84 protein-coding genes, 1 other RNA gene, 6 pseudogenes and 1 riboswitch (1 of these 92 running past the window's edge) are annotated in these 96,349 nt (G+C 63.3%); of the genes and pseudogenes, 48 read left to right on the top strand and 43 right to left on the bottom strand.

The genetic code is table 11. The annotated features are described in order from the left end of the window. The coding region (locus tag IHV84_RS07105) for a peptidogalycan biosysnthesis protein (RefSeq protein WP_198846330.1) at nt 1-425 on the top strand (425 nt) is incomplete at its 5' end. Between the two features lie 104 nt (nt 426-529). Here IHV84_RS07105 and IHV84_RS20625 read toward each other — a convergent pair. The 3 genes from IHV84_RS20625 to ppa form a co-directional block, all read right to left on the bottom strand. After that, complete coding sequence (locus tag IHV84_RS20625) at nt 530-2,674, bottom strand: methyl-accepting chemotaxis protein (protein WP_198846329.1); 2,145 nt, start codon at nt 2,672-2,674, stop codon at nt 530-532. 513 nt (nt 2,675-3,187) lie between these two features. Then, complete coding sequence (locus IHV84_RS20665; RefSeq protein WP_198846328.1) at nt 3,188-4,819, bottom strand: methyl-accepting chemotaxis protein; 1,632 nt, start codon at nt 4,817-4,819, stop codon at nt 3,188-3,190. A 356-nt stretch (nt 4,820-5,175) separates the two neighbouring features. After that, nucleotides 5,176-5,712 carry an inorganic diphosphatase gene (gene ppa, locus IHV84_RS07090; RefSeq protein WP_198846327.1) on the bottom strand — a complete coding sequence of 179 codons (537 nt, stop codon included), beginning with the start codon at nt 5,710-5,712 and terminating at the stop codon, nt 5,176-5,178. 239 nt (nt 5,713-5,951) lie between these two features. On the opposite strand from ppa, the gene IHV84_RS07085 reads away from it, so the two are divergent. Both IHV84_RS07085 and IHV84_RS20620 read left to right on the top strand, forming a co-directional pair. After that, nucleotides 5,952-8,033, top strand: a complete 2,082-nt coding sequence (locus IHV84_RS07085; RefSeq protein ID WP_198846326.1) for a sodium-translocating pyrophosphatase — start codon at nt 5,952-5,954, stop codon at nt 8,031-8,033. Between the two features lie 189 nt (nt 8,034-8,222). Continuing rightward, nucleotides 8,223-8,357, top strand: a complete 135-nt coding sequence (locus IHV84_RS20620) for a hypothetical protein (RefSeq protein ID WP_255523535.1) — start codon at nt 8,223-8,225, stop codon at nt 8,355-8,357. A gap of 124 nt (nt 8,358-8,481) precedes the next feature. Here IHV84_RS20620 and IHV84_RS07080 read toward each other — a convergent pair whose 3' ends face one another. Then, nucleotides 8,482-9,006, bottom strand: a complete 525-nt coding sequence (locus IHV84_RS07080; RefSeq protein ID WP_142080876.1) for a DUF962 domain-containing protein — start codon at nt 9,004-9,006, stop codon at nt 8,482-8,484. 377 nt (nt 9,007-9,383) lie between these two features. On the opposite strand from IHV84_RS07080, the gene IHV84_RS07075 reads away from it, so the two are divergent. The 4 genes from IHV84_RS07075 (at nt 9,384) to IHV84_RS07060 (ending at nt 13,100) form a co-directional block, all read left to right on the top strand. Continuing rightward, nucleotides 9,384-10,091 (top strand): Crp/Fnr family transcriptional regulator, encoded by a 708-nt coding sequence (locus IHV84_RS07075; RefSeq protein ID WP_044396307.1) that lies wholly within the window; start codon nt 9,384-9,386, stop codon nt 10,089-10,091. Nucleotides 10,092-10,204: 113 nt separating this feature from the next. Then, on the top strand, nt 10,205-11,638 hold the full coding sequence (locus IHV84_RS07070) for an aldehyde dehydrogenase family protein (RefSeq protein WP_198846325.1): 1,434 nt from the start codon (nt 10,205-10,207) through the stop codon (nt 11,636-11,638). A 47-nt stretch (nt 11,639-11,685) separates the two neighbouring features. Then, the gene (locus IHV84_RS07065; protein ID WP_198846324.1) at nt 11,686-12,279 is read left to right on the top strand and encodes a DUF2889 domain-containing protein; all 594 of its coding nucleotides are present in this window, start codon (nt 11,686-11,688) and stop codon (nt 12,277-12,279) included. Nucleotides 12,280-12,338: 59 nt separating this feature from the next. After that, a complete protein-coding gene (locus tag IHV84_RS07060; protein ID WP_142080881.1) occupies nt 12,339-13,100 on the top strand; it encodes an SDR family oxidoreductase in 762 nt (253 codons plus the stop codon). Between the two features lie 34 nt (nt 13,101-13,134). On the opposite strand, the gene IHV84_RS07055 is transcribed toward IHV84_RS07060, so the two are convergent. Beyond that, entirely contained in the window at nt 13,135-13,974 is an 840-nt protein-coding gene (locus IHV84_RS07055) for a type IV pili methyl-accepting chemotaxis transducer N-terminal domain-containing protein (protein WP_198846323.1), read from the bottom strand. Between the two features lie 220 nt (nt 13,975-14,194). On the opposite strand from IHV84_RS07055, the gene moaA reads away from it, so the two are divergent. From moaA to IHV84_RS07035, 4 genes are all read left to right on the top strand, one after another. After that, on the top strand, nt 14,195-15,331 hold the full coding sequence (gene moaA / locus IHV84_RS07050) for a GTP 3',8-cyclase MoaA (RefSeq protein WP_198846322.1): 1,137 nt from the start codon (nt 14,195-14,197) through the stop codon (nt 15,329-15,331). 95 nt (nt 15,332-15,426) lie between these two features. After that, nucleotides 15,427-16,056: a molybdenum cofactor guanylyltransferase MobA gene (gene mobA / locus IHV84_RS07045; protein ID WP_198846321.1), complete on the top strand. Its 630-nt coding sequence runs from the start codon at nt 15,427-15,429 to the stop codon at nt 16,054-16,056. Nucleotides 16,057-16,116: 60 nt separating this feature from the next. After that, nucleotides 16,117-17,469 (top strand): gephyrin-like molybdotransferase Glp, encoded by a 1,353-nt coding sequence (gene glp / locus IHV84_RS07040; RefSeq protein ID WP_198846320.1) that lies wholly within the window; start codon nt 16,117-16,119, stop codon nt 17,467-17,469. 124 nt (nt 17,470-17,593) lie between these two features. Further along, entirely contained in the window at nt 17,594-17,917 is a 324-nt protein-coding gene (locus IHV84_RS07035) for a thioredoxin family protein (protein WP_198846319.1), read from the top strand. 28 nt (nt 17,918-17,945) lie between these two features. Here IHV84_RS07035 and IHV84_RS07030 read toward each other — a convergent pair whose 3' ends face one another. Continuing rightward, complete coding sequence (locus IHV84_RS07030) at nt 17,946-18,674, bottom strand: SIMPL domain-containing protein (protein WP_198846318.1); 729 nt, start codon at nt 18,672-18,674, stop codon at nt 17,946-17,948. A 230-nt stretch (nt 18,675-18,904) separates the two neighbouring features. Between IHV84_RS07030 and ompR the strand changes: the two genes are divergently transcribed. Together ompR and IHV84_RS07020 are read left to right on the top strand one after the other, a co-directional pair. Next, nucleotides 18,905-19,636, top strand: coding sequence for a two-component system response regulator OmpR (gene ompR / locus IHV84_RS07025; protein WP_198846317.1), 732 nt, complete (start codon nt 18,905-18,907; stop codon nt 19,634-19,636). A gap of 5 nt (nt 19,637-19,641) precedes the next feature. Then, nucleotides 19,642-21,171: a sensor histidine kinase gene (locus IHV84_RS07020; RefSeq protein WP_198846316.1), complete on the top strand. Its 1,530-nt coding sequence runs from the start codon at nt 19,642-19,644 to the stop codon at nt 21,169-21,171. A 213-nt stretch (nt 21,172-21,384) separates the two neighbouring features. Here IHV84_RS07020 and IHV84_RS07015 read toward each other — a convergent pair whose 3' ends face one another. Beyond that, the gene (locus IHV84_RS07015) at nt 21,385-22,299 is read right to left on the bottom strand and encodes a DHH family phosphoesterase (RefSeq protein ID WP_198846315.1); all 915 of its coding nucleotides are present in this window, start codon (nt 22,297-22,299) and stop codon (nt 21,385-21,387) included. 145 nt (nt 22,300-22,444) lie between these two features. On the opposite strand from IHV84_RS07015, the gene IHV84_RS07010 reads away from it, so the two are divergent. Next, the gene (locus IHV84_RS07010) at nt 22,445-23,257 is read left to right on the top strand and encodes a pseudouridine synthase (RefSeq protein ID WP_198846314.1); all 813 of its coding nucleotides are present in this window, start codon (nt 22,445-22,447) and stop codon (nt 23,255-23,257) included. 72 nt (nt 23,258-23,329) lie between these two features. Next, nucleotides 23,330-26,503 carry a WD40 repeat domain-containing protein gene (locus tag IHV84_RS07005; protein ID WP_198846313.1) on the top strand — a complete coding sequence of 1,058 codons (3,174 nt, stop codon included), beginning with the start codon at nt 23,330-23,332 and terminating at the stop codon, nt 26,501-26,503. Nucleotides 26,504-26,695: 192 nt separating this feature from the next. Here IHV84_RS07005 and IHV84_RS07000 read toward each other — a convergent pair whose 3' ends face one another. From IHV84_RS07000 to IHV84_RS06975, 6 genes and pseudogenes are all read right to left on the bottom strand, one after another. Then, nucleotides 26,696-28,891 (bottom strand): putative bifunctional diguanylate cyclase/phosphodiesterase, encoded by a 2,196-nt coding sequence (locus tag IHV84_RS07000; protein WP_370541215.1) that lies wholly within the window; start codon nt 28,889-28,891, stop codon nt 26,696-26,698. Between the two features lie 254 nt (nt 28,892-29,145). Beyond that, complete coding sequence (locus IHV84_RS06995) at nt 29,146-29,370, bottom strand: SlyX family protein (protein ID WP_066692138.1); 225 nt, start codon at nt 29,368-29,370, stop codon at nt 29,146-29,148. A gap of 24 nt (nt 29,371-29,394) precedes the next feature. Next, on the bottom strand, nt 29,395-30,159 hold the full coding sequence (locus tag IHV84_RS06990; RefSeq protein ID WP_198846311.1) for a lysozyme inhibitor LprI family protein: 765 nt from the start codon (nt 30,157-30,159) through the stop codon (nt 29,395-29,397). A 25-nt stretch (nt 30,160-30,184) separates the two neighbouring features. Continuing rightward, nucleotides 30,185-31,375: a PLP-dependent aminotransferase family protein gene (locus IHV84_RS06985; protein WP_198846310.1), complete on the bottom strand. Its 1,191-nt coding sequence runs from the start codon at nt 31,373-31,375 to the stop codon at nt 30,185-30,187. 218 nt (nt 31,376-31,593) lie between these two features. Beyond that, nucleotides 31,594-31,983: pseudogene (locus tag IHV84_RS06980) on the bottom strand (Bug family tripartite tricarboxylate transporter substrate binding protein); the annotation flags it as partial. Between the two features lie 106 nt (nt 31,984-32,089). Then, nucleotides 32,090-32,767 (bottom strand): annotated as a pseudogene (locus tag IHV84_RS06975) (amidase family protein); the annotation flags it as partial. Here IHV84_RS06975 and IHV84_RS06970 point away from each other — a divergent pair. Next, a pseudogene (locus IHV84_RS06970) lies at nt 32,756-33,067 on the top strand (LysR substrate-binding domain-containing protein); the annotation flags it as partial. The pseudogenes IHV84_RS06975 and IHV84_RS06970 overlap by 12 nt on opposite strands. A 148-nt stretch (nt 33,068-33,215) precedes the next feature. Beyond that, complete coding sequence (gene nth, locus IHV84_RS06965) at nt 33,216-33,854, top strand: endonuclease III (protein ID WP_044396274.1); 639 nt, start codon at nt 33,216-33,218, stop codon at nt 33,852-33,854. Nucleotides 33,855-33,872: 18 nt separating this feature from the next. On the opposite strand, the gene cynR is transcribed toward nth, so the two are convergent. Then, a complete protein-coding gene (cynR, locus tag IHV84_RS06960) occupies nt 33,873-34,739 on the bottom strand; it encodes a transcriptional regulator CynR (protein ID WP_198846309.1) in 867 nt (288 codons plus the stop codon). A gap of 301 nt (nt 34,740-35,040) precedes the next feature. On the opposite strand from cynR, the gene IHV84_RS06955 reads away from it, so the two are divergent. The 4 genes from IHV84_RS06955 (at nt 35,041) to IHV84_RS06940 (ending at nt 38,732) form a co-directional block, all read left to right on the top strand. Beyond that, nucleotides 35,041-36,264: a muconate cycloisomerase family protein gene (locus IHV84_RS06955; protein ID WP_198846341.1), complete on the top strand. Its 1,224-nt coding sequence runs from the start codon at nt 35,041-35,043 to the stop codon at nt 36,262-36,264. Between the two features lie 44 nt (nt 36,265-36,308). Beyond that, a complete protein-coding gene (gene catC / locus IHV84_RS06950; RefSeq protein ID WP_044396268.1) occupies nt 36,309-36,584 on the top strand; it encodes a muconolactone Delta-isomerase in 276 nt (91 codons plus the stop codon). A 41-nt stretch (nt 36,585-36,625) separates the two neighbouring features. Further along, a complete protein-coding gene (locus IHV84_RS06945; protein WP_370541213.1) occupies nt 36,626-37,615 on the top strand; it encodes a tripartite tricarboxylate transporter substrate binding protein in 990 nt (329 codons plus the stop codon). Between the two features lie 130 nt (nt 37,616-37,745). Beyond that, nucleotides 37,746-38,732: a tripartite tricarboxylate transporter substrate binding protein gene (locus IHV84_RS06940; protein ID WP_198846308.1), complete on the top strand. Its 987-nt coding sequence runs from the start codon at nt 37,746-37,748 to the stop codon at nt 38,730-38,732. A gap of 221 nt (nt 38,733-38,953) precedes the next feature. Here the strand turns inward: IHV84_RS06940 and IHV84_RS20345 are convergent. Further along, nucleotides 38,954-39,076 (bottom strand): annotated as a pseudogene (locus tag IHV84_RS20345) (IS1595 family transposase); the annotation flags it as partial. Between IHV84_RS20345 and IHV84_RS06930 the strand changes: the two are divergent. Next, the gene (locus IHV84_RS06930) at nt 39,065-39,571 is read left to right on the top strand and encodes a cupin domain-containing protein (RefSeq protein ID WP_198846307.1); all 507 of its coding nucleotides are present in this window, start codon (nt 39,065-39,067) and stop codon (nt 39,569-39,571) included. The pseudogene IHV84_RS20345 and the gene IHV84_RS06930 sit on opposite strands and share 12 nt — an antisense overlap. 455 nt (nt 39,572-40,026) lie before the next feature. Here IHV84_RS06930 and cobT read toward each other — a convergent pair whose 3' ends face one another. From cobT to IHV84_RS06870, 12 genes are all read right to left on the bottom strand, one after another. Next, on the bottom strand, nt 40,027-41,091 hold the full coding sequence (cobT, locus tag IHV84_RS06925; RefSeq protein WP_198846306.1) for a nicotinate-nucleotide--dimethylbenzimidazole phosphoribosyltransferase: 1,065 nt from the start codon (nt 41,089-41,091) through the stop codon (nt 40,027-40,029). 96 nt (nt 41,092-41,187) lie between these two features. Next, nucleotides 41,188-41,949, bottom strand: a complete 762-nt coding sequence (bluB, locus tag IHV84_RS06920; protein WP_067513079.1) for a 5,6-dimethylbenzimidazole synthase — start codon at nt 41,947-41,949, stop codon at nt 41,188-41,190. Between the two features lie 45 nt (nt 41,950-41,994). Next, nucleotides 41,995-42,348, bottom strand: a riboswitch (cobalamin riboswitch). Between the two features lie 22 nt (nt 42,349-42,370). Beyond that, nucleotides 42,371-43,990: a cobyric acid synthase gene (locus IHV84_RS06915; protein ID WP_198846339.1), complete on the bottom strand. Its 1,620-nt coding sequence runs from the start codon at nt 43,988-43,990 to the stop codon at nt 42,371-42,373. A gap of 83 nt (nt 43,991-44,073) precedes the next feature. Continuing rightward, entirely contained in the window at nt 44,074-45,147 is a 1,074-nt protein-coding gene (locus IHV84_RS06910; RefSeq protein WP_198846305.1) for an aminotransferase class I/II-fold pyridoxal phosphate-dependent enzyme, read from the bottom strand. A 3-nt stretch (nt 45,148-45,150) separates the two neighbouring features. Continuing rightward, on the bottom strand, nt 45,151-46,155 hold the full coding sequence (cbiB, locus tag IHV84_RS06905) for an adenosylcobinamide-phosphate synthase CbiB (RefSeq protein WP_198846304.1): 1,005 nt from the start codon (nt 46,153-46,155) through the stop codon (nt 45,151-45,153). Continuing rightward, nucleotides 46,145-47,329 carry an MFS transporter gene (locus IHV84_RS06900; RefSeq protein WP_067513071.1) on the bottom strand — a complete coding sequence of 395 codons (1,185 nt, stop codon included), beginning with the start codon at nt 47,327-47,329 and terminating at the stop codon, nt 46,145-46,147. Before IHV84_RS06900 ends, cbiB begins: the two co-directional genes overlap by 11 nt. After that, complete coding sequence (gene rmuC, locus IHV84_RS06895) at nt 47,326-49,176, bottom strand: DNA recombination protein RmuC (protein ID WP_198846303.1); 1,851 nt, start codon at nt 49,174-49,176, stop codon at nt 47,326-47,328. Before rmuC ends, IHV84_RS06900 begins: the two co-directional genes overlap by 4 nt. A gap of 76 nt (nt 49,177-49,252) precedes the next feature. Further along, the gene (locus IHV84_RS06890; protein ID WP_198846302.1) at nt 49,253-50,242 is read right to left on the bottom strand and encodes a D-glycerate dehydrogenase; all 990 of its coding nucleotides are present in this window, start codon (nt 50,240-50,242) and stop codon (nt 49,253-49,255) included. A gap of 175 nt (nt 50,243-50,417) precedes the next feature. Beyond that, the gene (locus IHV84_RS06885) at nt 50,418-51,836 is read right to left on the bottom strand and encodes a sodium:proton antiporter (RefSeq protein ID WP_198846301.1); all 1,419 of its coding nucleotides are present in this window, start codon (nt 51,834-51,836) and stop codon (nt 50,418-50,420) included. Between the two features lie 112 nt (nt 51,837-51,948). Then, nucleotides 51,949-53,169, bottom strand: a complete 1,221-nt coding sequence (pncB, locus tag IHV84_RS06880) for a nicotinate phosphoribosyltransferase (RefSeq protein ID WP_066695750.1) — start codon at nt 53,167-53,169, stop codon at nt 51,949-51,951. A 215-nt stretch (nt 53,170-53,384) separates the two neighbouring features. Continuing rightward, complete coding sequence (locus IHV84_RS06875; RefSeq protein ID WP_066695747.1) at nt 53,385-53,870, bottom strand: thioesterase family protein; 486 nt, start codon at nt 53,868-53,870, stop codon at nt 53,385-53,387. Then, a complete protein-coding gene (locus IHV84_RS06870; RefSeq protein WP_198846300.1) occupies nt 53,867-54,805 on the bottom strand; it encodes a histone deacetylase in 939 nt (312 codons plus the stop codon). Before IHV84_RS06870 ends, IHV84_RS06875 begins: the two co-directional genes overlap by 4 nt. Before the next feature lie 202 nt (nt 54,806-55,007). Here IHV84_RS06870 and IHV84_RS06865 point away from each other — a divergent pair, with 202 nt between their 5' ends. Continuing rightward, the gene (locus IHV84_RS06865; RefSeq protein ID WP_066695745.1) at nt 55,008-55,556 is read left to right on the top strand and encodes a phasin family protein; all 549 of its coding nucleotides are present in this window, start codon (nt 55,008-55,010) and stop codon (nt 55,554-55,556) included. 557 nt (nt 55,557-56,113) lie between these two features. Here IHV84_RS06865 and IHV84_RS06860 read toward each other — a convergent pair. The 8 genes from IHV84_RS06860 to IHV84_RS06825 all read right to left on the bottom strand — a co-directional run bounded on the left by IHV84_RS06860 (nt 56,114) and on the right by IHV84_RS06825 (nt 65,734). Beyond that, complete coding sequence (locus IHV84_RS06860; RefSeq protein WP_198846299.1) at nt 56,114-56,971, bottom strand: restriction endonuclease; 858 nt, start codon at nt 56,969-56,971, stop codon at nt 56,114-56,116. Between the two features lie 20 nt (nt 56,972-56,991). After that, nucleotides 56,992-57,312: a hypothetical protein gene (locus tag IHV84_RS06855; RefSeq protein ID WP_198846298.1), complete on the bottom strand. Its 321-nt coding sequence runs from the start codon at nt 57,310-57,312 to the stop codon at nt 56,992-56,994. 66 nt (nt 57,313-57,378) lie between these two features. Further along, on the bottom strand, nt 57,379-58,461 hold the full coding sequence (locus IHV84_RS06850) for a virulence RhuM family protein (protein ID WP_198846297.1): 1,083 nt from the start codon (nt 58,459-58,461) through the stop codon (nt 57,379-57,381). A gap of 29 nt (nt 58,462-58,490) precedes the next feature. After that, nucleotides 58,491-60,215 (bottom strand): DUF262 domain-containing protein, encoded by a 1,725-nt coding sequence (locus IHV84_RS06845; RefSeq protein ID WP_198846296.1) that lies wholly within the window; start codon nt 60,213-60,215, stop codon nt 58,491-58,493. 15 nt (nt 60,216-60,230) lie between these two features. Beyond that, nucleotides 60,231-62,753, bottom strand: coding sequence for a DEAD/DEAH box helicase (locus IHV84_RS06840; RefSeq protein WP_198846295.1), 2,523 nt, complete (start codon nt 62,751-62,753; stop codon nt 60,231-60,233). Continuing rightward, nucleotides 62,750-65,287, bottom strand: coding sequence for a site-specific DNA-methyltransferase (locus IHV84_RS06835; protein WP_198846294.1), 2,538 nt, complete (start codon nt 65,285-65,287; stop codon nt 62,750-62,752). Before IHV84_RS06835 ends, IHV84_RS06840 begins: the two co-directional genes overlap by 4 nt. Before the next feature lie 76 nt (nt 65,288-65,363). After that, entirely contained in the window at nt 65,364-65,570 is a 207-nt protein-coding gene (locus IHV84_RS06830; protein WP_066695739.1) for a helix-turn-helix domain-containing protein, read from the bottom strand. Next, entirely contained in the window at nt 65,567-65,734 is a 168-nt protein-coding gene (locus IHV84_RS06825) for a hypothetical protein (RefSeq protein WP_156445195.1), read from the bottom strand. Before IHV84_RS06825 ends, IHV84_RS06830 begins: the two co-directional genes overlap by 4 nt. 18 nt (nt 65,735-65,752) lie before the next feature. Here IHV84_RS06825 and IHV84_RS06820 point away from each other — a divergent pair, with 18 nt between their 5' ends. Together IHV84_RS06820 and IHV84_RS06815 are read left to right on the top strand one after the other, a co-directional pair. Beyond that, a complete protein-coding gene (locus tag IHV84_RS06820; protein WP_066695738.1) occupies nt 65,753-65,956 on the top strand; it encodes a hypothetical protein in 204 nt (67 codons plus the stop codon). Nucleotides 65,957-65,967: 11 nt separating this feature from the next. Next, a complete protein-coding gene (locus tag IHV84_RS06815) occupies nt 65,968-66,453 on the top strand; it encodes a DUF3489 domain-containing protein (RefSeq protein WP_198846293.1) in 486 nt (161 codons plus the stop codon). A 623-nt stretch (nt 66,454-67,076) separates the two neighbouring features. Here IHV84_RS06815 and IHV84_RS06810 read toward each other — a convergent pair. Next, nucleotides 67,077-67,406, bottom strand: a complete 330-nt coding sequence (locus IHV84_RS06810) for a type II toxin-antitoxin system RelE/ParE family toxin (RefSeq protein WP_066695733.1) — start codon at nt 67,404-67,406, stop codon at nt 67,077-67,079. Beyond that, nucleotides 67,403-67,654, bottom strand: coding sequence for a type II toxin-antitoxin system ParD family antitoxin (locus IHV84_RS06805; RefSeq protein WP_066695732.1), 252 nt, complete (start codon nt 67,652-67,654; stop codon nt 67,403-67,405). Before IHV84_RS06805 ends, IHV84_RS06810 begins: the two co-directional genes overlap by 4 nt. A gap of 69 nt (nt 67,655-67,723) precedes the next feature. Between IHV84_RS06805 and IHV84_RS06800 the strand changes: the two genes are divergently transcribed. From IHV84_RS06800 to IHV84_RS06755, 10 genes and pseudogenes are all read left to right on the top strand, one after another. After that, nucleotides 67,724-68,335, top strand: a complete 612-nt coding sequence (locus IHV84_RS06800) for a hypothetical protein (protein ID WP_066782981.1) — start codon at nt 67,724-67,726, stop codon at nt 68,333-68,335. 104 nt (nt 68,336-68,439) lie between these two features. Next, nucleotides 68,440-68,718 carry a hypothetical protein gene (locus IHV84_RS06795; RefSeq protein ID WP_198846292.1) on the top strand — a complete coding sequence of 93 codons (279 nt, stop codon included), beginning with the start codon at nt 68,440-68,442 and terminating at the stop codon, nt 68,716-68,718. 2 nt (nt 68,719-68,720) lie between these two features. Continuing rightward, nucleotides 68,721-70,544 (top strand): hypothetical protein, encoded by a 1,824-nt coding sequence (locus tag IHV84_RS06790; protein WP_370541212.1) that lies wholly within the window; start codon nt 68,721-68,723, stop codon nt 70,542-70,544. Beyond that, the gene (locus IHV84_RS06785) at nt 70,537-70,806 is read left to right on the top strand and encodes a hypothetical protein (protein ID WP_198846291.1); all 270 of its coding nucleotides are present in this window, start codon (nt 70,537-70,539) and stop codon (nt 70,804-70,806) included. Before IHV84_RS06790 ends, IHV84_RS06785 begins: the two co-directional genes overlap by 8 nt. Nucleotides 70,807-70,844: 38 nt before the next feature. Next, nucleotides 70,845-71,690 (top strand): hypothetical protein, encoded by an 846-nt coding sequence (locus tag IHV84_RS06780; RefSeq protein ID WP_066690604.1) that lies wholly within the window; start codon nt 70,845-70,847, stop codon nt 71,688-71,690. 169 nt (nt 71,691-71,859) lie between these two features. Next, the gene (locus IHV84_RS06775) at nt 71,860-72,288 is read left to right on the top strand and encodes a hypothetical protein (protein ID WP_066782978.1); all 429 of its coding nucleotides are present in this window, start codon (nt 71,860-71,862) and stop codon (nt 72,286-72,288) included. A gap of 61 nt (nt 72,289-72,349) precedes the next feature. Beyond that, a complete protein-coding gene (locus IHV84_RS06770) occupies nt 72,350-72,598 on the top strand; it encodes a hypothetical protein (RefSeq protein WP_142080957.1) in 249 nt (82 codons plus the stop codon). A 2-nt stretch (nt 72,599-72,600) separates the two neighbouring features. Further along, nucleotides 72,601-73,062: a DUF2924 domain-containing protein gene (locus IHV84_RS06765; protein ID WP_066690598.1), complete on the top strand. Its 462-nt coding sequence runs from the start codon at nt 72,601-72,603 to the stop codon at nt 73,060-73,062. Then, a pseudogene (locus tag IHV84_RS06760) lies at nt 73,059-74,407 on the top strand (recombinase family protein). The gene IHV84_RS06765 and the pseudogene IHV84_RS06760 overlap by 4 nt, the downstream one beginning before the upstream one ends. Beyond that, entirely contained in the window at nt 74,404-74,856 is a 453-nt protein-coding gene (locus IHV84_RS06755) for a hypothetical protein (RefSeq protein ID WP_066690592.1), read from the top strand. Before IHV84_RS06760 ends, IHV84_RS06755 begins: the two are co-directional and overlap by 4 nt. Before the next feature lie 26 nt (nt 74,857-74,882). Here the strand turns inward: IHV84_RS06755 and IHV84_RS06750 are convergent, their stop codons facing one another. The 5 genes from IHV84_RS06750 to ompA form a co-directional block, all read right to left on the bottom strand. Further along, on the bottom strand, nt 74,883-75,248 hold the full coding sequence (locus IHV84_RS06750) for a hypothetical protein (RefSeq protein ID WP_066690589.1): 366 nt from the start codon (nt 75,246-75,248) through the stop codon (nt 74,883-74,885). A gap of 324 nt (nt 75,249-75,572) precedes the next feature. After that, nucleotides 75,573-75,959, bottom strand: a transfer-messenger RNA (tmRNA) gene (ssrA, locus tag IHV84_RS06745). A 12-nt stretch (nt 75,960-75,971) separates the two neighbouring features. Then, nucleotides 75,972-76,637, bottom strand: a complete 666-nt coding sequence (gene gph / locus IHV84_RS06740) for a phosphoglycolate phosphatase (protein WP_198846290.1) — start codon at nt 76,635-76,637, stop codon at nt 75,972-75,974. Nucleotides 76,638-76,647: 10 nt separating this feature from the next. After that, complete coding sequence (gene ubiG / locus IHV84_RS06735; protein WP_198846289.1) at nt 76,648-77,358, bottom strand: bifunctional 2-polyprenyl-6-hydroxyphenol methylase/3-demethylubiquinol 3-O-methyltransferase UbiG; 711 nt, start codon at nt 77,356-77,358, stop codon at nt 76,648-76,650. Nucleotides 77,359-77,462: 104 nt separating this feature from the next. Continuing rightward, nucleotides 77,463-78,107, bottom strand: coding sequence for an outer membrane protein OmpA (gene ompA / locus IHV84_RS06730; RefSeq protein ID WP_198846288.1), 645 nt, complete (start codon nt 78,105-78,107; stop codon nt 77,463-77,465). Between the two features lie 223 nt (nt 78,108-78,330). Between ompA and gyrA the strand changes: the two genes are divergently transcribed. The 7 genes from gyrA to IHV84_RS06695 all read left to right on the top strand — a co-directional run bounded on the left by gyrA (nt 78,331) and on the right by IHV84_RS06695 (nt 88,570). Then, nucleotides 78,331-80,997: a DNA gyrase subunit A gene (gyrA, locus tag IHV84_RS06725; protein WP_198846287.1), complete on the top strand. Its 2,667-nt coding sequence runs from the start codon at nt 78,331-78,333 to the stop codon at nt 80,995-80,997. Between the two features lie 107 nt (nt 80,998-81,104). Then, complete coding sequence (gene serC / locus IHV84_RS06720; protein ID WP_198846286.1) at nt 81,105-82,214, top strand: 3-phosphoserine/phosphohydroxythreonine transaminase; 1,110 nt, start codon at nt 81,105-81,107, stop codon at nt 82,212-82,214. A gap of 25 nt (nt 82,215-82,239) precedes the next feature. Next, nucleotides 82,240-83,337, top strand: a complete 1,098-nt coding sequence (gene pheA, locus IHV84_RS06715) for a prephenate dehydratase (RefSeq protein ID WP_044398580.1) — start codon at nt 82,240-82,242, stop codon at nt 83,335-83,337. Nucleotides 83,338-83,350: 13 nt separating this feature from the next. Further along, on the top strand, nt 83,351-84,235 hold the full coding sequence (locus IHV84_RS06710; protein ID WP_066697951.1) for a prephenate dehydrogenase/arogenate dehydrogenase family protein: 885 nt from the start codon (nt 83,351-83,353) through the stop codon (nt 84,233-84,235). Further along, the gene (locus IHV84_RS06705; protein WP_198846285.1) at nt 84,236-86,266 is read left to right on the top strand and encodes a bifunctional 3-phosphoshikimate 1-carboxyvinyltransferase/cytidylate kinase; all 2,031 of its coding nucleotides are present in this window, start codon (nt 84,236-84,238) and stop codon (nt 86,264-86,266) included. A gap of 172 nt (nt 86,267-86,438) precedes the next feature. After that, complete coding sequence (gene rpsA, locus IHV84_RS06700) at nt 86,439-88,124, top strand: 30S ribosomal protein S1 (RefSeq protein ID WP_142080983.1); 1,686 nt, start codon at nt 86,439-86,441, stop codon at nt 88,122-88,124. Between the two features lie 125 nt (nt 88,125-88,249). Beyond that, nucleotides 88,250-88,570: an integration host factor subunit beta gene (locus tag IHV84_RS06695; RefSeq protein ID WP_066783860.1), complete on the top strand. Its 321-nt coding sequence runs from the start codon at nt 88,250-88,252 to the stop codon at nt 88,568-88,570. 90 nt (nt 88,571-88,660) lie between these two features. Here the strand turns inward: IHV84_RS06695 and IHV84_RS06690 are convergent, their stop codons facing one another. After that, nucleotides 88,661-89,746: an IS630 family transposase gene (locus IHV84_RS06690; protein WP_198846284.1), complete on the bottom strand. Its 1,086-nt coding sequence runs from the start codon at nt 89,744-89,746 to the stop codon at nt 88,661-88,663. Nucleotides 89,747-90,019: 273 nt separating this feature from the next. Here IHV84_RS06690 and IHV84_RS06685 point away from each other — a divergent pair, with 273 nt between their 5' ends. From IHV84_RS06685 to IHV84_RS06660, 6 genes and pseudogenes are all read left to right on the top strand, one after another. Then, the gene (locus IHV84_RS06685; RefSeq protein WP_198846283.1) at nt 90,020-90,340 is read left to right on the top strand and encodes a lipopolysaccharide assembly LapA domain-containing protein; all 321 of its coding nucleotides are present in this window, start codon (nt 90,020-90,022) and stop codon (nt 90,338-90,340) included. Further along, nucleotides 90,330-91,487, top strand: coding sequence for a lipopolysaccharide assembly protein LapB (gene lapB / locus IHV84_RS06680; RefSeq protein ID WP_198846282.1), 1,158 nt, complete (start codon nt 90,330-90,332; stop codon nt 91,485-91,487). Before IHV84_RS06685 ends, lapB begins: the two co-directional genes overlap by 11 nt. 52 nt (nt 91,488-91,539) lie before the next feature. Next, nucleotides 91,540-91,941 (top strand): helix-hairpin-helix domain-containing protein, encoded by a 402-nt coding sequence (locus IHV84_RS06675; RefSeq protein ID WP_198846281.1) that lies wholly within the window; start codon nt 91,540-91,542, stop codon nt 91,939-91,941. Between the two features lie 309 nt (nt 91,942-92,250). After that, nucleotides 92,251-95,271, top strand: a complete 3,021-nt coding sequence (locus IHV84_RS06670; protein WP_198846280.1) for a monovalent cation/H+ antiporter subunit A — start codon at nt 92,251-92,253, stop codon at nt 95,269-95,271. Continuing rightward, nucleotides 95,271-95,618, top strand: a pseudogene (locus tag IHV84_RS06665) (Na+/H+ antiporter subunit C); the annotation flags it as partial. The gene IHV84_RS06670 and the pseudogene IHV84_RS06665, both read left to right, overlap by 1 nt. A 131-nt stretch (nt 95,619-95,749) precedes the next feature. Beyond that, on the top strand, nt 95,750-96,349 hold the start of the coding sequence (locus tag IHV84_RS06660) for a monovalent cation/H+ antiporter subunit D (RefSeq protein WP_233099850.1). The gene runs 1,119 nt beyond the window's last position; 600 of the gene's 1,719 nt are visible here — the first part of the coding sequence; its start codon is at nt 95,750-95,752; its stop codon lies beyond the right edge, outside the window.

The following is a 96,349-nucleotide window of genomic DNA, read 5'->3' as shown; positions in this document are numbered from 1 at the left end:
GTCAAACTTCTACTGCCTCCCCGGCAGAGCCGGGGGGCCTCCTTTTGGTAGCTAGCAGTTTGATAGCTATCAGCGCTTGCCCCGCAAGCGCTACAGGCCAAAAAGACACTGAAATCATCGCCTATGGGCGCTATTGGGGGGCGCTGGAACGCGTGGACTGCCTGCACTTTGAGGCCTGCTACTACCAGCCTTTGCAATGGTGCATTGAGCATGGCGTGCACCGCTTTGAAGGCGGCGCCCAGGGCGAACACAAAATGGCGCGGGCTTTGCTGCCTGTGCAGACCAGCAGCGCCCATTGGCTGGCGCACCCCGCTTTTGCCGATGCGGTGGAACGCTTTTTGGAACGCGAGGGCGAAGGGGTGGACGCCTACCTGCAGTCGCTGCACGAACGCGCGCCTTTTCGCAAAACTCAAAACCCGCCCTGACCCCAAGAAAAAAGCCGGTGCAACGCACCGGCCTTTCAGGTCAATGGGCGGGCCGCTTCACTGCACCGCCCGTGTGCAGGCTGCAGCCAACGGTCTGTGCAGCTTTAAAACGACTCCCAGTCTCCATCATCGGATGCCGCAGGCGCTTTGGACTTGGCAGGGGCACTGTAGGCCACTTGCCGCGCAGGCGTAGCTGCTGCCTTCTTGGAATTGGCGGCACCTGCCATTTTTACCTTCAGTTCCTTGGCCAGCTGGATCACCGCAGCACCCACTTTTTGCGAGGCATTGGAGAAACCGGTGTTGCTCTCCAACTGCTTCTCGGCTTCCGAATAAGCGCCCTGGTTGATCAGGCGCGCCACCTTGCCAGCTTCTTGGTGGAACTGTCGGTGCGACTCCAGCAACTGCACAAACGACGGTTTGCCGCCGTACTGCGAGCTACCTGCGCCGTGCAGCCACTTGCCCAGCTCGCAGCAATCGTCACGCGAAACGGTATCGGCATCCAGAGTTTCTTTCTGAGCCACGGCCGTGCGCAACTTGGCCCGCCAATTGGCGTGCGCTTGAATGGCGTTGTCCAGATTAATGCCCAAAGCGGGGCCTTCCGATGCAGCGGAAGAACGGCCCAGCGCGGCAGCGGGCGCCGCAGCGAATCGGGCCGAAGCAGATGCGGGCGCAGAGCCCATGCGCGGAGCTTGCATGCGAGCCACACGCTCCTCGCCTGCGGCCAGCTTGAAGAACGCCACGGTGTCGACCAGGTCCTGGGCCTGATTGTTCAGGCTGCTGGCCGCTGCGGCCATTTCTTCCACCAGGGCCGCATTTTGTTGAGTAACCTGGTCCATTTGGGTCACCGCTTCACTCACCTGGCTGACGCCCTGGCTTTGTTCATTGCTGGCAGCGCTGATCTCACCCACGAGGTCCGTCACGCGCTTGATCGCACCCACCACTTCCGTCATGGTGGTGCCGGCTTGGTCTACCAGCGACGTACCGTGCTCTACGCGCTCCACGCTGTCGTTGATCAAGGTCTTGATCTGCTTGGCGGCCTCGGCCGAGCGACCAGCCAGGCTGCGCACCTCGCTGGCCACCACCGCAAAGCCACGGCCTTGCTCGCCTGCGCGGGCGGCTTCCACGGCAGCGTTCAGTGCCAGGATGTTGGTCTGAAAGGCAATACCGTCGATCACGCCAATGATGTCGGAGATCTTGCGCGAGCTGTCGTTGATGCCCTTCATGGTCTCCACCACTTGGCCCACGACTTCGCCACCTTGCACCGCCACAGTAGAGGCGCTCATCGCCAGCTGGTTGGCCTGGCGGGCGTTGTCCGCGTTCTGGCGCACGGTCGAGTTGAGCTGCTCCATGGACGCAGCCGTTTGCTGCAGGGCGCTGGCTTGTTGCTCCGTCCGGGCGCTCAGGTCGTTGTTGCCCGAAGCGATTTCAGACGAGGCCACCGCTACGCTTTGTGAGCCTTCACGCACATGGCCCACGATGCGCGAGAGACTTTCCTGCATTTCCGACAACGCACGCAGCAGGCGGGCCGCTTCATCCTTGCCCTGGGCCTCAATGCGAAGCGCCAGATTGCCCTTGCTAATTTCTTCAGCAGCCTCCACCGCACGCTGCACGGGGGTGGTGATGGAACGTGTGGCCCACACCGCAAACAGCAAACCCAATACCAACGAGGCACCAGCCCCGATCGCCAGCACCCACTGACTGGTCTCCGCAGAGCTCAATACCGACTTTTCAAATGCAACCGACTCCTCGTAGGTGTACTTGGTGACATTTTCAAGCGCCTGGATGTAGTTCTGGGCCATGGGGCGGAGATCGCTGTCTACCAGGGCGAACACATCTTCACCGGCCTTTTTGCGCTCGAGCAACTTGGCACGGGCATCCACATAGGTTTTGCGGGCGGTGGCTACTTTGGCCAGCAGTTCTTTACCCTTGTCGCTGTCAATCAAGGTTTCGAGTTTTTTCTGCTTCTCGCTCACCTCTTTGGTGGTGGCCGACATGTCGGCCCCCAGTGCGGCAATGTAGGTCTCATCGGTAGCCTTGAGCGCTGCGGAGGCGCGGGTCCAGTTCAAATCAATCCCGGCTTTCCACTCCATGGCCAGCTGGTTGCGCTCAATCTCCACAGTCGAGATGCGAGTGGTGGCTTCCTTGAGCATGGACAGACGCCAAAAGCCTACTGCGGCAATCACGGCGGTGATCAAAAGAACAAGCCCAAAAGCCAAGCCCAAACGGGTACCGATCTTGAATTGGTTCATCGTATTTCTCTTAAAAAGCGCCTGCGCACCAAAGTGGCACAAGCGTACTGCCAACCTCGTCGAACTCCCACTACAGCCCATCACCCACCTCAGGATTGCCAAGGCGATGGACGTGAGACCTGCGCCACAACACTGCCGGGCGGTCGGGCCTCACTTGCATTTGACGCAGCGCTTCGACACAAGTCAACACACATTATCCACCATATTTATATCATAACAATCATAAATATCAAATTAAAACTTGTTCACATTGAGTTCGTCCATCAAACAAGAGGATGTGGCGGGCAAGCAACGCATCAGTTCGGTAACAAATAGCGCTTCGCATTTCACTGTGTTGACAGGCGCGGCCATGCGCCTGTGTAAGCCTCGCAAACCACGGTTCACCAATGCGTGACATGGATGGATGCAAAGGCAGTCGCTGAGTGTTGAGGTGCGCTGATAAAAAAAGCACGCTGGGTTACAGCGTGCTTTGGCTTGGCAGCGGCCTTCGCTGGAAGGCCATCGAGAAGATGCTTAGAAGCTTTCCCAATCGTCGTCGTTGGCCTTGGGCGTAGCAGGCGCTGTGGGTGCTTTGGCTACAGGCAGTGCTCGGGGCGCCGCTGCCCGAGGCGCAGAAGCAGGCTTTGCAACTGCGCGCGCCCGGTTCAGTGCACCCTGGGGGGCGGCAGTGGCTACCTTCGCAGCGGGCACTGAAACCCGGGCAGCAAGGGCGTTTGCATCGAGCTGGAAAACCGCCACAGCGTGGACCAATTCCCCCGCCTGGGTGTTCAGGCTGGCCGCTGCCGCCGCCATCTCTTCGACCAAAGCCGCATTCTGCTGCGTGGCCTGGTCCATCTGCGTGACGGCCTCTCCCACCTGCCCTACGCCTGCGCTTTGCTCGCTGCTGGCCGCGCTGATCTCTCCCATGATGTCTGTCACGCGCCGAATGGCGGTGACGACTTCGGTCATGGTGGCCCCAGCTTTGTCTACCAGCGCGCTGCCTTGTTCCACCCGCTCTACGCTGGCGGTGATGAGGCTCTTGATTTCCTTGGCGGCTTCGGCGCTGCGCTGGGCCAGGCTGCGCACTTCACCGGCCACCACGGCAAAGCCTCGCCCTTGTTCGCCGGCTCTGGCGGCTTCCACGGCAGCGTTCAGCGCCAGGATGTTGGTCTGGAACGCAATGCCGTCGATCACGCTGATGATGTCGGCAATCTTGGCGCTGCTGGCGTTGATACCTTTCATGGTCTCCACCACTTCGGCCACAACTTCACCGCCCTGGGCGGCGACGGTAGATGCGTTCATGGCCAGCTGGTTGGCGGTGCGGGCGTTGTCTGCGTTTTGCCGCACGGTGGAGCCGAGTTCTTCCATCGACGCAGCGGTTTCTTCCAGGGCGCTGGCTTGTTGTTCTGTGCGTGCGCTCAGGTCGTTGTTGCCTGAGGCAATCTGGGCCGAGGCCGAGGCCACGCTTTCCGAGTTCTGGCGCACAGCCACCACAGCAGCTTCCATGCGCAGCAGGGTGCTTTGCAAGGCCTGGCTTGCCTGCGTGCTGACATGGACGGCTCGGGCTCCATGCAAGGTGATGCTGTCTCCGCTATCGACCGCGGCCACGAGATTCCGCAGCTCCTGCCCCGCGCGGGCGGTTCGCCCCAGGCTCACAGCCATCAACACCTCCAGCGAGGTCTGGATCACCACATACACCGCATGGCTGAGCGTGCGCACGAAGCTGGCCTCGGTCAGGCAGTACACGCCAAAACCTGCGGCCTGCAAACGGTCGAACAGCACATGGTGCACCGCGAAGACCAGGGCTGACAACACGATGGGACGCCAGTCCAGGTACACCAGCAGCAATGCCAGCGTCACAAAAACACCAAAGTGCAGCTCGGTCTGCCCCTGCGCGAGCTGAATGTGCAGCGCCACGAAGGCCGACTGCACAAAGGCCAACACCAGACGGGAAGCCAATGCGCCTGCAGCGCTGGCATACGCAATGACCGCCACCACCATCAAGACGGCCGACACGCCCCAGGCCAGGCCTGATTCCACGAAATTGAAGCCCAAGGCCACTGACGTGATCGCGCTGATCACGATGGCAGCCAACATCACGCGGTCTCCCATGATGTGCATGGAACCCTGGGCGTGCCGAGGCAGTTGCTGGGAAGAATCGCTCATTGATGACTCCGAAAGTTGACTCGCCACTCAAACACTCGCCATGGCAGGTGACCTGCTCTGTGATCACAACCGCTGCCAGCGTGCTGCCTGCTCAAACCGGCACTTGACTACCTAGCGACAGGACCTCCACCGCTAATGCTGCAGTGCACAACCTAATATGTCCGCTAAATTTGATAGATACAACCTAATTGATAAATTGGCTTATGTATTCCGTGCCACCAGTTCAGCCTACAGACCGCCAAAGCCCCTGGCGAATGGCCGCCCGACACAGCGCCGGGCAACAAAAAAGCACCTGGGCAAATACCCAGGTGCTTTTGCAGTGTGAGCGCAGCGGCGGTTGCCGCAGTTGACTCAAATCAGGCCTGGCTCTTTTGGTAGTTGGCCACGCCGTCCATCACTTCCTTCTTGGCGGAATCAATGCCTTCCCAGCCAATCACCTTGACCCACTTGCCCTTTTCCAGGTCCTTGTAGTGCTCGAAGAAGTGGGCGATGGCGTTGCGGCGCATGGCGTTCAAGTCATCGATGGTCTTCCAGTGGTCGTACATGGGCAGGATCTTGGAGGTGGGCACGGCAATGACCTTGCCGTCCACGCCAGCTTCATCTTCCATCATCAAAATACCCAGGGGGCGGCAGGTCACCACCACGCCGGGGTGCAGGGGGAAAGGCGTGATCACCAGCACATCCACCGGGTCGCCGTCGCCCGACAGGGTCTGGGGCACATAACCGTAGTTGGTGGGGTAGTGCATCGCGGTGGTCATGAAACGATCCACAAAAATCGCGCCCGACTCCTTGTCCACTTCGTACTTGATGGGGTCAGAGTTCATCGGGATTTCGATGACCACGTTGAATGTCTCGGGGATGTTCTTGCCAGGGGTGACGTTGTTGAGGGACATGTTTTTGAAAATAGTGGTTTGCAACAGTAACCCGCGAAGCATGGCGTTCCATTGAGCGTCGGGATTAACCCTGATTTTAGAGGCATGCCCCTTTCTGCCCGCTTGCAACAGGGGGTTTGGTTGTAAATTGAGACCGTTGGCCAATCGGCCCCGCCCTGGGGCCCGAGGAAGCAACGCAGCGGAAGCACCACCGATGCGTCGTGTTTCCAACCGTGCAACCGCATTTGAAGGAGCACTGAATGGCTGACAGCACAGCAATGACCCCTCCCCTTTTATTGGCCCTGGTCTGCGGACTGGTCGCCGTGGCCTACGGCATCTGGGCGCGGGGCTGGATCCTTGGCAAAGACCCCGGGAACGCGCGCATGCAAGAAATTGCGGCAGCCATCCAGGCGGGCGCGGCAGCCTACCTGGCGCGCCAGTACAAGACCATTGCCCTCGTGGGCGTGGTGCTGGCGGTGCTGATTGGCGTTTTCCTTGACGGGACGACGGCCGTCGGCTTTGTGGTGGGGGCCGTGCTCTCGGGTGCCTGCGGCTTCATCGGCATGAATGTCTCGGTGCGCGCCAACGTGCGTACAGCGCAGGCAGCTACGCAGGGCATTGGCCCGGCGCTGGATGTGGCGTTTCGCGGCGGCGCCATCACCGGCATGCTGGTGGTGGGGCTGGGGCTGCTCGGTGTCACGGCGTTTTACTGGTTTCTGGCCGGCAATGGCAACCTCACACCCACCGCCAAGCTGGCCACGCTGCTCAACCCGCTGATCGGCTTTGCGTTCGGCTCGTCGCTGATCTCCATCTTCGCGCGCCTGGGCGGCGGCATCTTCACCAAGGGTGCCGACGTGGGCGCCGACCTGGTGGGCAAGGTCGAGGCGGGCATTCCTGAAGACGACCCCCGCAACCCCGCGGTGATTGCCGACAACGTGGGCGACAACGTGGGCGACTGCGCCGGCATGGCGGCCGACCTGTTCGAGACCTATGCGGTGACGCTGATTGCCACCATGGTGCTGGGTGCACTGATGGTGGGCGCCGCCCCGGTCAACGCCGTGGTGTACCCCTTAGCCCTGGGGGCGGTGTCCATCATCGCGTCCATCATTGGCTGCTTCTTTGTGAAGGCATCCCCCGGTATGAAGAACGTGATGCCCGCGCTGTACAAGGGCCTGGCCATCGCCGGCGTGTTGTCGCTCATCGCGTTCTACTTCGTCACGCTGTGGATCATTCCGGACAACGCCATCACCGCCAGCGGCAGCCAGATGAAGCTGTTTGGCGCCTGCGCCACCGGGCTGGTGCTGACGGCCGCGCTGGTGTGGATCACCGAGTTCTATACCGGCACGCAATATTCCCCCGTGCGCCACATCGCACAGGCATCCACCACGGGCCATGGCACCAACATCATTGCGGGCCTGGGCGTTTCCATGCGCTCCACCGCCTGGCCAGTGATCTTTGTGTGCCTGGCCATCCTGTCGGCCTACCAGCTCGCGGGCCTGTACGGCATTGCGGTGGCCGCCATGTCCATGCTCAGCATGGCGGGCATTGTGGTGGCGCTAGATGCCTATGGCCCCATCACCGACAACGCCGGGGGCATTGCCGAGATGGCCGAGCTGCCCAGCAGCGTGCGCGACATCACCGACCCGCTGGACGCCGTGGGCAACACCACCAAGGCCGTGACCAAGGGCTACGCCATTGGCTCGGCAGGACTGGCTGCGCTGGTGCTGTTTGCGGACTACACCCACAAGCTCGAAAGCTACGGCCGGGCCATCACGTTCGACCTGTCTGACCCGCTGGTCATCATTGGCCTGTTCATCGGCGGGCTGATTCCTTACCTGTTTGGTGCCATGGCGATGGAGGCCGTGGGCCGCGCAGCGGGCGCCGTGGTGGTGGAGGTGCGCCGCCAGTTCAACACCATCCCCGGCATCATGGACGGCACCGGCAAGCCCGAGTACGGCAAGGCCGTAGACATGCTGACCACTGCCGCCATCAAAGAGATGGTGATCCCCAGCCTGCTGCCTGTGGTGGTGCCCATTGTGGTGGGCCTGCTGCTGGGCCCCAAGGCGCTGGGCGGTTTGCTGATGGGCACCATCGTCACCGGCTTGTTCGTGGCGATTTCGATGTGCACGGGTGGCGGCGCCTGGGACAACGCCAAGAAGTACATCGAAGACGGCAATCACGGCGGCAAGGGATCTGAAGCGCACAAAGCCGCCGTGACGGGCGACACCGTGGGTGACCCCTACAAAGACACCGCCGGCCCCGCCATCAACCCGCTGATCAAGATCATCAACATCGTGGCGCTGCTCATCGTGCCGCTGGTGGTCAAGTTCCACGCGGGGTAATCAGGCCCAGCCCCGCGCCATGACGCCAACCACGGCTGGGGCGGGGCCTTGCGCAATGATTGATTGACGCCCTTCTCACTCACCTTCACCATGCAAGGAAAGCGCACAAAAGAAGAAGGAGACACGCCATGACCGAGCTGGTCGTTCGCCGCCAGTGCCTGGCACACCCTGTTCGGCCCCACAGGGCTGGTGCGTCACATCTGGCGGCCATGGTGGGCCTACCGGCGGCGCGACTTTCACCCCAACCAACAGGCCAGCAACCTGTCGGCCCAGTGGCTGGAGCACAACCGCCACCGCTTCACACCAGTGGGTGAAACCGGCTGAACCAGGCGGTTCACGCCGCAGCGCAGCCCTCGCGCTTCAGGGCATTTTCGCTATTGATTTCATAGCTACCCGCGCTTGACAGGAAAGCGCTGGAGGCCATTTTTATCAACATCCCTCTTCACCCTCAGGCCGTCTGACGCAGGTCACGCCTGCGCACTGGGCCGCTGCGCTGTTCCACTGCGTGCTGCACTTCTGCGCGCAAACCCAGCGCAAAGCCCCATTCGGCCACCACAAAAAGGGGCCCAACCAGCAAACCCATCACATCGTCCACAAAGGCGGGCTTGCGGCCCTCGTAATAGTGGCCCACGAACTGAATCACCCAACCCACGGCAAACAGCCCCAGCCCCCAGGCCAGCCAGGCGGTGGTGCCCAGGGGCGCCATGGCAGCCGCCCCCGCCAGCATGGCGGCGAGCAGGGCCGACATCACCAGCCCCAGCCGCACATCCAGCCGCAGGTAGAAAATGCCAGCCGCCACGGCGCAGGCCAGCGCCGGGCTCACCGGCACCATGCCCAGCCACCACACCGGGCGTGAAAGCAGCACCACCACGGCAAACATGATCATGGGCACGCCAACAAAATGGGTGTGGATGTTGCGCGGATCGCGGTGGTAGGCGGCGTATTGCGCCAGGTGATCGATCAGGGTTTTCATGGGTGTCTCCAGTCGTTGTTTTGAGCAGGATTCAATGTCTCTCGCCAAAGGCGTTAACGTCTGTCGTGCAGCCGACAAAAACAGAGGCGGCAACAGCGCCCCTGTGACGGTGCGGGACTGGCGCTTTATCGCTGCCCGCAGCCCTTGTAGTCCCTGTTTCTGCCCCTTTTTTCGCGCCCAAGCCGCCCCTTTTTGTGATTGCCTACCCTGCCCGGTCCCTGCCTTTCTCCACGCGCCACCCAGCGCCCATGCCCACAGCAAAGCATCCCTTGCTGCTTCTTGGCCAACAGCACGTCTGCGCCGCCTGAGCATCCCCTCCCGGCGCAGACTCTTGCCGCGCTTGCCCTTTTGCCCTGCCGACCCTGATCTCTGACTGCATGACGACCGAAGTCTCCGCCCACCTCATCGCGCTCCAATCGGGGCGCTGGTTCGCCCAGTTGCCTCCTGAATTTGCGGCGGCGCTGCTGCGCATGGGCCGCATCCGGCAACTCACCGTGGGCCAGTCCCTGTTCTTGCGCGGCGACCCGCCCTGCGGGCTGTATGCCGTGCTGCGTGGCGCACTCACCGTGTCGGGCACGGGCGGGCGGTCTGACGACGCACGCTCTGCGCTGCTCACCCGCCTGGAGCCCCCGCAGTGGTTTGGCGAAATTTCGGTGTTTGATGGCAATGTGCGCAGCCACGACGCCGTGGCGGCCGAGCCCTGCACGCTGCTGCATGTACCCAACGAACCGCTGCAGGAATGGCTGCGCGGCCACCCCGAGCACTGGCACGCCCTGGCGCTGCTAGTGACCGACAAGCTGCGCACCGCCTTCATCGCCCTGGAAGACGCCGCCCTGCTGCCAGCCCCCCAGCGACTGGCCCGCCGGCTGGTGATGATGGCCGAGGGCTACGGCCAATGGAACGCCGATGGCCTCACCCGCCGGGTGATTGCACTGTCGCAAGAGCAGCTGTCGCAAATGCTGTCGATCTCGCGCCAGACCACCAACCAGATCCTCAAAGACCTGGAAGCCCGCCAGCTGGTGCGCGTGCAGCGCGGCGAGGTCGAAATCATGGACCTGGCCGGGCTGCGCCGCACCTACGCCTGAGGCGAGCCACCAGCGCTATCAAAAAGAGAGCTGCTGTCGCTTGCAGTACAGCCGCTACGGCCCATTTCGGTTAAATAGTAAGCACGCATTCGATTTCTATGCAGAATGTCACCATGCAACTGAACTACATCGCCAACGCCTCCGTCCCGTCTTCGTCTGGCCGCACGCTTGCGGTGATCGACCCTTCTGACGGCCAGCCTTTTGACGAAATCCAGCGCAGCAACGCGGACGACATCGACGCCGCCGTGCATGCGGCGCGCCAGTGCTACCAGGCGGTGTGGCAGCGCATGGCACCTGTAGACCGGGGCCGGCTGCTGCAAAAACTGTCGGCCAAGGTGCTGGAGCATGCCGACGAGCTGACAGCGCTGGAGCAGCGCGACTGCGGCAAACCCACCAAACAGGCCCGGGCCGATGCCGTGGCGCTGGCGCGCTACTTCGAGTTCTATGCCGGGGCCTGCGACAAACTGCACGGCGAAACCATTCCCTACATGGACGGCTACAGCGTGCTCACCTGGCGCGAGCCGCACGGCGTCACCGGCCACATCATCCCGTGGAACTACCCCATGCAGATCTTTGGCCGCAGCGTGGGCGGCGCGCTGGCGGCAGGCAATGTGTGCGTTGTGAAACCGGCCGAAGATGCCTGCCTGTCGCTGATCCGCGTGGCGCAACTGGCGGCCGAGGTGGGCTTTCCGCCCGGTGCCATCAACATCGTCACCGGCTACGGGCACGAGGTGGGCGATGCGCTGGCACGCCACCCTGGCATTGACCACATCAGCTTCACCGGCAGCCCCAAGGTGGGCACGATCATTCAGCAGGTGGCGGCAGAGCGCCACTGCCCCGTGACGCTGGAGCTGGGCGGCAAGAGCCCCCAGATCATCTTTGCCGATGCCGACCTGGACGCCGCCGTGCCCGTGGTGCTCAACGCCATCGTGCAAAACGCCGGGCAGACCTGTTCGGCAGGCTCGCGCGTGCTGATCGACTCGCTCATCTACGAGCCCGTGCTGGAGCGCCTGGGCAACGCCTTTGAAAAGCTGCGCGTAGGCCCTGCCGCCATGGACCTGGACGTGGGCCCCCTGATTCGCCAAAGCCAGCAGCAACGCGTTTGGGACTTTTTGTCAGACGCGCAAGTGGCGGGCATCCCCATGGTGGCGCAAGGCGTGGTGGTGGACGAGGCGCCCGAAGGCGGCTTCTACCAGGCCCCCACCCTGCTGCGCGATGTGCCTGTGGGCCACCGCCTGGCACAGGAAGAAGTGTTTGGCCCCGTGCTCTCGGCCATGGCCTTTCAGGACGAAGACCACGCGGTCGAGCTGGCCAACGCCACGCAGTTCGGCCTGGTGGCAGGCATCTGGACGCGCGACGGCGCGCGTCAGTTCCGCATGGCCAAGCGTGTGCACAGCGGCCAGGTGTTCATCAACAACTACGGCGCGGGCGGCGGTGTGGAGCTGCCGTTTGGCGGCGTCAAATCCAGCGGCTACGGGCGCGAGAAGGGGTTTGAGGCGCTGTATGGGTTCACCACCCTGAAAACCGTGGCCATCAAGCACGGCTAAAGCCGCCCGATTCCCCTGTCCTCCTGCTCTTCGCTCGCTTCTTTCCCATGCGCCTGTCAGCTCCCGTCCCTCGTAAAACCAGCCATATCCGCCGCGTCACCTACCAAGGCTACGAACGTGAAGACGGCCTGTGGGACATGGAAGCCGAATTGCACGACAGCAAGGCACACGACATGCCTTCGTTTCGCCACCAGGGCGTTCGGCTGGCGGGGGACCCCATCCACCACATGTGGCTGCGCGTGACGATTGACCGCAAGCTGGTGGTGCACGCCATTGAAGCCGCCATGGACGCCCACCCGCTGCAAGACTGCCCACAGGCGCGCCCCGCTCTGCAGGGCATGGTGGGCGCCTGCATGGCGCGCGGCTGGCGCCAGGCCATTGCGCAGCACATGGGCGGGGTGGCCAGTTGCACCCACCTGCGCGAGCTGCTGTTCAACATGGCCACCGCTGCCTTCCAGACCTTGCCCGCCGCCTTTGGTGGCGGCGACCCGGACACCCCGCCCCGCCACCTGGGTCAATGCACGGGCTGGGACTTTGAAGGCAACGGAGTGAAAGAGTACTTTCCGCAGTTCTACGGGCGTGGCGAGGCCAATACGCAGCCTTCCACCCCACACAACCCCACAGGCAAAAAGAGCTTCTAGCGCTTATCCATCAAGCGCAATCAGCTATCAAAAACAGAGCAAACACAAAGGAGACAGCCATGCGCGTACAAAACAAATCCATCATCGTCACCGGCGCCGGCAACGGCATTGGCGAAGGCATTGCCAAACGTCTGGCGCAAGAAGGTGCCCAGGTGCTGGTCAATGACATCAACACCACAGGCGGCCAGCGTGTGGTGGCAGAGATCACCGCCGCAGGCGGCACGGCAGCGTTCTTCCAGGCAGACGTGACGCAGTCTGCCCAGGTGCAAGCCATGGTGGCCGAGGCCGAGCGCCTGTTTGGCAAGCTCGATGTGGTGGTGAACAACGCAGGCTGGACGCACCGCAACCGCCCCATGCTGGAGGTGAGCGAAGACGAGTTCGACAAGGTGTACGCCATCAACGTCAAGAGCATCTACCTCAGCGCCATCCACGCCGTGCCTGCGCTGCGCCGTGCGGGTGGGGGCAGCATCATCAACATTGCCTCCACCGCCGGGCTGCGGCCCCGCCCCGGCCTCACCTGGTACAACGGCTCCAAGGGTGCGGTCATCACCACCAGTAAGTCGATGGCGGCGGAGCTGGGGCCTGACAACATCCGCGTGAACTGTCTGAACCCGGTGTTCAACCCCGACACCGGCCTGGCGGCCGAGTTTGCGGGTGGCCCGGTGGACGATGCCCGCCGCGCCAAGTTCCTGGCCACCATCCCGCTGGGACGCTTTTCCACCGCTCAGGATGTGGCCAACGCCGCGCTCTACCTCGCCAGCGACGAAGCCGCCTTCATCAGCGGCGTGTGCATTGAGGTGGACGGCGCCCGCTGCGTTTGATCTGCCCGGGGCAGAGCTGGCGCCTTGTGTGGCTTCAGCCCAGCACTTCGCGCAGGGCTGCGTCGTACAGGGAAGTGAGCCGGTCCATCACCTCCAGCAGCCGTTCGCTGGTGGTGGCCACGGCTTCCATGCCCTTGGTGTCGGGGTGGCGACGCATGGCGGCTTCAAAAAACAGCCACTGGGCCTGCCCCAGTTCCAGCTCGGTGCGAATGGCGGGGGTGGACACCGGCGCTGCCGCCAGCGCCTGCAGAGCCTGCTTGAACTCTGCAGCGTCGGCGTTCATCTGGGTCTGCGACGCCTTGGGGTCCACACCCGCTGCCAGCAAAAAGTACTGCTTGGCCATGCGCTGCGACAGCATGCGCTGGCGCCCGGCCATGCCCACCAGCTTGGCGCTGGGGGCGCGGGCCAGTTTCTCCAGCGATTCAGTTGCCGTCTGGGCAGCGGTCATCATGCGGTCGGCCTGCTCGGCCACGGCGGCGGCCGAGGCCTTGGAAGGCGCAGTCGCCGTCAGGGTGTTGAGCACGGTGTACTGCTTTTGCACCTCTTCAAGCTGGCGGCTCAAATCTGCGGGCCAGGCGCCCGCCGTGGAGCCCTTGGCCAAGTCGGCAGCGCCGGCCTGTGCCTGCTTGCGCACCTTGGCCAGCACATCCAGCGCCGCCAGGGGCATCACCTGCAGGTGCTGCTGGCAATAGGCCTTGGCCATGCGCTGCGACAGCGCGCGGAACGAGCCCGACACGTTGATGGCCGCAGAAAGCGCCATTTGCGCTTGCGCCGTGGCGGCCCAGGTGGGCAGAACCACCCCGGCAGCCACCCACTGCACCATGCGCCGACGTTGGTGGGAACAGGAAACGACGGGTTGATTACGACAGGTCATGGCAGTAGCGCTTTCTATGCAATCAGGGTGAAAGAATGTTTCCCGAAATGCAGAGAATTGTCATGACAATGTCAAACAAGCCCCTTGCGACAGATCAATGCAATGCCAGCGCGCAGCAGCGAAGATCCGCACGCCGCCAACCGCCAATCCATTGATGCGGATCAAGACAATCCAGTGCGGGTACCCCGTCCAGTGAAGGCCTTGGGGCACAATCCCGCCCATGGCTGAACGTGTCATTCCCCTGGTGGACCAGCGCCACGCCGACCTGGTGGCCCAGGTACCTCTGCACCCTTCTCCAGCAACTGGCTTGCTGGTGGACACCCGGGGGCGCCCCCTGCGTGATCTGCGCATCAGCGTGACCGACCGCTGCAACTTCCGCTGCAACTACTGCATGCCCAAGGAAGTGTTCGACAAGGACTACCCGTACCTGCCGCACAGCGCGCTGCTGAGCTTTGAAGAAATCACACGGCTGGCCTCGCTGTTCCTGGCGCACGGGGTGCGCAAGATTCGCCTCACAGGCGGCGAACCCCTGCTGCGCAAGAATATCGAAGAGCTGATTGCCCAACTGGCGCAGCTGCGCACGGTGGATGGCAAGGCGCCGGACCTGACCCTCACCACCAACGGCTCGCTGCTGGCGCGCAAGGCGCGCTCGCTCAAAGAAGCCGGGCTGAACCGCGTGACCGTGAGCCTGGACGGACTGGACGATGCGGTGTTTCGCCGCATGAACGATGTGGACTTTCCGGTGGCCGACGTGCTGGCGGGCATCGAGGCCGCGCACGCGGCTGGGCTGTCGCACATCAAGGTGAACATGGTGGTCAAGCGCGGCACCAACGACCACGAAATTCTGCCCATGGCGCGCCACTTTCGCGGCACGGGCACCACGCTGCGCTTCATTGAATACATGGACGTAGGCGCCACCAACGGCTGGCGCATGGACGAAGTGCTGCCCTCGGCCCAATTGATCGAGCGCCTGCGCGCTGAACTGCCCCTGGTGCCGCTGGAGCCCAGCAGCCCCGGCGAAACCGCCGAGCGCTGGGGCTATGCCGACGCCAGCGGCCAGCACGACCCAGCCCTGGGTGAAGTGGGCGTCATCAGCAGCGTGACGCAGGCTTTCTGCCACGACTGCAACCGTGCCCGCCTCTCCACCGAGGGCAAGCTGTACCTGTGCCTGTTCGCCTCGCAAGGCTACGACCTGCGCTCGCTGCTGCGCGGCGGTGCCAGTGACGCAGACATTGCCGCAGCCATCGCGCCCATCTGGCAGCAGCGCACTGACCGCTATTCCGAACTGCGCAGCACCTTGCCCGCAGACAACTCCCAGGGCGCGCGCCGCGTGGAGATGAGCTACATCGGCGGCTAGGCGGCTGCGCGGGCTGTAGACCCTCGGCGCCTTGGGTCTGCAAAGCAGCCTGCACAATCGAGGGCTCGCTTCTTTCTCTTTTCAAAGGCCTCTTGATGATTGACACGCTAGACATCACCGGACTCGTCCTGGCCGGCGGGCGCGGCACCCGCATGGGCGGGGTGGACAAGGGGCTGCAAACCTTTCGCGGCCTGCCGCTGGCGCTGCACACGCTGATGCGGCTGCAGATGCAGGTGGGGGTTTCGCTCATCAACGCCAACCGCAACCTGGCCGCCTACGAATCGTTTGGCGCACCGGTGTGGCCCGACGCGAACAACGACTACGCAGGCCCTCTGGCCGGCTTTCTGACCGGGCTGGAACACTGCGAAACGCCCTGGCTGCTCACCGTGCCGTGCGACACCCCGCTTTTTCCGCTGGACCTGGCCAGCCGCCTGGCCCAGGCGGCCGATGAACAACAGGCCGACATTGCCATGGCCGCCGCCCCCGAAGACGACGGCACGGGCCATATCAGCGTGCGACCCCAGCCGGTGTTTTGCCTGCTGCGCGTAGACCTGCTCGAAAGCCTGGTGCGCTTCACCCAGGCGGGCGGTCGCAAAATTGACGCCTGGACCGCCCAGCACCGCTGCGTGACCGTGCCGTTTGACACACCGGGCGATGACCCCAAAGCCTTTTTCAACGCCAACACGCTGGCCGAACTGCAGGCGCTGGAGCGCACCGCCCCCTGAGCCGCAGCGCCCCGGCGGCGCCATGCGTGCGCCTTGCCTTCCTGAATTGACCGAACCAACATGAAAACCATCGCCCAAATTGCTGCCGAACTGCAGGGCTACGATCCCCAAGCCTTGCACGCCGACCAGGTCAACGCGTTTTTGCACCAGCTGGTGCAGCCCGTGGCAGGCACGGAAGAAGTGGGCATTTTTGAAGCCCTGGGCCGTGTGCTGGCGCAGGATGTGATTTCCCCCATCAGCGTGCCGCCACACGACAACTCGGCCATGGACGGCTATGCCTTCGCCGGCAGCCAGCTGGCGCCCGGCCAGCCCCTCACCCTGCGCAGCGTGGGCACGGCCCTGGCGGGCAAGGCGTGGACGGGCACAGTGAACGCAGGTGAGTGCGTGAAGATCATGACCGGCGCCATCATGCCCGCCGGGCTGGACACCGTGGTGCCGCAAGAATTCACCACCGCGCAGGGCGACCAGATCACCATCGCCCCCGATGTGCTGCGCCTGGGCGACAACCGCCGCTTCAAGGGCGAAGACTTGATGGAAGGCGGCGTGGCGCTGGCCCGTGGCGAACTGCTTACCCCGGCGGCACTGGGTTTGGTGGCCAGCCTGGGGCTGAAAACCGTGACTGTGTCGCGGCGGCTGCGTGTGGCGTATTTTTCGACTGGCGACGAAATCCTGAGCCTGGGCGAGCCCCCGCGCGAAGGCGCCGTGTACGACAGCAACCGCTACACGGTGTTTGGCCTGCTCACCCGCCTGGGCGTGGAAGTGATCGACATGGGCGTGGTGCGCGATGACCCCGCCCTGCTGGAAGCCGCCTTCACCGAAGCCGCGCAGCGCGCAGACGCCATCATCACAAGCGGCGGCGTGAGCGTGGGCGAGGCCGACCACACCCGCGCCATGATGAAAAAGCTGGGCGACGTGGCCTTCTGGCGCATTGCCATGCGCCCCGGCCGCCCCATGGCCGTGGGGCGTATTGCCGCCACAGGCCTTCAAGCCAAAACAGCCCCCAGCGCACAACCAGCAAGCGCAGGCAGCTATCAAAATGATATCAACACCAGCACAGGCGGTGCGGTGCTGTTTGGCCTGCCGGGCAACCCGGTGGCGGTGATGGTGACCTTTTTGGCCTATGTGCGCCCCGCACTGCTGCGCATGATGGGCAGCACGCGCACAGCGCCGCCGCTGCTGCGCGCCACCAGCACCGAAGCCATCCGCAAAAAGCCGGGCCGCACCGAATACCAGCGCGGCACCGTCACCACCGGGCCGGACGGCAACCTGCAGGTGCGCACCACGGGCAACCAGGGCTCGGGCGTGCTCAGCTCCATGGTGCAGGCCAATGGGCTCATCGTGCTGCACCACCACCAGGGCAACGTGGCTGTGGGCGATCCGGTGGATGTGATGGTGTTTGAAGGGGTGATCTGAAGCCCGAAACCAGCACAGGCAACACGCTCACAAGCTACTGGCAGTTTGCGTCCCTGTCTGACGGGCCTGCGGCACCCAGCGGCGGTACAAAGCGCTTTTAGCCTTTGCCTTGAGAAAGACCCCCATGCCCTACGCCGCTACCCACCTGCCCCAGCCGCCCACACGCGACGCGGTGGACGCCCTGCCCGGCACCACGGTGCTGGAATTTGGCACGCCCTGGTGTCCCCATTGCCTGCGCGCCCAGCCGTTCATCGAACACGCATTGAAAAGCCAGGAAACCGCCCACATCAAGGTGGAAGACGGTCCCGGCCAGCGGCTGGGTCGCAGCTACAAGGTCAAGCTCTGGCCCACGCTGGTGGTTTTGAAAAACGGGCAGGAAGTGGCCCGTGTGGTGCGCCCCACCACCCAGGCCGAGGTGGACGAGGCACTGCGCGCAGCACAAGGCTGAGGCCCGGGGCCAGCCCACCCGCCAGCGCTCAGAGCATCTGCACCGTGCCAGAGACGCTGATGCTCACCTGCTCACGCCCCGGCTGCACGGGCACGGGTGCGTCGGATGCGAACGACGCCATCTTTTCGCGGGCCACCATGGCGCCCATCAGCGTCACCCCCTGGCCTTGACCCGACACGCTCACCTCGCGCAGGCCGTAGCTGGCAAAGCCAAACGCTTTCGACAGCTCTGCCGCACGGGTCTTGAACTGCTCAATCGCCTGCGACTGCGCCTCGCCCTCGGCCTTGGCCCGCGCCTCGCGCGACAGGCCAAACGACACATCGCTCACCGCCATCGACTGGATCTTGCCCGCCATGCCGGTAATGCGCCCAAAGTCGCGCCCTTCCAGCCGCAGCTCTGCCCGGCCTTGCCAGCCCAGCACCTTCTGGTCTTTACCGTAGCGGGGGTACAGGCTGAACGTGCCGGTGAACACATCCATCTGCCCCGGCTGCGCGCCGGCCTTGGCTTGCGCCAGGGCTTCATCCAGGGCCTGCTTGAGCTGGGTCTGGGCGGCAGCCAGCGTGGGGGCTTCTTTGTTCGCCATGAGGGTGATGGTCAGCATGTCCTGCTCGACCTGCACCATGCCAGCGGCCGACAGTTGCACCACATTGCGCGGCTCTGCGGCCACGGCAGCCACCGGTGCGGCTTGTTGAGAAAAAACGGCCCCAGCGCTCATCAGCAAAGCGCTGGCAGCTACCAAACGAATAGCATTCTTCATGAATTCACTTTCTCAAAAATCGGTCTGACGCCGCACGCTGAAGCCATTTCCAGCACGCTTGCCAGCCCCTGATCGGACAGTGTGTAGGCGCAAGTCGCCACGCGGTGTCAGACGGTGTTGACGATTGGGCAAAACTTGTAACAGTTGGTCAAACCCAAGGGAAAAACGCGAACTTCGGCGCTCAACGTGGTCAGAATCGGCTCTGTTACAAATTGGACCCGAGATCAAATATGCCCACTACACCCAACCGTACCGACAAAGTTTTGGTGGTAGATGACGATGCCCGCATCTGCGATCTGCTGCGCCGCTACCTGACCCAGGAAGGATTTGAAGTCATGGTCGCTGAAGACGGCAAGGCGCTCAATCGCCTGCTGCTGCGCGAAACCGTAGACATCATCGTGCTGGACCTGATGATGCCCGGCGAAGACGGCTTGTCGATCTGCCGCCGCCTGCGCGCCGCCAATGACCGCACCCCCATCATCATGCTCACCGCCAAGGGCGAGGACGTGGACCGCATCGTGGGCCTGGAAGTAGGCGCCGACGATTACCTGGGCAAGCCCTTCAACCCCCGCGAACTGCTGGCCCGCATCCACGCCGTGCTGCGCCGCCGCCCTGCACAGGAAGCTCCGGGCGCACCCTCGGGCGACAACGAAGTGGTCACCTTCGGCCCCTTCACGTTCGACCTGGGCACCCGCGCCCTGCAGCGCAACGGTGAAGAGCTGCCGTTGACCACGGGCGAATTCGCCATGCTCAAGGCCCTGGTGCGCCACCCACGCCAGCCGCTGTCGCGCGAAAAGCTGGCATTGCTGGCACGCGGCCGGGAGTTCGAGCCGTTTGACCGCAGCCTGGACGTGCAAGTCTCGCGCCTGCGCAAGCTGGTGGAAGTGGACGCTGCAGCGCCCCGCTACATCCAGACCGTGTGGGGCGTGGGCTACGTGTTTGTACCGGACGGAACGAGCTGATCCCCATGACCCAGCCTGAAGGCAAACCAAGGGCCCGCAGGCGCAAACCTGAAGGACCAGCAGCCGATGTGACCAGCCCAGCACCGCTGGAATCGTCGCTGCGCGCCACGCGCGAGCAACGTGCCCGCGTGGGGCTGAACCTTTTTTGGCGCACGTTCTTTTTGCTGGCGCTGCTGCTGGTAGGCAGCATTCTGGCCTGGCTGCAAACGCTGCGGGCGCTGGAGTTTGAGCCCCGCACGCTGCACACGGCGCAGCAGATTGCCTCGCTGGTCAACCTCAGCCGCGCAGCGCTGGTGCACTCCGACGCGATTGCGCGGGTTTCGCTCATCAAGACGATGGCCGACCAGGAAGGCGTGCGCATTCTCCCCCGCGAGCCCGGCGACAAGTTCACGCTGCTGGAAAGCGGCGCACTGGGAAACCGCCTGACCGAGGAGCTGACCCGGCGCCTGGGGCCCGACACCATCGTGGCGCAAAGCGTGAACGGAGAAAACGGCCTGTGGGTGGGCTTCAACATCAACGGCGACCCCAACTGGCTGCTGATGGACCGATCGCGCTTCAGCCCCGCCGGCGGGCGCACCTGGCTCATCTGGCTCATCACCGCCGGAGCGCTGTCGCTGGCCGGCGCTGCGGCGATTGCGCGGCTGATCAACCGCCCGCTCAAGCAGCTGTCGTACGCCGCCAACCGCGTCAAAGACGGAGACTTCGCCGCCAGCCACCTGGACGAAGAGGTGGTGACCAGCGAAATCCGCGAGGTGAACATCGGCTTCAACCGCATGGCCCAAAAGCTGGCCAAACTGGAACAAGACCGCGCGGTGATGCTGGCCGGCATTTCGCACGACCTGCGCACGCCCCTGGCGCGCCTGCGGCTCGAGACCGAAATGAGCGTGATGGACGATATCGCCCGCGAACACATGGTGGCCGACATCGTTCAGCTCGACGCCACCATCGACAAGTTCCTGGACTACGCCCGCCCAGACCATGTGACGCTCACACCGGTGAACCTGCACGCCGTGGTGTCGTCCTGCGTGTACGCCGTGCAAGACCACCGGGAGCTGCAAATCACCATGCACATCCCCGAGGACCTGAACGTGCTGGCCGATGAGGTGGAACTGGCCCGGGTGATTTCAAACCTGCTGGAAAACGCCCGCCGCTATGGCAAGACGGCCGACACGGGCGTGACCAGTGTGGAAATTGCTGCCAAGGGCCGCGAAAACTGGGTGCTGCTCGAGCTGCGTGACCACGGCGCCGGCGTGCCGCCCGAGCAGCTCTCCAACCTCACCAAGCCCTTCTTCCGGGGCGATTCCGCCCGCACGGCGGCAGCAGGTGCAGGGCTGGGCTTGTCGATTGTGGACAAGACGGTGCAGCGCATGGGCGGCATCTTTGCGCTGGCCAACTCCAATACAGGCGGTCTGGTAGCGCACATTCAGTTGCAGCGCGCCAGCGAATTGCCCGAGGGCGTGGATCCCAAGCAGCGCCTGCACCGCCCGGCCGTCAAACGCCACCTGCCCCGCCAGCGGGCGCAGGAGCAGGCCTGAAAGAGGCCTGAAAGAGGCCTGAAAGAGGCCTGAAAGAGGCCTGAAAGAGGCCTGAAAGAGGCCTGAAAGAGGCCTGAAAGAGGCCTGAAAGAGGCCTGAAAGAGGCCTGAAAGAGGCCTGAAACAGGTCTGAAACAGGTCTGAAACAGGTCTGAAACAGGTCTGAAACAGGTCTGACAAAGGCCCACGGTGTGAACCGTGGGCCTTTTCACTATCAGGCGTTGAACACGCCAGTCAGCAATTCGGGCAACCGGGCTACCGGCATGCGAAACCCGCAGGCCTGGGCATGGCCACCACCGCCCATGCTTTCAGCGAGGGCGATGCAATCAAAATTGCGCTGGGCCCGCAGCCCGGCCTTCACGCCCTTGTCGGTAGCGCTCCACATCAGGGCGAAGGTGCCCGTCTTGGCCGAAAGAATGTCGCCCACCAGGCTGTGGAACATGCCGGGGGCGTTCACCATCAGCCCGGCAACGCCGTTGAACACCAGCGGCTGCGCGCCCTCGGCAATGTCGTGCGCCATCTTGCGGAATTTCTCGTCCATGGCGGCGCCACGGGCCATGAAGGCGTCGAGCTGCTCGGGGGTGAAGCGGGTCATCTCCTTCCAGCGCTCGAAGGTTTTGGGCTCCATGTCCAGCGCCGACAGGAACGGAGCGCTCTGCGCAAATTCCCACTTCCAGATGTCACGGTCTTCCACGTACTGCAAGAGCGCGGGCACGGGCTCGTCGGGGTGGAAAAACTCCCACGCCAGCCGGGCGCCCGACTTGTTCATGTCGAAATGCACCACGCCGCAGCGGCATGCAAAGCCTGTGAGCTTTTCGGCAGCGCTCTTGTGGTGGTCCAGCATGACGAGCTTGGCCGCGCGCTCGTCGATGGCGGCCAGGATCTCGGCAGAGAAAGAGAAGTCGAGGATGTACACCGTGCGTCCTTGCAGCGGGGGCAAGTCGTCCACGGTTTGCACATCGCCATGGTCCAGGCCCACGTATTCGGCCTGATCACCGTAGTAAAGCCAGGCTGCCAAGGCCGCGCCAAAGCCGTCGGGGCAGCCACGGCCGTGGTACAGAACCAGCACAGAGGGATCGTCTTTGCTGGGCGCCACCAGCAGTTGCAGGGGAAGAATGGATTTGCTCATTGCCCCGATTGTCGCGCGTGCCAGCGCACAGCGCGTGCCCAATCCCCATCAACCCCTCCAGCCTGTTTTCAATTTTGATAGCAGCTTGCGCTTGATGGACGGGCGCGGGGCTATGATTTGGCTTGTCATCCCAACACCCTCCCCCATGGCCCAGCCCCTGCACATCCTCTGGCAAGACGACCATCTGGTGGCCGTGTACAAGCCTGCGGGCTGGCTGGTGCACCGCACGGGGCTGGACGCGGGCGAAACCCGCTTTGTGATGCAGACCCTGCGCGACCAGCTGGGCCGACACGTCTTCCCGGTGCACCGGCTGGACAAAGGCACCTGCGGCGTGCTGGTGATGGCGCTGCACAGCGACGCGGCCCGGGCGCTTTCCCAATCTTTTGAGAACCAGGCCACGCACAAGGTCTACATCGCCATGGTGCGCGGCTGGACGCCCCCGGCTGTGGAGGTAGACCACCCCCTGCGCCCCGACGATGCCCCACCCGATGCTCCCGTGCAAAGCGCCCATACCCGGTTTCGCACGCTGGCGCAGTTGACGCTGCCCGAAGCCAGCGACCCGCGCTTTGCCACCACCCGTGCGTCGCTGGTGGAGGCCGTGCCCACCACCGGGCGGCGCCACCAGATACGCCGCCACCTCAAGCACCTGGCGCACCCCATCATTGGCGATGCCACCCACGGCAAGGGCCCGCTGAACCGCTGGTGGGCCCAGCGCCTGGGCCAGCAGCGCCTGTGGCTGCATGCACTGCGCCTGAGCCTGCCGCACCCGTTGACCGGCGAGATGCTGCACCTGCACAGCGGTTTGCCACTGCAACCCGCGCCAGGCAGCGACGTGGCCGCCTGCCCCCATAACCCCGAAGTGCCAGAAGCGCCCAGCCTGGACTGGCAACGTCTGCAGGCCGACTGGCCCTGGCAATGGCTGAACAACTCCCCGGCCCCGACCCCAGTGCGCTCATGACGGCAACCCCGGAGGTTTGGCGACGTGGAAGGGCTACGATGCGCCTTCGCTTCTGAACACCGCTTTCGCTCCATGGCATTTCCCTCGGTCAAGCTCACCACCCTGGCATCGCTGGCCCACCGGCTGCCTGCCGCCTGCTGGCTGGCGCAGCGCCTGGAGCAAGCGCCCGAGCGCTGGGCCACGCTGCCGGTGTGGTGGGTAGAGGGCGACCTGGACATGGTGGCGCTTGATCTGGTCACCACCCTGTCGAGCGACGGGCAATGGCTGCCCCCCCTGCCCTCCACCGCGCTGGATGGCAGTGCGCCCCACCCCGGCGGTGCCCTGCTGTGGGTGGACGGCCATTTGCGCCTGCAAGGGGCACTGACGGGCGGCTGGCACACCCCTGCAAGCGCGGCCGAACCATCGAGCCCCGCCGTACATGCGCTGGTGATGGGCGATGCCCAGGTGCACTGCGCCCTGCTGCGCCAAGGCCAGCTGCATGTGCAAGGCAACCTGTCGGTACACACATTGCTGTGGGGCGATGGCGCGCCCGGTGGCCTTACGGTGCTGGGCCAATCCACTGCGCAGGTGGGACTGTTCACGCGCGGGTATGCACCGCAGTGGAACCAACCGCCCAGCTTTGACTTCACGCTGCAAGATGTCGACCCAGCGGGCGATTCGGCGCTTTGGCAGCCTGCGGACCATGAAACACTGGGCCTGGTACTCCAGCCCCAGTACCTGGATGCCGACAACGCCGGAACAGGTAGCCTGGCCGAGATGCTGAACGCCCCCGCGCTGGTGGAAGCCGCCAGGGCGCAGCAGCCTGTGACGCAGCCCACCGCCGCAGTGCATGCACTGCTGCCGCCTGTCCCCTCCTTTTTCCAGGACGAATCCATCAGCGTGGCCAATATCAGGGCCGCCGTGCAGTCACCCCTGATAGCGCCCAAGCAATTCACGGCCGAAGGCTGGTTTGGGCAGACCGACTTTTCGCTGTGCCGCAAACATGTAGACAGCGACGGCGATGCGCGGCAAGACAGCGTTTTCATCACCGTATGGAAACAATGGGACTTTTACCTGGGGGTGGACAGCCCCGAGCCCGCGCAAGGCTGGCTGGGCGGCGGGTGGAGTCGGCTCCAGCGCCTGTTCAAGCGCCACGGCGGGCAACACCCTGTGGTGCCCAGTGCCCGCAGCACGGGCAGCACGCCGGGGCTGGTGGTGCTCTACCGCCCCTATGAGCAAGGCGTTGCCGGTGCATGGGCCCCGCTGGCGTTGGGCGATGAAGATGGCGCAGACCCCGCCGCCCAGCGGGCCTGCCAGCAAGCGTGGCGCGGGGTGCTGGACTATGTGCGCAAAGGCACCGCCCAGGCACGCGCGCACCACGCGTTGTGGGCGGCCCTGCACGAAGAAATCACCCCCGCGCGCCTCACGGCCCTCACGTCCACGCCCCTGTTCACCGAGCGCTACAACGACTGGTGGGACAGCGAAAAAAACGGCCTGTGGGTAGGCCAGTTCTGGATGGGCGCACGCCAGCCCTGCCTGCACCAGGGCGAGCCCTGGGGCCGCGCTTTCAAGCTGAGCTGGAAAAACGGTGATGACGGCCCTGGCGATGCGCCTGACAACGCCCACAGCGCCTACCAGATCGACATTGAAGAAGCCCGCGAAGGCCCGCCGCTGCTGCGGGTAGCGTACAGCCAGCGGCAAAGCGAGCCGCGCACGCCCATTCCACCCGACGCGGCAGAGCACCTGGCGCGCCTGCTGCGCTTGTACCGACAGGCGCAAACGCACATCGAGCGCCTGACGGCAGCCATGGCCCACGAGGCCCAGCCACCACGCCCCCCCGCTGCGCCACTGCTCACCGTGCCGCCGTTGGCACCCAATATTCCCGATACCGCCGTTTTCGGCGCCGAGTGGATGCAGCGCTCGGGCCAGTGGCAAGCCACGGGCCAGGCCTACGCACAGCAAGCCCGCACCCAACTCGCCGTTGCCGACGCGCCACCTGCGCAGGCCATGGGGCAGGCAGCGGCGGATGCAGACCTTTCGCTGTTTGGCGCTGCAGCCGACGCCATGCCAGCGCTGGATGACCCCCGTACAGCGGACGCCGAAGCCGTCTTGCAACTGGCGCACGAAGTGCACCGCCATGCCGATGCGGGCCTGGCGGCACGCTTTCGGCAGCGCTTTGCCTTTGCCCCCGATGCGTTGGCGGCCCATGCCTACCGGGCGGGCCAGCCCGCAGGCCCCTTGCTGCTGCTGGACGATGACCGCGCCGTGGTGCGGGTGGCCCAAGGTGGCCCGCACGGCACGCACTGGTGGCTGTTGCAAGGCCTGCAGGCGACGGTGGTGGCAGGTTTGCACGGTGCGGGGCGTTCCCCCAACCGGCAATGTTTTGCCAAGTTTGACGGTCACCAAGTCACCACCCACGCGGGCTGGGATGGGCCGGTGATCACCCGCTTGCACCTGCCCCACCACGCCAAAGCCGCAAGGCCGGGGACTGCCGGGTGTGACGAGATCCTGCCCTTCAACGATGGTTTGCGCGTTCTGTGGCGTGACGCCACCGGTGTGTACCTGCTGACACCCTACGCAGCGCAACAGCTGTACCCCAGAGCGGAAAGCGACGAAGCAGCCGATGCCCCTGAGCACCCAGATGCGCAAGAGCCACAGGCACAGCCCCTGCTGCACATGGCGCTGTCACCCGACGAGCGCTTCATCGCCGTGGGCGACCAGGGCAGCCAGCACCTCTTGCTCAACCCGCGGGGCGAGGTGCTGGGCCGGTGGGCACCACTGTCGGCCTGCGCTCACCACGCCACCTTCACCCACGACAGCACACGGCTGCTGGCCCATTCCTGCCACCTTTACACAGGCCATACCGGGGTGTTGCATCTGCCGCCCGAAGGCACTGGGGGTGGCCTCCATGAGTACCCATCGTTCCCAGGCGCTGCCGCGCTGCAGCCGTTTCATCGCCAAAGCTGGCGGGTGGATGCCACGACCACGCTGCGGGGCACGGTGATGGAAGGCGATGCGGCAGGCTACCTGCATGCGCTCAGCGATGACGGACAGCTGCTGTGGCACCACCACATTGGCGGCGCTTTGAACGCGCTGGATACATCACCCGATGGTTCCACCATCGTCGCCGCCAGCCACAGCGGCTATGTGGTGTGGCTGCGGCAGCTGGGGGCAGGCATGGACCCCTGTTCGATCAGCACTTCGCCGTATGCCGAAACAGGGCGCTGGATTTTTTGGCTGGGTGAGGCGGAACCGTTGCACTGGTAACGGCGCTTCGCCTTGAAGTCAGCCTGCTGGTCACCGACACCCACGGTGCCAAGGCGGCCAACAAAGGATGTATTGCTACGTTTTTGATAGCTGCTTGCGCTTTTAAATAAAGGCTTAGGCACTGATTTGGCATCAAATCGGCTAACCCTACAGAGCAGCACCCAGCAGCACCCAGCGGCCCGTGTGCTCCGCTCAATGCGGCCCGGGGCCTTGGGGCATATCGGGAGTCTGTCGGGCCATCCATTGGTCCACAGGCTCGGGGTGCCCAAAAAGGTAGCCCTGGTAGACCATGGCGGGTGCGCGCTGGGCGAGAAAATCCACCTGCTCCTGCGTCTCCACCCCTTCGGCCACAACACGCAAGCCAAACTGGCTGGCAACGGTCAAGATGGCCTCTACCAGGGCGCCGTCGTCCTCGTTGCTCGGGGCCTCGTTCACAAACGAGCGGTCGATCTTCAGCTCCTGGATCGGCAGGCGTTTGAGGTAAGCCAGCGACGAGTAGCCCGTGCCGAAATCATCGAGCGCAAATTCCACACCCAGGGCGACGAGTTCGCGCATTTTCGACACCACATCGTCAAAGTCATCAATCACCAGACCTTCGGTGACTTCCAGCGTGAGCAGCGTGGGGTCTGCCCCCGTGGTGCGCAGCAAGGTCCGCAGGCTGGGCACAAAGCCATCCTCGCGAAACTGCCGGGCACTGAGGTTGACGGACATGCGCAGGCGACGCCGGCTGAAGTCGGGCTGCGCCACCACGGCACAGGCCTGCGCCAGTACCCATTCACCCAGGCTCACGATCAGGTCGGACTCCTCCGCCAGCGGAATGAACGCACCCGGCGTCAACAGGCCATCGCGCGGGTGCTGCCAGCGCACCAGGGCCTCCACGCCCGTCACCTGGCCACGCACATTCACCTGGGGCTGCACATAAAGCCGCAGCTCTTGCGCGCCGATGGCGTGGCGCAGGTCCCGCTCCACCTGAAAGCGCTGGGCCGCCGCCGCGCCCATGCCCTGCTCAAAAAAGGCCGACCGGGCGCCGCCCGCATGCTTGGCCCGGTGCAGCGCGGTGCCCGCGCGCCCCATGGCAGCCAGCGGCGTGTCATCCACCCCTTGCGGGTACAGCGTCAGGCCCATGCTCAAACCCAGCTGGGCCTCTTCGCCGGTGTCGCCCAAGGCCAGCGGGCGCACAAAGGCTTGCTGGATCTGGTCGGCGAACGCCAGGGCACGGCGGCCTGCCACCGTAGCGTCGATGCCCAGGTCGTGCAGCACAATGCCAAACTCGTCCCCCGCCACACGAACCAGCAAATCGTGCGGGCCCAGCAGCTCGGCCAGCCGCAAGGCCACGGCGCACAGCAGCCGGTCGCCCATCTCGCTGCCTCGGGCATCGTTGAAGTTGGTGAACCGGTCCAGATCCAGCAGCAGCAAGACGTGCACATCGTCGCCCGAGCGCTGGTGGCGGGCCTGCAGGCTGGCCAGTCGCTCAATGAGCATGAACCGGTTGGGCAGGCTGGTGAGCGAGTCGTAATGCGCCAGCCGGTGTATCTCTTGCGCGGCCCGCTTGCGGTCGCTCACGTCCTGCTTGAGCTCGACATAGTGGGTGATGCGCCCGTCTGGCTGGCGGATAGGGGCCACCACCACGGACTCGCTGATCACCGCCCCGTCTTTGCGCAAATTGCTTTGCTCGCCCGCCCAGGACTCGCCACGCTCCAGGGTCTCGCGCATGCCCTGCCATTGCGTGGGCCCCAGGCCGTTGGCGGACACCTCACTGCTCAGCCGGCCCAGCACTTCATCGCGGGCATAGCCGGTGCGCTCCAAAAAGGCATCGTTCACAAATTCGATGCGCCCGTCCAGATCGGTGATGACCGTGCTCTCAGGGCTTTGCTCCACCACGCGCAGCAGCTTGCGCAGTTCGGCGTCGCGGGCCTTCAGGTCTTGGGCCATGGTTTGGGCCTCATGCACCCGCCGGAGGTAGCTTTTGCGCGAGAGCAGCGTAGCTGCGGCCGTGAGCCCCACGATGCCTGCCAGGTACACCGCATACGCCCAGCGGTTGTGGGGGCGCATGGCGGGCAGAGCCCCATGCTGATCAGCCCACAGGAAAAACGCAAACAAACCGCCGGTGACCGCCAGCAAACCCACGGTGGAGCGGCCGCCCAGCAGCCAGGCACACAACACGATCAGAACGGGATAAATAAGCAGGTTGGGGCTGTTGATGCCGCCATTGCTGGCCGCCACCAGCGACACCACGACCCACACACCCCACACCAGCAACCCGGCTGCCAGCGCCTGTCGCCCCAGGTGCAGCGCCACCAAGGTGGTGGCCCCTACACCGGCCACGCACAGGTTCAGCGCCAGGCGGCTCCACTGGGGTTGCTCTTCGCGCAACAGGAGCAGGGCCACCAAAGCGCCCACCACCACGGCCACCCAGCCAGCCAGCCACCTGCACCATGCGGCGCATGCTGGGGTCGTTATGGTTGACGACAGGCGGCATAGAAAGGGGTGCCCTGGTGGAATGCAAAACAAGCGTTGCATCCTAACGCGGAGCGGCGATGAATTACAGAGCACACCCCAGAGTTGGCGCGGGTACGCAACGCGCGAGCGCGGCGGCCACTGGGAACCTGGTGAGCCGGCGGCCGGGCCACCCGCCCCGGCGCTCAATAGTGCGGGGGAAGCTCGTCTCGCAAATTGCGCGGGCCGTTGGAGCCAGCCTCGGGCGCCTGCTGGCGCAGCTGGATGACTTCGTGCGTGAGCCGGTCGATGAGTTGCTGCTGCTGGTAGATGGTCAGGTTCAGCTGGTCCAGCAGGTCTTCGGTGAAGCTGGCCTTGATTTCCAGTGCTTCAAGCCGTTGAAGGATTTCGTCGGTAAGGGGTGAGGTCATGGGAGCTATCGGGTGGGCACAGCGTCAGGGCTGGACTTCGGTGATGTAGAGCTGGCTGGGCCGCTCGAGCAGCCATTCGGTCAGCGCCAAGTGGCACAGGATGTCTTCGTTCAACGGCAGATCCTTGCCAAGCACAAAGCGCAGCAGGATGTAGCCGCGCTGGCCTGCGCGTTCTGCGGGGCGAAACGCGTCACCCCATGAGCGCGTGGTGTATTCAAACCGCGATGCGTAGCCTTCGCGACGGTCAGGCGGCCAGCACATCATGCGCACGCCCGGGCCTCCAAATGTCCAAGGGCGCGCGTCGGCGGGATCGACATACAGCTCGACCTGGAACGCCGCAGGCTGTGCACGCCGCAGCGCAATGTTCCACACCCCTACCGTGTCATTGATGTGCGGCAGCGTGCGTGTAAACACCGGGGCGATGCCCTTCGCATCCAGCACCAGCACACGCCGGTTGGAAGCCTGCAAATCTTCTGTGCGTTGCTGGTACGCAGCTGCCACACACGCCACGTCTTCACAGCGGTTGCGCTGGCGCAGCCACCGCAGTTGCGCCGCACGCAGGGCCGCGATTGCGGCATCGCCGTCGGGCTTGGCCTGCGCGGTGCGGTAGGCATGGGTCAGGCGCTCATCGGCCTGCATGAGTTCGGGGCTGGCGCAGATCCAGTGCTCTACCGTCTTCTCCGCCGCACCGCAGTCAAAGCCTGGGGTGGGCGCCGAGGGCTCCAGCCCCTGCGCACTGGCCCATGCACAAAAGCCCAGCAGAACGAGGCTGGACAGCCAGGCCTTCACAGCGCTTGCCCCTGAACGCGGCGAATCAGATCGCCTGGCCCAGGCGTGCCACGCCTTCGCGGATCTTGTCCACATCGGCCGTGGCAAACGACAGGCGGAAGGTGGCGTGGTCGGGGTTGGCGCAGAAGAACGGCGTACCGGGCACAAAGGCCACGCCCTTTTCAATCGCGCGCTTGGCCAGCACGTTGCCGTCGGCCACCTTGCCACCCGCGCCCGTGAGGCGCGCCCACACAAACAGCCCGCCCTGGGGCTGCACAAACTCGATGGCGTCGCCCAGTTCCTTGCGCAGCGCATCGCCCATGGCCTGGGCGCGCTCGGCATACACCTTGCGCACATGGGCCAGCGTGGCGGGCATGCGGCCGGCCTTGAGGTACTGCGCGGCCGTGGCCTGGGCAAAGGTGCTGGTGTGTGCATCGCTGAACTGCTTGCACATGGTGGCCTTGCCCAGCAGCTCGGCCGGGGCAATCATCCAGCCCACGCGCAGGCCGGGCGAGAGCACCTTGCTCAAGGACCCGCAGTGCACCAGCAGATCGCGGCTGCCGGGCACGGTGGCTGACAGGTTCAGCAGGCTGGGGGGAGGTGCATCGCCAAAGTACAGGTCGCCGTAGGGGTCGTCCTCCACGATCAGGGTGTTGTGCTTCACGGCCATCTCCAGCACGGCCTTGCGGCGCTCCAGGCTCAGCATGACGCCACTGGGGTTGCCGAAGGTGGGGATCAGGTAGACGAATTTGGGCTTGTGCTCGGCAATCAGCTTTTCCAGCTCGTCGGTTTTCACGCCATTGCCGTCAATGGGTGCGCTGATGAGTTCAGCGCCGTACAGGCGGAAGCACTGGATGGTGGCCAGGAAGGTCGGGCCTTCCACGATCACCTTGTCGCCGGGGCTGATGAGGGTCTTGCCCAGCAGGTCCAGCGCCTGCTGGCTGCCAGTGGTGACGATGAGGTTGTCGGCCGCCACATCCGTGGCGCCCTTGGCTGTCATGAAGGCGGCGAGTTGTTCGCGCAGCGGGTTGTAGCCTTCGGTGGCGCCGTATTGCAGCGCAGCGCCGGGTTCTTCCGCCAAGGCGGCGTTGCTGGCAGCGCGGATGCCTTCCACGTCAAACATCGCGCTGTCTGGGAAGCCGCCCGCAAAGCTGATGATGCCGGGCTTGCCCAGCAGCTTGAAGAGTTCGCGGATGGCAGAGGTTTCGACGTTGTTGAGGCGATCAGCAAATTGCATGGGACGGCATTCCTGTGGGCAATGAATCCGCCATTGTCGCCAATTGCGGCGCAGTTTTCTTGCAGGCGCGGGCTATTTACCGCCCCCGGAAACGCTCCCTTCGCGCCGCCCCCGCCTCAATCCACCCGGATGTCCGCACGCGCAGCCACGGCGCGCATCAGCGGCAGCTCGCGCTCTACCCGGCTGCGCAAGGCTTCGCCGTTGCCCCAGGCGGGCGTCAGGCCCATGTCTGCCACCAGGCCCAGCGGTGTGAAGCTGTTGACCGGGTCATAGGGCAGGTTGTTGCGAATGGCCGGGTTCAGCGTGAGCGTGGTGCTGGCCCCGGCCAGCAGTGTGTAGCCATCCGGCGCCGCCTTGGCCACCTGCCCAGCTGCCAGCACGGTGCCTGCGCCAGGCCGGTTTTCCACCACCACGGGCTGGCCCAGCTTTTCGCTCAATCCCGAGGCGAGCAAGCGGCCCAGGATGTCGGTGGCGCCGCCTGCGGCATAGGGAATGACGAACTTGATCGGGCGCCAAGGGTACCCCTGCGCCTGCGCCAGCCCGTGCAAGCCCAGCGCCAGGGCACCAGCGCCCAGGCAGGAAAGAAAGCGAAAACGTGTCATGGCCATGGCGCAAACTCCTCAAAGCAGGAAAAGAAACACGAAACAACAGCGGCTGTGCATCACTCAGTCACGCTCATCAACGGCGCTCTGCAGCCAACAGGGGGCTGCGCACCATGGCCGACAGGGCCAGGCCGCGCTCGATCTCCCACAGGGCTTCAGGCTTGAGCAAGGCGCGGCGGACGGTGTCGCGGTACAGCGCCGCGTTGGCGCCCGCCACCATGAAGCTGCGCAGGTCGATCCAGGCGCGCCACATCTGTTCAAAATCAAACGCGGGGGTCACCTCCTCCACCGCGCAGCCAATGGTTTTGAAATGGCCCAGCGCCGCGCGGCAGGTGTCCAGCAACCCTGGCTCCGTCGGCAGGTGACCGCCCAGGTCACCCAACCAGCCGATGCGTGTGCCGCGAAAGTCCCGCTCCAGCGCCCAGCTCCAGTCTTGGGAGCCCTCGCTGCTGCGGGTCAGCGGCAGGCGGGCATCAAACCCCGCCTGCACCGACAGCAGCATCGCCAGATCAGGAATGTTGCGCGCCATGGGGCCCGCCACGCTGAACTGCTGGAAGAACACCTCGTCGGTGGGCCCATGCGGCACGCAGCCCATGGAGGTGCGCAGGCCATACACGTTGTTGAACGCCGAGGGGGTGCGCAGCGACCCCATCATGTCCGAGCCATCGGCCACCGGCAGCATGCGCAAAGCCACGACCACCCCTGCGCCACCGCTGCTGCCGCCAGCCGAGCGCTGTGGGTCAAAGGCGTTGCGCGTGGTGCCGTACACGGGGTTGAAGGTGTGGCCGCCAGACCTGCCGGGGAGCTGCTGGCCACCCACGCGCTGCGCAATGCACTGGAGGCCGACCGTGTGGTGGCCGACATCGAAGCGCTACAGGGCCTGCGGCGCGGGTTGATCCGGGTGTGCTGCTCGGCAGGCTTTGCGATTGAGTTTCTGCCCAAGGCCATGGCCCAGTTCCGCGAGCAGCACCCCGGCATGCAGTTCCACCTGCGCGTGGCGGCCCCCGCCGCTGTGACGCAGGCGGTGCTCAACACCGAAGCCGACATTGGCCTCACCTACAGCCGCACGGCCGAACGTGACATTGAGCTGCAGACCCTGGCCGGTCGCACCCTGCCCGAAGGCGTGCGCGCCTTCATTGCCCACCTGCGCCAGCAACTGCCCCCCCACCTGACCGACAATGCGGCGCTATGGATCCACCGGCCTGCCGCCAGGCAGAGCCCCACACCGTGCTGACCCGATGAAAACCGCCCACATCGAACCCTTTTTTGCCACCCTGCGGGCCGCCAACCCCCTGCCCAACACCGAGCTGGAATACACCACCGTGTTCGAGTTGCTGGCCGCCGTGCTGCTGTCAGCCCAGGCCACCGACGTGGGGGTGAACAAGGCCACGCGCAAACTGTTCCCGGTGGCGGGCACGCCGCAGGCCATTCTGGATTTGGGGCTGGAAGGGCTGGAGGGCTACATCAAGACGATTGGCCTCTACAAAAGCAAGGCCCGGCACCTGATGGAGACTTGCCGCATTCTGGTGGAGCGGCACGGCGGCGTGGTGCCCCGCACGCGCGAAGAACTGGAACAACTGCCCGGCGTCGGCCGCAAAACCGCCAACGTGGTGCTGAACGTGGCCTTCGGCCAGCCCACCATGGCGGTGGACACGCACATCTTCCGCGTGAGCAACCGCACGGGCCTGGCGCCGGGCAAAAACCCGCTGGCTGTGGAACTGCAGCTGATGAAACGCGTGCCGAAGGAATACGCCGTGGATTCGCACCACTGGCTCATCCTGCACGGCCGCTATGTGTGCCAGGCACGCAAGCCTCGCTGCTGGGAATGCGCGGTGAGCAGCTATTGCGACTACCAGCCCAAGACCACAGCCGCCTGACCAGACATCACGCGCGCCTTACTGTTTGAGCAAGGCCGCAAACTCCAGCGCTGCGCGGCTGCGCGAAGCGCCCTTGCGCCACAGAATGCCCGCGTGCCGCACCATGGCGGGCGAGCGCAGTTCAATGGTGCGCAGATCACTCGCCTGCCGGGCCGCACGCTCGGGCGCAATGCAGGCCAGGTCACCCCAGCGGCACACATCCAGCAGCCCTTCTACCGATTCCATTTCCACCCGCACCTGGGGCACCACCCCGGCGGCGCGCAGGCTGTCATCCACCAGCCGCCGGGTAGCGAAGGCACGCGGCAACATGGCCAGCGGCACCTGGGCGAGGTCTTTCACCGCCAGGCTCTTGCGCCGCGCCAGGGGGTGGGCGGGGTTCACCACCAGCTGCATGCGCTCTTCAAACAAGGGCTCGGTGTCGATGTCCTCGCGTTCGGTGGGGTAGAAGGCAATGCCCACATCCAGCAAGCCCTCCACCAGTTGTTCTTCGATGGGCCCAGCGCGCAGGTCCCGCACCACCACGCTTACCCCCGGATAGGCCCGGCTGAAGGCCGCCACCGCCGCAGGCACCAGGGTGTGCAAAAAAGTGGGGATGACGCCCACCGTGAGCGAGCCCGACTGCAGCGCCCCCAGATCGGCCAGCGCCATACGGCCTGCCTCAATCTCATGCAACGCCCGCGCCGCATACACCCGAAACGCCAGCCCGGCCTGCGAAAGCCGCAGCCGCCGCCCCACACGGTCGAACAGGTCCACACCCAGCTCCTGCTCCAGTTGCCGCAGCCCGTGCGACAAGGTGGACTGCGTGACAAACAGGTTGTGGGCCGACTGGGTCAGGTGCTCGGTGCGCGCGATGTCGAGAAAGTAGCGAAGCTGGCGGATTTCCATGGTGGGTGGGCGTGAAGGGCAAGGAAGACCGGCAGAGCAAAGCTTCAAAGGCGGCTATGTGGCCTGCACACGGGTGTCTCGAATCATCGATGGTATCGAACGAATAGTTCCAAAGGAATCATTGGATTAGTTTCATTGCAAAAACTATCCTCGCGCGGAAAACCTGTCGAAGCACGTTGAAAAACGCAGCGCGACAGCCCCACCCATACCCCGCACTGGCCGCGAGCAACACTTCACCATGCAGAAGTCAGCCCAAGCCTTTGCCCCGCCCCTGGGCGGCCCGTTGAGAACCTATACACGCATGACTCTTTTGTCCTCCGCTACAGAAAACCCCGCGCACGATCTGGCGGGCTTTGCCATTGAACGCATTGAGGCGCGCATTCTGGACATTCCCACCATTCGCCCGCACAAGCTGTCGTTCGGCTCCATCAGCCGGCAAAGCCCCGTCATCGTTCAGCTCTGGCTGAAGAACGGTGCCTGCGGTTTTGGCGAGGCGGCCACGATCGGCGGCCCTTCGTGGAACGAAGAATCGCCTGAGAGCATCCTCCACGCCATTACGCAGTACCTGGCACCCGCACTGCTCGGCGAGTTTGGCGGCGGCTTTGAAAGTGCCCTGGCACGCATGGACCGTGCCTGCAAGGGCAACGCCTTCGCCAAAAGCGCGGTGGAAATGGCGCTGGTGGACGCCCTAGCCCGCACGCTGAACATGCCTGCCTGGCAACTGCTGGGCGGCAAGGTGCACCAAAGCCTGCCCCTGGCCTGGACGCTGGCCAGTGGCGACGTGGCGCGCGACCTGCAAGAGGCGCACCTGCGGCTGGAGCAAAAACGCCACCACATCTTCAAGATGAAAATTGGCGCCCGCGCACCCGAGGACGACGTGGCGCACGTAGCACAAATCGCCCGCGGCCTGCAAGGCAAGGCCACGCTCACGGTGGATGTGAACCAGGCGTGGGACGGCAACACCGCCCGCCGCTATCTGCCCCCACTGGTGGAAGCCGGCGTGACGCTGATCGAACAGCCCGTGGCGCGCTGGAACGTGGAGGCGCTGCGCAGCCTCACCGCCACGCTGGACGGCGCACTCATCATGGCCGACGAAACCGTGTGTACCCCGCAAGACGCGTTCATGCTGGCCAGCCTCAAGGCCAGCCATGTTTTCTCGCTCAAGGTGGCCAAGCATGGCGGCCTGGTGCGCACCCGAAAGATTGCGGCGGTGGCTGAAGCGGCCGACATCGGCTGGTATGGCGGCACCATGCTGGAGACATCGCTCGGCAGCGCCGCATCGGCCCATGTGTTCTCTACCCTGGGCGCACAACACCACGGCTGCGAGCTGTTTGGCCCGCAACTGCTGGTGGACGACATCGTGGAGCAGCAAATGCCGATCACCAACTTTGCACTGCAACTGCCCGACGGCCCCGGCTTTGGCGTCGAGGTGTCGCTTGCACAGCTCAACCGCTTTGACCGCGCACGCCAGGGCCAGGCGCCAGTGCATGTCGATATGGCACCCACCACCCCAACCGTTGCCTGATGGGCAACGCGCCCCATTTTTCTGACCCCTTCAAGGAGCAAACCATGCTGTTTCTGGTTCGTATGGATGTGAACATCCCCCGAGACCTTCCCGAAGCCCAGGCCAATGAAATCAAGGCCCGCGAAAAGGCCTACTCGCAAGACCTGCAGCGCGATGGCCGCTGGAAGAGCATCTGGCGCGTGGTGGGCGAATACGCCAACTACAGCATCTTCGACGTGTCATCCAACGACGAGCTGCACCAGCTGCTGCAGGGCCTGCCCCTGTTCCCGTTCATGAAGATCCACGTGACCCCTCTGGCCACGCACCCCTCGGCCATCTGATTCCTGCAGCACCTGCAACAACCCCATAACGAGACAAGACCATGATGACGAAACGGCAGACGCTGGCCTTGCTGGCCTGCGCCCTGGCCTCGGCCACCCTGCCTGCAGCCCGCGCCCAGGCACCTGCTGCCTCCTGGCCCAGCAAGCCCATCCGCTGGGTGGTGCCCTTCCCTCCGGGCGGCGCCATGAACGCCATTGCGCGCACGCTGGGCGAGAAGGCTGGCAAGACGCTGGGCCAGCCCTTCGTCATCGAGAACAAGCCCGGCGCGGGCGGCAACATTGGTGCCGACTTCGTGGCCAAGCAGCCGGGCGATGGCTACACGCTGATGATCACCTCCATCGGCATGGCCACCAACAAGCCGTTGTACGGCAAGCTGAGTTACGACCCCATCAAGGACTTTGCCCCGGTGAGCCTGCTGGCCGTGGTGCCCAACGTGCTGGTGACAAACGCGACCCAGCCCGACGTAAAGACCGCCAAGGACGTGATTGCCGCCGCGCGCAAGGCGCCCGGTAAGCTCACCTACGCCTCGGCTGGCAACGGCACCTCCATCCACCTGGCGGGTGAGGTATTCACCTCGCTGGCGCAGGTGGATATGCTGCATGTGCCCTACAAGGGAAGCGGCCCGGCCGTGTCCGACCTGCTGGGCGGCCAGGTCAACTATATGTTCGACAGCATCACCTCGGCGCGCCCGCACATTGAATCGGGCAAGCTGCGCGCACTGGGCCTGACGACTGCCAAGCGTTCCAAGTCGCTGCCCAACGTGCCCACGCTGGCCGAAGCCGGCCTGCCCGGCTACGAGGTCTCGCCCTGGTTCGCCGTATTCATGCCCGCCGCCACGCCCAAGGACATCGTGGCTAAGGTCAACGCCGCCTTGCTCGAAGCCATGAAAGACCCCGATGTGGTCAAGCGCTTTGAAACCATCGGCGCCGAACCCGTGGGCTCCACGCCCGAAGAAATGGCACAGCACCTGGCGCGCGAAAGCGAACGCTGGACCAAGCTGATCCAGGAACGCGGCATCAAGCTCGACTGATTCGCCTTACCCGCTGCTGGCAGGGCTGCCTGCACCACGCGCCCCTACAGCGGGGTGCTGGTGCGATGCGCCTGCGTGCCTGTGCACCAGCCGCAGCCTTCGATTTCCTTTTCTGTTCTCTCCCCCCATCATGAAAAAACGCACCCTTGCCCACCTGGCCCTGTCGCTGGCCGCCACCCTCGCGCTGCCCTGGGCCCACGCCCAAGCCCCTGCTTTCCCCTCCAAGCCCGTGAGCATCGTCGTGCCCTACGCACCTGGCGGCCCGGTGGACAACCTCTCGCGTGTGCTGGCCACCCGCCTGGGCAAGGAATGGGGCCAGTCCGTGCTGGTGGTCAACAAAACCGGCGCCAATGAAATCATCGGCGCGGAATTTGTGGCCAAGAGCCCCGCTGACGGCTACACACTGTTCGCCGCCACCGAGGCCGCGCTCACCATGAACCCGCACCTGTACAAGAAGCTGCCGTACAACCCCGAGAAGGACTTCACCCCCATCTCGCGCCTCATCAGCGTGCCCATGGTGTTCTTCGTGCCCAAGGCCTCCAAGGCCAACACCTTGAAGGAGTTCATCGAGCTGGCCAAAAACGCCAAGGGCACGCCACTGACTTATGGCTCCTCCGGCGCGGGCGGCATCGTCCACCTGCCCTTGGCGATGTTCGCCAAGCAAGAAGGCCTGGAAATGGTGCATGTGCCCTACAAGGGCGCCGCACCGCTGATTCCGGAAGTCATCTCCGGCCAGATCGACTCGGCCGTGCTGGGTGTGTCGGTGATCGAGCAGCACGTGAAGTCCGGCAAGCTCAAGGCCCTGGCCGTCTCGTCAGAGGCACGTAGCCTGGCCCTGCCTGACGTGCCTACGTTCAAGGAAGCTGGCGTGAAGGACATTGACGCCGTGTTCAACATCGGCCTCGTCGCCCCTGCTGGTACGCCCGCAGCCATCGTGGAAAAAATCGCCGCCGATGTGCGCCGCATCCTGATGGACCCCGAGTTCCGCAAGACCAACGTGGACGCCTACTCCTACGTGGCCGTGGCTTCCACCCCCGCCGAATACAAGGCCTTCCTGGCCCGCGACCTCAAGGTGCAGGGCGAACGCGTGAAGACCTCTGGCGCAACGCTGGACTGACCGATCGGCACCGCTGCCCCTGCGGCAGCAGCCCCGCAAGCCGCCTTCTCACGAAGGCGGCTTTTTTTGCACTCAGCACTCCTGATTTCATAGCATCTTGCGCTTTATTGACGGGCGCCAGAAGGCAAAAGAGGCTCTTCTGGCGAATGCTAGTGACACTTTGATTTCCCATGGCCGCCTCCAGCACCAGTGCGGGCTGCAGCCCCCCTGGGGTCTGATCGATCCAACAACCTGAACCACCCCAGAGACGAATCAAGGTATTTCGTCGCAACACCCTTGAATCGTTGCATCTACCCTCGCAGCCGGCTGACATAGGCATTAACCTTCTGCCCATGCACAGCACCACCGCTAAGACGCTCATCGAACAACTGGCACTGGCCCGCCATCCCGAAGGAGGCTGGTTCAAGGAAACCTACCGCGCCAGCGACAAGCTTGCCGCACAAGCCCTGCCCGCGCGGTTTGACGGAGACCGGTCTGCTTCCACCGCCATCTACTTTTTGCTGGAGGCAGGCGACATCTCGGCGCTGCACCGCATCCAGTCTGACGAGGTGTGGCACTTTTATGCTGGCTCCACACTGCGCGTGCACGGCATCTTTCCAGATGGCACGTACCAGGAGTGGAAACTCGGCGCCAACCTGGCTGCGGGCGAACACTTCCAGGCCGTGGTGCCTGCGGGCTGCTGGTTTGGCGCAGAGTTGGCAGAAGGCGACTTTGCCCTGGTGGGCTGCACGGTGGCACCCGGTTTTGACTTTGCTGACTTTGAATTGGCGCAAGCGAAACAGCTACTTGCCTGCTACCCGCAACACGCTGAACTGATCCATCGGCTGACCAGCGCGTGACAGCGCAGCTGGGTGCTGGTGCGGGTTAGCAGCGCCTGCCAGGGGAACCCGGTCACTGAAGCCCTCTGCACCTGAGCGACTGCAAAGCAGCAGACGCCACAGGGCCTCAAAACCGACTGGCCGCCGTCAGGATAGCCGTAGCAGCAGCCACCGCAATGGCCTGCAAGCCCACAACCCAGAACCAGATCGGCATGATGCTTCCTCCTGTTGAAAACCGTGAGGATAGGTATCAATCTTCAAGGCATCGGCGGGACGAGTTCCTACGCTGGTGTCAGTCCTGTCTGACAGCGGCGGGCTGCCCCATCACGCGATGGGAGTGGCCCCTGAGCGGGGCTGCTCAAAACTCAAACCAAATAGCTCTGCAGCGCTTATCTGATAAGCGCTAGCAGCTATCACTTTAATAGCATTCAGCACACTTTGCGGCTGCTCAGTAGTGGCAACGCAAAGGCAGATTCTTATGCTGCCGCAGTCTGCTCCGACACCCCTGCCGCTTCGAAGCTCGCCATCTCGCGCAGGATGGCGCAGGCCGAGGGCAGCAGGGGCCAGGCCAGCGCCGCGCCGGAGCCTTCGCCCAGGCGCAAGCCCAGGTCGAGCAACGGCTCGGCCTGCATCTGCGCCAGCATGAGTTGGTGGCCGCGTTCGCCCGAGCGGTGGGCAAACACACAGCGTTGCAGCACATGGGGCTGCAGGCGGCTGGCAACCAGCACGGCGGCGCTGGTGATGAAGCCGTCCACCAGAATCACGCGGCGCTCAGCCGCGGCCTGCAGCACGGCGCCCACCATGGTGGCGACTTCATAGCCGCCGAGCGCTGCGAGGGCATCGAGCGGTGCGGTGGCGGCGGCGTTCACATCCAGCGCCTGTTGCAGCACGGCGCGTTTGCGCTCGATACCGGCAGCGTCCAGCCCGGTGCCGGCACCCGTGCATTCAGCCAGCGAAATGCCACACAGGCGCGCCAGCAGAAGCGAGGCCACTGAGGTGTTGGCGATGCCCATTTCACCCAGCAGGAGCACATTGCCCGGCAGGTCGCGCACCAGTTCGATGCCGTTGTTCAGCGCCTTGGCGCATTGCGCGGCGCTCATGGCCGGGCCTTGGCTGGCGTCTTGCGTGCCGGGGGCCACCTTGCGCGGCAGCAGGCGCGGCTGGCCGGGGGCGGCTTCGCGCGGGGCGATGTCGCGGGCCACGCCGCAGTCCACCACCGTGAGCGCCAGGCCATGCTGGCGTGCCAGCACGCTGACGGCAGCGCCGCCGGCAAGGAAGTTCTCGACCATCTGCCAGGTCACGTCGCTCGGAAAGGCCGAGACGCCGCGCGCGGCCAGGCCGTGGTCGCCTGCGAAAACGACCATTTGCGGCTGCTCCAGCCGGGGGGATGCCGTGCCCTGGATCTGGCCCAGGCGCAGCGCAAGCTGCTCCAGGCGGCCCAGTGAGCCCAGGGGTTTGGTCTTGTGGTCCAGCTTGTGCTGCAGGGCCTGGGTGAGCTGCGGGTCGGCGATGTCGGCAATCAGGGGCAGGTGGGCATTCATGGCTTGTTCAACTTTCAATCAGGTGGAGCGCGGCCCGCAGATGCAGGCCTGCGCGATCAATGGCGGTGCGCGCCAGGTGGGCACGCCGTGGCAAGGTCAGGCGATGGCTTCGCGCCCACGCTGGGCGGCGGCCTGGTCGCGCCGCAGGTGGGCGATAAGGGGCTGCTGGTCATCGCGCTGGCCCCATTGGTCGAAGTACACCAGGTCTTCGATGGGCAGGCGCGGCAGCCAGCCGGCGGTTTCCAGCTCAGGCTTGGCGTGGAAGTGGCTCACGTAGCCCACGCACAGGTAGGCGATGGGGGTGATGCCCTTGGGGATGCCCAGCGCCTCTTGCAGGTCGGCCTGGTGGAAGATGCTGACCCAGCCCACGCCTAGCCCTTCGGCGCGCGCGGCCAGCCACAGGTTCTGCACGGCGCAGACACTGCTGTACAGGTCCATGGTCTTCATGTGGGTGCGGCCCACCACCACGGGGCCGGTGCGCTCACGGTCGCAGGTGATGCAGATGCCGACGGGCGACTCAACGATGCCTTCGAGCTTGAGCTTTTGGTACGTGGAACGTTTGTCGCCCTCGAACATGCCGGCGGCCTCGGCGTGGGCCTTGGCAAAGGCACCCTGCACGCGGCGCTTGGTGTCTGGCGAACGCACCACGAGAAAGTTCCAGGGCTGCATGAAGCCCACCGAGGGCGCGTGGTGCGCGGCGGTGAGGATGCGGCTGAGCACCTCGTCAGGCACCGGCGTGGGCAAAAACTGCCCGCGCACGTCGCGGCGTGAAAAGATGGCGTGGTAGATGGCGTCGCGCGCTTGTTGCGTGAAGGCGTGCGCGCTGGGCGTGGCTTGCGCCACTGCGCTGGTATTCATGGCAGTCCCCTGTGCGTGAATAGTGGCAGCGCTGCCCGGCCTTGCAGCGCCAAAAATGGCTCAGGCCGGTCTTCTGGCTTGGAGTCGTCTGCCTTCACACACCTTCCCGGCCAGTGCAGTGTTTTACGCTGGATGACACGAATAAAAAGGATGGATTTTTGGGCCTGGCAAGGCGCAAACCACAGCGATACCAGGCGGTATCGCGAGGATTTGCAACGCAGCCAGGGCCGAAAAGACGCCTTTTTATGTGTCAGTTAGCGTGAAACACTGCACCAGGGCAGCCAGTGGTATTTGTGCGCGGCATCGTCCTTACAGCGTTGGGCACGCGGCGGAGTTGCACCGCCTTCCCGATTCTCCCTTTGCGTCATCGCATTGGGCACCTGAGGGCGGGGATGATAGCAGCCGGTGAACCGCGTATTTCTTACGCGATCAGCGCGTCCAGCACGCCCGGGTCGAAGTGCCGGGCCACCCCATCGGCCAGGCCGTCGAACACGGTATCGAGCGTGGGGGCCTGGGCGCCAAACAGGGCGTGCAGGACGGCAGCGTCCTCGAACAAACCGTGCAGGTACACGCCCAGCACATTGCCCGCCGGGTTCTGCCAGGCAATACCGGGCATGACCTCGCGCGCCACATCACCCTTGGCGGCCATGGCGGGGTGCTGGGCGGTCTGGCCGTGGTGGATCTCGTAGCCGCAGGCAGCCACGCCCGAGAGCGCCGCCCAGGCGCCCACGAGCGGCCCGAAGGCCGCACTGGTGCGCCGCACGGTCTTGGCAGGCTCGAACACGGTGACCAGCGGCAGCAGGCCCAGGCCGGGAGCGTTGCCGTCGATGCCCTCGGAGTCGATCAGCGCCTCGCCCAGCATCTGCAGGCCGCCGCACACACCCAGCACGGTGCCGCCCTGCCCCGCGTGCGCAGCGATGGACTGGTCCAGCCCCTGCGCGCGCAGCCAGGCCAGGTCGGCGGCGGTGGCTTTGGAACCAGGCAGCACGATCCAGTCCGTTGGCCGCAGGCCCGCCACGTCGGCCGGGCTGCGCACCCATTGCAGGCGCAGGCCGGGCACGTTCTTGAGCGGCTGAAATTCATCGAGGTTGCTGATGCGCGGGTAGGCCACCACGGCCACGGTGGTGTGCACGGCGCCGGGCGTGGTGTGCGGTCGATTGAGCGGCGACGGGCCGCCCCTAGCCGCGAGAGCCCCCTCGGGGGGCAGCGAGGACACGCCAGTGCCGAGCGTGGGGGTCATATCAAACACACCGTCTTCCTCGGGCAGGCCGTGGTGCCACTGCATGGGAATGGTGGCCACGGTGGGCACGCCGGTGCGCTCCTGCAGGTGCTGCGGCGCGGGCGCGAGCAGGCTGGCATCGCCCCGGAACTTGTTGAGCACGAAGCCGTGGATGAGCGCGCGCTCGTCCTCGGGCAGCAGCGCCCAGGTGCCGTAGAGGTGGGCAAAGGCGCCGCCCCGGTCGATGTCGGTGACGAGCAGGCAGCGCGCACCGGCATGGCGCGCCACGCGCATGTTCACGATGTCGCTGGCGTGCAGGTTGGTCTCGGCGGGCGAGCCCGCGCCCTCGATCACTACCACGTCGTTCTCGGCGCGAAGCGCATCGAGCGCGGCGGCAATCTGCGGCCACACCAGTTGGCTGCGGCCGCGCCAGGGCAGCGCGGTGAGCTCGGCGCTCACCTGCCCCAGCAGCACCACCTGGCTGTGCGTGTCGGCCTCGGGCTTGAGCAAGAGCGGGTTCATGCGCACCTCAGGCACAGCGCGCGCGGCCAGGGCCTGGAAGTACTGCGCCGAGCCGATCTCGCCCCAGGCGCCTTCGATGCCTGCCACCCCGCCGCCGGGCCGCCCCAAGGCGGGGTGCGCCCCCTCGGGGGGCAGCGCAGCACACGCAGTGGCAAGCGTGGGGGCAGCTACCACGCGGGCGTTGTTGCTCATGTTCTGCGCCTTGAACGGGGCCACCTTCAGGCCCAGGTTGCTGTAGTAGCGGCACAGCGCCGTGGTGAGCCAGCTTTTGCCGGCGCCGCTGGTGGTGCCAAGCACCATCACGCAGCGCGCCAGCGGATGGGCGGGCGGAGCAGTCACGGGAGTGTTCATCGGTGCATTCATGTTCGTTCCAAAGGTGCGGCCTACGGGCCTCCAACGTGCATCGCCTGCCACGCAGTCCGCAATGCATCCTGCGACGCGGGCGGCAGCACACCCAGGCGCACGGCACCGGGCAAGCCAAACGAGGTGCAGTCGCGCAGCTTGATGCCATGTGGGCGCAGCGCGGCCAGCAGGCTGGCTGTTTGCGCGCTGGAGTCACCCGCGCACTGTGCTGTGGGCAAGGTGGCGACATAGTAGTTAGCCAGGCTGCCGGGCAACACGGACCAGCCCAGTTGGGTACACAGAGCGACTTGCCGGTCTTTCCAGCTGCGCAGGGTAGGCAAGCAGTCTGCCACCCATTGCTGCACGGCCGGTGTGGCCCAGGCCTCCAACAAGGCCACGCCATGTGCGCCCACGGGCCAGGATGCCGCCAGGCCTTGCAGCGCCAGCACTGTGCCCTCTGCGCCTGCAGGGGCCACGGCGTAGGCAGCACGCACGCCCGTCAGGCCCAGGGATTTGTTGGGCGACCACAGTTGCCAGGCGGATGCGGGTAGCGCCGGATCTGTGCTGTTGACCGCGAGCCGCAGCGGGCGGTAGGCACAGTCCAGCACCCGCACGCTGCCGGGCGGCGTGGGGCCGTGCCATGCAGACAGCACACCGTCCACCGTGCCCAGCGGGCTGGCGGGCTCGCAGGCCCATTGCAAGGTGGCGGGTCTGCCTACGCCCTCCCCGCCCACCGCAGCCTTGGCACTGCGTCGCAACACCGCCAGCCCATGGGCCTGCGCCGCCTGGGCGTAGTCACCGTAGCTGTGGGGCGGCAGCAGCACCTGGGTGCAGCCGTGCAACCGCGCCCAGGTGGTGATGCGGTGGATGAATTCAGACGCGCTGCCCGCCACCACGATGCGCCCAGGCGCCACGCCGTGCAGCGCGGCCAGCGCGGCGCGCAGGGCGGTGTAGGCAGGGTCAGGGTAGCGCGTGGCATCGGCCTGCTGCAGCGCGGAAAGTACGGCGGGGCATGGGCCACAGGCATTGCTGTTGGTAGAGAAATCATGCGCTGGCACGCCCAGCGCATCAGGGCCGCCATGCACGCCGGTCAGGATGGCAGGAGATGCAACCATGCGTCAGCCCCTCACCATTGCTATTAAAACAAGAGCTGCCAGCGCTGACGGAATAAGCGCTAGAAGCAATTTTTGCCCATAAGCCGCAGCGCGCTGCGTGTGCAGCGGGCCCGGCGCATGCCCGCCCGGGTGCAAGGTGTACACCCCCGGCTTGGCCAGCCGCACCCCCAGCGCCAGGGCCATGGCGGCCATGGGCCAGCCGCTGTTGGGCGATGGGGTTTTGCGCGCCTCTTTGGCCAGCGCCCGGGCGGGCAAGCCGCCATGCAGTGCCGCCAGCAGCAGCGCGGTGATGCGCGCGGGCAGCCAGGACAGCACATCATCGGCCCGTGCGGCCCACTTGCCTGCCCATTGCCAGTAGCGCGCGCCCCGACTGCCGGGGTAGCCCCACATGGCGTCAGCCGTGTTGGCAAAGCGATAGATGGCCGCGCCCGGCAGGCCCAGCAGCACAAACCAGAACACGGGCGCCACCACCGAATCGTTGAGGTTTTCGGCCAGTGATTCGATAGCCGATTCGCGCACCTCGGCAGGGGTGAGCTGGCTCACATCGCGGCTGACCAGGCGGGCCAGTTGCTCGCGCCCCTCGGGCAGCGAGCGGGCCAGCGCCCGTTCTACCGCCAGCACTTCATCGCGCAGCATGCGCCACGCCAGCAGGGGCTTGAGCAGCACTGCAAGCAAGGGAGCCGCCAGCCACCAGGGCGCTTGCTGCAACTGGCTTTGCAGCCACCAGGCCAACGCGCCTACGGCACCGGCCCCGGTGCACCACGCCAGCGCACCCAGCCAGAAGGAACGGCGTTTTTGTGCGTGGGGCGGCGGATCCGCCGTGGTGAGCGGCGCAATGTGCGGCCCGGCCCAGCCCAGGTAGCGGCCCATCCACACCACAGGGTGCAGGCGCAGCGGTGGCTCGCCCAGGTACCAATCCAGCAGCAGGGCCAAGCCCAGGGCCAGCGCGCACACCAGCGCCCACGCCAGGCCCGGCGTGCCCCAAGCGCTGAGCCAACTACCTGCCATGCGCCCTGCCCTCCTCCACGTTCATGCGCCATGCGGTGCGTGCACACGCCCCCACGGTGGCACCCACCACCCAGAACACGCCCGCCACCCCAATGACGGCGCCTGCCGTGCCGAACAGCATGGGCATGACCACGCTGGACGCGTTGATGGCCATGAGCCGCAGGCCCAGGGCTTCGCCATGGCGGTGCTCGGGCGTGATCTGGTGCAGCAGGCTCATGACCATGGGCTGCACCGAGCCCAGCGCAAAGCCCAGCAGCACCGAGCACAAGCCCATCGCCAGGGCCGATGGCAAGACCGGATACACCCCGAACAACACGGCCGTGACCACCATGGCGCCCGCCACCACGGCATGTTCGCGCACATGCTTGGCCACCAGCGGCAGCAGCAGCCGCACCACGGCCGCGGCCACCGCAAACGCACCCAGGATGGAGCCGATGACCGATGCCGACAGCCCCCGTTCGTGCCCGATGAGTGGCACCACGAAGGTGTGCACATCCCAGCAGGAAGAGAGCACCCAGTTCACGATGATGAGACGGCGAAACGCTGGCTCGTTGAGCAGATCCCACGAGCGCTGGGGCGGGCCGCCGGCAGCAGCAATCACGGGCGGCAACTCTTCGGTGTGGCGCACCCAGAACCAGGTGGCCAAAGGCAGCACGGCCAGTAAGGCAAACGCGGCGCGATACCCCTCGGTGCTGCCCGCAGTGCTGCCCGCGTGGTCAATCATCAGCCCCGCAAAAAATGGCCCGATGAAGTTGGACACCGCCGGGCCAATGGCCAGCCAGCTGAACACTTGGCGCAGCTGGGTGGTGTCGTGCGCTGCGCGGCCCACATGGCGTTGCAGCGCAATGATGGCCAGGCCCGTGGCCCCGCCTGTCATCAAGGCTGACAGGCACATCACCGAAAACACCGGAAAAATCAGCGAAAGCCCTGCCCCCGCACACGCCATGACCACCGCAATGCCCACGGGGCGCTTGAGGCCGTGCCGGTCGGCATAGCGCCCCGCAGGCAGCGCCAGAAACACCTGCGTGAGCGCAAACAGCGCCAGCAGCACCCCCACGGCAGCGGCGCTGTAGCCCTCGCGCAGGGCCAGCAGCGGCGTGGCCATGCGCATGCCCGTCATGCAGGCGTGCAGAAAAATCTGCCCGGCAATCAGGCGGGCCAGCGCCATGTTCACGGGGCGTCGTCCTCCAGGCCCTGCAGCGATGCTGTGGCGCCAGGTACTGCGGAAGACGTTGCTGCGTCGGGCGCGGGCAGCTCCTGCACATCGCGCAGCTTGCGCTGGATGGCGCGGGTGCGCACGCCCACCTCGTCAAACTTCTTAGCAGCGGCGTCGATGGATTTTTTGGTGGCCTCCACCACATCGCCAAACTTGGCGAACTCGGTCTTGACCACGCCCAGCAGGCTCCACACCTCGGACGAACGCTTTTCAATCGCCAGGGTCTTGAAGCCCATTTGCAAACTATTGAGCATGGCAGCCAGATTGGCCGGGCCAGTGATCATCACGCGGCACTCGTTCTGCACGGCTTCGACCAGGCCGGGGCGGCGCATGACTTCGGCAAACAGGCCTTCGGTGGGCAGGTACAGCACCGCAAAGTCGGTGGTGTGCGGCGGCGACACGTACTTGGCGAAGATCTTTTTCGCCTCGAGCTTGATGGAGCTTTCAAACGCATTGCCTGCCGACTGGATGGCCGCCTTGTCTGCCGCGTCCTGCGCATCAAGCAGGCGCTGGTATTGCTCCACGGGGTACTTCGAATCAATGGGCAGCCACACGGGCTCTTCCTCGCGCTTGCCCGGCAGGCGGATGGCGAACTCCACCAGCTCATCGCTGCCCGGCACGGTCTTGACGTTGCGTGCGAACTGGTCGGGCGTGAGCACGTTGTCGATGATGGCGCCCAGCTGCATTTCGCCCCAGGTGCCACGCGTCTTCACGTTGGTCATCACGCGCTTCAAGTCGCCCACGCTGCCGGCCAGGGTCTGCATCTCACCCAGGCCCTTGTGCACTTGCTCCAGCCGATCGCTGACGAGCTTGAAGGATTCGCCCAGGCGCTGCTCCAGCGTGGCGTGGAGTTTTTCGTCCACCGTGCGGCGCATTTCTTCGAGCTTGGTGGCGTTGTCGGCCTGGATGGCGGCGAGGCGTTCGTTGAGGGCGGTGCGCAGTTGCTCGGCGTTTTGCTGGCTGCCCTGCACCATGCCCACCAGTTGCTGCGAGACGGCGTCCTGCAGCACCGAGAACTGGTTCTTGATCTGAAAGCCATTGGCTTCGAGCTGGTCTTTGAGCGCGGTGGACATGGCGCCCAGTTGCGTCTGGATGTCGCCCTTGAGCGAATCGAGCGTGAGGCGCGTGGCGGCCTGCAGGGCTTCAAAGCGCTCTTGAATGCGCTTTTCAAACAGCGCGGTGCTCTCGGCCATGGCTTCGCGGGACTTCACGCTTTCAGCCGCCAGCGCCGCCGTGGTGGTGGTCAGCTCGGCGCGGAAGCCGGTGAGCGTGTCAGACAGCTCCTTGCGCGCAGCCGCCGCATCGGCCTGCCCTTGCGCCAGATGGGCCAGTAGCGCCTTGCTGCTTTCTTCCAGGCGGCTGGCCACGGCCAGCTGCAGGGCGTCAAAGCGCTGGGCCAGGGCGGCATCTTGCGCGGCCTGGCGCTGGGTCAAGGCACTGTCAAACGCCGTGAAGCGCTGCTCCAGACGGCCCTCAAACCCGGTGAAGGCGGCAAGCAACTCAGAGCGGCCATTGCGCGATTCGGCCACGGCCTGCGCCAGGCGCTCGTCCACCGCGCCGCGCAGCCCTTCCAGCGTGGTCTGCGTGGTTTGCGTGAAGCCGCGCAGCTGCTGGCCCATGCCGTCCATCGCGCCATCGTTCTTGGCCACGGCAAGCTGGGTGGCTTGCGCCGTGTGCTCCAGCGCCTGCAGGCGGGCCAGCCATTCGGGCGGCAGATCGACCCGGGGGCGACGCAGCAGGATCAGCACCAGCAAAACCAGCACCAGGGCCACAGCGGCCAGCAAAACGAGGGTATCGGTAGTCAAGGCAGATTTACTATGTTTTTAATAGCTGCCAGCGCTTGATGTGTAAGCGCTGGAGGCCAATTTCACTCAAAACAGCTCAGGCACGCAAGCCGGGCACGGGCTGGTTGACGGGGGTGAGCGGGCCGCGCCCGTCAAAAAACGCGATCAGGTTGTCTGCCGCCAGATTGGCCATGGCGCGGCGCGTGGGCACCGTGGCGCTGGCAATGTGCGGGGTGAGCACCACGTTGGGCACGGTGAGCAGATCGGGGTGAACGCTGGGCTCGCCTTCAAACACATCCAGGCCGGCTGCGGCAATGCGCTGCTCACGCAACGCAACGGCCAGCGCCGCGTCGTCCACAATGCCGCCGCGCGCAATATTGATGAGCGTGGCCGTGGGCTTCATCAGCGCCAGTTCGGCTGCGCCAATGGTGTGGTGCGATGCCGCGCTGTAGGGCACCACCAGCATGACGTGGTCTGCGGTGCGCAGCAGCTCTTCCTTGCCCACGTAGGTGGCCTTGCATTCGGCCTCCAGAGCGGGCGCGAGGCGTGAGCGGTTGTGATAGATCACCCTCATGCCAAAGCCGTGCGCGCCGCGCCTGGCAATGCCCTGCCCGATGCGGCCCATGCCGATGATGCCCAGCGTGCTGCCGTGGATGTCGCTGCCCGCAAACATGTCGTAGCTCCACTTGGTCCATTGGCCAGCGCGCAGGTAATGCTCGCTCTCGGTCAAGCGGCGGGCCGTGGCCATGAGCAATGCAAAGCCGAAGTCGGCCGTGGTCTCGGTCAGCACATCGGGCGTATTGGTGCCCTGCACGCCAGCGGCGGTCATGGCGTCCACATCAAAGTTGTTGTAGCCCACGGCCATGTTGGCGCAGATTTTGAGGCGCGGCGCGGCGGCCAGCAGCGCGGCATCCACGCGCTGGCTGCCGGTGGTCAGCACACCATCTTTGTCAGCCAGGCGCGCAGCCAGCTCTTGCTGCGTCCAGATCACGTCGTCGGAATTGGCTTCCACGTCGAAGTGCTCGCGCAGACGGTCCACGATGTCAGGGAAGATCGCACGGGCGACCAGGATGCGGGGTTTGCTCATAAGTCTTCAATCTCCGAACTATTCGCAAGGCACGTCGGCCTATGAAACTGGCGTGGCCGAAGCCAGTGGCCGCCGAGCAAAGGCCGCCCTGCAGCGAGGGCGGCGTCCCCCTTCCCGCAGCGCGCAGCGGTGCGAGAGAAGGGGGAAGCGGCGCAGCCGCTCAGGGGGATGTTCACTATTTAAACCAGATGAATGTCATCACGATAAAGAGCGGCACCAGAATGCCGCCCGACCACAGCATGTAGCCGAAGAAGCTGGGCATCTTCACGCCCCGGTCTTCGGCAATGGCCTTGACCATGAGGTTGGGTGCATTGCCGATGTAGGTGTTGGCGCCCATGAACACGGCCCCTGCCGAAATGGCGGCCAGCGTGGGCGCCAGGGTGGTCATCAGCACGGCAGGGTCGCCACCAGCGGTGTTGAAGAACACCAGATAGGTGGGCGCGTTGTCGAGGAACGAGCTGAGCGCGCCTGTGGCCCAGAAGTACATGGCCGGGTCGGGCGAACCATCGGGCCGCGTGACGGCCGCCACGATGGCACCGAAGGGGCCGTTGACGCCCGCCTTGAGCATGGCGATGACGGGGATGATGGTGAGGAAGATGCCCGCAAACAGCTTGGCCACTTCCTGCATGGGCCCCCAGCCGAACTGGTTGTCCTCATGCACCTGCTTGGGCGTGAGCCACAGCGACGCAAAAGTCACCACGATCAGGCCCACATCGCGCACGATGCCGGGCAGGCCCGCTTCGGTGCCCGCAATGTTGAACACCACGGGCGACTTCCAGAAACCGCTGAGCAGCACCAGCCCCACCACCGCGCCCAGCAGCGCAAAGTTGACCTTGCCGTCAAAACCGATAGAGCGGCTGTCGGGCGTAGGGTCGGTCTTGAGCAGCTCTTCGCGGCGGTGGTAATACCAGCTATCGAGCGCAAAGAAGATGGCCAGCAGCGCGCCGATGAGGAACAGGCTTTCAGGGAAGATGTGGCGCACCGTCCAGAAAAAGTCCACGCCCTTCAAGAAGCCCAGGAACAGCGGCGGATCGCCCAGTGGCGTGAGCGAGCCACCGGCGTTGGAGACGATGAAGATAAAGAACACCACCACATGCGCCACATGCTTGCGGTTGTCATTGGCGCGAATCAGCGGACGAATGAGCAGCATGGACGCGCCCGTGGTGCCCATGAAGCTGGCCAGCACCGCACCAATCGCCAGGATGGCCGTGTTGAGCCCCGGACTGCCGTGCAGGTTGCCGCGGATGAAGATGCCGCCCGCCACAGTGAACAGCGCAGTCAGCAGAATCACGAAGGGGATGTATTCGGCCAGCAGCGCATGCACCAGGCTCACACCCGCCACTCCAGGCCCGAAGGTGATGGCAAAGGGCAGCAGAAACGCCAGGCCCCAGGCCGCAGCCACCTTGCCAAAGTGGTGGTGCCAGAAGATGGGAGCCAAGAGCGGCATGAGCGCAATCGACAGCAGGATGCCCGCGAACGGCACACCCCACAGCACCGATAGCGTGCTGCCATCTATGTCGGCAGCCATGCACAGGCCAGGCAACAGGGCCCCGGCGGCGGCCACCCAAGGCGCAGCGCGGCGAGAAATTTTCATGGTTTTGTCTCCATCAATGCGTTGTGTCATCAGGCAGGCCCCGGCGCGTTGCGCTGCGGGGCAAAAAATCACTGGGGTTTCACTGGGGTTTCACTGGGGTTTCACTGGGGTTTCACTGGGGTGCAGGGATGTCGAACACCTGGCGCAGGTAGGCGAGGTATTTTTCGTCATCGCACATGCCCTTGCCGGGGGTGTCTGACAGCTTGGCCACCGGCTGGCCGTTGCAGCGGGTCATCTTGATGACGACCTGCAACGGCTCGTGCGCGGGTGGGTCGCCCAGATCATTGGTAAGGTTGGTGCCAATGCCAAACGCCAGCTGGCAGCGCCCACGGAACTGGTTGTACAGCTCGATGGTGCGCGCAATGGTGAGCCCGTCGCTGAAGATCAGCGTTTTGGTGAGCGGGTCCACGCGGTTGGTGCGGTAATGCTCCAGCAAGCGCTCTCCCCAGGCAAAGGGGTCGCCGCTGTCGTGGCGGGCGCCATCGAACAGCTTGCAGAAATACAGGTCGAAGTCGCGCAGGAATGCGCTCATGCCGTACACGTCCGACAGCGCAATGCCCAGGTCGCCCCGGTATTCCTTGGCCCACATTTCAAAACCGAACACCTGGCTGTCGCGCAGGCGCGGGCCCAGGGCCTGGCAGGCCTGCAGATATTCATGGGCCATGGTGCCCAGGGGCGTCACGCCCAGCTTCATGGCATACAGCACATTGCTGGTGCCCGCAAACTGCCCCGGCCCCTGCGGCGAGCCGGGGCGGCGGTCGCCCGTACCCAGGCGGGCCACCAGCACACGCAGAACTTCTTCATGCCAGGCACGGGAAAAGCGGCGGCGGGTGCCGTAGTCGGCAATCTTCAGATCGCCCAGGCCATCGGCCTGCAGGGCGGCAATCTTGGCATCCAGCCGGCGGCGGCCTTCGGGGAAGTCGGGCACCTTTTGCGTGTTGCGGAAGTACACCTCGTTGATGATGGCCAGCACCGGAATCTCGAACAGGATGGTGTGCAGCCAGGGCCCACGGATGACGATCTCGATCTCGCCCGAGGGCTGAGGGGTGATGGTGATGTACTTTTCGTTGAGACGGAACAGCCCCAGAAAATCTACAAAGTCGCTCTTGATGAAGCGCAGCGAGCGCAGGTAAGCCAGTTCGGCATCTTGAAACTGCAGGCTGCATAGCGAACGGATCTCGTCCCGGATCTCGCCCACAAACGGGGCTAGCTGCACGCCAGGGTTGCGGCACTTGAAGCGGTATTCGACCTGGGCACTCGGAAACTGGTGCAGCACCACCTGCATCATGGTGAACTTGTACAGGTCGGTATCGAGCAGGCTGGTGATGATCATGGACGGTGCGGAGCCCTTGCAAAAGCCCCGAAGTACGGCACGGCGCGTGCGCTCAGGAACGAAGCGCCAAAGTGTAGCCCTTGCAGAACAACCGACGTGGCTGCAGGCCAGCATTTGCCTGACGACTTTCCCCACCGCGCCGCCAGCGAGAAATTCAAGCAAAAACTGCCTCTAGCGCTTATCTGACAAGCGCTGGCAGCTATGCTTTTTGATGCTTACTGGGCGGGAACCAGCAGTTTTTCCAGCACCGCCCGCAGGGGCGCGGGCACCGGGACCGGGCGGCGGGTGTCACGGTCAACGTACACGTGCACAAAATGGCCTGCCGCTGCCGTCATCGCCTCGCCTTGCGCAAACAAGCCTACTTCGTAACGCACGCTGGAGCCACCGAGCTTCGCGACCCGAATGCCAGCCTCCACCGTCTGCGGAAAGGCCAGCGGCGCAAAGTAGTTGCACTGGGTCTCAATCACCAGCCCGATCGTGCCGCCCGCATGGATGTCGAGCACCCCCTGCTCAATCAAATGGGCGTTCACGGCGGTGTCGAACCAGCTGTAGTAAACGACGTTGTTCACATGGCCGTACACATCGTTGTCGGCCCAACGGGTGCTGATGGAGCGGAAGGCACGGTAGGCGCTGCGCGGCTGCGGTGCGGGACGGGCTGGCGCCTGGCTTGGCGCGGCAGAGGAAGGGGTTGGCGTGCTCATGGCGCAGCATTCTGCCAGCGGCAGTGGTATTGCAGTGCCACGCGCCAGGTGTTCAGCTGCGCCTGCACGGTGGTGGCAATGTCATGCCCATATCCCCCTGCCATGGAAAACGCCAGCGGCACCCGCCGCTGCCACGCCCAGTCGAACACCCTGCGGTCTCGCGCCTCCAGCCCGTCGTAGCTCAAGGCCAGGCGCCCCAGCCGGTCGCCTTCGTGCGGGTCGGCGCCCGCCAGGTACAGCACCAGGCCGGGCTCAAAGCGCTGCTCCAAAGTCTGCAGTGCATGTTCCAGCGCATCCAGGTATTGCGCGTCGCCACATCCATCCGGCAGCGGCACATCCAGGTCGCTGTCTTCCTTGCGGAACGGAAAGTTGCGCTCGCCGTGCAATGACAGGGTGAACACACTGGCATCGCCTTGAAAGATGTGCGCAGTGCCATTGCCCTGGTGCACGTCCAGATCAATCACGGCCACCTGCAAGGGCTGCGCGCGGCCTGGGTGGGCCTGGGCCCATTCCGCCTGCATGCAACGCGCCGCCACTGCCACATCGTTGAACACGCAAAAGCCACTGCCTTTGCCGGCGTAGGCGTGGTGTGTTCCCCCCGCCAGGTTGCCCGCCAGGCCGTGGCGCAGGGCCGAGCGGGCCGCAGCCAGCGTAGCCCCCACCGAGCGGCGCGCGCGCTCTGCCATGGCCTCACTCCAGGGGAAACCGATTTCCCGCTGCGCAGCGGGCTCCAGCGTGCCCTGGGCAATGGCGGCGATGTATTCAGGCGAATGCACGCGCGCCAAATCCTCGTCTTCTGCCGTGGGCGCTATATGCAGACGGGTTTCAGGCAACTCCTCGGCAATGCGGTCGCGCAACAGGCGGTACTTGGCCATGGGAAAGCGATGCCCCTCGGGCAACGGCAGCACAAATTCATCGGCGTAATAGGCATCCATGACTTGATTGTGGCAACTCGGGCATTTCCTGGAGGGTTGCCTCTAATTTGCTGCATTGCAACAAAAAACACTTGCAATCACACCATAGCTGCCTAAAATTCAACCCATGCTGCACTGCAACATGATTCATCCGAATCACAACGTCAGCGCAGATGTCTGTAAGTACCCGGTCTTTCGAGACCCACCTTTTAGGAGATATCACATGACGCTGACCGCAGAACAAATCCTGGCATCCCACAAAGCCAACATCGAAACCCTGTTCGGCCTGACCACCAAGGCATTCGAAGGCGTGGAAAAGCTGGTCGAATTGAACGTGACCGCTTCACGTGCAGCCCTGACTGAAGCCGCCAGCCACACACAAGCCGTGCTGGGCGTGAAGGACGCGCAAGAGCTGCTGGCCCTGCAAGCCAGCCTGTTCCAGCCCCTGGCGGAAAAGACTGCCGCTTACAGCCGCCACCTGTACGACATCGCCTCGGGCACCGGCGCTGAATTCGGCAAGGCTTTCGAAGCCAAGACCGCTGACGCACAAAAGGCCTTCACCAACTTGGTGGACAGCGCTGCAAAGAACGCTCCTGCCGGCTCCGAAACCGCTGTCGCCATGATGAAGAGCGCCGTCTCTGCTGCCAACAACGCTTTTGAATCGGTCCAGAAGGCCGTCAAGCAAGCCAGCGACATGGCCGAAGCCAACTTCAACGCCGTGACCAACACCGCCGTGAACGCAGCCAAGACAGCTGCTCCACGCAAGCGCTAAGCACGCCCAGAAATCGGCAGACCTCCGCCGGTTTCACTCCAGTTGTCTCCTTGGATCCTCTCGAAACACGGGTTTCACGGATCCACTTCAAGCCCGGCTCTGCCGGGCTTTCTTTGTTTCAGGAACGGGGCGATCTTCTCCGGCGCTCAACATCCATCATGGACAGTGTCGTGGCTGCGAGGCAAGTGGCCTTGTATGCAGACACGATTAGAGCGCGTGTTGCCGCATCCAGATGATCCGTGCGAAATCGGTGCGAATTTAGGGACACCACACGACACCGAGACACAAAGAAAAACCGCCACAGACTGGGGTTTCCAGTGTGTGGCGGTGTCTTGTGTGGTGGCGGACAGTTGACCATGTGCCGACTGGCCTCCCGAGCTCATGAGCACTGGCGCGGGTTGCTGCAGGCTTGCGGGTGTTTGTCACCCCGAGAGCAGCTCAGCGCGTCTCCGACCAGAGCCAACGAAGCGCTTCTAAAGCAGGCTTTAATTTGGGTTGCAGCATTGAAAGCGAACTTTCGTATCATCACACCGCCCGCGTCGCGCTCGCTCTCGGCCTCAGTCGATAGCCCGCACACCACGGCACTGCGGATACGAGGCGCAACCCCAAAAGGCATTTCCCGCGTTTGCACCCTGTTTGGCCACGCGCTTGACCATCGCACTGCCGCAGCGCGGGCACGCCGGTTTCACAGCCACAGTAGGCTCCGTGGCTTGCGGGCTCGGGCTGATGACCTCAGGTTTTTTTGATGCCTGCACGGCGTCGACGATCTTCTTCAGCGCAGTCCCATCGATCAACTCGATGTTGCGCCCCTGAGCAAATGAGCGCGCATCCGCAGTGAAAACACCGGACGTGACCACAAAGCCCCCGGCCGCAGCCTGCGCCGCCATCACCCCATAGAGTTCGCGCACGACGTTGACCGACACCTTGTAGGCTTTCCACTGTTTGCACTGGACCAGGAATGTCTCGCCGCCACGGGTCAGTTGCAGGTCAATTCCGCCATCTGCACCGCCGCCACCGGTTTCAGTAACCGTGTATCCACGCAGCCTGAAAGCCTCACCCACAAGCAGTTCGAAGTCACGCCAACTCATCGACCGCAAGGCTGCGCCATCTGCGTTGGCCGCCACCTCGGCCACCAAACCCTGTCGCTTGCGACGACCAATAGCGGACGCTGCTGCACCAGCCAACAGTAAAAGTGGCACGAGGTACTGCCCCCACGTTGCGAGCGACTTGACCAGTTGTCGAACGACCATCTGGCCCATCTGCCCTGGCGCAACATTGGTGGAGACCTCTGCGACGGCGAAACGATGCAGGACTGCGTAAGCCACGATCGCCATCACCACACCTGCCCACCAGGGCAGAATAGCCGCCAGACTGAAAATATCCTCTGCCAATCCCTCTTTGCGCCTTCTTGCCATGCATTCCCCCTGTTGTTGAACTATTTCGCTCGCCACTTGGCAAGCAATCGAGCCTGCAGGGACATGCGTTCCGGGTTCGACTGGCTACGGCGAGCGGCGATGCGTTCTGCAAGCTTCTGTTGTCGTCTCGGGTCGAACCAATGTTTTCCGTCCTTGGCCATATCCCAAGTGCTCGACACAGCCTGACGATGCACAGGCAAGGGATCGCTGCCCGGGCTGAGGGAAGCCAATTGATCGCGTTCACGCGAGCGCCAACGCTTGTGCCAAAGACGTTTGTCATCAGCCTCTGAGCGGGCGGTGGTATGGCCGAAAATCGGTGTCTTGCGACGACTGCGACTCACCGTGAATCCTCCGGCCACCTTTCGCAGCTGTTCGCATCGACCCGAATGTTGCGACCGACGAGAGGATCAGACAGGGTCATCTTGCTGCTCTCCGGAATCGTCACTGAATGTGCCTTGCTTCAGTAACCGGTCAAAATCACTCTCAAACAGCCGATCCTGCACGATGCGGTATTTCTCGAACTCGCTTTCAGCGTGGGCCTTGGCGATTTCCGCCGTCACCTTGCCTGCGTCCTGCAACACCTCGCGATCGGTGGCCTCGATGAAACGGTTCAGACGGGTCTCCCAGTCCTGCATGGTCATCGGAATCTTGCGCTGCGCCATGTCTTCGGCCACGTCCAGATAGGCGTTGACCAAGCGAGAGAGTTGCGCCATCTCATGCTCGGTCAGGTAGTTCTTGGCCACCACCACATCGAATTTCTGAATTTTGCCCGCTGGCGCATCTTTCCATGAGGTCAGCCCCATGTTGGGCTGGTCGGCATCGGCCCGGTGGTAGATGACCTCAGCCGCCGTCTGTCCGTGGATGGCCCAGTGCAACTTGTTCTGCACCGTGGCGAAGAAGCGTTTGGTGGCCTGCGCCGTCACGTCGTAGTCAATGGCGGTGGCGTAGATGTCGGTGATCTTCTGGTAGAACTTGCGCTCCGAGATGCGAATCTCGCGGACGCGCTGCAGTTGCTCTTCGAAATACTGATCGATGAGGACCGAACCACCGGCCTTGATGCGCTCATCGTCCATCACGTAGGCCTTGATAGTGAATTGCTCGATGATCCCCGTGGCCCACTTGCGGAACTGCACCGCACGCTCGGAATTCACCTTGTAGCCGACCGCAATGATGGCGGGCAGCTTGTAATGCTGGGTGTTGTAGCTCTTGCCGTCCGAGGCAGTTATCCGAAAATTTCGGATAACTGAATCAGCCTCCAGTTCGCTATCGGAAAACACCTTCTTCAGGTGGTAGTTGATGGTTCGGACGTCAACGTCATAGAGCAGCGCCATCATTTTCTGGGTGATCCAGACGTTCTCGTCAGCGTACACCGCTTCCACGCCGCCCTGGCCGCTGGCTGCGATGAACGTCAGGTATTCGGCTGCCGACGAGCGGACGAGGGAAACCTCTGTTTTGTTAGAGAGATTCGGCGCTACTTTCTTGCTGACCATCACAGCCCCTCACTTGCATTTGTCGCTGATCACTGCTTCGCTCCGTAGGAGTTTGCTAAGCGATCCAAAAGATCTTTGTGCCGGTTCTCCAGGTCAGGTAGGGCAAACGCAGTTGTGGCCAGCAAGCGTTGAGAGTTCGGCAAGCTTTCAACACGGTCCTCAAAGTAGCGTACCCGCTTGTCGGCATAGTCAAGATTCCCCAAGGACGTGTTCTTGCGACGAGACAGAAGCATCAGGTTGCCCAAGCGGTGGAGCCAACACTCTCTCTGCTCTTCGGTGAAATCCTTAACCCATTGGCTGGTCGCGGAAGGTGTCTGCGGCAAGATGTGCTCAACGCTGATTTCATCGGGCAGATTCAGCGGGGCTGCGTGGCTGGCGAGCAGGTACTCCAGCCGCAGCAACACGTACTTGGCAAAGCGGCGACCATAGATCGCGCCGTCCAGAAGGACGGCCAGTTGCTTGCCATCAAACTCGAAAACCTTGCTGTCCAGCACGTCAGCTGGCACTTTGGCACCGTCGATGGCCTTCAGCACATCGTTCATATTGCTTATGCGCTGAGTGGGTGTGAGCTGAAGAATCCAGTCAGCAGAAAACTTGTTGTCGATGCATTCAATCAGATTGAGCAATTTCTCTGCCTTGAACTTGCGATACCAGGCAAGCACCGGAGGAATCCAATCGGTGGACGGAAGCCCCTTGCGCATGACGTTGATGCGGTTGCGATACTCATTGCCCAGGGCAGTCGGCAGATCATCGAACTGAATGGCTTGGTCGAATGCATCCTTGTAAGCCCTGACGGCTTCGAAGGTATCGCTGCCCAGCGCCAGCAGTGGCGGCTTGGAGCCGTAGATGCGCTCGTCGAATTCCTTGAGCAGACCTTCGCGCGCCTTATCTTTCACGTAGATCGTGCGCACCAGGGATAGGAATCGGTCGAATTCATCACGACCCATCTCGCCCTCGACCTCCTCCCAGTATTCGGCCCATTTGGTGCGCTCACTGTCCTTGCTGATGGCGCCAAGGTTTTTGGCCTTGAGGATGTCGCTGTTCGACAGGGGGATGCCCCGGTCGTTAAGGATGGTGAACAGGCGGAAAGCGTCGTCCAGATCCTCGGTGGAGACATAGATGAACAGTGCGTTGTTCAGCAAATATCCGACAAAGCGGTCAAAGTCTGCCTCGGACGGAAAACGGGTGGTGTCATCAATACTGGCATGTATGGTCTGCAAGCCTGCGGCCATATTCGACAGCGACAGGTTCTTGCTGGCTGCGATGCCCACCAAATCCGGGCTCTGAGAGCCACCATCAGTCTTGATGTAACTTTCGATGAAGGTGCCAACGTTATCGCGAATGTCATAGACGATGCGATTGCGACCGGGAATCTTCTTCCACTTGTTCTCTTCCTGGAACAGCATTTCACGGCAAGCGGCTTTAAGCTTGTCATCCGTCACTCGGTCACGGATGCAGGCCAGCATCAGCATTAACGTGGTCAGACGCTGCTGGCCATCCAGTAGTTCGTACTCTTCAAAGCTCACCCCGTCGGTGGTGCGAGTTGCCTTACGCAGCACCATAGAACCCAGAAAGTACTGCCCTTCCGGGTTGTGCTCGCTGGCGTAATTCACATCATCGATCAGCTCGGAAATCTCATCTTTGCCCCAGACATAGGCTCGCTGGTAATCCGGGATGCGGAACCAGAAACGCGAGAACACCTCGCCAATGACGATCTTGGCGCTCTCGATCTGGCCCTTCTTGCTTGAACTCATTTCCACTCCCTGGGATTACCTGGATGCAGCAGCAAACAGATCATCAAGCAGCGGGTTGCTGTTGATCAGCAGCAGCTTCTTGATCGTGGCGGCCTGGTTGATCTCCAGGCGCGCGAAATGCTCGCCACCGGCAGAGGATTGCTTCCGAATCAGTTGAATGCGCCCGAATAACCCGCCGTGCTTTTCCGCAAACTTTGCCAGCCCGACCGCTTTCTCAAAGTTGTCACTCAGGCTAGGGTCATGGGGCTCCAGAATATCTATGACGAACTCGCTGCCGCTTTTGCGTACCACGACCAGATCTGGAAACATCGGGCGCACGTCACCACCCGTTTCATACGGAATTTCCAGTGACCACGGCTTGCGATCCAGATTGCGCAACCAGCCGACCACTTCAGGCTTGGCCAATTCTTCCTTCAACACCCCTGCTTCCCAGGTGCCCAATTCGGTACGGAACTGGCCACTGCTTTCTACGTACAGGTGGCGCTCCCAAATCGGATCGGCAGGCGAGCGCTTGAAGTCGATGGATGCTGGCAAATGCCATGGCACTTCGTTGGGCTTGGCCGTCGCCAGCCGCAGCTTCTCGTAATTGACGCGCCGCTGCTCCTTGAGTTTGTAGATGGCCTTCTTGTGCTGGTCATAGAGGCTGTCGAAGGCCGCCTCCGCCTTGGATTCCAGAACAGCCATTTCTGCCGCGTTGCGAGCCAGAACGATGGCTTCGACCTTCACATCCAGCGCATCGCGATCCGCGTGGGCGCGCCAATACTCCATCTGCAAACCGTGACTGAAGGCGCGCCCAGCCTCTTCGAACAGCCGATCAATGTCCACGTCCGAGGCATCAATGTGATAGTCCGCAGTCGGCTCAGCTACGCCAGTGCCGTTATTGACAGCCAAGGTCCGCAGGCCAACCTGCGTGGTCGCTTTGGTCGCCGCGTCAAACTGGCCTGCCGCCTTGATCGCTGCAATGCGCTGCCCCATCCACTCAACGATCTGCTGCTTGGCTTGGCCCCAGGCATCGTCATCAATCTCATCGATGGTCAGACTGCGTGAAATGGCCATATACCGGCGCAGTGGGCTTTGCGCCCGAGCGGCATTCACACGGTAGGTGATCAATTCGTCGAGTGCCGCAAAGATGGCCTCGCAGCCTTCGCGCCGCTTGAGCACCACCAGATTGCGGCTGGAGCCCGTTTCGGCGGGCGGCACATCTTCCGCGTTGTGCAGCGAGGCCACCACGCTTTCCACGGCCCCCGTATCGAAGTAGGGCAAAAACAGATGCACATCGTTGAGCGCCGCATCCTTTTCGATGCGGCGTGCCAGCGGCGTGCGCACCATCCGGCCCAGCAACTGGGCGATGTAGGTGTGGTCCTCCGCACGGCGGAACGACATCATCACTTCGGCGCGCGGGCAATCCCAGCCGGTGGACAGGCTGGTCTTGAAGAACACCACACCGATGTTTTTGTCCGCATCAATCCGCGAGGCTTCGACCTTGCGCACCCGGCGGCCACCCACGTCCAGGTCGCCCGTATCGTGCATCGCGTGGGCCACCTCGCCTTCGTTCAAACGGCGACCAATGGCGCTTTCGATCACGGTCAGCGCTGCGCCAAGATCGGTCTTGGTCAGTTGCCGGTCTGAACCGTTTTCGACCTGAACCACCAATACCGGCCAGACGGTTTGTTCTTTTTCTTCATGGCAGTACGCGCCCCAGGCGGCCGTCATCTGCCCCCAGCGCCGTGCCGCCTCTTCCAAAAGCGCCATCTCAGCCGTGGTGGCGGCTTCCGGGTGATGAATCAGGATGCGGTCTTTCAGCAGGCCAGACTTGCGCACCTCCTCAGCAGGCACGGCCACCTTGTGCGTGGTCACGGTGTGCTCAGCGTTGGCGATCAAATCCAGGAATCGTTTGGGCGTGGCCGACACCCCAATCACCATCGGCATCTTGACCAGGCCAACCTCGGGGTAACCCAACAAGAAGCGCTGCATCAAGGTCTGCGCAGCCTGCGCCCCCTTGCCCGAGGTCATGCCGCGGTGCGCCTCGTCGATCACCACATAAAAGCGGTCGGGAACAGCGCGCGCGGTGTTGGTCAGCGTTTCCCAGATCAGATGTTGCCGTCCGTCGCCACGGTTGGTCAGCGGTTGATTGACGGCCAGCTTCTGCGTGTTGATGAAATAGATGCGCCCGCCATCCAGCCGGGGCGCGTCAAAATGCGCATCGATGGTGATGAGCTGATTAACCCGGTACACCTTGTCCGATTTGCTCTCGATCTTGAGCTTGGTCTGCTCGTTCAGCTCGGGCATGTCCGACACCCACAGGATCACGGCATCCGGTTGCGGTGCCCAATCCAGCGGCCAGGCCAATTGGTCATCGGGCTCGTCCAATATGGCCTCGAACAGCGCCGTCATCATGATCGTCTTGCCGCTGCCCGTGGCTGCCGAGAAGGCGACGACTTGCTGGTTATCCGGCGACACGCTCTTGCGGGCACTTACCAAAGCATCGCGCAGTTTGCCCAGCGCGTCTTTCTGAAAATCGAACAGCGTGACCCTCATGCCCGCGCTCCCTGTGTGCCAGCCTGACCGGCAGCGCGGTCCTGGTTCTTGTTGATCATGAAATTGAGCAGGTAATCGCGGTACAGCTGCACCACCGCCAAGCCGGGGTTGGCCTTGGCCGCCACCTCGCGCACGTCCTGCGCCATGGTTTTGAAGGATTCGTCCGCATCGGTGACGATGAACACCTGCGACAAGCCGATGCGACCTTCCAGCGACTTCAGCAAACGGCCCATACGGGTTTCATCCAGCAACACCACGAAATTGCTGCCCTCTGGCGCAAACAGCACCGGCTCCGGCTCGCCACGCTTCAACTCCGGTCGCGGCCCCACGGCCCCGGCCTTCAGCCACAGCAGCGGCAGGATTTCGTGGAAGGCGCGGCGCAGCGACACGCGTTCGCGCTCCAGAAAATCCAGCTTGAAGTAGGCGAGGTTGGCGGCAAAGCCTGCGCTCATCGGGCGCTTTTCTTCCTCCGGCACCAGAATCGGGCCGAGCAGTTCGGCCACCTGCGCCTTCAACTGGTCGAACACACGCTTGACGGGCGTGACGATGTAGAAGTCGGTAATGTGCTCTTGCCCGTCCAGCGCCTCCAGCCAGTCTTCCGCGGCTGCCGGGTCAAACAGCACGCTGGCCTTGTGGCCTTCCGACACGATGAAGGGGCACGGATCTTTCACCAGCGTCTGCGGTAGACCATCGATCAGCGCCACCACCTGCTTCTTCTTGGGCAGTGTGTCGAGCTGTGCCGGATCGACAAAGCCGATCTGCGTGAAGCTGCGCGCTTTCTCGCGCTCCACGGTTTTGCCAGTCAGGTACTCACCGGTCAGCACCGTGCCATCGTCACGCTGTCCGAGGATGGTGTACTTGCTGCGCGGCCAGGTCACCGAACGGCAGATGCCTTGCGCCTCCCATTCCGCATCACCGGGCTGCAAGCCGCGGGCGCTCAGCGCGGCGGCTTCTTCTGCCGAGACTTCGTTGTTGGTGACCAGGATGCAACGGCGTGACCCGCCATCGGTGGCGTTGAGCAGGTTGACGGCATTGAGCGTAGTGCCACTGCCTGCGAAAAAATCCACGATCAGGGCATTGGGGCGATCACGGACTACGGCTGCCACGGCATCCCGCGTGGCGTAGAGCGACTTCGGGAAAGAGAATTTCCCACCTTCACCCAGAATCCCGCGCAGCAAGCTCGAACCATAGTTACCTGCATCGTGGGTGGCGCGGTGCCACACCGTTTTGATGGAGCGCTGCTGGCTTTCGGTGTAACGCACCGTCACTTCGCCAGTCAATTCGTGCCGGTCAACGATCTCGATAACGCCTGCTTCGATCTGGTTTTGTGCCTTTTGCCCAAGGTACAGAATGGTCCAGGTTCCCCGGGCCTCGTCGAAGCCGCCCAGCTTTACATAGCCTTTGGCCAGCAACTGGCGCAAGGTCGGTGGGCTGACCCGCCAGTTGCCGAGCGTGCCATCGGTACGCAACGGCCATGCCGTTCGGCGATCCGATAGGTTGCTCAGATCAGGTTGCTGATCGGGAGGCAAGGGATCGCCAATCTCGATGATCTTGCGCTTCTCGGGATCAACCGTGATCGGAAAGAACAGGCCATAGCGATCTTCCCGTCGGGAGTTCGTACCGCCTCGCAACAACCGCTCCCATCGCGGCGTTTGAAAACGCTTGGAATCCCCGCGGTCGGGCGAAAGCAGATCGTCGTGGTGTGCTGCCAATGTGACGCCAGGGTTGAAGCAGAACAACGCATATTCCTCGGCGCGGGACAGACGCCCCTGGGCGACGCCTTTCTGGTTGATGACGATGGTCACCAACTGCCGGTACGCCTCCGGAAATTCCCGCTCCAGCAGCATCCCAAGGTGATGCACTTCGTGCTCGTCAATCGTGACGATCAGCACCCCGGTATCCGGCTTGAGCAGGCGCTTGGCCAGTTTCAAGCGCTTTTCCATGAAGGCCAGCCACTTGCTGTGCCGCCAGCCATCGTTGCCGTCCACGTAGTCGTTGTTGTATTTCCAGTCCCGCGCGCCGGTGTTGTAGGGCGGGTCGATGTAGATGCAATCGACCTGACCGGCATACAGGTAATCCAGCAACTGCAGCGCGTGGTAGTTATCGGCCTCGATCAGCGTGTGCCAGGGGGCGTCAAGCGGGCCGTTGGCCACGGCATCCACCGGCACCAGCGCGGGGAAGATCGGCTCGCCAAATTCACGCACCACCAGCAGTTCATCCACCGGGAACTGCACCGGCTCTGCCGCAGCGCGGGTGGGTTCGCTGGGGTGTGCCTCGTTGCTGGGTTTAACGCAGGTGGCCACGCCCGCGTGGATGGACTTGATTTGCCACACATCTTTCAGCGCACCCTGACGGCGACACACCAGATCGCCCTTGCGTGGCTTGGCGCCGTGCAGCGGCAACAACTCGGGCAGGTGGTCTTCGAACACCAAACCGAATTTCTTTTCTTTCTTCGCGTTGTTCCACTCGGCAGTGAGGCGCTCGCGCAGGCGGGGATCGCTGATTTGGGCGATCAGGGTATCAATGGCGGACAAACTTCCCTCCTTTTGGCCTACCAGCCCTCACGGGCTGCAGACTCGTGTTCATTCAGCAATTCGATGGGGCCGGTCATCACGAGCCCTTTTCTTCCGGAGCCGCATGCTCATCGGCACCACCGGCGCGCACCCAGTCATCCACCTCGGAAACTTGGAACTTCCACAACCGACCCACGCGGTGCGCTGGCAGGCCTTTGCGGTCGATCCAGCGGTAGATCGAGTCGCGCGTGACACCCAGATGCTCGGCAATCTGGTCCACGGACACCCACGGTTCAGCGGTCATGGCAGGGCTCCGGCAGCAGCGGTTGGGGCGGCATAAAGTCGGTTTAAATCGCAAAGACTGCAATTTATCAGGTTGAAGGCCACCAGACGAGGGTTCGATGCCGTGGGCATCATCTTTTTCTTGGCTTCTTGATCGTTCAGCGCGTGAATGGTGGCGTGATCCACCAATCAAGGAGCCCCACGATGAACACCAAGACCACTGCCCTCGACGCCTACCTCGCCCGCACCGCCGCCATTCACGCCAAATTGGAACGGCTGCAGCAACTGGCCGACGACCACTTCGGCCACGACCCTGACGCCATCCACTGGGGCCACGTTGGCGACCTCGGGCGGGTGGATCAGGCGCTGGATGACCTGCTGGCGATCTTTGACGGCCAGGCCAAGTGACGGAGGCCATGATGGAGACCCTGCTCAAACTCTCCCCAGCGCAAAGCCTGCTACTGCGTACTGCGGCCCGCCGTGCCGATGGGCGTGTGATTCCGCCTGACACCCTGCGCGGCGGCGCTCGGGCCAAGGTGCTGACTGCACTGCTGCAGCGCGGGTGGATCGAGCCAGCCGACGGCGGCCACGTGCTGACCGACGCGGGCTACGCGGCCATCGGCCAGCAACGCCCCATGCCGCCGGATGATGTCCAGCCGATGGACACCACCGACGACCTCCAACTTCTGGATGGCATCCCGGTGCGCCCCGGCTCCAAGCTCGCCGCGCTGGTGGTGGCGCTGCGCCGCCCGCAGGGGTCGACCAGCCTGCAACTGATGCTGGCCACGGGCTGGCAGCCCCACACCGTGCGTGGAGCCATTTCCGGAATGCTGCGCAAGAAACTTGGCCTGAACGTGGTGCTGGCGCACAACAAATCCGGCGAGCGGGTGTATCGCGTGGTCTGATCGGCGGCCAAGGGTGTCCAGTTTCTGGAGGTCCTTGCCGATACCAAGGTCTGACGCAGTTCCACGTAACTCTCTACACGCGTGCGCGTGTGCGCGCCTCACGGAAAGTTATGACAACCTGTGTCCGATGCGTCAGACGTTGCGCAAAGGCTCGTGGGCCGATTTCTGCAATCCAGCCAACGAATCGACTGCAAACCCGCGCCAGCATTGAGTTTTCTATCCTGGCCGTTTTTCGTTTCGCCTGGGTGCAAACCTGCGAGCCGGGTACGCACGAAGGTTCGCACCTTCCGCGTTGCCGCCATCCCGCACAGGCGCGCGCTGACCGGGCTTTCGGCCCGCTTGCCCACACTGCCAGGTGCGAACCGCAAACCCTGCAAACCTTGTTTCCTGGCCAGACGGTGGCGAGATGCTGCGCTTGCGCCCTCCGTATTGGAATATCGCCAGTAAGGACCCCTTTTACCTGGGGCATATGTGCATGCGCCGACCATAACAATGGCGGTGACCATCACTACCGTCACAACCATCACGGTCGATGGCCCGCTGTGACAGTGGTGATGGTTGTGATGGTCGTCGCTTATTGTTTACACAGGCGAAAGCGCAGATATCTCCCGGCGGTCCGACCATCACACTGCGTCGGGCTCCTGCATCCACGCCGGGATGTCGCGCTGGCCGTGAAGTACGCGCCAGACGTCGATGTGATCGGGACGCTCGACGTAGAAGATGATGTACGGGTAGCGCGTCAGCGGCCAGGCGCGCAGGCCGGGCAAGTTGAGTTCGTGTGCGTAGCGGGGAGAACCCGTTGCCGGATGGCGGGCAATGTGGCCGTAGGCCTTCTCCAGCGCATCGATGAAGCCAAGCGCCACGGCCTCATTTGCTTCAGTCAGATAGTAGGTAACGGCCTCGTCAACATCCCGGTTGGCCTGCTCACGCGGGATGACTGGCTTGGCCTTCACGCCTTGGCAGCGGGCTTGCCGGCCTTGCGCACCCGATCCCGCAGGTCTTCGAAGTAGCTGGCATCGGCATGGGCCGCCGGGGCCGAGGCTGCTCCGGCCAGCAGCAGGTTGCGCAGTTGCAGGCGGTCTTGATCCTTGCGGATCAACTCGCGCACGTACTCGCTGCTCGTGCCGTAGCCGCGCTGGCTGACCTGTTCATCCACGAAGGACTTCAGGGTGTCGGGGAGAGAGATGTTCATCGTGCTCATGGCGCAAGCGTAGGTTCTTTGGCAAAATTTGGCAAGACGAAAATTCCACCATACCGAAAAAAGGCATCCATGCCCAACCCAAACAACTGCCTGCGCTACTGGGACCTGGCCGACCACATCCGCATTGATGACGCGATTGCCCTGTGGTGCGGCGTGGAGCCTGCCGAGCTCGCCAGTCTGAATTTCGAGACCCAGTGCATGAGCGCCAAGCGGGCCGCGCTGGTCACAGCCCTGCGCACGGAGCACCTCGAATATGAAGACCTGGGTATCCTCACCGCGCGTGGCCAAGTGTTCAAGGGCGCTCCCATCGACGAGTTGCTAGAGAAGGATCGTCTGGTGATCGACAAGGCCAGCCTGCGCCGGTGGTTCGAGCAACTGCCGTTCGAGGATCGCCCAGCCTTCCTGTTTGACGAGGCCCGCCAAGCCGTTCTGCCTGATGGCAGCGAGGCAGCCGAGATGAACAGCCTGAAGGCCATCGCGCTCATGGCGCATCTTTTGGCCAAGTCCGCCAGCAAATACCAAGTGGGCAACCGCCCAAACGCCTCTGCCATCAGCGAGGCCGTCATCCAGGCGGCCGAAGAGCTGATGCCCAGTGACACGCGCGGCCTGCTGTCCTTCAACAAGAAGCTGGGCGAGGCGCTCAAGCTGTTCGGGCCGGAGATCAATCGGCACCGGACCTGACGATGGATTTTTGAAGTTCAGAAAACCTTTCTGAACTTCCTGTTCGCCAAGTTCGAGGCGAACCACGATGGCGGCATTCCAAATGAACCCGAAGGAATGCCGCCATGCCCAAACGGGCCCGAACATCACACATTGCCAGCACCGCTGATCTGCGTGCTGAATTCTGGCAAGCGCCCGTCGAGGCCTTGCTCGACCGTAAAACAGCCGCCGCTGGCATGGGCTACACCGTCGGCTGGCTGGAGTGGTCTGCCACCCACGGCGGCGGCCCCATCCTCACCAAGATCGGACGTACCGTCCGCTATCGCAAGGCCGATGTGCTGGCTTGGCTGGAAGCCAACAGCCGCCGCATTGGGCGCACCTCCGAACTGGCGAAACGGGGGTGATGGTGAGTGCGTCCATCCCTTCCCCGGACGGAGCAGTAGAGAACGACCGTCACCACCATCACGACCATCACACGGTCGAGATGGATGCTGCGGTAACGAAGGCACCGACACCTGACACCGATCCCGTTGGTGTGATCGAGGCGGCACTGGTCCGTCTGGTCGATGACGTGGGCGTGCTGGCCGAGGAAGACGTGGTGCGCGCCTTCGCGATCCTCAAGGCCACAGACCTGCCCAGCTACTTGCGTTTGCGCCACGCCGCCAAGAAGACCAACCGCGATTGCTCGGTGACGGTGCTCGACAAACTGGTGCGTGACGAACTGCCGGGCAGCGACGACGATGCCAGCGCGCTCGATGAACTGGTCACCCTGGCCCGGGCGCAATGCCAGTTGCACCACGACGCGGATCGCAATGCGGTCGCCGTGATCCCGATGCCCAGTCGGCGCGAAGTGTGGCGGGTGTATTCCTCCGGCTTCGAAGACTGGCTGCGCGCCGCCTACTGGCGCGCCAAGGAAATGGGCGTGCCGGAAACCACAATGAAATCGGCCCTGGCCACGCTCGCCGCCGCAGGCATCAACGATGGCGATGAGATTGAAGTCCACGTCCGCGCGGCCCGCTGCGACGACGGCTACCTGATCGATCTGGCCGATGAGCAGTGGCAGGCCATCCACGTCACCCCCCAGGGCTGGCGGGTGGTGAACGAATCGCCGGTGTATTTCACCCGCACGCCTTCGATGCGCTCGCTGCCGATGCCTGTGCCGACAAGGATGACCCATGGCGATGTCGGGTTGCTCTGGCAGCACACCAACGTCCCGACGCACAGCCGCGTGATGGTGCTGGCGTGGCTGCTGGACTGCTTCCGTCCGGACACCCCTTTCCCGGCGCTGGAGCTGGTGGGCGAGCAAGGCTCGGCCAAGTCCACCACGCAATTCGTGCTGCGCAGCCTGGTCGATCCCAACAAGGTGATGCTGCGCGGGCGGCCCAAGACGGTGGAGGACGTGTTCGTCGCCGCCGCCAACAACTGGCTGGTCAGCTACGAGAACCTCTCTGGCCTCACGCCTGAGCAGCAGGATGCCTTTTGCACCCTGGCCACCGGCGGCGGCTTTGCTTCGCGCCAGCTCTACACCAATGGCGAAGAGCACGTCATGGAAACCAAACGGCCTGTGGTGCTCAACGGCATCGCCGTGGTCGCCACGCGCCCCGACTTGATCGACCGGGTGATCCACGTCGATCTGCCGACTATTCCCGCCGATGCCCGGCGCGACGATGCCGACACGTACGCGGGCTGGGAACGTGATCAATCCAAGGTGTTCGCTGGGCTGCTGGATCTGTTCTCGGCGGCGCTGGCCATTCTGCCAACGGTCAAGCTGACCCAGAAGCAGCGCATGGCTGATTACGAGCGCCTGGGCGAGGCAGTAGCCCGCGCCATGGGCTTCGCCGCTGGTGAATTCCAGCAGCAGTACGCCGAACTCGTGCGCGCGGGCATCGACCGGGCCTTGGAAAGCAACGCCGTCGCGCAAGCCCTGGACAAGTACCTCGCCGAGCGCGTGCTGCCCATCAACTGGCAAGGCACCGCAGGCCAGCTCTACGACCTGCTGAACACCCACAGCATCCCCGACCGCAGCAGTTGGCCGCGCTCACCCAAGGGTCTGTCGGATCAGTTGCGCCGCATCGCCCCGGCCTACCGCGCCAAGGGCATCGACATCACCCACCTCGGCCACAGCCGGGAGGGGGCGCGCTGGCGCATTGCCCAGACCCGTTCCCAAACCAATCCTGCCACGCCACCCGGCATCGAGGGTGGCACTCGATATGGAGCTCACCGTGAGTAATCCCAACTTGCATCCCATCTGGGCCAAGGTTCTCAGCATCACGCCGCAGACCACCAGCCCATCCACCTCTGCCGAAACGCAGCTGTCCCCGCTGGCTGCCGCGATTGCGGCGATGACCGGGCAAACCAACTCCCACCAGGGTTGGCAGGCCACCAGCCATCCCCGCCGCCCCGGCGCGCCCGTCGGCATCAAGAAACAGGTCGGCCCAGGCCTGTGGGTCAGCACCGTCGCACGGCCCGGCGACGCCCTGTATCCCGCTTGACCCCCGTCCATCCCTGATCAAACCCGGAGACCACCACCATGAAACTGAACCCGTTCAGCAAGAAGTCCAACCCCTACCTCGACAAGATCAAGTCTGAGCACGACGCGCTCAACTTGGAACTCGCGCCCCTCAAGGCCGAATTGGCGGAGGCGGAAGCCGAGCACGCTGCGGCACGCGAGAAGCAAAACCGGCTGCGTGATGCCGCTGGCTCTCTGTCGATGAACACGCCACCGGCCGCCAAAGCCCACTGGCCCATCCTGTGCGAGGCCAATCAGCGGATGGAAAGGCTCAAGTCGAAGGTGTCCAACCTGGAGAGCCAACTGCGTCCGCTGCAGCAGGTCCTGGCCACCCCCGAGCGCTTCGCAGTGGCCCGCAAGCAGCTTGACGATCTGATGGCACAACGCAAGGCGCTCACCGCTGAAGCGCAGACGGTTGATGGCCAACTGGGCAAGATCGCCAAGCGGCTGGAGGACCTCGACGCGCGCATTGCTGTCGAAACGAAGTCGGCATCTCGGGCGCTGCTGGATACCGAAGCGGAATTCGTGGTGCCTGAAACCTTGACCAAGCTGGAGGTGGAGCTGCGCATTACCCGGGCATCGCAGGCCGAGCTTGAGCGCCAGCGTGATGCGATTCAAGTTCAACTGGCTGGCCTGCCCGATGCCGTGCGCAAGGCGCGGGACCACTTCATCCACTGCCGTGCGGCAATGGCCGAAATCGAGCTGCACGAACAGCTGATGCCGGTGATGAACGCATTGGCTCGCGCCTCGGCAGCCCGGCGCCAGATCAACTACCACCACGACGAAAGTCGCTTCCCGGTTGAGATTCCTCGAGCGTTGATCGAAGCCGCTGGCGATGCACTGGCGGCAGAAATGCCAGCGGCTTGATCGTCACGCCACCTGCCCACAGGCGAATTGGGTCCTTCCTCGCCATCAAGCAATACGGGGGGCGCGAGCGCGCTGCCTCGCCAGTGACAGGCCCCGAAACGGGGTTACCAGTTACCACCTCGGTTACCACCCGGCGATGCGCCGGGTTACCAGCCTTCAAGGAAATGAAATGACCACCACGATCAACAACAACGACACCATCCCCGGCCAGCCACTGGCCCACTACGACCCGGAGGTCGCGCAGCGCGTGCAGTGCTGGCTCGCCAGCGGGCAGCTGTTGGCCTGGATTCCGATCCTCAGCCAAGAAAACTTCCCCGGCACACCGCCAGAGATTCTGCAGTTTGCCGACCGACATCAGGAGTCGATGCGCTGGCCGATCCACGCGCCGGAGGACCTGCTGCATCTGCCCGAGGGCATCACCGGCTGGTTGCTGCCCGCCGACTCTGAAGACACCGACGTGGCCTGCGGGGTCTGGAACGGCGAGGTCTACATCCTGGGTGTCAAGGACAAACGCACCGGGCGTGCGAAGACCCTGCTGGGCGGGCGTTTCGATGTAGCGACAGGTCAGGTCGATGACGTTGAACAGAGCGCGGTTTGACTTGGCTTCTGGTCGCCACAGCGCGTTCATGGAGGTCCGCAAACCCCTCTCAGAGAAAGCAATGAGCACCCACCAAACCCTGCGCGTACAGGTTACCGACACCAACCAGCGCCCGCGCGGCGTGATGACCATCGAGGCCGATTTCGATCACCTCGGGCCCTACCGCGTACAGCACGATGGCCAAGCCTACTGGTTCACCGGCAAATCCGGCACCCACCGCGCCAGTGGCGTGGCAACCCGCGAAATGGCAACCGCTGACGATGCCCGCCTATGGATCACGCTAGGTGGCACCGCAATCTGGGAGGACTGAGGATGGCCGCCGAACAGCAACACACCATCGCTGCGCAGCTGGCCTCGCTGCCCTCCCTGCCCATGGCCGAGCTCTGGGCGCTGTGGGACCAGCACTTCCCTCGGCGGCCCAGCCATCGCAACCGCAACTACGTCGAATCCCGATTGGCGTACCGTATTCAGGAACTGTCCTACGGCGCATTGCCCACCAACGTGCGCAAGATGCTGGTCGAGGCTGGCGCCAAGCATTCCAAGATCAAGTCAGCCGCCGGGCGCAGCGCGCAGACCCTGCTGATGCCCGGCACCACGCTGATTCGGGAATGGAACGAGCGCGAGTACCGCGTGACGGTCACGCCAGATGGTCTGTATGCCCTGGATGGCCAGGTGTTCAAGAGCCTGTCGGCGGCGGCCCGCCACATCACCGGCACGCACTGGAACGGGCCGAAGTTCTTTGGTCTGCGGGGCGCCAAGGGGGAAGCTCAATGAACGCGCCGTTGCTCGTGCCACCGAAACGCTGCGCGGTGTACTGCCGCGTCTCCAGCGACGAAAGGCTGGACCAGTCCTTCAATTCCATCGATGCCCAGAAGGAAGCCGGGCACGCATTCATCAAGAGCCAGAGCCACGAGGGCTGGATCGCCGTGGCCGATGATTACGAAGATGGCGGTTTTCCGGCGGGAACATGGATCGGCCTGCCTTGAAGCGCTTGATGGCCGACATCCAGATGGGCAAGGTCGACATCGTGGTGGTTTACAAGATCGACCGGCTGTCACGCTCGCTGGCCGATTTTGCGCGTATGGTCGATGTGTTCGACCGCCATCGAGTCAGCTTCAGCGCCGTCACGCAGCAGATCAACTCGGCCACCTCGATGGGGCGGCTGATGCTCAACGTGCTGCTGTCGTTTGCCCAGTTCGAACGCGAGGTGACGGGGGAACGCATCCGCGACAAGATCGCGGCCAGCAAGGCCAAGGGGATGTGGATGGGCGGGCCGCTGCCACTGGGGTACGACGTGCGCGACCGATTGCTGGTTATCAATGAAACCGAGGCTGCGCTGGTGCGCCACATCTTCGACGACTTCGTGACGATGCGCTCGGCCACACTGATGGTGAAGGCCTACGACGCGGAAGGCGTGGTCACCAAGGGTGGCAAGTCTTTCACGAAGCAGACCATCTACAAGATGCTGCACAACCGGATGTACCTGGGAGACATCGTGCACAAGGGGCAGGCTTTTCCGGGTCAGCATCAGGCCATCATCACCCAGACGCAGTGGGATGCTGTGCACACCCTGATCGCCACCGATGGCATCGAGCGGCGGCGCGAGACCAACGACCGCCAGCGTGACCCGGTATTGCTGCGCGGCTTGCTGTTCACGCCCGACGGCGAACGGTTGGTGCCCAGCTACACGGTCAAGAAGGGCAAGACATATCGGTACTACACACCCGTCAAACACCGGCGCTTCGGCGCGTGGGCCAGCAGCCACGGACCTCTGCCAGCGGCGCCCATTGAGGAATTGGTAACCCAGCAAATCGTAGCAGCGCTGTCAGCCCCGCACGTCGTGCAGTCGGTGTGGGATCGGATGCAGCAGATTCGGCCTGATCTGACCGAACCCCAAGTGGTGCTGCCGATGCGCAATCTGGCTGCGATGTGGCAGCAGCTTTTCCCCGCCGAACAATGCCGACTGGCGCAGTTGCTGATCGAGCGTGCGGTAATTGCCGATGGCGGGCTGGAAATCATCTGGCGCGATCAGGGCTGGCAGGAACTGGCCGGCGAGTTGGTGCCCGGCACCATAGGCGCAGAATTGCAAGAATGGGAGCAGATGGAGGAGTTGGCATGAAACTCAAGGTCAGTGCCACCGGCACGCCAGTCGCTCGCGAACGCCGGGATGGCGGACGGGTCAAGCTCTCAACATTCATCCCGCTGAAGATCCGGAAACGCGGTGCCAGCAAGGTGGTGGTGCGGCCCGATGGGCAAGTCGAGACACCGGGGAAAGTGGCGACCCAGATCGACCAGCCCTTGCTGGTGGCACTGACGCGGGCCTTCTACTGGCAGCAACTGTTGGACGAAGGCGTGGTCGGCAGCGGCAGCGAAATCGCCCAACGCGAAAGCCTGCACCACTCGACGGTGAACGAACTGCTGCGTCTGACCTTGCTGGAGCCCGCCATCATCCAGAGCATCCTGGCCGGGCAGCAGCCCAAATGCATGAGCCTGCTGTGGTTCCAGCGGAATCCGCTGCCAACCGACTGGGTGGCGCAGCGGGAGGCGGTGGCCGCCTTCGATTCGTAACCAGGACCGCCGTTCGTCAGCCCGCTTCAATCGCTGGATGCGGGCAGCCACTTGATACCTGCCACCCCCAGGTTTTTCTGGCTGATGTGGTCACTGAGGATGGGCAGGAGGGTCTGCACATTGATCTCAAAGCTGTGCCGCCACATGGCCTGCAGCTTTTTCAACGCGTTTTCATTCCGGTAGATGCTGCCATCCCAGTCGATGACCATCATCGCCACGTCACCGTCGTCGGCCAGCATACACAGCAGGGCGTCATCGGCGTCCTTGTCCAGCGAGGCTTTGAGTTCGTCCTCGTACTCGGCCAGAACTTCCACATACAGATCGATGCTCAGTGGGCTCTGCCCAGACAACGCAGACTGCAGATCGGCGGCGATTTTCGTCTTGTTGGTCATCGTCGACATTTTCGCTTCAAGGGTCCGATTCACTCGCTGACCACCGGCTGGGGGTGCTGCGGGAGATGCTCTGACTGTGTTCGATGCCTGACCGGTGGTCATGGTTGACGGTGAACCGCCACGCGTAAGTTGTTGATTTTGCAAGACCACCATCTGCGCCTACCCGCAGGCCAAACGGAGAACAGAGACAGCTCTGGCCGAGAAAGTGGCCGATTTCGGGCGTTTCGGCCGGTGGTCACCCGCAGCACAGGTGGCCGGAACCCCGCGTGGCGCGGGGATTTCGGGCAAGAAAAAGGGCCCGGAGAGTATCCGAGCCCTTCAATTTGGTGGAGCTGGCGGGAATTGAACCCGCGTCCGTCAGCCTTCATCGAGCAGATCTACATGTTTAGCGGTCTGTTTTAAATCTCGCCATGAATATCGCGCAGTCGCACGCTACACCCACAGCCAGCACCCTATTTTCTTACCTCGACCCAAGGTACCCGGATCAAGGCCAGCCCATGTAATTATCCTTGCAGCCGGGAGGCACTGATTGCTCAGAACCCCCTTGCCCAGCCCATCGGCCAACTGTTGCAAGGCTCACTGGCAATTAAGCAGCGAGTGCGAAACGTTCGTCGTTTGCAGTTAGTTTTTTAAATCGAGATTTACGAGCGTGACTCAAGCTCGACATGCACCGCACCGATTCCGAACCCACGTCGAAACCAGGACAGCCCCATGCGTCCTATTTTAGGCCACAGCGATCCATTGCAAGAGCTCGACTGGAGAATTAATTGAAGCATGCGCATTCCAGCTGGAAACATCGGAATGCGCACCCAAGTAGCCGTATGTTGCGCTCACAGTAGACATGCCCGCAGCATGCCCTGCCACGATGTCTCTCTCATCATCACCGACGTAGACACAGCGGATAGGCTCCACTCCCAGGCGCCTAGCCGCTTCCAGTAGCGGAGCCGGATGCGGTTTGGCGTGGGGTGTCGTGTCACCACTGATCACCACACCAGCGGATGCAAACAGCGCAGTGGCCCGCACCAGCGGATCAGTAAAGCGGGCAGATTTGTTGGTAACGATGCCCCAAGGCAAACCTCGGGCCTGAAGAGATTGCAACAAATGCTCCACACCGTCGAATACCGAGGTCAACTCGGTCAGCCGGTTCTCGTAATTGACGAAGAACTCTTCACGCATTGCGGGAAAGTCGGGGTGCTCGGGCGTCATATCAAACGCCTTGTGCAACATGCCCCGCGCCCCAGCGCCAGCCATGGGCCGGTAGTGATCCAAGGAATAAGACGTCAAGCCTCGATCCGTTCGCATCTTGTCAGCCGCAGCCCCAAGATCGGGCGCGCTGTCCACCAAGGTTCCATCCAAGTCAAACAGGACGGCCGCAACGTTTTTGAACATAGCGTGGATTTCAGGAAAACTTGCGTGCTGCCAGCATATAGTTGATGCTGGTGTCTGTAGTCAGGGCATACCGCTTCGTGATCGGGTTGTATTCCATCCCTTTTGTGCCAACCAGGTCCAACCCTGCCTCGCGGCAGCTAGCGGCCAACTCACTGGGTCGAATCATCTTGGCATATTCGTGGGTGCCACGGGGCAGCATGTTGAGAACATATTCCGCCCCTACGATAGCGAGCATGAAAGCCTTGGCACTGCGGTGCAAAGTCGAGAAGAACACCCATCCGTCGGGTTTCACCAATTCAGCGCAGGCCCGCACCACAGAGGCGGGATCTGGAACATGCTCCAGCATTTCCATGCAAGTCACCACATCAAAGCTGGCGGGCTGCTCTTGCGCGAGCGCCTCGACACTGATTTCCCGGTATTGAATATTCGGAGTGCCTGTTTCCAAGGCATGTAACTGCGCAACCCTAAGTGACTTGGATGCCAGGTCAATCCCGGTGACATTTGCTCCTTTGCGCGCCATGGAGTCTGCCAATATCCCGCCCCCACAGCCAACGTCCAGAACTCGTTTCTGGTTCAGGTCAGCAAGGGCGTGAATCCAGTCCAAGCGAAGAGGATTGATTTGGTGCAGAGGCTTGAATTCGCTCTCTGGGTCCCACCAGTGGTGGGCCAAGTCTGAGAACTTGGCCAATTCTGCAGGGTCTGCGTTGAGTGCTTCAGTCATATCGCCATTTTCCCCCAAGGACCTATGCCCTATCGAGGATGTACAAATCATCTGGACATAAAAAAAGCCCCGTCACCGGGGCTTTTTTTTGGAGTAATCAGAGATTACTTGGTAGCACGGGTGCCGACCACTTCGATTTCCACGCGACGGTTCTTGGCGCGGCCTTCGGCAGTCTTGTTGTCAGCCACGGGTTGCTTTTCGCCCTTGCCTTCGGTGTAGACGCGGTTCTTTTCGATGCCCTTGGACACCAAGTAAGCCTTCACGGCTTCGGAACGGCGCACAGACAGCTTTTGGTTGTAAGCATCGGAGCCCACGGAGTCAGTGTGACCCACAGCGATGATCACTTCCAGGTTGATATCCTTGACCTTGGAGACCAGATCGTCCAGCTTGGCCTTGCCTTCTGCCTTCAGGACCGACTTGTCGAAGTCGAAGAATGCGTCAGCAGCGTAGGTTACCTTTTGAGCGGCAACAGCAGGAGCTGCTGCGGCAGGAGCCGCGGCAGCGGGAGCAGCAGGGGCTGCTGCAGGTGCGGCGGCAGGGGCTGCTGCCTTGGGAGCGATAGCGCCGTCGCAGCCAGGAGCTGCCGTAGCAGGCGTCCAGTTGGCATCGCGCCAGCACAGTTCGTTGGTGCCGTTCTTCCAGACGAGATCGCCGGAACCGTTCTTCCAGTTGTCTACAGTTTGTGCGCCAGCGGCGGTTGCGAGCGCTGCAGAGGCAAACAACATCGCCACTTTGTTCAGTTTCTTCATGGTTCTCCTCTTGGGGAAAAAGCCGCAGCCGCGCTGCGAATCAGGACGCTTAGGGTGACCACCACCAAAAACGCTGAAACGATTGTGCCATACGTAACAGGCGAAAAGCGGCTCTACTTCATAAGGCACCGTAGGACAAAACCGCAATAGCCCTCATATGTTGCTCGGGCGCTACAAGCATCTAAGCCTAAAATGGCTCTCCTTTGCTGCCTCCGCCGTCCAAATGACCCAGTTTGCCAAAGAAACCCTGCCGATCAGTCTTGAAGAAGAAATGCGGCGCAGTTACCTCGATTACGCGATGAGCGTGATCGTAGGCCGGGCCTTGCCTGACGCACGAGACGGCTTGAAGCCGGTGCACCGGCGCGTGCTTTACGCAATGCACGAACTCAACAACGATTGGAACCGACCCTATAAAAAGTCGGCCCGTATCGTTGGCGACGTGATTGGTAAGTACCACCCCCACGGAGACTCGGCGGTGTACGACACCATCGTGCGGATGGCGCAAGACTTCTCATTGCGTCACATGCTGGTGGACGGTCAGGGCAACTTCGGCTCGGTGGACGGCGACAACGCCGCTGCCATGCGGTACACCGAAATCCGCCTGGCAAAAATTGCTCACGAAATGCTGGGCGACATCGACAAGGAAACGGTCGATTTCGGCCCCAACTACGACGGCAGCGAAAAAGAGCCGCTGGTATTGCCCAGCAAGCTGCCCAACCTGCTGGTCAATGGCTCCGCAGGCATTGCGGTGGGTATGGCCACCAACATCCCGCCCCACAACCTCAACGAAGTGGTTGATGCCTGCCTGCACATGCTGCGCAACCCGGATGCTTCCATCGATGAGCTGATGGAGATCATTCCCGCGCCTGACTTCCCCACGGCCGGGATCATCTACGGCATCAATGGTGTGAAGGACGGCTATCGCACCGGCCGCGGCAAGGTGGTGATGCGCGCCAAGTGCCACTTCGAGGACATCGACCGCGGCCAGCGCCAAGCGATCATCGTGGACGAGCTGCCCTACCAGGTCAACAAGAAGACGTTGCAGGAGCGCATGGCCGAGCTGGTGCACGAGAAGAAAATCGAAGGCATCAGCCACATCCAGGACGAGTCGGACAAATCCGGCATGCGCCTAGTGATCGAACTCAAGCGCGGCGAAGTGCCCGAGGTGGTGCTGAACAACCTGTACAAGCAGACGCAGCTGCAGGACACATTCGGCATGAACATGGTGGCGCTGATTGACGGCCAACCCCGCCTGTGCAACCTCAAGGACCTGATCAGCGTCTTCCTGCAGCACCGCCGCGAAGTGGTGACACGCCGCACGGTGTTCGAGCTGCGCAAAGCCCGTGATCGCGGGCACGTACTCGAAGGCTTGGCCGTGGCATTGGCCAACATTGACGATTTCATTGCCATCATCCGCAACGCCCCCACCCCCCCAGTGGCCAAGGCTGAGCTGATGACCCGCTCTTGGGACAGCAAACTGGTGCGCGAGATGCTGACCCGCACGCGCGCCGATGGCGGCGTGATCAACGCCGACGACTACCGCCCCGAAGGCCTGGAAAAAGAATTCGGCATGGGCCAGGACGGCCTGTACCGCCTGTCTGAAACGCAGGCCCAGGAGATCCTTCAGATGCGTCTGCAGCGCCTCACCGGTCTTGAGCAAGACAAGATTGTGGCCGAGTACAAGGAAGTCATGGCGGTCATCGAAGACCTGCTGGACATCCTGGCCAAGCCCGAGCGTGTCTCGACCATCATTGGGGAAGAGCTTACATCGATCAAGCAAGAGTTCGGCCAGCACAAGCTGGGCGCACGCCGCTCCATCGTTGAATACAGTGCGCAGGACCTCTCCACCGAAGACCTGATTACCCCGACCGACATGGTGGTGACGCTCAGCCACACGGGCTACATCAAGAGCCAGCCGCTGTCCGAATACCGCGCCCAAAAGCGTGGTGGCCGCGGCAAACAGGCTACAGCCACGAAGGAAGACGACTGGATTGACCAGCTCTTCATCGCCAACACGCATGACTACATCCTGTGCTTCTCCAACCGGGGCCGCCTGTACTGGCTCAAGGTGTGGGAAGTGCCAGCCGGCTCGCGCGGATCGCGTGGACGCCCCATCGTCAACATGTTCCCGCTGCAAGACGGCGAGAAGATCAACGTGGTGCTGCCACTCACGGGCGACATGCGCAGCTTCCCAGCCGACCGCTTCGTGTTCATGGCAACCAGCATGGGCACGGTGAAGAAGACGGCGCTCGACGAGTTCAACAACCCCCGCAAGGGCGGCATCATCGCCGTGAACCTGGACGACGGTGACTACCTGATTGGCGCAGCCCTCACCGATGGCAAGCACGACGTGATGCTGTTCAGCGATGGCGGCAAGGCCGTGCGATTTGACGAAAACGATGTGCGCCCCCTGGGCCGTGCGGCGCGTGGCGTGCGCGGCATGATGCTGGAAGAAGGCCAGAGCGTGATCGCCATGCTGGTGGCCGAGGACGAGACACAAAGCGTGCTCACAGCCACCGAAAACGGCTACGGCAAACGCACCAGCATCGTCGAATACACCCGCCACGGCCGTGGCACCAAGGGCATGATCGCCATCCAGCAAAGCGAGCGCAACGGCAAGGTCGTGGCGGCCACGCTAGTGCATGCCGACGACGAGATCATGCTGATCACCGACAAGGGCGTGCTGGTGCGCACCCGTGTGAGCGAGATCCGTGAACTGGGCCGCGCCACGCAGGGAGTGACGCTGATTGCCCTGGACGAGGGTTCCAAGCTCAGCGGCCTGCAGCGCATTGTGGAAAACGATGCCAACGCGCCGGATTCCGCCACAGAGGCTGCTGATGAATCTGAAGGCGGTAACGCCAGCGAAGGCGATACAACGCCTGAGGCTTGACCGCCAAGCCGCAGCCACGGCTTTTAGCCTTGGCTGCATTTGCTATCAAAATCAGAGCTTCTACCGCTTACCCAGCAAGCGCTGGAAGCTCTTTTTATCATTAACCGATGAACCGCCCCTACAACTTCTCCGCCGGCCCGGCTGCCATTCCTGCCGAAGTCCTAGAACAAGCCGCTGCTGAAATGCTCGACTGGCACGGCAGTGGTATGGGCGTGATGGAGATGAGCCACCGGGGCAAGGAATTCATCTCGATTTACGAGCAGGCCGAAGCCGATCTGCGCGAACTGCTGGCGGTGCCGGCCAATTTCAAGATGCTGTTCATGCAAGGCGGTGGCTTGGCGGAAAACGCCATTGTTCCGCTGAATCTTTCGCGCGCAGCGACGGTGGATTTTGTGGTGACGGGCAGCTGGAGCCAAAAATCTCAAAAAGAGGCGCTCAAGTACGCATCGGAATCGCGCATTGCGGCCTCGGGACAAGAGTCCGGGTTCACCACCCTGCCCGCGCCATCAACATGGCAACTGAGCAAGGGCGCCAGCTATGTGCACCTGTGCAGCAATGAAACCATCCACGGGGTGGAGTTTCATGAACTGCCGGATCTCCAGAGCCTGGGTAGCGATGCACCGTTGGTCATCGACTTCTCTTCCCACGTGGCCTCGCGCGGTGTGGACTGGTCGCGCGTGGGGGTCGCGTTCGGCGGCGCCCAAAAGAACCTCGGCCCCGCCGGCCTGACGCTGGTGGTTGTGCGCGAAGACCTGCTCGGGCACGCCCTGCCGATCTGCCCCAGCGCGTTCGATTACAAGATCGTCGCGGACAACCAGTCGATGTACAACACACCGCCCACCTGGGGCATCTACATGGCCGGCCTCACCTTCCAGTGGCTCAAGCGCCAGCGCGAAGGTGGTTTGGCGGGCATCGCCGCCATCGAGCAGCGCAACCTTGCCAAGGCCGAGTTGCTTTACAGCGCCATCGACAACTCCCAGTTTTACGTGAACAAAGTGGCAGTGAACTGCCGCTCGCGCATGAACATCCCGTTTTTCCTGCGCGATGAAAGCCGCAACGAGGCATTCCTGACCGGAGCCCGCGAACGCGGTCTGCTGCAACTCAAGGGCCACAAGTCCGTGGGCGGTATGCGTGCCAGCCTCTACAACGCCATGCCCCTGGAGGGCGTTCAGGCGCTGGTGACCTACATGCGAGAATTTGAACAAAAGCACGCCTGAGCGGCTGCCACCCACGCCCCCACCCATGAATACTCCGCAAGCATCCCCTGATCTCGCCAGCCTGCGCGTGCAGATCGACACCATCGACCAGCAACTGCTCTCGCTGCTGAACCAGCGGGCGCTGGTGGCCGAGCAAGTGGGCGAGGTCAAGAAGCGCGAAGGCACGCCATTCTTCCGGCCAGATCGCGTTGCCCAGGTCATTGAAAAGATCACCACAGCCAACCCAGGCCCACTCAAGGGCGCGCATGTGGCGGCCATCTGGCGCGAAATCATGTCGGCCTGCCTGGCGCTTGAATCGCCCCAGCGTGTCGCCGTGCTGGGGCCAGAAGGCACTTTCTGCGAGCAGGCAGCCATCGAGTTCTTTGGCGGCGCGGCCGACTTGATGTATTGCGCCAACTTCGACGAAGTCTTTCACGCCACCGCCGCAGGCAGTGCCCAGTACGGCGTGGTGGGCGTTGAAAACTCCACCGAAGGCGTGGTCACTCGTTCACTGGATTTGTTCCTGCACACCCCTACCCATGTGGTGGGCGAGGTGAGCTTGCTGGTGCGCCACAACCTGCTGCGCACTACCAATTCTCTGGACAACATCGAAGCGGTGTTGGCGCACCCCCAGGCCTTGGCCCAATGCCAGGCATGGCTTTCCAAGCACTTGCCGCATGCAGAGCGCCGCCCCGTCTCCAGCAATGCAGAAGGCGCACGCCTGGCCACCACCAATCCGGCCTGGGCCGCGTTGTCCAGCGAACGGGCTGCCAGTCAGTTTGGCTTGCACATCGTGTCGCACGCCATCCAGGACGATGCGTACAACCGCACGCGGTTTGCCATCATTTGCCTGCCGCACACGCTGCAGACCCCACCACCTTCCGGCAAAGATTGCACCAGCCTGATTGTTTCGGTGCCCAACCGGCCCGGAGCTGTGCATGACCTGCTGGTGCCGCTGAAGAACCATGGGGTATCCATGACTCGGTTTGAGTCGCGCCCCGCGCGCACCGGTCAGTGGGAATACTATTTCTACATCGACCTGGACGGGCATCCCGCACAGCCCCATGTAGGCCGGGCGCTGGAAGAACTGCGCAGCCTGTGCGCCTTCTACAAAGTGCTGGGTACCTACCCGGTCACTGCGTGAGGAGAGTCGATCCATGTTTGAACAACTGGGATTGATCGGCTGCGGCCTCATGGGCGGCTCCTTCGCCTTGGCGCTGAAAAAGGCCGGGCTGGTGAAGCGGGTCGTGGGGTACAGCAAGTCGCCTTCCACCACCGACCGGGCTCGCCAGCTCGGCGTCATCGATGTAGAGGCTCCCTCCGCCCTGCTCGCCGTAGCAGGCGCTGACATCGTGCTGGTGGCCGTGCCTGTGGCTGCGACCGAAGCCACGCTCAAGGCCATCAAGCATTTGGTCACACCTCAAATGCTGATCATGGATGTGGGTTCCACCAAGGCCGACGTGGTGCAGGCTGCACGGCGTGCGCTGCGTGATCAGGTGGGTTCCTTTGTGCCAGCACACCCCATCACTGGCCGCGAAGTGGCAGGGGTGGAACATGCAGACGCTGAGCTGTATTACGGCCGTCAGGTCATTCTGACCCCGACCGAACGCACACTCACCGCGCAGTTGCTGCAGGCGCAAGAAGTGTGGCAAGCCATTGGCTGCCGGGTGAGCAGCATGTCGCCTGAGTCGCATGACAGCGCTTTTGCTGCCGTCAGCCACCTGCCCCACCTGCTGGCATTCGCGATGATGAACACCCTCACCGGCCAGCCCGAGGGGGACGATTACCTGTCATTGGCCGGCCCTGGTTTCCGGGACTTCACACGCATCGCGGCTGGCGAGCCGAAGATGTGGCGCGACATCATGCTGGCCAACCGTGATGAGCTGCTGGCGCAATCCAAGCTCTTTCAGCAAGCGCTGGCGCAGCTGGAACAAGCCATCTCCAGTGGCAACGCCCAGGCACTGGAAGACATGCTCACCCTGGCCAGCGAAACCCGCGCCCACTGGCGCATGGGTGCACAACGCACATCCAAGCAACCTTAAATGTTCACTACCGCTTTCCTTGATCTCCCCGCGCTGGATGCGGCTGCGGGTGAAGTGCTGCTGCCCGGCTCCAAAAGCATCTCCAACCGGGTTCTTCTGCTCTCCGCTTTGAGCCTGGGCACCACCACGGTGTACGACTTGCTGGCATCAGACGACACGCGCGTCATGCTGGACGGCTTGCGCCAGATTGGTTGCGAAGTCGAAGAATCAGGTAGCACGGTGCGCATTACCGGCTTGGGTGGACGCAAGCCCGTGTCGCCCTGCAGCCTGTTCATGGGCAATGCAGGCACGGCCATGCGCCCACTGACCGCTGCGCTGGCGCTGCTGGGTGGCGAGTTTGAACTCTCGGGCGTGCCGCGCATGCACGAACGCCCCATTGGCGACCTGGTGGATGCCCTGCGGCAACTGGGCTGCCACATCGACTACCTGGGCAATCCCGGCTACCCTCCGCTGCGCATCGCGCACAGCAACGGAGTTCCTGCACTGGCACTGAACCATCCCATCCAGGTGCGTGGGGATGTGTCGAGCCAGTTCCTCACAGCGCTGCTCATGGCGCTGCCCTTGGTCGCCACCCAGACCGCTGTACACATTGAAGTGGTGGGAGAGCTAATCTCCAAGCCCTACATCGCCATCACCCTGCAGTTGCTGGCGCGGTTCGGCATTCAGGTCCACCACGACAACTGGCAGCGGTTCACCATCCCTGCAGGCAGCCAGTACCAGTCGCCCGGCAGCATCTACGTGGAGGCGGATGCCTCTTCTGCTAGCTATTTCATAGCACTTGGCGCAATAGCATCAAGCGCTGAAGCCTCAAACTCCATCAAGATTCAAGGCGTGGGGCTGGACTCGATCCAGGGCGACATCCGCTTTGTGGAAGCAGCCCAGGCCATGGGCGCCAAAGTCACCGGCGGCCCCAACTGGCTGGAGGTGCAGCGGGGTGCATGGCCCCTCAAGGCCATTGATCTGGACTGCAACCACATCCCTGACGCAGCCATGACCCTGGCCGTGATGGCGCTCTACGCCACGGGCACCACCACCTTGCGCAACATTGCCAGCTGGCGCGTCAAGGAAACCGATCGTATTGCGGCCATGGCCAATGAGCTGCGCAAGCTGGGGGCCACCGTGCAGGAAGGCGCCGATTACATCCAGATCACGCCACCTGCCAGCGCTGAGCACTGGAAAGCCGCAAGCATCCACACCTATGACGACCACCGGGTGGCAATGTGCTTCTCACTGGCGACCTTCAACCCCGCCCAGTTGCCGGTGCGCATTGAAGACCCCAAATGCGTGGCCAAGACTTTTCCGGATTACTTCGAGGCCTTCCTCGGCACCGCTGTGCTGCCCGCTCAGCGCATTCCAGTGATCTGTATTGACGGCCCTACCGCTTCCGGCAAGGGCACCGTCGCGGCAGAAGTTGCCAAGCGCCTCGGGTACCACTTTCTCGATTCTGGGGCCATGTACCGCATCACGGCCTACGCAGCACTCCAGGCGGGCTTGGTGATTGATCCAGCCCATGAAACAGCCATCGCCCAATTGGCCAAGAGCTTGCCAGTGCGCTTTGACGGTGGCCGTGTTTATCTGGGCAATGAAGACGTGACCGATGCTATCCGCACCGAAGAGGCGGGCATGAACGCATCACGCGTGTCTGCCCTGCCCTCTGTTCGCACGGCGCTGGTAGACCTGCAACACGGCTTCCAGCGCCTGCCCGGTCTGGTGGCAGACGGGCGCGACATGGGCACCGTGATCTTCCCAGACGCCCCTTTGAAGGTGTTTTTGACTGCCAGTGCAGCCTGCCGGGCCGAGCGGCGGTATAAACAGTTGATTTCAAAGGGTTTTCAAGCTAACATCGACGACCTTCGTGCCGATTTGGAAGCGCGCGACGCACGGGACAGTTCCCGCAGCGTGGCTCCTCTCAAGCCAGCGCAAGATGCTTTGGTCCTGGACAACTCCACTTTGACGATTGAACAAGCCGTCAATCAGGTGATGAACTGGTGGCTGGAGCGTCAACCTTTCGCAGCCCCTGCGCAAGGCTGACAAGGCGGGTCGCAAGGCCCTGCCAAGCCCATTCCGCCCCTACCGCGCGTCAGCGCACAGGCGGTTTGGTTTTTTAACTTAACCCGCGGTCACACCGCAAAAAACCACCGCAAGCAGCTATAAAAACGGTAGCAATGGTGCTACCGGAATCCTGTTTGTGGCAAGGAAACACATGTCCGAATCTTTTGCCGCCCTTTTTGAAGAATCCTTGCAGCGTACGGAAATGCGCCCAGGCGAAGTCATCACCGCTGAAGTCGTGCGCGTTGAGCACAACTTCGTGGTCGTGAACGCCGGCCTCAAGTCCGAAGCCTACGTGCCGCTGGAAGAGTTCAAGAACGACAAGGGCGAAGTTGAAGTCCAAGTCGGTGACTTCGTTTCGGTGGCCATCGGCTCCATCGAAAACGGTTACGGCGACACCATCCTGTCGCGTGACACCGCCAAGCGTCTGGCTTCCTGGATGAGCCTGGAAAAGGCCCTGGAATCCGGCGAATTCGTCACTGGCACGACCAGCGGCAAGGTCAAGGGCGGCCTGACCGTTCTGGTCAACGGCATCCGCGCATTCCTGCCCGGTTCGCTGATCGATACACGTCCGATCAAGGATCTGACGCCGTACGAAAACAAGACCATGGAATTCAAGGTCATCAAGCTGGACCGCAAGCGCAACAACGTGGTGCTGAGCCGCCGCGCTGTGGTGGAAGCTTCCATGGGCGAAGAACGCGCCAAGCTGATGGAAACCCTGAAAGAAGGCTCCATCGTTCAAGGCGTGGTCAAAAACATCACCGAATACGGTGCATTCGTGGACCTGGGCGGCATCGACGGCCTGCTGCACATCACCGACATGGCATGGCGTCGCGTGCGTCACCCATCCGAAGTGGTGACCGCTGGTCAGGAAATCACTGCCAAGATCCTGAAGTTCGACACCGAAAAGAACCGCGTGTCCCTGGGCCTGAAGCAAATGGGCGACGACCCATGGATGGGCGTGAACCGCCGCTACCCCCAAGGCACTCGCCTGTTCGGCAAGATCACGAACATTGCCGACTACGGCGCGTTCGTCGAACTCGAACCCGGCATCGAAGGCCTGGTGCACGTGTCTGAAATGGACTGGACCAACAAGAACATCGCTCCCGCCAAGCTGGTTTCGCTGGGCGACGAAGTCGAAGTCATGGTTCTGGAAATCGACGAAGACAAGCGCCGTATCAGCCTGGGCATGAAGCAGTGCAAGGCCAACCCATGGCAAGAGTTTGCTCAGGAAACCAAGCGCGGTGACCGCGTGAAGGGCCCGATCAAGTCCATCACCGACTTCGGCGTGTTCGTGGGTCTGGCTGCCGGCATCGACGGTCTGGTGCACCTGTCCGACCTGTCCTGGAACGAGCCCGGCGAAGCCGCTGTTCGCAACTACAAGAAGGGCCAGGAAGTCGAGGCGATCGTGCTGGCCGTGGACGTGGACCGCGAGCGTATCTCCCTGGGCATCAAGCAGCTCGACGGCGACCCGTTCACCACCTTCGTGACGGTGAACGACAAGGGCCAGACGGTGACCGGCAAGGTCAAGACCGTGGACGCCCGTGGCGCTGAAATCGACCTGGGCGACGACATCGTCGGCTACCTGCGCGCTTCGGAAATCTCCCGCGACCGCGTGGAAGATGCCCGCAATGTGCTGAAGGAAGGCGACGAAGTGACAGCCGTGGTGGTGAACGTGGATCGCAAGACCCGCAACATCCAGCTGTCGATCAAGGCCAAGGACCAAGCTGACCAGCAAGAAGCCATGGCCAGCCTGAGCCAGCAATCGAGCCGCGAAAGCGCCGGCACGACCAGCCTGGGCGCCCTGCTGCGCGCGAAGCTGGACAATTCGGAAAAGTAAAGCCGCTTCTGGCCGGGTAACCGGCCAGCTGGCAACATCGGGCGCACAAGTGCCCGCCGCTCGGGAAACCTCAAATTTCCCGGCGTGGTGGGTTTCTTATGCGCCCGTTCTCATTGGATAACGCGATGCCCCAAGACTCCATGACCCGCTCTGACCTCGTCGAAGAACTGGCCGCCCGCTTTGGCCAACTCACGCACAAGGACGCTGAATTCGCCGTCAAGACCATCCTGGACGCCGTGGGCGAAGCCTTGGTCAAAGGCCATCGGATCGAGATTCGGGGCTTTGGCAGTTTTTCCGTCAATCACCGCCCTCCTCGCATGGGCCGCAATCCCCGCAGCGGCGAAGCCGTGGCGATCCCTGAAAAGCGCGTACCCCACTTCAAGCCAGGCAAAGCCCTGCGCGAAGCGGTAGACCAGCGCACCCAGCCCCTCGACGTGCAACCTTGAGCAGCCCCAAGAACCTGTTCAAAGATCAGCGCTGCGAAAACCACACGCGGTACGGGCAGTCCGGCAAAGCGCGGCAGATCTGGCACGCCGCTAGTGTCCTGAGTTAGAAATTCGCAGACAAAATCTCTCGATACTCGCCAGGATGTCATCGGCAGACTTGACCCACGCGAACGGTTTGGGATCTGAATTGTTCAACTCCAGGTATTGGTGGATTGCCTGCTCAAGCTGTCTTGTCGATCGGTGTGTGCCGCGACGGATGCACTTCTCGGTCAGGGTTGCAAACCAACGCTCCACCTGATTGAGCCAGGACGCGGAGGTGGGCGTGAAGTGCACGTGGAACCTGGGATGTCTTGCAAACCATGCCTTGACCGCAGGGGTCTTGTGCGTGCCGTAGTTGTCCATCACCAAATGCACATCCAACTGGGCTGGCACATTCGCTTCAATGGAGCGCAGGAACTGCAAAAACTCCGTGCTGCGATGGCGCCGGTGTAACTCTCCAATCACTTGGCCCGTGGCAATGTCCAGTGCCGCAAACAGCGTCGTCGTTCCATGGCGCATGTAGTCGTGGGTTCTGCGCTCAGGGATGCCCGGCATCAGCGGCAAGATCGGCTGTGTGCGGTCCAATGCCTGTATTTGACTCTTCTCATCCACGCACAACACCATCGCCTTGAGTGGCGGGTCCATGTACAGGCCGACAATGTCGCGGACCTTTTCGACAAAAAACGGATCACTGGAGAGTTTGAACGTCTCCTGGCGGTGCGGCTGCAAACCGAAAGCCCGCCAGATTCGACTCACAGCCGTCTGTGACATGCCCATTGCGCGGGCCATGGTGCGGCTACTCCAGTGAGTCGCGCCAACTGGCACAGACTCCAGCGTCTTGGCGATCACTGCATCGACGCGCTCATCTTCAATCGTGCGCGGAGCGCCAGGGCGCGGCGCATCCAGCAAACCCTCCAAGCGCAGTTCAACAAAACGGCCCCGCCACTTGGAAACCGTCTGCTGCGTGACCCGCTGGCGCGCTGCCACCACCTTGTTGTCCAGGCCCTCAGCGCACGCGAGCACGATGCGCGCGCGCAGGGCCAAGGCCTGCGCGGTCTTACGGCGCTTGGTCAACGCAATCAATTGCTCTCGCTCCGTTGCGCTCAACACCAATGGAGTCTTTGGTCTTCCGCTCATGGCCACCTCGTCGTGTAACACCCTACACGAATGATTGCCATCAGGGAAAATAATTCAATGAATTTTTAACTCAGGACACTAGCATGCCACCGCATGGCAGGTAAGCAGCATCAAAATTCATAGCACCTCGCGCTTTATTCACGGGCGCTGCAGGCAATTTCTATTAAATTTTGAGCATTCATACTTCTCCACAGCGCTCGAAAATAACGCTGAGGCGGCCCAGACAGTCAGCCCAGGCGCTGCACGTAGAATCTCCGCACCACCGGGGACACCATGAAATACCTGCTGTGGCTGCTGAAAGCGGCCATTTTCTTTACCCTGTTTGCGTTTGCGCTGAACAACCAGCAAGACGCCACCGTTCACTTCTTCTTTGGCACGCAATGGCGGGCGCCACTGGTGTTGGTGGTGCTGACTGCGTTTGCAGCGGGGCTGGTCACCGGGGTGCTTGGCATGGTGCCGCGCTGGTGGCGGCATCGCAACATCGCGCTGAAGGCGCAGCAAACGGCGGCAACCACGCCCCCAGCACAGACCACAGCGTCTGCTCCAGCAGTTCCCCCTGCACCTAACGAATACCCGCCCGTTCATGGAATTTGATGCAACCTGGATGCTGCTGGGGCTGCCCTTGGCCTTTGTGCTGGGCTGGCTGGCCTCGCGGTTCGATCTGCGCCAGCTGCGTGCAGAAAACCGCAGAGCCCCGAAGGCCTACTTCAAGGGCCTGAACTTTCTGCTGAACGAGCAGCAGGACCAAGCGATTGATGCCTTCATCGAGGCCGTGCAGAACGACCCCGACACCTCGGAACTTCACTTTGCGCTGGGCAACCTGTTTCGCCGCCGTGGTGAGTACGACCGGGCGGTGCGTGTGCACGAGCACCTGCTCTCGCGTGGCGACCTGACACCGGCCGACAGGGAACGTGCCCAGCACGCCCTGGCCCTTGATTTTCTGAAGGCCGGCTTGCTCGACCGCGCCGAGGACGCCCTCAACCGCCTGGAGGGCACGCCCTTCGAGGCCCAGGCACGGCTTGCCTTGCTGGCCATTTACGAACGTTCACGCGACTGGTCGCACGCAGCCAGCATTGCTCAAAAAATGCATGCAGCAGACCAGGGTGACTTCAGCACCCGACAAGCCCATTACCTCTGTGAGCAAGCCCTGGCGCTGAGCGTGCAAGGTGATCGTGCAGGTGCGAAGGCGCTGCTTGAACAAGCCATTGCGGCTGCGCCCGACGCTGCCCGGGCCCGCATTGAGTTGGCACGGCTACAGCAACTGATGGGCCAGCCGGATGCCGTGCTGGCCACCCTGCAGACGCTGGGCGAACGGGCACCCGCCGCCCTGCCCTTGGCCGCCCCGCTGCTGGTGGAGGCTGGCAACGCCACTGGCCGCCAGGCCGAAGTGCATGCACGGCTGGTAGCACACTACGAGCAATCGCCCAGCCTGGATGTTCTGGAAAGCATCGTGGCCATGGAAGCCGCCAATGACGCCACCCAAGCCACCGCGCGGGTGAGGTATGTGCAGCACCTGGACAAGGAGCGCTCCCTGGTCGCGGCGGCCAAATGGTTGTCGACAGAGAAGCTGGAACATGAAGAATTCCACCCACAGATCCAGCGCGCTCTGGAACATGCGGTGAAACCGCTGACTCGCTACCGCTGCGCCGCCTGTGGTTTTGAAGCCCGCCAGCATTTCTGGCAATGCCCCGGTTGCCAGACTTGGGACAGCTACCCCGCACGCCGGGTGGAAGAACTCTGAGCCCGGCGTACCAGCACGCTCCTTGTCAGTTTTCGTTTTCAGGCCGATCACCATGCTCAAAAAACTCTTTTTCTGCATCGCTTTCTTTTTTGCCGCCGTGGCCTTTGCTGCCGTGGATGTCAACCAGGCCACCGAGGCAGACCTGGACGGCATCAACGGCATTGGCCCGGGCTTGTCCCAACGGATCCTGGCCGAACGCGAGAAGGGCGAGTTCAAAGACTGGGCTGACTTGATTGAGCGCGTCAAAGGTATCGGCGACAAGACGGCAACCAAGTTCTCGGCAGGCGGGCTGACCGTACAAGGCAAACGCTTCAATGCGGCAGCCTGGGCCAGGGCACAAGCCAAAGCCAAGAACAAAGAAGGTACAGCACCACGGCAGACACCAACCAAAAGTGCTTCGCCCGCAAGTCAGGCCGCCGATCCTGCAAGCCAGCAACCTGCTGCGCAGCCCTAGCCCTGAGCTCAGGGCGTAGCAGCCCTTACTGCGTCAAAAGAAAGCCTCGCTCCTTTCCGCGAGGGTTACGAGAGGGTGCGTGCGACGCGGTGCGCGCAGCTTCGCAGTGCCGTGACTGCTCGGGCGGAGCAATGGCCCAAGCCCATACCGCCCTATTTTTTCAGTGCGAATGCCTACCTTATTGATCCGGCAGGCTTTATTCGTAAACCTTGCTCGGGCTGAGGTGTCGAAGCCCCTCGACGGGCTCAAGTTGAACGGCATCGGGACTCTGCAATAAACCGTGCCGGATCAATATAGAATGGGCCGCGCATGTCTTTGACCACCCTCGTACTCCTCCCATTCATTGGCAGCCTGCTGGCTGCCATCCTGCCGACCAATGCGCGGAACACCGAGTCCACCTTGGCGGGTCTCCTCGCGGTGTTTTGCGCCATCCAGGCGGCTCTGTACTTTCCAGACATTGCCAATGGCGGCGTGCTGATTCAGCACATTGAATGGATTCCCCAGCTGGGGCTGAACCTGACGCTGAGGCTGGACGGGTTTGCCTGGATGTTCTGCTTGCTGGTTCTGGGGGTGGGCAGCCTGGTGGTGCTCTATGCGCGCTACTACATGTCGGCGGCCGACCCGGTGCCGCGCTTCTTCTCGTTCTTCCTTGCCTTCATGGGCTCCATGGTGGGCGTGGTGCTGTCGGGCAACCTGATCCAGATCGCACTGTTCTGGGAACTGACCAGCCTGTTCTCATTTTTGCTGATTGGGTATTGGCACCACCGCAAAGACGCCAGGCGAGGCGCCCGCATGGCGCTCACGGTCACCGGCACGGGCGGGCTGTGCATGCTGGCGGGGATGCTGGTGCTCGGCCACATCGTGGGCAGCTATGACCTGGACACAGTGCTGGCCTCGGCCGCCAAAATCCAGGCGCATCCGCTGTACCTCACGGCGCTGGTGTTGATTTTGATGGGCGCACTCACCAAGAGCGCGCAGTTCCCCTTTCACTTCTGGCTGCCGCGTGCGATGGCTGCGCCCACCCCCGTGTCGGCGTACCTGCACTCGGCCACCATGGTCAAGGCGGGGGTTTTTTTGCTGGCACGGCTGTGGCCGGTGCTCAGCGGCACCGAGCCCTGGTTCTGGCTGGTGGGCGGTGCGGGCTTGTGCACCTTGCTGATTGGCGGCTATGCGGCCATGTTCCAGAACGACCTCAAAGGGCTGCTCGCCTATTCGACCATCTCCCACCTGGGCCTCATCACCCTGCTGCTGGGCCTGAACAGCCCGTTGGCCGCCGTGGCCGCCGTGTTCCACATCATGAACCACGCCACCTTCAAGGCGTCGCTGTTCATGGCCGTGGGCATCATTGACCACGAAACCGGCACGCGCGATATCCGCCGCCTGTCGGGCCTGCGCAGCATGATGCCCATCACCGCCACGCTGGCCATGGTGGCCAGTGCCGCCATGGCGGGGGTGCCGCTACTCAACGGCTTTTTGTCCAAAGAGATGTTCTTTGCCGAAGCCGTGCTGGTAGACGCCACCCCCTGGTTGCAGTGGCTGCTGCCCGTGGCCGCCACGGTGGCGGGCATGTTCAGCGTGGCCTATTCACTGCGTTTCACGGTAGACGTGTTTTGGGGCCCACGCGCCACCGATCTTCCCCTCACGCCCCACGAGCCCCCGCACTGGATGCGCGTGCCCGTGGAACTGCTGGTACTGGTGTGCGTGATTGTGGGCACGCTGCCCGCATGGTCGGTCGGCGCCTTCCTGGCAGCGGCAGCACGGCCCGTGGTGGGCGGCGACTTGCCTGAATACAGCCTGGCCATCTGGCATGGGGTGAACATGCCGCTGGTGATGAGCCTGGTGGCGCTGGCAGGCGGAATCGTGCTGTATGCCCTGCTGCGTTGGCAGCGCGCCAAAGGCATGCTGGACGCCCCACCGCTGATGCACCGGATTGACGGCGAACGCCTGTTTGCGGGGGGCCTCGCACGCCTGAGCCTGGGCGGGCGCAATGGCCGCCGCGCCCTGTCCACCAAGCGGCTTCAGTGGCAGATGCTGTGGCTGGTTGCAGCCGCCGTGGTGGCCAGCAGCTGGCCGCTTTGGTTGCGCGGCCTGCACATTGGCAACCGCGCTGGCCTGCCACTGTCGCCCGTCTTTGCGGTGCTTTGGGTGATTGGCGGCACCTGCGCTTTGGCGGCCGCATGGCAGGCCAAATACCACCGCCTGGCGGCCCTGACGCTGGCCGGGGCTGCGGGGCTTTGCGTGTGCATCACGTTCCTGTGGTTCTCTGCGCCCGACCTGGCACTCACACAGATCGTGGTGGAGGTGGTCACCACCATCCTGATCCTGCTGGGACTGCGCTGGTTACCCAAGCGTGACGAAAATCTGCGCCCCTCCTCCCAGGCGCAGGAGCGACGCACCCTGCTGCGCCGCTGGCGTGACATGGCCCTGGCCATAGCGGCCGGCGGGGGCATGACGGTGCTGGCGCTGGCCATGATGAGCCGCCCCTTCCCTGAAAGCACTTCCACCTTCTTCCTGGAGCGGGCACTGAGCGAGGGCGGTGGCACCAACGTGGTCAACGTGATGCTGGTGGACTTCCGGGGCTTCGACACCTTCGGAGAAATTGTCGTGCTGGGCATCGTGGCCCTCACGGTGTATGCCCTTCTGCGGCGCTTCCGGCCCGCGCGTGAGGTCATGGACCTGCCACCGCAACAGCGCGCCCTGCCGCCGGATGTGGCCACCGACCTGGCCAACCCGCGCCAGACCGCCGACACCGCTGTGGGCTATTTGACCGTGCCTGCCGTGTTGGTGCGGCTGCTGCTGCCCTTTGCCACCTTGGTGGCGGTCTACCTGTTCATGCGCGGGCACAACGAGCCGGGCGGCGGCTTTGTGGCCGGGCTGCTGTTTTCGGTAGCGCTGCTGCTGCAATACATCGTTTCAGGCACAACCTGGGTGGAAGCCCATCTGGCGCTCTACCCCCGCCGCTGGATTGGCACCGGCATGCTCGTGGCCCTGGCCACGGGGCTGGGCTCCTGGTGGTTTGGTTATCCGTTCCTGACCAGCCACACCGCCCACTTCTACTGGCCGTGGGTGGGCGAGGTGTACATCGCCAGCGCCTTGTTCTTTGACATCGGCGTGTTCACACTGGTGGTGGGATCCACCCTGCTCATCCTCACGGCCATTGCCCACCAATCGGTGCGCAGCCACCGATTCCACGCGCGCTTGCAGGCAGACGAAGCCGAGGCCGCCGAAGCTGCATCCACAAGTACAACGACAGTTCCACCGATGGATTCACCGGTTGCGCCCACAGCGGCCCGCACGCCCTTCACACCCCATCCCCAAGGAGGCCAATGATGGAAATGGTTTTGGCCCTGGCCATCGGGGTACTCACTGGTTCGGGTGTCTGGCTGCTGCTGCGTCCCCGCACCTTCCAGGTCATCATGGGTCTGGCGCTGCTGTCCTACGCGGTCAATTTGTTCATCTTCAGCATGGGGCGGCTGGGCCTGGCCATCGGCAAGGAGCCTGTGCTGCAGCCCGGCCTGCCGCAAGACCTGGCGCACTATGCCGACCCCATGCCCCAGGCGCTGGCCCTCACGGCCATCGTCATCGGCTTCGCCATGACGGCCCTTTTCCTGGTGGTCTTGCTGGCATCGCGCGGCCTGGCGGGCACCGACCATGTGGATGGCACACACGCCGAAGATGCAGGCGACTGGCATGACTCCTACCAAGACTCGTACCACGACGCCCTTCCTCGCTCCACCCCAGCGGGGCAAGGGCAAGGCACGCCGCAGCCCTCTCCTTCCGGGCTAGCCAGCCCCGGAGGGCGCCAGCCATGAACGCCGTCCTCTCTTTCGTGGCCTCGCACTGGATGCCGCACCTCATCCTGGTTCCCATCGTGCTGCCACTGCTGACGGCGGGGCTGATGCTGTTGCTGCGCGAAGAGCAGCAGCGCAGCAAGGTGGCCCTCAACCTGGGCTCCACCGCGCTGGGGCTGCTGGTCACGGTGCTGTTGCTGCTGCAGGCCAAGCAACCGGGCATGCCGGGCAGCCTGGGCATCTACCTGCCGGGCAACTGGCCGGCGCCCTTTGGCATTGTGCTGGCGCTGGACAGGCTCTCGGCCATGATGCTGGTGCTGTGCTACAGCGTGGCACTGGCCGCAGCCGCCTACGCCAGCGCACGCTGGCACCGGGCCGGTGTGCATTTTCATCCCCTGTTCCAGCTACAGCTGATGGGGCTGGCCGGGGCGTTTCTCACGGCAGATCTGTTCAACCTGTTCGTGTTTTTCGAGATCATGCTGGCCGCTTCGTACGGCCTGCTGCTGCACGGTTCGGGCCGCCCGCGCGTGTCTGCGGGCCTGCACTACATCGCCATCAACCTCGCGGCGTCTTCGCTGTTCCTGATCGGCGCGTCCATGCTGTATGGCATCACCGGC

The organism is Acidovorax sp. IB03 (assembly GCF_016406015.1).
In the GTDB taxonomy this organism is placed as follows: domain Bacteria; phylum Pseudomonadota; class Gammaproteobacteria; order Burkholderiales; family Burkholderiaceae_C; genus Acidovorax; species Acidovorax temperans.
This window is presented reverse-complemented; position numbering and strand designations above follow the sequence as displayed.

Bases quoted from the DNA above. Each gene is read 5' to 3' on its own strand.
- ompR (WP_198846317.1), top strand. From the start codon at position 18,905: ATGCCCACTACACCCAACCGTACCGACAAAGTTTTGGTGGTAGATGAC.
- IHV84_RS06815 (WP_198846293.1), top strand. From the start codon at position 65,968: ATGGAGACCCTGCTCAAACTCTCCCCAGCGCAAAGCCTGCTACTGCGT.
- IHV84_RS06955 (WP_198846341.1), top strand. From the start codon at position 35,041: ATGACTCTTTTGTCCTCCGCTACAGAAAACCCCGCGCACGATCTGGCG.
- IHV84_RS06695 (WP_066783860.1), top strand. From the start codon at position 88,250: ATGCCCCAAGACTCCATGACCCGCTCTGACCTCGTCGAAGAACTGGCC.
- IHV84_RS06800 (WP_066782981.1), top strand. From the start codon at position 67,724: ATGCCCAACCCAAACAACTGCCTGCGCTACTGGGACCTGGCCGACCAC.
- IHV84_RS06770 (WP_142080957.1), top strand. From the start codon at position 72,350: ATGAGCACCCACCAAACCCTGCGCGTACAGGTTACCGACACCAACCAG.
- IHV84_RS06830 (WP_066695739.1), bottom strand. From the start codon at position 65,570: ATGACCGCTGAACCGTGGGTGTCCGTGGACCAGATTGCCGAGCATCTG.
- glp (WP_198846320.1), top strand. From the start codon at position 16,117: ATGAAAACCATCGCCCAAATTGCTGCCGAACTGCAGGGCTACGATCCC.
- IHV84_RS07080 (WP_142080876.1), bottom strand. From the start codon at position 9,006: ATGAAAACCCTGATCGATCACCTGGCGCAATACGCCGCCTACCACCGC.
- lapB (WP_198846282.1), top strand. From the start codon at position 90,330: ATGGAATTTGATGCAACCTGGATGCTGCTGGGGCTGCCCTTGGCCTTT.
- IHV84_RS06865 (WP_066695745.1), top strand. From the start codon at position 55,008: ATGACGCTGACCGCAGAACAAATCCTGGCATCCCACAAAGCCAACATC.
- IHV84_RS06875 (WP_066695747.1), bottom strand. From the start codon at position 53,870: ATGAGCACGCCAACCCCTTCCTCTGCCGCGCCAAGCCAGGCGCCAGCC.
- serC (WP_198846286.1), top strand. From the start codon at position 81,105: ATGAACCGCCCCTACAACTTCTCCGCCGGCCCGGCTGCCATTCCTGCC.
- IHV84_RS20625 (WP_198846329.1), bottom strand. From the start codon at position 2,674: ATGAACCAATTCAAGATCGGTACCCGTTTGGGCTTGGCTTTTGGGCTT.
- IHV84_RS06765 (WP_066690598.1), top strand. From the start codon at position 72,601: ATGGCCGCCGAACAGCAACACACCATCGCTGCGCAGCTGGCCTCGCTG.
- IHV84_RS06750 (WP_066690589.1), bottom strand. From the start codon at position 75,248: ATGACCAACAAGACGAAAATCGCCGCCGATCTGCAGTCTGCGTTGTCT.
- IHV84_RS06685 (WP_198846283.1), top strand. From the start codon at position 90,020: ATGAAATACCTGCTGTGGCTGCTGAAAGCGGCCATTTTCTTTACCCTG.
- IHV84_RS06850 (WP_198846297.1), bottom strand. From the start codon at position 58,461: ATGGTCAGCAAGAAAGTAGCGCCGAATCTCTCTAACAAAACAGAGGTT.
- IHV84_RS06930 (WP_198846307.1), top strand. From the start codon at position 39,065: ATGCACAGCACCACCGCTAAGACGCTCATCGAACAACTGGCACTGGCC.
- IHV84_RS06670 (WP_198846280.1), top strand. From the start codon at position 92,251: ATGTCTTTGACCACCCTCGTACTCCTCCCATTCATTGGCAGCCTGCTG.
- mobA (WP_198846321.1), top strand. From the start codon at position 15,427: ATGATTGACACGCTAGACATCACCGGACTCGTCCTGGCCGGCGGGCGC.
- IHV84_RS20665 (WP_198846328.1), bottom strand. From the start codon at position 4,819: ATGAGCGATTCTTCCCAGCAACTGCCTCGGCACGCCCAGGGTTCCATG.
- IHV84_RS06945 (WP_370541213.1), top strand. From the start codon at position 36,626: ATGATGACGAAACGGCAGACGCTGGCCTTGCTGGCCTGCGCCCTGGCC.
- IHV84_RS06995 (WP_066692138.1), bottom strand. From the start codon at position 29,370: ATGACCTCACCCCTTACCGACGAAATCCTTCAACGGCTTGAAGCACTG.
- IHV84_RS07015 (WP_198846315.1), bottom strand. From the start codon at position 22,299: ATGAGCAAATCCATTCTTCCCCTGCAACTGCTGGTGGCGCCCAGCAAA.
- cobT (WP_198846306.1), bottom strand. From the start codon at position 41,091: ATGAATGCCCACCTGCCCCTGATTGCCGACATCGCCGACCCGCAGCTC.
- catC (WP_044396268.1), top strand. From the start codon at position 36,309: ATGCTGTTTCTGGTTCGTATGGATGTGAACATCCCCCGAGACCTTCCC.
- ompA (WP_198846288.1), bottom strand. From the start codon at position 78,107: ATGAAGAAACTGAACAAAGTGGCGATGTTGTTTGCCTCTGCAGCGCTC.
- IHV84_RS06805 (WP_066695732.1), bottom strand. From the start codon at position 67,654: ATGAGCACGATGAACATCTCTCTCCCCGACACCCTGAAGTCCTTCGTG.
- IHV84_RS06690 (WP_198846284.1), bottom strand. From the start codon at position 89,746: ATGAGCGGAAGACCAAAGACTCCATTGGTGTTGAGCGCAACGGAGCGA.
- IHV84_RS06775 (WP_066782978.1), top strand. From the start codon at position 71,860: ATGACCACCACGATCAACAACAACGACACCATCCCCGGCCAGCCACTG.
- cbiB (WP_198846304.1), bottom strand. From the start codon at position 46,155: ATGGCAGGTAGTTGGCTCAGCGCTTGGGGCACGCCGGGCCTGGCGTGG.
- IHV84_RS06910 (WP_198846305.1), bottom strand. From the start codon at position 45,147: ATGGTTGCATCTCCTGCCATCCTGACCGGCGTGCATGGCGGCCCTGAT.
- IHV84_RS06860 (WP_198846299.1), bottom strand. From the start codon at position 56,971: ATGGCAAGAAGGCGCAAAGAGGGATTGGCAGAGGATATTTTCAGTCTG.
- IHV84_RS06985 (WP_198846310.1), bottom strand. From the start codon at position 31,375: ATGCAATTTGCTGATCGCCTCAACAACGTCGAAACCTCTGCCATCCGC.
- IHV84_RS06820 (WP_066695738.1), top strand. From the start codon at position 65,753: ATGAACACCAAGACCACTGCCCTCGACGCCTACCTCGCCCGCACCGCC.
- pheA (WP_044398580.1), top strand. From the start codon at position 82,240: ATGAATACTCCGCAAGCATCCCCTGATCTCGCCAGCCTGCGCGTGCAG.
- IHV84_RS06840 (WP_198846295.1), bottom strand. From the start codon at position 62,753: ATGAGGGTCACGCTGTTCGATTTTCAGAAAGACGCGCTGGGCAAACTG.
- IHV84_RS06845 (WP_198846296.1), bottom strand. From the start codon at position 60,215: ATGAGTTCAAGCAAGAAGGGCCAGATCGAGAGCGCCAAGATCGTCATT.
- IHV84_RS07075 (WP_044396307.1), top strand. From the start codon at position 9,384: ATGACGACCGAAGTCTCCGCCCACCTCATCGCGCTCCAATCGGGGCGC.
- IHV84_RS06885 (WP_198846301.1), bottom strand. From the start codon at position 51,836: ATGAAAATTTCTCGCCGCGCTGCGCCTTGGGTGGCCGCCGCCGGGGCC.
- gyrA (WP_198846287.1), top strand. From the start codon at position 78,331: ATGACCCAGTTTGCCAAAGAAACCCTGCCGATCAGTCTTGAAGAAGAA.
- IHV84_RS06915 (WP_198846339.1), bottom strand. From the start codon at position 43,990: ATGGTGCTTGGCACCACCAGCGGCGCCGGCAAAAGCTGGCTCACCACG.
- IHV84_RS06890 (WP_198846302.1), bottom strand. From the start codon at position 50,242: ATGAGCAAACCCCGCATCCTGGTCGCCCGTGCGATCTTCCCTGACATC.
- IHV84_RS06710 (WP_066697951.1), top strand. From the start codon at position 83,351: ATGTTTGAACAACTGGGATTGATCGGCTGCGGCCTCATGGGCGGCTCC.
- gph (WP_198846290.1), bottom strand. From the start codon at position 76,637: ATGTTCAAAAACGTTGCGGCCGTCCTGTTTGACTTGGATGGAACCTTG.
- IHV84_RS07055 (WP_198846323.1), bottom strand. From the start codon at position 13,974: ATGACCTGTCGTAATCAACCCGTCGTTTCCTGTTCCCACCAACGTCGG.
- IHV84_RS06940 (WP_198846308.1), top strand. From the start codon at position 37,746: ATGAAAAAACGCACCCTTGCCCACCTGGCCCTGTCGCTGGCCGCCACC.
- IHV84_RS06705 (WP_198846285.1), top strand. From the start codon at position 84,236: ATGTTCACTACCGCTTTCCTTGATCTCCCCGCGCTGGATGCGGCTGCG.
- IHV84_RS06675 (WP_198846281.1), top strand. From the start codon at position 91,540: ATGCTCAAAAAACTCTTTTTCTGCATCGCTTTCTTTTTTGCCGCCGTG.
- IHV84_RS07005 (WP_198846313.1), top strand. From the start codon at position 23,330: ATGGCATTTCCCTCGGTCAAGCTCACCACCCTGGCATCGCTGGCCCAC.
- nth (WP_044396274.1), top strand. From the start codon at position 33,216: ATGAAAACCGCCCACATCGAACCCTTTTTTGCCACCCTGCGGGCCGCC.
- rpsA (WP_142080983.1), top strand. From the start codon at position 86,439: ATGTCCGAATCTTTTGCCGCCCTTTTTGAAGAATCCTTGCAGCGTACG.
- IHV84_RS07010 (WP_198846314.1), top strand. From the start codon at position 22,445: ATGGCCCAGCCCCTGCACATCCTCTGGCAAGACGACCATCTGGTGGCC.
- moaA (WP_198846322.1), top strand. From the start codon at position 14,195: ATGGCTGAACGTGTCATTCCCCTGGTGGACCAGCGCCACGCCGACCTG.
- IHV84_RS07020 (WP_198846316.1), top strand. From the start codon at position 19,642: ATGACCCAGCCTGAAGGCAAACCAAGGGCCCGCAGGCGCAAACCTGAA.
- IHV84_RS07035 (WP_198846319.1), top strand. From the start codon at position 17,594: ATGCCCTACGCCGCTACCCACCTGCCCCAGCCGCCCACACGCGACGCG.
- IHV84_RS06795 (WP_198846292.1), top strand. From the start codon at position 68,440: ATGCCCAAACGGGCCCGAACATCACACATTGCCAGCACCGCTGATCTG.
- bluB (WP_067513079.1), bottom strand. From the start codon at position 41,949: ATGAATACCAGCGCAGTGGCGCAAGCCACGCCCAGCGCGCACGCCTTC.
- IHV84_RS07085 (WP_198846326.1), top strand. From the start codon at position 5,952: ATGGCTGACAGCACAGCAATGACCCCTCCCCTTTTATTGGCCCTGGTC.
- IHV84_RS06755 (WP_066690592.1), top strand. From the start codon at position 74,404: ATGAAACTCAAGGTCAGTGCCACCGGCACGCCAGTCGCTCGCGAACGC.
- ppa (WP_198846327.1), bottom strand. From the start codon at position 5,712: ATGTCCCTCAACAACGTCACCCCTGGCAAGAACATCCCCGAGACATTC.
- pncB (WP_066695750.1), bottom strand. From the start codon at position 53,169: ATGATCATCACCAGCCTGCTCGATACCGACCTGTACAAGTTCACCATG.
- ubiG (WP_198846289.1), bottom strand. From the start codon at position 77,358: ATGACTGAAGCACTCAACGCAGACCCTGCAGAATTGGCCAAGTTCTCA.
- IHV84_RS07030 (WP_198846318.1), bottom strand. From the start codon at position 18,674: ATGAAGAATGCTATTCGTTTGGTAGCTGCCAGCGCTTTGCTGATGAGC.
- IHV84_RS06780 (WP_066690604.1), top strand. From the start codon at position 70,845: ATGAAACTGAACCCGTTCAGCAAGAAGTCCAACCCCTACCTCGACAAG.
- IHV84_RS07070 (WP_198846325.1), top strand. From the start codon at position 10,205: ATGCAACTGAACTACATCGCCAACGCCTCCGTCCCGTCTTCGTCTGGC.
- IHV84_RS07065 (WP_198846324.1), top strand. From the start codon at position 11,686: ATGCGCCTGTCAGCTCCCGTCCCTCGTAAAACCAGCCATATCCGCCGC.
- IHV84_RS06870 (WP_198846300.1), bottom strand. From the start codon at position 54,805: ATGGATGCCTATTACGCCGATGAATTTGTGCTGCCGTTGCCCGAGGGG.
- IHV84_RS07060 (WP_142080881.1), top strand. From the start codon at position 12,339: ATGCGCGTACAAAACAAATCCATCATCGTCACCGGCGCCGGCAACGGC.
- cynR (WP_198846309.1), bottom strand. From the start codon at position 34,739: ATGGAAATCCGCCAGCTTCGCTACTTTCTCGACATCGCGCGCACCGAG.